A 115343-nucleotide genomic window follows, 5' to 3' on the forward strand; every position below is an offset into this window, starting at 1 on the left:
AAAATTAATGCCTGTGTTAACACCTATTTTATCAAGCAGCCAAACCGCAGGGATATTTTCCGACTTCGTAATGGCATCCGTCATACTGATCGTTGAAGAATATCCATGCAAGTTACCAGGACAGTAGTTACCAAAACATTGCTTCGCATTACTCAGCGACGAGTTGGCACTGTAATTTCCTGATTCAAGCGCAGGTGCATAAGACACAATCGGTTTAAAAGCTGAACCTGGTTGTCTTCGACTCTGCGTTACACGGCTATAACCTTTAGTCTGATAATCCCGTCCTCCTAGGAGGGCAACGAGGCTACCATTCTCATGGTTCATGATAACCATGGAGCCTTGAACCTGTTGATCGTCTTTACTTGCCTCGAACAGACTATCATCTGTGAAGGCAGTTTCCATGGCTGTTTGAGCCTGAGCATCCATAGTTGTATAGATTTTGTATCCGCCGATATTCAGATCATCTTCCGTTTTGCCTGTTACACGTTCAGCTTCACGGAGCACATAATCTATAAAACCTTGATACTTCCTGTCTTTCTCTGGTCGCTTGTAATTATAGTTAATCTCTTTTGCTTCGTCCATCTCCGCCTTGGTAATGTAGCCTTGTTCATACATCAGCTGCAATACCACACCTCGACGTGCTTTTGAGTCGTTTGGATTGCTCACCGGATTATAGGCAGAAGGCCCTTTCGGCATAGCTGCTAAGGTCGCGATTTGCCACAACTTCAACCTCTTGAGATCAGTAACTCCAAAATAAAATTCAGATGCTGCTTTAATCCCGTAACGCTGATGACCGAAGAAAATACGGTTTAGGTACATCGTCAGGATTTCGTCTTTTGTGTACTTGCGCTCTAATGCCATGGCAATCGATACTTCCGTTGCTTTACGGAAGAACGTTTTGTCACGGGACAAGAACATGTTCTTGGCAAGCTGTTGGGTTAGTGTACTACCACCTTCCACCATGGAACGAGCCATGACGTCCTTAACCGCCGCACGCCCAATGGACCAGATATCCACGCCCTGATGATCGTAGAATCGCTTATCCTCCGTTGCAACAAAGGCTTGCTTTACAAGCTCAGGAATATCGTCTTCTTTGACAGGTTCCAGCTTCTGAATGGATAGTTCCCCCATTAATTGGCCATTGCGATCATATACTTTTGAAGTTTCATTAATTGTGGTTTTGTCCTTATTGGCTTTGAGCAGATTTTCACCACTCACCATAATAAATAAATATCCGCCAAGTGCACAGAATATGGCGATTGCCATTGTGAAAAACAGTGTCCATCCAACGCGTTTACCCGTAATTTTTTTCTTTTTAGAGGTCTTTGGCTTCGCTTTTTTGGGTGACTTGTTATTGTTGTTGCGATTGTTAGACCTCGACAACGGATCGTTTGGCATGTTACCTCCTGACTCCCTTTCGGTTGCATAATTTCTAATCGTCTGTAGGCTCAGGCATATATTAAACATATTTTGCCCGGAATGAAAAGAACAACCCTTTATTCAGGTTGCTCTGTTTCAATACCTATACTTGTAGACGAAATGGTTGGTGAAAAGGTTTCGTAATTTTTTTAAGCTTCGCCGCTGTTATCTTGCTGCATCAGCGATACGCTGCGTTGCGGCGTGAACGTGGAGATGGCATGCTTGTAGACCATTTGCTGGCGTCCGTCGCTGTCAATGACGATCGTAAAATTGTCAAATGCCTTGATCGTCCCGCGGATTTGGAAGCCGTTGGTCAGATAGACCGTAGCAGGAATATTTTCTTTCCGCAGTTGGTTCAAGAACGTATCTTGGATGTTGATGGACTTGTTCATTAGCCGTACCCCCATTGGTTCATTTGAATTCGTGTTCAAGTAATATTCAATATCGCTGAGTAGCTTTCGTGCTATTATATCATGAACAGTTTCATATAATCCACAAAAACCCCTTGTCTGCTATTTTACCCCCATTCTTAGCGAGGTGAACAAATAGAAGACTTATCCATTATACACCGCTTGTCTGTTTTGCAAAAGAGGGACAAATTCTTCATTTTAAAGCACATTTATTCGTTGTTTGGCGAATGTTTAATCTCTACCATCTGTTCTAGTGATAAGTAAAAACCTCTATCCTTTTGATGACCAGAAGGTAGAGGTTTACATATCTTGACCTAATCGATGCCTGTCAGAAGAATACTAATATTCGCTTAAATCAATCAAATTTTTGTGTAATCAATTCACTTATCTGCTTGTATTTCCCTTCAAAATCCCGGGTATCCGTCATGTCCACCCATTCTATATCCTTCATATGGCGGAACCAGGAAAGCTGCCGTTTGGCAAACCGACGTGTATCCCTCTTCAACCACTCAACCGCAGCTTCCCAACTCACTTCCCCTTGCAGGAACGCTGCAATCTCCTTATACCCCAGCCCTTGCATGGAAATATGACCTCTGGCCACTCCGCGTTCCAACAGGGACTTCACTTCATCCACCAGACCTTGTTCGATCATAAGATCAATCCGCTCTTCTACCCGGGCGTACAACTTCTGCCGATCCATTGTCAAACCAACAATAAGAAGGTCATAAGGCGACTCTTTCTTCTGTACTGCCAGCTGATCAGACCACTTCTCTCCAGTGAGATGATGGATCTCAAGCGCACGTACAATTCGCCGCTGGTCATTCGGATGCAAACGGTCCGCACTAACTGGATCAACTTCCCTCAGTCGATCATGAAGGGCCTGAGCTCCATTTAGCTCAGCATAGCTGAATTGTTGCTCCCTGAACGCTTCGTCCGAACCACTATCGGAAAATTGAAAGCCGTAACATACCGATTCCACGTACAGACCGGTGCCCCCTACAATAAAAGGCATTTTACCGCGTTCGTGGATTTCACTAATCAATCGTGTGCAACTCTCCTGAAACTCAGCCACAGAATACGGATACTCCGGTTCATGGATATCAATGAGATGATGGGGTACACCCTTCATTTCTTCAGAGGTAATCTTGGCAGTTCCGATATCCATTTCACGATATACCTGCATCGAATCTCCTGAGATAATCTCACAATTGAAGGCTTGGGCAAGCTCAATGCTCATTCTTGTTTTGCCTACTGCTGTTGGTCCAACCAACACAAGCAGTTTAGGTTTTGGTCTAACTTCCACTTTCAACATTAATCACTCCGTACAGGGTTTTTGCATTCGCCCGATCAAGTATTTCAAATCCGAGCCTGTCAAACTCCGCGCTGCCGCGCTTTTCTTTCATGACTACCCGTTTACGGGCAACCCGTTTCGCTTCCATAATGCTCTGTTCATCCAGCGCGTGAGCATTTGCATAATCTCGCAAGGGCTGTATAGCACTTGAATCCATCATCGGTTCACGGAACATGGGGTCAAAATATACGGTATCACAGCTTCGATCCGGCAACGATCGAAGCAAATCGAGATGATTCGCATGATGCAGCTCAATACGCCGGAAAGCTTCATTTACCGCTGGCTTGATCGTCTCATATTGAGACATCCCCTCCACTAATAGTGTATATAGCGGAAGAGAGCTCTCACATGCAATCACCCGTCCACTTTTGCCCACTGCAACCGAGAACACCAGTGCATCCGTGCCCAGTCCGGCTGTACAATCGATGATGGTATCCCCTTCATTCACCGCCCCCGCCTCCAGCAGTGGATCAGGTTCTCCTCGCAATATACGTTTGGCACGAACAAATCCCATGCTGGGGTGGAACTCCAGCAACGGTGAATCCTTCCGAAATAGACGCACTTTACCCTGGAGTACAACCAGAACCTCCTCCGCCTCATAGTGTTCAATCATCATGGGCAGAGACATTTTATTACGGCGCACGTAAGTACCCCCTGTTGTTTCAGCAAGGTTTCGGGCCCGCTCCACAAGTAAAGACGCTTCCTTTTCACCGGTTGTAATATACATAGATTCCTCCTAAATAGCTACATAACACGTTTGAACAATTTTTCCAGATCATATGTCGAAAATGAAATCACAATCGGCCGCCCATGTGGACACGTATAGGGCTGACGACATGAACCCAGACGCTGAATCAGCACCTCTGCTTCCTGATCGGTCAGCTTTTGGTTCGCTTTGATGGACGCCTTGCACGAGCACATTATGGATGCAGCTTCTCGCATCTTGGCTACATCTATGCTGCGTTCACTAAGAACCCACTCGGACATTTCTTCGATAATGTCTTTCTCGTCCCCTTTGGGGAACCAGAACGGATGGGAACGCACGCGGAACGTCTGTCCACCGAAATGTTCCAAATATACACCCGCCTGTTCGAACCAGGCCAGCCTTGTTTTCAGTTTTTCCGTCTCCGAAGGTGTAAATTCCAGCGTAATCGGCAGCAGTAACTCTTGTGAGGCCTGGGCAGGGTTACCAAATTTCTCGTAATAGTACTCATAATTCACGCGTTCATGAGCGGCATGCTGATCAATCAAATATAAACCTTGGTCATTTTGGGCAATCAAATACGTACCATGATGCTGTCCGATCAGACTCAGCTCCGGAAATTCAGGCATGGAGGCATCTGATTTAATGGCAGCAGCAAGTTTAGCGGCATCAGGAAGACCTGAAGTTTTCCACGTCCGTTCACTTCGCGTAACTGAAGACGGATTATACGATGAACGTGCTTCCCTAACCGGTGAATTTACGGATTCGGAGCGATACGTAGCTGGTTTGCCTTCAGCCAACGGTTTTTCTGTTGCTCCACGATCCCCACCATCTTGAGAAGAGAGGTCAGATTTGGGAACAGTTTCGGTAGAACTTGTATTTGAACTTGTACTTACATCCTTAGTGCCGTCTTGCACGTTAGCGGATGTCTGCCCCCCGTCATAACTAGCAATCTTCTGCAAAATATCCCCATTCCAACTTTCTAACTGCACAGGGGGGTGTGTAATCTCAGGTGGAGCTTCGGGCAACGGCACTGAGTGACCCTGTTCAGATACTGTCTGTCCTGTGGTCACATCAGCCGGAGCATCCAAATCCAGATCATCATCTTCGGTAGCCAACTTCAGCGGTGCAGCAGTAGGTTTCCCAAGTGGCCCTTGTTGCCCATATCCTTCTGCATCAGATGCATCTTTCAGCGGACCACGTGGAAAGAGGAATTGTTCCTGGATAAAGGAACTATCGTCCCCACGTCGAATCTGCTGTTTTTTGACCTGTGGAATCAGTACCTCCTGCCGGAGTATACCCCGCAACGTCGTCTCTATAAATTCATACAGTTCTGGTTCCTTGCTAAAGCGAACCTCCAACTTGGCCGGATGCACATTCACATCCACAAGAGAGGGGTGCATCTCCAACTGCACCACGACAAGTGGGAAGCGATTGATGGGCAGCAAGGTATGGTAGGCTTTGAGAATCGCCTGATTGAGACCGTAATTGCGAACAAATCTCCCATTAACAATCGTTGACATACCATTACGATTCGCTCGTGTCCATTCTGGCAGGCTGATCAGCCCGCTCACCCGGTAATCCAGACTTTCACCCTGGATGGGAAGCATCGCTTTCGCTGCACTTGTCCCATAGATCGCTGCAACCACTTGCAGCAGATCGCCGTTGCCCAACGTCTGAAGCAGCACATTCTCATTATGGCGCAGTCGGAACGAAATGTTTGGATGAGACATCGCCATCCGGTAAAGGACATCTGATATATGTCCCAGTTCCGTCTGGATCGTTTTCATATATTTGAGTCTGGCAGGTGTATTGTAAAATAGTTCTCTCACTGCAAAATCTGTACCTTGGGGTGAGGTTGCGTCTTCATGAGTGCGAAGGTTCCCGCCTTCAATTACGATGCGGCGCCCCCGCCCATCATTGTCACTTGCCGACAATACCTCTACTTTGGACACGGCGGCAATACTCGCCAAGGCTTCGCCACGGAATCCAAGACTTGTGATCTGAAACAGATCTCGGCCATGGGCTATTTTGCTGGTCGCATGACGATAAAAGGCGGTTTCCATGTCCTCTGGCTCAATACCTGTACCATTGTCTTTGACACGAATACTGAGGAGTCCGCCCTCTTCCACCGTCACTTCAATCTTGGTGGCGCCTGCATCCACCGAGTTTTCGAGCAACTCTTTGACAACTGAAGCAGGCCGTTCGACCACTTCACCCGCCGCGATCTGGTTGGCAATATGTTCATCAAGCACATGTATTTTCGCCACAGGTTTTCCCCTCCCTTATACTCAGGATAATTGCTGTGCCTTCAATTTGAGATCATTCAATATCTGCATCGCCTGAAGAGGCGTCATATTCATGACATCGATATCTTTCATCGTACGGATGAATTCTCGCGCTGGTTTATCCACCGCAACTACATCCGGTTTCGTTGCCACATTCGGCTCATCATCTCCAAAGATGGACAGTTGAACCACATCCGAATGGTTTGCGCTGGACTGTCCTTTGCTGTTTGATTTCTTGGCATGTTGCTTCCCAACCGAATCTTCAATAGAAGGTGTGTACTCTGCACTCTCCTCAATCTCGTGTTCCCGGATCAATGGTTCTGAATCCGTGTGTTGGAATTCTACACCTTTTAATTTCAAGCCTGCTTCCTGCTTCTCATTCCCGATATATTCACTGCCCACTGCTACCTGAGCAGCCGCATGTTCAAACCCATGCAACAGTCCATTCGCCCGCTCAATAATGCTATCAGGCAGACCTGCAAGGCGTGCACAATAGATACCATAACTGCTGCTGGCTGCCCCGGCAATCAATTTGCGCAGGAAATTAACTTTGTCACCACTCTCCTGTACCGCCATCGAGTAGTTGGCCAGCTTATCCAGACTCTCCTCCAGATGAGCAAGTTCATGGAAATGAGTTGATACAAGAGCTTTACAGCCAATAATATCATGTACATATTCAATAACAGACTGAGCAATCGCCATACCTTCACTGGTCGACGTTCCCCGTCCCAATTCATCTATAATAATCAGACTACGTGGTGTGGCTTTGTCCGTCATGACCTGAATGTCGGCCATCTCCACCATGAATGTGCTTTGTCCACCAATGAGATCATCCGCGGCACCGATCCGTGTGAAAATGCGATCCATAATCGGCACCTCTGCCTGACCGGCAGGTACAAAACAACCCACTTGCGCCAAAATGGAGATTAAAGCAACCTGTCGCATATACGTACTCTTACCAGCCATATTCGGACCGGTAATCAGCAGAATACGTGCCTCTTCCTTGGTCATTGCCGTGTGATTGGCAATAAATGCGCCATCTCGCATAACCGCCTCAACGACCGGATGGCGTCCTTCTTCCACAACCAGATCATAACCGTCGGTCAACGTAGGACGTACAAAGTTTCGCTCAGCACTGATCACCGCAAAAGATTGATACACATCAATTTCCGCTACCTGTTCAGCCAGTTTCTGCAATCTTGCAATCTCTTTGTTCAGCCGCTCGCGCAGCTCTGCGAACAGCCCATACTCAATATCAACCATTTTGTCCTGAGCTTCGAGAATCAGCGTCTCTTTTTCCTTCAACTCCGGCGTAATGTAACGTTCTGCATTGGCAAGTGTCTGTTTACGTTCATAACGTCCCTCTGGCAGCGAGGACAGATTGGACTTGGTGATCTCGATATAATAACCAAACACTTTGTTATATCCAATCTTCAGCGATCGAATGCCTGTCGCCTCACGCTCTCGCGCTTCCAGCTCCGCAATCCACTGTTTCCCGTTAACCGAAGCCTCACGCAATTCATCCAGACGTTCATGGTACCCTTCACGAATCAGACCTCCGTCCCTTACCGATACCGGCGGCTCGTCCACAATGGCTTGCCCGATAGCTTCACGCAGATCATTGCAATCATCCATCGTTTCGGCAATATGCTGCAATGTTGCGGAAGTTGATCCTGCGCAATGTTGACGAAGTCCTGGAATTTTCTCCAACGATGACTTGAGCGCATTCAGGTCACGACCATTGGCATTACCGAACGCAATCCGGCCTACCAAACGCTCCAGATCATAGATATCTTTAAGTTCTGCCCTCAGGTCCTCACGCAATATAAACTGGTTGTACAGCGTATCCACTGCTTCAAGACGCTCATTAATCTTCCCTTTTTGCAACAATGGCTTATCGACCCAACGACGCAGCATTCTCGCACCCATGGACGTCTCGGTCCGATCAAGCAACCAGAGTAATGAACCTTTTTTGGAGCGTTCACGCACAGTTTCCACCAATTCCAGGTTCCGGCGGGTAAACGGGTCCAAGATCATGTAATGATCGGGCTCATACGTTGAGATTTGAGTTAATTGCCCCAGAGAACGTTTCTGTGTCTCACTCAGATAGGAGAAAAGACGTGCAATGCACGCTTGACGTTCAGGCTCTAATCTTGCCCACACAGCCTCGCCAAACTGCTGACGGACCAAATCTTCCTTATTTTTTGTCCACGACGTGTAGACCACCGGGCGACCGATTGGAGACGCCTCGGCTTCTACCGTTTCAAGCAGCGCTACATCCCCAACCAGCTCCGATGGTTCGTAGATGCCGATTTCATCCTTGAGCCATTCCTTGGAATAAGGTACGGATGTCACATATAACTCACCCGTTGACAGATCACAGGCCGCGAGCGCCAGCGTATTTTGATTACCTGTAAGACACACCATGTAGTTGTTGGATTTGTCACCCAGTGTCTTGCCTTCCATTACCGTTCCGGGTGTAACCACACGTACAATTTCACGGCGTACCATGCCTTTGGTTACACTTGCATCTTCCATCTGTTCACATATCGCAACTTTATATCCTTTTTCAATCAGACGCTGTATGTAATTGTCAGCCGAATGATAAGGTACACCGCACATCGGAATTTTGTCATCCGTGCCTCCGTTGCGTGCGGTCAGCGTGATCTCAAGTTCACGGGAAGCATTAATCGCATCCTCGAAGAACAATTCATAGAAGTCACCCAATCTAAAAAATAGAAAAGCATCTTGTGCTTCGGCCTTCACTTGCAAATATTGTTGAATCATTGGCGTATACTGAGCCATGATGAATATCCTCCATCCCGTTCCTATAATGTCAGGAAGAAACACGTCCTGGAAGGACAATAAGACGGTCAGGCACTGTGTTTACGCCTCCGCCTTATGTGTTGGCTAATCGCCACTTCCTTCAAAGGTTGCTGCTCCATATCTTCCGTAGTAGCTTATTACTCATAAAAGACTTGTTTCTTATTATATCAAAAAAACGTCCGTACTTCATGAACCTGCCCGAATATTCCAGAGTTTGCGAATATCGCGGCTCTCATCCCAAGTTCTTCCCAGTTTTAATTGAAGGATTAACGGAGAAGCATACCGTTCATAACGTTCATATTCATCCAACCTCTTCAGATCATCTACGAGTGCTGGGATGTGTTCCTTAATCACTTCGCGCTTTCCTTCATAAAATGCGGTATGAACCTCAGCTTTCGCCAACGGACGCTGCCGTAATTGAGTATACCCGCTCGCGATCAGACCTGCTAAGGCCACAACACCTTTTGCAACAAGGGGCGACACAAGAAAGCTGGGTAACGTACGATACTCAAACCCACCATAGGATTTCAGGCGAAAATCACCAAGTGCTCCATAACGGGGTCGTCTTCCCGATCCACGGGGGTCTTGCAGAAATGCCAGTGGCAATGCCAGATAATTGTCCAGTGCACGAAGCAGTTCCCCGGTAAGATTCATCCCGCTAAAATGAATATGACCGCCTAGAGGTAACCCACGCTGTGGCATCCCGCCTGCCTGCCAGATGAGTGAGTGATCACTAATGCTGCGGGAAGCGGCTGCGAATGCCCTCATCAGATGAGCCAGCAGTTCTCGTGGTTCGGAGCTGGGAGCCGGTCGCAGTTCGGCAACCGGATATATGCGCCGTCCACCAATCGTGACGGAATCACAGCCTGCCATTCCTGTACGTTCAAGAAATCTGGAGGCGGGTACGATTTTGGATTCCGGCATCTGCACCAGAAGAAACTCCGGGTCCATGCCGAGTATTGGAATAGGTCTGTGACTTACTTCCTCATCCAGCAGTTCCTGATGCTGCTTCCAGCTTTCCCTATAGGTAGTAGCAAGGTTGGTCACCCCTTTCCAGGGACATGGATCAATCGAAGTCACTGCACAACCGCCGTTCCCTGAGGATTCCATTCGAACAGCTCCATGATCCAGTCCTAGCGTATACAGCGTTTTGATCGCAAGTCGTTCTATGCGCTTGAACAAGGTTGAACTCGCTTCACGCTCCAACAGAGTTTCCTGTGCCCTTCCCATGCCACTAGTATCCTTACGTTTGATCCGAATCGCCTGCAGACAGCTTATCTCTACGTCATAGCGTACACGCAAGCCTGGTTCACGTTTGCGCCGATCGTGCAGTGACAATACTTCAATGCCTGCCTGTTTCAACCGTTCTGCACGTTCTCCAGAAGTCATCCTTTCATATCGGCGCAGCGCTTCCTCCGCTTGTTCCATCACATTCATTACGTGCCCCCTCCCGGATCATGCAACTAAAATAAAAATAACCCCGCAATGCGGAGCCTTCCCGTGAAAGGTATTCCAGGCACATTGCGAGGCTCGTTACCACCCATTTTTCAATATTTAAGAAGAAAGAGGGCTTACGCCCTCTTCACCGCGCCTTATGGCGCATATGATACCTTAGGTTATCAAATACAGGCGTCAAACTCACAGCTCATCGTCGAGCAGATCGGGATCGAGATCGTCATAATCTCCATCGGCACTGCCAAAGTCATAGTCCTTGTCTTCGTAGTCACCGCAACCATCTGTGCAGACCTTCACACAAACTTTGGTTTCGGCAACGAGTTCCACAGCGAATTCCCGTTCTACCCGGATAATTACACTGCTTCCACCTGCTGATACTGTGGCTTCCACACAGCTAGGTTCCTGCGTTGCATCCGCAGATACCTCCACTGTGGAAGTCCGGTGTTTCGGGTCCAGATAGGACAAAGGCACATGTTCTACATACGAGACCGTTTCTTTGGCTACATCCGTCTGAGAATTCTTGTCGTAGGAATACCAAATGTTGATATCGTAAGTACCAATAACTTCAATTCCGTCACCCGCTGATACGGCTTCATATTGGTGGTTGATAATCCAAGCCCCCAAAATACTTGTCGGACCATTTGGCGGAGTCACGGTATGTGTTACGGTAGAGAACTTACGACCTTTGCCGCAGATCGCCTTCGTGATAATCTCTCTACATTGATGTTTATGACTCAATGACATCTTTAAACCTCCTCCATACAATCATTCACTACAAGTGTATGCAGGGCATTCGTCTAGGGTGACAACTATTTTCTATTATTCGTTTGTAGATTGGGACCGGTCCGAGATTGGGGACGGCGCTTTGTCCTTCTTCGCGACTTTCAGATACAGCGCGAGTTCACGGCACAGCTGGAGAATTGCGGAACGAATCTCGAATTCTTCCCTTGTATCCGGCAGCTCCATACGTTTGAATTCTTCTTGCACATCTGCAAGAAGTTTTTCAGTTCGTCCGGTGTAGGATTCAGTAAGTACATCCTGACTAAGCTGATCGAACAGTTCCGATACCATTTCTGCATGTGGCATCTTCTGATAGATCTGGGATACGAGATGCATCATGTGCTGGATGGAGTCCAACTGCGTTTTGCGCATATAAAAGTAGACACTCCATTCCTCATTCGGATGAATCACCTGATTCTCCAGAGACCGCTTGGCAGCATCAATACCGCCAAGGATCGCTTTATCTGCTTCAATCAGCTCTCTCCCCGCCCATGCTTCATTGGGATTACGCAGCGTGGCCGCAAATTCCTTGAAAATCTTCGAGAAGAGTTCATCGATTCGTTTGCGAATGCGCAGCATCTGTGGATCTGCTGCCGGCATATAGGCCAGGTTAACCGCCATTGCGGAACCAAGACCAATTAACAGCAAAGCAATTTGTACGAGGACGACATGCACGTCCATCTCCCCGCCGCCGAACACCCGAAACACCACAACAGAACCTGTAACAATACCTTCTTTGAAGCCTACCCGGACAATAGCCGGGAATGCGATCAATATGTATACCGCCAGCACCCAATAATGGAAGCCTAGAAAGTGAAAAAGTACACTTGCAAATAAAAGTCCAACTACGGAAGCAAAGAACCGCGCCGATATGGTGCGAATACTTCGTTTTCTCGTTACATCCACGCCAAGAATGGCAAGCAATCCCGCTGATGTTGGTCCCGGCAAGCGACACCAGTCTGCAATCAATACAGCCATTAATGCGGCGATTGCAGTTTTAATTACCCTAAAACCCATTTAACATTCCATCTCCTCTAAGCTGCAAAAAAATTCTTAGCCAGCTCGTCGCCTCATTCATTTATCATGACTAGTATGTCTCATCCAAATGTAAACTAGACGACATCAACCGACATGCGCATGCATGCCGGTCACAGCAACACGCCCCGAATGAGGGACGCTGGCAAGTTAGATCGTTGCGACAGAACCTCAAGGCCCTCTTCTCCAATCATCGCATTCATTCCGGATCTGCGCGGAATAATCATACTAAATATGGTACTTGATTTTACGGTATCGGGCAACGTGACACCCCTTGTGAAATTGTATACATATCATACCCGGTCACATTACGAGTAAAACACTTCCAAATCACCTGCGGCCAGCCAGCATTTTGCGTTCTGCATAGACAACAAGTTGGTACATGGCTGTTGCAACTGCGGCAATAATTAACAGACTCGATAATACAAGTGTGAAGTTGAATACCTGAAATCCGTAGATAATTAGATAACCTAGCCCTTGTTTGGCGACCAGAAACTCACCCACAATTACACCCACCCAAGCCATGCCCACGTTCACTTTCAAAGTGGATACAATCGCCGGAAAAGAAGCAGGTAATACAACTTTTGTAAAAATCTCGGAACGTTCTCCACCAAACGTACGAATGACTTTAATATAATTGGGATCGACTTCATTGAAGCTGTTATACACCACCAGTGTTGTGATAATGACCGTGATGGACAATGTGGTCATAACAATCGCTGTAAAACCCGCGCCGAACATCACAATAAAGATCGGGCCAAGTGCTACCTTTGGCATACTGTTAAACACAACCATATAGGGGTCCAACACTTTGGACAAAAAAGGAGACCACCAAATTAAAACCGCAAGCAAGGTTCCTACCAGTGTTCCCAGTAAAAAACCAACTGCCGTTTCTCCTACGGTTACCCCAACATGTGCCCACAACTCGCCACTAGCGATGTCCTTGCCAATCTGGGCAAAAACCTTACTCGGATAACTGAATAACAGTACATCAATCCAACGGAGTCTGCCTGCCACTTCCCATAGCAAAAACATACATACTAACATAGATAACTGTACGGCAAGCACTTGATGTCGCCATCTGGCCACCTGCTGAATATGATTCCGATGCAGCTGCCCCATCCATTCGTCACGCTTTTCCTGCTTCGGATTCATTGGATTCACGCGTCTTCCTCACCTCCCCCGGACTGATCCAGTTCACTCCACAATGCCTGAAACAACGCATTAAATCCTTCTTGCTCCCTGGCATGAAACGGCTGAGATTTACGAATTCCATCGGGAATGATAAATTCACGACGGATGCGGCCCGGATTGCGATCCAGTACAATGACGCGGTCACTGACCGCAATGGCTTCAGACAAATCATGGGTGACGAGAACAGATGTTTTGCCAAACTGTTTTAACGTGTCCGAGACCAGATCCTCCAATTGCAGCTTGGTTTGATAATCAAGTGCTGAGAATGGTTCATCCAACAATAAAATCCCCGGATCGGTTGCCAGCGTGCGCACCAGGGCTACTCGCTGTCTCATGCCTCCTGAAAGCTCTGAAGGGTACTGATTCTCCGTTCCGGCCAATCCCATACTTACCAGCAGTTCCCGTACACGCTCTCGGCTCCGTTCATCCAGTCTGCCTGTCAGTTCAAGACCGATTAATGCATTATCCAGAATGGTCCGCCACGGAAACAGATAGTCCTGTTGAAGCATATAACCAATCTGTGCTGAGGGGCCGCCAACGAGTTTACCTTTAACCTTAACCTCTCCTCGGGTGGGTGTGAGCAGCCCGGCGATGATCGACAACAATGTCGTTTTACCGCATCCACTCGGTCCAACCAGACTGACGAACTCTCCTTTTTGGATCTCCAGACTCAAGTCCTCAATCACCAAGGAAGCTTCCCGCTCGCTGACGTATACTTGAGAGATCCCTTCCAGTCGGATCACACTTTCGGATTCAGGCATTCTGCTCACTTCCTTTCCTGAATACCCCATTACTTTGATTTCGTAACCTCTTCCGCATAGGCATTATCCACAATGGCATTCAAATCCACACGTTCTTTCAACTCTCCGGCGGCACTCATGACATCAAGCAGATTGTTCCACTCTTCCTCATCAATGATCGGATCCGTTGCATAGCTGCCCTGTTCCTTATAACGGTTCACACTGCTTACCAAAATGACTGGATCGATGTCTTTGAAAAAAGGAGAAATGACTTCAGCAATCTCTTCAGCCGTATGGGAATCCACCCATGCCTGCGCTTTGTGCAGACCATTCGTAAACTTCTGTACGATATCCTTATTGTCGTTAAGATAACTCTGTTTCGTCATGAAGACGGTGTAAGGCAGAAGACCACCTTCTGTGCCAAACGATGCAACAACCTTACCCCGACCTTCTTGTTCAAAGATGGATGCCTGGGGTTCAAACAGTTGAACATAATCTCCCGTGCCTGAAGCGAAAGCAGACGCAATGTTGGCAAAGTCCACATTTTGAATCAGCTCCAGATCACTTTGCGGATCAATGCCATGTTTGTTCAGTGCGAACTCCCCTGCCATCTGCGGCATGCCGCCTTTGCGTTGACCGAGAAATGTGGAATCCCTCAGTTGCTCCCAATCGAAGCTACCTTCTGTGTTACGAGCGAACAGAAATGTACCATCCGTCTGGGTGAGCTGGGCAAAGTTAATGACCGGATCTTCCGCTCCCTGCTGATAGACATATATGGACGTCTCCGCCCCTACCAGTGCGATATCCACCGAACCTGCGAGTAATGCCGCCATCGTTTTGTCACCACCAGCAGTCGTTTGAATATCCACCTCAAGTCCCTGTTCTTCAAAAAAACCTTGAGCCACAGCCACATACTCCGGTGCGTAAAATACCGAACGAGTCACTTCGCCAATCGTAATCTTGGCTTCATTCTCTTCCTTATTACAGCTGGTGAGCGCCACAATGATAATCAGCAGAATAACGATGCCCCGGACGAACCATGGCGTGTATTTCATGTTGTTTCCCTCCTTCACTGGTTTCAGCAGTTTCTCTCTATTATGGATATGCCGATGCCCAACAAAAGGTTAAGAACTTAAATGCAAAAAAGAGCCGGGCAATGTTGCCCGACTCTTCAGCTCTTCGAAATGTTATTCAGTATGTTATTTACGGGGATACCTACAGCTTGTAAATCTCGGCATATTTGGCTTCCAGATAATCAGCCAGATAATCCGGGTTCAATTCTTCACCCGTTATGGCAACAATTAATTCGGAAGGTGTGCGACTTCTACCATACCGGTAGATCTTGTCTGTAAGCCATTCCTTAATTGGAATCAGATTACCTTCGGCAATGAGGGTATCAAACTCCGGCATTTCCTTGCGCAATGTATGTAGAATTTGAGCTGCATACATATTACCCAGAGAATACGAAGCAAAGTAACCAAAGTCACCACCAGACCAGTGAACATCCTGAAGAACACCGTCTCCATCATTCGTTGGCATAATACCTAGGTATTCCTTGTATTTTGCATTCCAGGTCTCTGGCAGGTCTTTCACTTCCAGACCATCGTTGAATAACATTTTCTCGATCTCATATCGGATAATAATATGCAGGTTATAGGTCAGTTCATCCGCTTCGATCCGAATGAGTGAACTCTCCACCCGATTGATTGCACGATAGAAATCTTCCAGTTCAACCTGGCTCAGTTGCGGGAAATGCTGCTGCAAATCTTTGTAATAGCGTGTCCAGAATGGCAGGCTGCGACCAATCATGTTTTCCCAAAGACGGGACTGAGACTCATGAATCCCCATGGACGTTCCTTCGGCAAGAAGGGTACCCGCCAGACTGTCATCAATATTTTGCTCGTACAGGGCATGTCCACCCTCATGCAGTGAACTGAAGACTGCGCTTGCTACATCATCTTGCAGATAATGTGTTGTGATCCGCACATCACCCGGGTTAAGACCCGTTGCAAAAGGATGAACACTCTCGTCCAATCGTCCAGCTTCAAAGTCATAGCCCATTTGTTCCAGGATGAACAGACTGAATTTTTCCTGCTGTTTGGTGTCAAACAACTGATTCAGGAACTCTGTATTTGGCTTGTTTTCTGAAGCATTAATCTTCTCTTGTAGAGGCACCAAACGTGCTTTGAGGCGGGCGAACACAGCGTCCACTTTCTCAACCGTCAGATCCGGTTCATACATATCAAGCAACGTATCATAACGTGTATCCTTCACACCCCAATAATCAATAAACTCCTGTTTGAGCTTAACGATATCTGTGAGATAAGGTGAGAATCCAGCAAAATCACTGTTATGCTTGGCATCTTCCCATGCCGTTTCGGACTTGGCCGTGAGCACCGTATATGCTTGTACTTTCTCAGGTGGTACGGATTGACTGCGATCATATTCTTTCTTGCAATCTTCAACCAGACGACGATCTATATCTTCGAGCTGTTCCAATACTGCTGGAGTCGTTAATGCATCCAGGTAAGTCTTCATGTCAGCCGAGGTTTGCAGCTTGAATGCTTCGGTGGACAACATACCCAGCGTCTCCGAACGAGTCGGAACGCCTTTTTTCGGCGCACCTGTGCGCAGATCCCAGTGAAGCAAACCAATGGCTTCATGATAGCTCTTAATTTTACGAGCCAGATTACGGAAGGATTCCAAATGTTCCTGTGTTTGTTTATCCATTGTTATCGTTCACCTCTTCAAAAAAAATGTTATACCCTATTGATGATACTTTTTGCATTGCGTATAATCAACTTTTAACAGATGAAAATTGCATTGTTCTCCTAAAGATACGTGTTCAAAAAGTCTGGTTTTCATTACCGAGAAGATAGAAATGGCGTTCAACTTCGATGCTGATGATGCCCTCAGGCATGATTTGTAATCAAAAGTGGACTTTTTGAACAACCTCTAAAGGGTTGGAGTAATTCCATCTGCTGACCGTGAAATACTATTTAAAGCAAAGGCGTGTAGGACAAGCTGCATCATATGCAAGTGGCCGTGCTCGTCGTATTGGATAACAGGAGGCAATGGACATGAACAACATTCAAGAGATTTTGACTTACAACAAATCATTTGTCGAGACTAAAGAATACGAAAAGTATACGGCTGGCAAGTTTCCAACCAAAAAGATGGTTATCATCACTTGTATGGATACACGTCTGGTGGAATTGCTGCCCAAGGCTATGAACTTGAAAAACGGCGATGTGAAAATCATTAAAAACGCAGGTGCAATTATCTCTCAGCCTTTCGGGAGTGTAATGCGTAGTGTACTTGTCGCCATCTATGAACTGGGTGCAGATGAAGTCCTGGTAGTGGGGCATACGGAATGTGGTATGGCTTCCCTTCACGCTGAGACCATGATTGGACATATGGTTGAGCGTGGCGTATCGGAAGAAGTCATGACTACTCTGGAGAACTCTGGCATCCGTTTGCAAAAATGGTTGCGTGGGTTTGACAGCGTCGAAGAAGGGGTAAAACATACTGTGGAAGTGATCAAGAAGCATCCTTTACTTCCTCCCAATGTACCCGTCCACGGCATGGTTATCGATTCTGCTACAGGTGAACTTGATCTTGTCGCTGAGGGGTATGGACAACAGGCATCTCTCTAAATGGTTTGGAGTGCGGACCTTATGGTTCGCACTTTTTTTGTCTAAATTAAGGCAGTTGTTCTGTCAGGTTGTCAAACCATACAGTTTCAGTGTACACTTTTTATGAAAGCGGTCAAAGAAAGTAAAAACGATTGTTCTCTCTGACCTAGCCCTAATATTAAGGAGACATGTGCATGAACATACTTTCCTACGGATTACTCGGGCTGCTTACCCGCGAGGAGTCATCGGGCTATGATCTGATGCTGAAAATCCAGCCTCATTGGCAGGCGAAACACAGCCAGATCTATCCACTCCTGTCCAAGATGGAAAACGATGAGTTATTGGCCTCCCGCTGGGTACAACAGTCTGACAAACCGGACAAGAAAATGTACGCAGTTACGGAAAAAGGCATTGAAAAGCTCTTGGAATGGATGATTACTCCTGTTACCGCACCGGTTACACGCGATGAATTTAATTTGCGTATTTTGTGTGTTGGCATAGCGGAAGACGGAAGCATGAGACGCATTCTTAACGAGCGTAAAAGCTGGTTTATGGAACGCATACGTTATTTCGAGGATCTGAAGTCACGTATACCTCAGGATAATCTTCGTGTAGGCAACCGAGATTTTGGAAGCTACATCCTGGTACAAAAAGGGTTAATGCACGCACAAACAGGCCTGGAATGGTGTCATTGGGTTACCCAATTGCTTGATGGCCAAGCTGCAATTCAAGACCCAAGTCCAAGCGTTTCAGAAATTTAATAAAATTTGAAACGTTCCTGCAAGTTGACCGTATTACATGAGTAAGGCCCATTTTTGGGCGATTCAAACAAATTAATCGGGGGGTTACGATCTTTACAATGAAGAAAAAATTCGGAGTTAAACATCTAATGATGGTATTTATGGCCTTTACATTATTGTTCGCAACAGTGGGAGTAACGAATCCGGATTCTGCAGATGCAAGACGTGGTGGCGGATTCAAATCCGGTACGAAAAGTTATAGCAATACACCTAAGAAATCCGACAGCAATGTAAGCAAATCGAATACGAATAACAATTCCAGCAATGGAGCAGCTACAACGAACCGTGGCGGATTCTTCGGCGGTGGCGGCGGATTCATGAAAGGCATGATGCTTGGTGGTCTTGCTGGTATGATGTTTGGCGGATTGTTCGGTGGCATGGGCGCTCTGGGTAACATCCTTGGATTGCTCGTGAACGTTGCAGCAATTATGTTGATTGTTATGCTGGCTATGGCACTCTTCAGAGCCATCTCCAATCGTCGCAAACCTGCAGCGGATGGTCGTTATGACCGTCGCAATGATCGTGATGATGACCGTAACAGAAACGGACGGTACTAATCTCTATGGTTCTGAGCATGGATGAAATTGTGAATGCAATCTGTATTCATATGGCAGAACGTAAGGGTGTACGTCCAACCGATGTGAATGTAGAACTGAGTTGGGAAGAAGATACAGGTTATTCCGCTGAAGTTTGGATTCAAGGCCGTAGTCAATATCTGGTGGAGTCCAATATGATTGAAGCGATTCTTCGTTACCTGCACAGTGAATACAACATCCGGGCGTACCGTGAAAATGTGCGACTTGATCTGGATGAAGAAATCACAGCGATCGTTAATCAATAAGATAGGTCACTCACTGGCCTGATATACGAAAGACCGCCTCCCCTCTGTCGCCTGACAGAGATGGAAGGCGGTCTTTTTGTTTCTGTATTTGTAGCTCTATTTGTGCGTCTATTGTAGTCTCTATACGTCTCTGTGTTACGTTCTAATTCTTGGAAACTACGATTGAAGTTTAACCAGGCTGTAGTTCTTCTTACCTTTACGGATAATAATGAATTTACCGCCAATGGCATGCTCTGCCGACACTGTGAATTCAAGCTCCGTGATTTTCTCACCGTTCATGGAGATAGCGCCTTTAGTGACATCCTCACGGGCCTGGCGTTTGGATGGCTCCAACCCCAGATCTACGAGCCAGTCGACGATATTTTTCGCTTCCCCGTCCGTTTCGAATGTTGGCATTTCCTTGAAACCCTGCTCGATTTCATCTGCTGTCAGGGAACGGATATCACCACTGAACAGCGCCGCTGTAATACGCTTAGCCTGTTCGAGCATTTCTTCGCCGTGAACGAATTTTGTCATTTCTTCCGCGAGTGCTTTCTGTGCTTCACGTCTGTGCGGCTCTGTCTCTACCTTTTCAGCCAAAGCTTCGATTTGTTCTTTGCTGAGGAAAGTAAAGTATTTCAAGTATTTAATGACATCACGGTCATCTGTATTCGCCCAGAACTGGTAGAACTCAAATGGTGTTGTTTTGTTCGGGTCAAGCCAGATTGCGCCGCCAGCTGTTTTACCGAATTTGGTTCCGTCGGATTTGAGCATGAGCGGAATGGTCAGACCGTACGCCTTCGCTTCTGATCCTTCTTTTTTACGAATCAGATCGAGACCACTTGTGATGTTACCCCATTGATCCGAACCACCGATTTGAAGCTGTACATCTTCGTTCTGGAACAGGTGCAGGTAGTCGAGTGATTGAAGGATCTGGTAGGAAAACTCGGTGAACGAGATTCCGCCTTCCAGTCTGCTCGCAACCACATCCTTAGCCAACATTGTGTTAAGGTTAAAGTTTTTGCCGTAGTCACGCAAGAATTCAATCACATTGATTTTGTGTGTCCAATCGTAGTTGTTCACCATGCGAACCTGATTATCACCGTCTGTTACAAACAACTTCTTCATCTGCGCTGTCAGTGCATCCACATTCTCCTGCACTTGCTCCATCGTTTGCAAAGAACGCTCTGCCTGCCGACCACTTGGATCACCAATCGTTCCTGTAGCTCCACCTATCAAAATAACCGGACGGTGTCCTGCCAGTTGAAAACGTTTCAGCATCATGAATGGAATGAGATGTCCGATATGCATGCTGTCCCCCGTAGGGTCAACGCCGCAGTACAATGAGATTGATTTGGTTTCAGTCAACTCACGCAGTCCCTCTGCATCTGTCTGCTGGTTAATGGCGTCACGCCACTGTAGTTCATCAATAATATTCATCATGTGTATAACCCCTTTTCTATCCTCAAGATTCAGTCATGATCAACGTTAAATTACGAAATTACACGCTGGAACGGCTTTTTTGGACACAAAAAAATCGCCTCCTTGTCTTCATTAAGACACAGGGACGATTATCATAACCGTGGTACCACCCAAATTGCATGGACAACACGTGACCTTAACACGTTATCCATACCACTTTTGGCAATATATCGTTTGCCCATCCGCTTGGCATTACCCAAGTACTCCAGAGTGTAATTCGCAGCCCTTGTATGTATCAGGTTCCATCAACCCCTGACTTTCTGTAACAGGGACAAAGCCGCTACTGCGCTCTATCAACGTGATTCATGTATTCAATTTATAGCAAGTATAGCCGAACGTTTCAGTCATTGCAAGACCAAGTATTAATCTTCGAACAGAACAACGGATGCATAGTTGAAACTAGATTATATAATCATCATGTTCAATTTTCCGTGATAATAACCATAGGCTTTCTCCGCGATCTGATCCTCATTGTTCCAAAACTTCTGATCCAGCGCATCTAACTGCTGCTCTTGTTCCTTTGTCAGGAATTTAGGAATATCCCACAGTTCAGTAAGCCTTTCATCCTCTTTCAGATGCTCAATGCAGCCGTATGCTGACGTTATAATCTCCACGACTTGAGTCGCACCAATGATATGTAATGCCCGCAACGCGTAACGGTATACCTCTTCCCCCCAGTTGCAGAAAAACTGTATAAAACCGCCATTAAAGACATCCGCCTCTAATAGCCATAAAGCAGCAATGTCCTGCTCGTTCGAAGTCAACGATGCCCAGCCCTGTTCAGATTCATTCTTTTTTTCGACAAATAACATAGCATAGTCATACCATACATCATTAATATCATGCTCGCTCATGTAACACACCTCACTTTTTTTATGTCATGCCCTCTAACTCCTGACGTTTACCCGTCTGATGCCAATGTAAATACGGATCACCGATCTGCTGGAAAGCTTCCTGAACACCCCTGTTCAGTTCCTTCATCACTTCATTTGTGTAGTTCAAATGCGTTTCTTTATTATCCACGCCATGTCTTTCCAACAACCCTACATGCGTCGCGGTGAAAATAATATCTTCCAGCAACCAATAGATGACTTCATCCGGCTGTTTCACCCGTTTTTCTAATGAGACGAGACCACGTTCGTATATTCGAACGATATACGCATCTTCTCCACTCTCTACATAGGGCACCCCATCCCATTTAAAGCTCTCAAACAAGCGGTTAACATAGTTCTGCATCTGTTCCCTAGGGAAAGATGTACGCTCTAAAAGCTGTAAAAGGAAGTCTGCCAATTGTTGTTTGCTTAACATGTTGGACATGAATGCACCTGCCTCTATAAAGTAACGTCGATGACAGAATGAAAAATGAAAAAGCTGCCCAAGGCAGCCTCTTTATATTTATTCCTACTGTTCAATCAGGTCCCACAAAAAGTCTGATACGAAGTATTACATTGTGCAGGTAGTTCGGCATATTCAGCCTGTTCAGGTGAGTGTGCAAACGGATCTGAAAGAACTGCCAAAAGCTTCTCCATCACGCTAAGATCTCCATGATTCTCTGCTCGCTCAAGCGCTTCTTCAACCCGATGATTGCGAGGAATGACAGCTGGATTGTTTGTTCGCATCAACTGCCCAGAGACTTCCTTCTCCCCTTGCTGTCTGTCCAATCTTGCTTGCCACCGCTCATGCCATTCAGCAAATTCTGGCGTGCCAAACAAAGCTGTCCCTTCCAATGTATCAAAGGTCAATGCCAGGAACGTATTGGTGTAATCTGCACTATGCTTCTCCATAAGTTCAAGAAGCTCCTTGATCAACGCTTCATCTTCGGCCTCTTCATCCAACAAGCCCAGTTTGGCACGCATTCCCTTGAGCCAATGATGATGGTACAATTCAGAAAATTGTGCGATAGCATCCTGAGCGAGTTGCACGGCCTGTTCTTCATCTTCATGCAACAACGGCAGAAGCGTCTCGGCAAAACGAGCCAAATTCCACCCGGCAATATACGGTTGATTACCATAAGCATAGCGACCTTGTCTGTCAATGGAGCTAAATACGGTCGACGGATTGTAAGCATCCATAAAGGCGCATGGACCATAATCGATGGTCTCACCACTGATCGCCATGTTATCCGTGTTCATCACGCCATGAATGAAACCAACACGCTGCCATTGGGCTATGAGAGCCGCCTGCCGTTTAATCCCTTCCTGAAGGAACAAAAGATAGCGATTTTCGGCTTGGGCAACCTCAGGGAAATGTCGATTCAACGTGTAATCAGCCAACGCCCGAAGATCTTCAATAGACCCCCATCTTGCTGCGTACTGAAAGGTTGCTACTCGGATATGACTGGAAGCCACCCGGGTCAATACGGCACCTGGCCGCTCTGTTTCGCGGATAATGTTTTCTCCTGTTGATACCACAGCCAGACTGCGTGTCGTTGGGATACCCAGTGCATACATCGCTTCACTAATAATATACTCTCGCAACATGGGCCCTACAGCAGCACGTCCATCTCCTCCACGAGAGTACGGTGTTCTCCCTGAACCTTTCAGCTGGATATCCACTCGCTCGCCCTGTGGCGTAATCTGTTCACCTAGCAGCAAAGCACGCCCATCTCCAAGCATGTTAAAATTGCCAAATTGATGTCCTGCATAGGCCTGAGCCAAAGGCTCGGCTCCTTCCGGGATCGAATTACCTGCAAAAATTTGCGCTCCTTCATCACTGTCAAGAGACTCCACATCCAGTCCCAGGCTGGATGCAAGCAATCTATTGAAAATGATTAGCTTTGGTGATTCAACAGGCACTGCGCCCTGACTTGTAAAAAAGGGTTGCGGTAACTGCGCATAACTATTCTCCAAGTTCCACCCTTTGTTCAACGTTTCTTGTTGCATGGTGATCACAACTCCTTTTCTGCACCAGGGATATCCCTTGGTTATATTGTAGCCTTGTGAACCAATGCTCATTTATGTAGTCGCATGGAAATTCAATTCAAGAGGTTGTTGACTTAAACGAACATATTAAATGTTCTTGATGAAACTTTAGCATATTTGCATGCCTTTTGCATTCCTCATGAATCGTAAGCACCAAAAAATCCAAGAGGTTTCTTTGCCAAGTGGAATCATTGTCTTGCATTCCACTTCCCAGAAAACCATCTTGGATCCATTCCGCTTACTTACTCCTAGATGACACGTCTGTTATTACAAGGATTACGTATGTGCTTCCTGAGCCTGTACAGGCTGTACTGGCAAGCTCCCTTTTTTCAAAGCGAGGTTAAAGAAGACATTAAGCAGGATCGCTGACAGGCTTCCTGTGATAATACCATCGCTAACAATAATCCGAACACTTTGAGGAAGCTGGGCAAACAGATCGGGTACAGCAGTAACACCGAGCCCAAGTGAAACGGAGCAAGCCACGATCAATAGATTGGATTGTTTGCCAAAGTCGACGTTTTGCAGCATTTTGATCCCGGATGAGACAACCATTCCAAACAGGACAACAGTCGCTCCTCCGAGGACAGCACTTGGAATAATGGTTGCAAAAGCAGCTACCTTCGGAATGAGTCCCAGAAAGACCAGAATACCTCCGGCTGCAACAACAACATTGGTCGTTTTCACTTTGGAGAGCTGAACCAAACCGACATTCTGAGCAAATGTATTATATGGAAAAGCATTAAAGATGCCGCCCAGAACAAACGCGAGACCTTCTGCGCGATATCCCCGTGCCAGATCTTTTTCGTTGATCGGTTGATCACAGATTTTGCTCAAAGCCATAAATACACCTGTTGATTCGATGATAACCACCGTACCTACAATAATCATTGTAATAATGGGGCCGATTTCAAAGGTAGGCCATCCAAAGTAAAAGGGTTGAGGTAAATGGAACCAGGAGGCTTCCTGTACAGAGGCAAAATTCACTTTTCCCATAATGGCTGCGATGAGGGTCCCCACGATAATACCAAGGAGAACAGCCAGGGATTTAACAAACCCGCGAGCATATCGATTCAGGATTAGAATGAACAGTAATACACCAAATGAAAGCGCCAAATTGTCCAAACTTCCGAAATTCTCACTGTTTGCTCCACCCGCCATGTTTTTAATTCCCGTTGGAATCAGCGCAAGACCGATGATGGTTACCACTGTACCGATCACAACTGGTGGAAACAATTTGACAATTTTGCTAAAAAATACGGCAAAGATGACGATAAATAACCCTGCTGCGATGATCGACCCATAAATGGCGGGAATTCCGTACTGCGATCCAATTGCAATCATCGGTGTCACCGCTACAAAAGAACTTCCGAGCACCGCTGGCAACCCAATACCCAAGTACTTCCCTTTCCGAGCCTGAAGCCATGTTGCAATCCCACACGTTAACAGGTCAATGGATACCAGATACGCCAACTGCTCTGCAGTCAGATTTAGTGCTCTGCCCACAAGCAAAGGCACCAGAATTGCTCCCGCATACATCGCGAGTACGTGCTGAATTCCCAGTGAAAAAACTCTCATCTTTTTGGTTTCTTTCATCCCATGTTGCCCCCCTGAAATTAGAATCAACAGAACCGCTGCAAAATCATGTTATGTTGATTCACATTATATAAACTATTCAGGGAAGTTCCATGATTCATAACATAGAATTGTGATCAGAGATAAAGAACCCAACTAAAATTGGGCGTGTTACACAAAAGGTACTCTCAAACGGTTTATGTCGCGTTATATTAGTTAACGCGGAAAATTCAAACAATTCTTTACACTCAGAAGCAATGAAACATGAACTTTGGATTTAACTTCAGTGATTCATGTAAATGCATAATGTTTGAACATCATTTCTTTCATATTCTCAGCTTGTCGTGTTAAGAGGTTTGATGTTAAAACGTTGCTCCATTACCTCTCCGTTCTGGTGAACCCTCTCCGTAAAAAACACTTCTTCTCTGTTCATCAGAACAACGGATGAAGCTCTGGTCCCATAGTCGAATTTCTCACTTCTAACAAAGATGGGAGAAAGTAAACGTTCCCACTCCAATGGAACACCTGTATGAGGTAGATGCTCATCCACTGAAGGGTCTGCCATTTGCAGCAAACCTAATATTTGCTCTGTCAGGGTAGCTTCGTCCTCCCCTTGGATGATTTTCTCCAGCCCTTCTTTCCCACGTTTCACCTTGGGCCAATCTGTATTAATCAAGTGATTACTAATCCCGTATATTCCCGGTTTCAACTTCATCACAACATTACCCACATTAGAATAATAATAGAGGTCGTCAGGATCACCCACTAACAAATTGTAGCCAGGATAATCATTTTGACTTTGCTCCGCATGTTGCATATATTGCTCAGGTGTGGACGTCCCCTTTAAAAAATCAGCAACCAGATCTCCTCTTGAGCCCTTGGCATGTACCTCTTCATTTGGATCCCGATAATTCGTGATAGCAGCCAGACGCCCCTCTGTGGTTACGCCCATCCAGGTTCCCATTTTCGACAAATCCCGCCCAGCCAATATATGAGGATGATCTTCCCAATAGTGTGCTTGAGCCGTAGGTCTGTGATAGAATTCATCCCTATTTGATCCCAATATAAGCGGATACTTTGGATGCATGTTGTAAGCAAATAAAATTAAACACATGGGAATCTTCAACTCCTATATTGGTTAAACCTCTGATTTCGCGCCTTTAAATAGCATAGTCAACTACAATTACATCTTCCACCCAACCATCGAGGGAAGCTACAAATGCCTGATGAGCAGGATGTGGACCATAGGCGCGCAATGCCTCCTGATCTTCAAACGTCACTCTCAATCCAATCGTGTAACCTTGGATACGATCCGTTTCTTCCGTTGCATTGATCCCTGCGGTCAGCCCGACAATCCCCGGTATTTGTTCCTGTAACGCGAGCAATTGATCCACCCATTCCTGCTGTTTAGCTAGTGTGGTTTTATCGTTAAATTTAAAAACAACCAAATGTTCAAACATCTTGTTATTCCTCCCATATCCATCCGAATATTAATGCAATTTCGTTAAATAAAGTTAATTCAACAATTCCAATCCACCCATCATATAAGGGACCACTCTGTTGGCTAATTCAGCCGGAGATTCCTGCCCGCCTTCAATATTCCATCGATACGTCATTCCATAGATCGACCAACTTAGTGTGGTTGCCGTAATTTTCAGCGTTTTGGGATCTACTTCACCCGCTACTTTGCTCAATAATTCAAGAAGGAATTGCTCCAGTTGAGTCTTGATGTTCTCTTCAATAATTGGTGCAACTGTCTCATATTTTTTGATGCAACCATTACTTGAGACGTGATAATCACATAATGAAAATATAAGTTGCTGTATGGTTTCGGCTGATAACCGGGCATCCGGGTCCACTCTTTTCGTCACATATTCCATAAAAGCATCCGCTAAAAAGGCTTCAAGCAGTGCATATTTATCCTGAAAATGGGCGTAGAATGTAGCCCTGTTAATTGTGGCTTGTTCTGTAATGTTTTGAATCGTAATGCTGTTGAAATTTTTAATATTCAATTGGTTTAAAAACGCATCAAGAATTAATTGACGCGTGCGGATTACACGCGGATCATTCGAGTTTGGAGACAATACACCAGACATGTCCCAATCCTCCTTTGTACACAAAATATTTGGTTAGACTCCTTCATTATAGATAAGTGTTAATTGTTCAACAAGTGAAAGTAAGTGCAAAGACACCATACAATAATCCGTGTCTTTCGCTTAAGCAACAAAATGCTTCGATTGTTGGTTGAGCATGCCTATACACCTTGTTAAGATTGCACTTGTACCCGCTTGAAGGTGCATAATAATGGAGGTGCTTAGTTTGAGTAATCAACAACATAACGTTATTTCTACGGAGCTTCTGTTCCAACCATACACTGTTCAAAAGTTAACCCTATCCTCGCGCATCGTCATGTCCCCCATGGCTCGTGCCTTCTCCCCGGATGGTGTGCCAGGTCCCGATGTAGCTGCATATTATCGCCGACGTGCCGAGCATGGTGTTGGACTCATTATTACAGAGGGTGCAACTATTGAGCATCCGTCTGCATCAAGTGAGCCTAGGCTCCCTCATATGTATGGAGAAGCAGCTCTTCACGGCTGGGCTGAAGTAGTCAAACAAGTCCATGAAGCTGGCGGCAAGATTTTCCCGCAAATTCTGCACTTGGGTATTACCCGCCCTTCTGGATCTCAACCTCACCCAGAAGCTGAATCTCTTAGTCCATCGGGAGTTGATATGGAAGGTACTCAAGTAGGTGCGCCCATGACGGAGGCAGAGATCGCAACTGTGATTCAAGCTTATGCAGATGCAGCAGCCAATGCACAAAGAATTGGTTTTGACGGAATTGAGCTTCACGGTGCACACGGTTTTCTGATCGATCAATTTTTCTGGAAAACAACGAATAGGAGAACAGACCGCTATGGCGGTGACCTACAGAAACGAACTCAATTCGCGGTTGAAGTTGTAATGGCAGTTCGTGCTGCGGTAGGTCCTGATTTCCCTATCGCGATGCGGATTTCCCAATGGAAGATGAATGATTATCAAGCCAGACTGTTCGACACCCCCGAACAACTGGAACAATTCCTTCATTTGCTGGTTGACGCAGGTGTAGATATCTTCCACTGCTCGACACGACGCTTCTGGGAGCCCGAGTTTGAAGGATCTGAGCTTGGATTTGCAGGCTGGGTGCGAAAACTAAGTGGTCAAACCACCATTACCGTCGGTTCTGTGGGTATGCCAGATGAGCCTGAAGCAGGAGCAGATAAAGCAACACATCCAGGTATGAGCGAGCTTATGAAGCGATATGAACAACAGGAATTTGATCTGGTAGCTGTGGGACGTGCACTCCTTGGTGATCCAGCATGGGCTGCCAAAGTACGCGAAGGACGCCTATCCGAGATACAGGCTTTTACACCTGAAGCACTGGCTACGTTACACTAAGAACAATACCTTATTGTTCCAGAGATTTTTTCTCCCCTATATATAGGTTTGAACTCATGAATCAACTATACTTAGCAAAGGGCTCGCTTTCCCTCCGGGATTGCGGGTATTTTGTTTTTAGAGATATTTGTCCGACCAAACACTTCGAGCAATAGCAATATCGTTCAAGAAAATTCCTTCTTTGCAACCTATAATGACGTTAACATACCAGAAAGAAGGTGCATCATGACTCGGGAAGTCCGGACTGTCGTATTTGATACCGATCTGCAGCTAGAAGCTTATCAATTTGAAGGCATTATGCAGAAGTTTCCCAATCATTTTCATGACTATTACGTCATAGGATTCATTGAGCAAGGCAAGCGACACCTCGTCTGCAACAACGAAGAATACATTCTGAATAGTGGTGACATGATTGTTTTTAATCCACATGATCCGCACGCCTGCGAACAGGTCGATGGCAGAACCCTCGATTATCGCTGTATCAACGTCCAGCCTGAGGTTATGCGAGAGTATGTGAGAGAGATTACTGGACAAGCTTACTTGCCACGGTTCACATCCCCCGTTCTCTGTCAAAGTGAACTTGTGGGTTCCCTGCACGAGCTGCATCAGATGATTCTGGAAGAGCAATCGGATTTCTGCAAAGAAGAATTGTTACTCTTACTACTGGATCAATTGCTGCGAGATTATTCGGATGCTGAACCACCTGTTTCCACACAGGATGTGACCACAGAGATCAGACGCATATGTGATTACATAGAAGCTCATTACATGGAGAGCATCTCACTGAACGAGTTAGCCGATTTGACGGAGATGAGTAAATACCACCTGCTGCGTTTATTCACGCGCCAGAAAGGGATATCACCTTACCGTTATCTGGAGACGATTCGCATTAATCAAGCCAAACGTCTGCTGGAACAAGGTCTGCTGCCGATTGAAGTAGCTGCACAGACAGGATTCAGTGACCAGAGCCATTTCACGAATTTTTTCAAAAAACTGATTGGCCTGACACCCAAGCAATATAGACGTATCTTCAATCATGATTCCGAGTTGAAACGAACCACCACTAACATCATATGACAAGTCATCTTGGTCATCAAAACACTAAAGCCTCTACCGGACATCTACTCGCTTTGTTTACTATACTGATCTGGGGAACTACATTTGTCTCGACCAAAGTTCTGCTGATTGACTTTACTCCAGTGGAGATTCTATTTTTCCGTTTCCTGATCGGATATTTGGTACTATTATTGATTTATCCACGTTCACTGCGGATCGCCTCATTCAGAGAAGAATGGTTATTTATTGGAGCAGGACTATGTGGGGTGACGTTATATTTTCTTATTGAAAATATTGCTCTGGTGTACACAACAGCTTCCAACGTGGGTGTTATTGTCTCCATTGCCCCGTTCTTCACTGCCGTGCTCGCACACTTCTTCTTAGATGGCGAGAAGTTAACTCGCCGCTTCATTATCGGATTCGGGATTGCCTTGAGCGGCATAACACTCATCGCACTGAACGGCAGCTTCATTCTGCAACTGAATCCGATTGGTGATCTGCTTGCTTTCATAGCACCTGCGGTATGGGCGATCTACTCTGTGTTAATGCGGAAAATTGGCCAGCTTCGTTATCACACCATTGGCGCGACCCGCAAGGTATTCTTCTATGGCCTGATCTTCATGCTACCAGCTCTATTCCTGTTCGAATTCCATTGGGAACTCGGACGCTTCACGAACATGACCAATCTCTCCAATATTCTCTACCTCGGTCTGGGTGCCTCCGCGTTGTGTTTCGTGACCTGGAACCGGGCCGTAAATCTTCTCGGAGCTATCAAAACGAGTGTATATATCTATCTGGTGCCTGTCATTACTGTTGTGTCATCTGCATTGATTCTTCGGGAACAGATAACCTGGGTGATTGTACTCGGTGCGTTCTTAACCCTATTTGGCTCTTACATTTCAGAACGAACAGGACACAAGCTTAACAACAAAAACACTAATCCGCATAGGGGTTAGTGTTTGCTTCATTTTTCACTGATATAACTGGACATCGTGTGTGACCACCGTTGACATGAGCAGAAGTCATTCATTTTATCTCATTTAATTGAGACAGCAGAATCTCCAGTTCCTCTTGCTCCAGATGACGCCATTGTCCCCGCTCCAGTTGATCCAGCGTAATATTCATAATTCGCACGCGCTCCAGCTTGAGGACCCGATACCCCAAGGCTTTGCACATTCTGCGGATCTGCAGGTTGAGACCCTGTGTCAGAATAATACGAAATACATTGTCACTTTGCCTATACACTTCGCAGGGCTTGGTCACCACGTCCAGAATTTCAACGCCATCAGACATGGACTTTACGAATTCGTCAGTTATGGGTTTGTCTACAGTCACTACATATTCTTTATCATGATTATGCTCCGAACGCATCATCTTGTTCACAATGCCTCCGTCATTCGTGAGCAAAATCAACCCCTCAGATGCCTTATCCAGCCTGCCTATCGCAAATATGCGAGAAGGATAATTCATATATTGAATGATGTTCCCCTCCACATGTTCTGCTGCTGTGCAGACAATACCGATGGGTTTGTTCAAAGCAATGTAGACAGGTTCGCTGTCATTACGAGGAATCTGCTTGCCATCAATGAGTACCACATCGTGAGGTTCAACTTCCGCCCCTTTTTCACATACCCTGCCATTGATCGTTATGCGTCCGGCCGCAATTAAACGGTTCGTTTCCCTGCGGGAGCAGAATCCCGTTTCACTTATGTATTTGTTAATTAACATGTGTCACCACTTCTCATCTATAGTATTGCCACTGGTTCCTTGAATGCTGGTATGTTCATTCGCTTCATGCAATGAGTTAGTACCTTGTACTGATTTTCATTCCACATCATCTCATTTATACTGAAACGAAGCAATGAATTGTTATATAAAAACACATACAACGTTACATAGGAATGCCAAAATACACTCTGGAAGGAGTTTCTCATGTACAAAGTTACTCGATTTACAGTTGACCCCGATGATCCAAACCAAGACTCTGGCATGTGGATTGGTGGAGAAACTGCATACATTTCCGACTGGCCTCTCAACCCTGAGGGGCAACCTTTATTACATCTGTTCTCCATCAATTGCAATACACTTTCTCAGCAGGTCCATATCCCTTCTTTACCACAAGATAATTATATCTCGGTCTTCTCGACCTACTCCGCCTCCGAATATTTTCTGGATCAGGTAACCTATACGGGAGATGAACTGGAATGGAACGAGAATATTGTTGCCGGATGCACTTATGTCTCGGTATCTTCGCGTCCACTCACTTCCGTATGTCCCGTTCCACCCATTCCGTTAAGCGGCGTACGTTTAATTGAGATGGAGTTAGACGATCAGGAGTTCCCTGCATTTTCATTTTTCTCTCCCACTTTACCAAACGGTGTGAAAGGAATTGGCCATTTGCTAGAAGAACATCAACTGGTGTGTCAAATATATTCCGGAGATTTTCCTGAGCCTTATCGGGATATATTGGGTCTTCCCGATGCAAATGGTTATTTATTTTTGCGAAAGGGGCCCGCGTCTGCTCACGCACCATTCGATGGAATTTTCTTTGTACAGACTGCTTAAGAGCGATACGTGGAAGTCAGGTATCACCATATAAAACGGTTAATCAGAACGTTTCCCGTCTACCTAGACAGGGAACGTTTTTTTATATATGCACGTTTAACTATTCTCGATCAATACAGATGCCAAACCCTGTTAAAAGGTCATATGGATTGAATCATATCTACCCTTTCGACACGAAATCGTTTTAGAAAAAATTTAGTACGAGAAATATTTCTTTTCATCAAAATTTAACATTATTTTACAACAATAAGCATGTACATTTGGACAATTATGGTATAAGTTATATATTAAATAAACATTAATTACATAATATAAAATTTATATCCATCTAGGAGGCGGGCTTTTGAAAAGAATATTCGCTCTAAGCTGCGGTTTTTATCTGTTAATCGGCATAACCAGCGTTGTGCTCGGTGCACTTCTTCCTGTTTTATTGTCACATTATGAGCGCGGTTACAGTGATGGCGGATTTTTGTTATTTCTGCAGTTTCTTGGATTTCTTGTCGGTGTCATCGCAGCTCCTGCCCTGACAGCCCGTATCGGAAGAAAAGCGATGCTGACCCTAGCTCTGATCTGTATTGTAGCCGCCTATATAGTACTCGGTTTTCTGCCATCCTGGTCTGTAGTTCTTCTTCTCACAATTATCGTAGGTTTCGGTTCAGGTATCATCGAACCCTCTGTAGGTGCATTCACGATCGAATTCACTGAGAATCAAAAGGCGGTCGCCATGTCCAAGCTGGATGTCTTCTTTGCTCTTGGAGCACTTCTCATCCCGGCTGTCGCTGCTTTATTCATCTGGATAGATCTGTGGCATCTTACTTTTTATACGGTGGCCGTGTTGTCACTAGTTCTCATGCTGCTGTGGATTACTATGCCCCAGCCAGCCGCACTGTATCTGGAACAGGCTGGTGAGAATACAGTGGCACATGCAGCAGGTAAAGCCCGATATTCGAGAAAACATCTGGGTCTGCTGACAATCTTCGTCATCTTCTTTTTTATCTACATGGGATTGGAACTGGGATTGATGAACTTCCTGCCCTCCATTCTCGTAGAACGATTGCACCTTCAGGAATCTGTCGCATCGCTGAGTGTCTCCATCCTGTGGATTGCGATGATCATCGGTCGTCTTTTCTCCGGGAAAATAGCGGAAGCCGTCAACTATATGCCATTCCTGATCTGGAGCACGGTTGGCACGCTTTTGTTTACTGTCGCTATGGTATTTGTAACTGGACAGTGGGCAACGTATGTGCTGATCTTCGGAACCGGTCTGTTCATGTCAGGGCTGTTCTGTATCGCACTAGTCTACGCAAATGTTCTGATTCCCGGTATGACCGAGCGGACAACCAGTATCCTGATCGCATCGGGTGGTATTGGAGGTGCCATCTTGCAGTATGTGACTGGATGGAGTATGAGTACAGGGCCTGTCGTGAATACAATCTGGATTTTGGCCGGATTCTGTCTGATCTTGCTGCTCACATTGATGGTCTCTCATCTATGGACTGTAAAAAATAATGCAGTACGTACTGCTCTCGCACAACATAGCAAGGAAATGTAAACATCGTTTCTTAAGGGAGGTGATGCCCGCATCATCCGGATTGTTGAGCTTCGTTCGAGCTAGTACACCATTATATTGGAGGAAATCGTATGCAAACTTTAACCAACAACCGCTTCATAGCCGGAAAAGGGATTAAGTTGATTGACGATTCAGGTGTTGAATACCTGGATGGCGTGTCGGGCACGTTCAATCTGTCACTGGGCTATAATCACCCACATGTTGTCAGCAAAATTCAGGAACAAGTCGGCAATCTGACGCATATGTCTTCCTCCTTCACCGAACCGTACGTAAATGAAGTACTTGATCACTTAATCGAATATGCTCCAAACGACATTAATGCCGGATGGATGCGGGATATTACTGGTTCAACTGCCAACGAATGTGCAACCAAAATTGCACAGAAGTATACCGAATCAACAGACATCATCAGCCTGTATCTGTCCCATCATGGGCAGACCCAATTTGCCACCGGGATTTCGGGAAATGCCTTCCGGCGGAAACGGTTCCCCAATTCGGCTGTGGCTAACGCGGTGCATGTACCTGCCCCATACTGTTATCGCTGCCCATTCAAATCCTCAAATGGAGACTGTGGCTATCAATGTGTTGAAGCTATATCTGATGCGATAGAATATGCAAGTTCCGGCTCAGTCGCCTGCATGATTATCGAACCCATTCTCGGAAATGGCGGCAATATCATTCCTCCTCCCGGATATTTCAAACGTCTGCGTAAACTGTGTGATGAGTACAATATTATTCTTATTGCCGACGAAGTGCAGACAGGCATCGGTCGTACCGGAACCATGTTTGCCAGCGAACTGTTTGATATCCAGCCTGACATGATCACCCTTGCAAAAGGTCTTGGCGGGATCGGCGTACCTGTTGCTGCGGTATTAATGCAATCCCGGTTGAATGTGCTCGAAAAGCACGAACATTCCTTCACCTCAGGAAGTAATCTGATCTCCGTAACTGCTGCCAAATCCACCTTGGAAGTGGTATCCGAACCCGGGTTTCTGGATGCGGTGAAACGCAAAGGTGAAATTTTGGGTGAGTTGCTGCATGAATTGGCTATGAAATACCCAAGTATCGGTGAAGCTCGTGGTGTCGGGTTAATGTGGGGGTTGGAGATTGTAGGTGACGGTAATGAACCGGATACGCTCAAAACCAATGCCATTGTTGACCGTGCTTTTACAGATGAGCATCTGATCTTGAGAAGTTCAAGATATGGCTTCGGTAACGTTGTTAAGGTCCGGCCTTCCCTTACCACAACCGAAGACGAACTGGTTGAGATTGTAGAGCGGCTGGATTCGGTGCTTGCCAGCGTTAATTAAAACATTTCAATGCAACTGTTCGAAGTGGTCGTTTCGGTTACGAATCGTTCTTATGATCGCTGTTATCCACGGATTTTCTTGATTTCCCTTTCCCAAGGGAAAAATCCATTGATAGCGTATGCTTTCGAAGCAGCTTTCTGAAAACTTTGAGGCGAATGCTCCGCTTCTCCAGGATCAATTTCGTCCCTTCACTACTTTCGTATCTTGTCTGAAACTGTTTTCAAATGAATCGCTATATTTATATTTTTTATTATTATAAGGAGGTTATATCATGCTTGCATTGGTATACAAATCGGCTTGGGATGTGGCGCTTGAGGAACGGCCTGTCCCGGAAATTACAAGAGATAATCAGGTGTTGGTTCGTATTCGGGCGACAGGTGTATGTGGTACCGATCTCGGTATTGTCAGCGGCAAATATCATGCAGTTCCTTCTGTCATTCTCGGTCATGAGTCTGCCGGGGAAGTCATTGATGTTGGCTCTGCGGTAACGACATTACAAGCGGGCGACCGTGTTGTGATCGACCCTACCTACTATTGCGGACAGTGTGACATGTGCAGAACAGGCAGACAAAATCATTGCACACATAAGTCTGTTACCGAGACAGGTGTGAGTGCTGACGGAACATTTACAGATTATTATGTGACCGAGGATCGTTTTTTGTACAAATTGAAGGAGCATGTGAGCTATGAAGAAGCAACTTTGACGGAACCACTCAGCTGTATGCTGACGGGGATTAATCAGATTCATCTACTGCCGAATTTCAGAACAATCATCCTCGGTGCAGGCCCGATCGGCATTCTGTACAGCTACGCGCTCGCTTCCAAAGGGGTTACCGGCTGTCTGGTTGACATCTCCGAAGAACGCTTAGCCATTGCTGGTTCCATTGCACCTGATCGTTGGGAAGTTCATTCATCCTTCGAAAATGCCATAGAATTACTGTCACCCGCAACCCAGCAGGTCGATATGATTGTGGATACAACGGGCGTTGTGGGCACACAAGTACTTTCCCAGCTCGCCAGCGGCGGTTACCTGATGCTGGTTGGTCTGAGAGATGGAAACACATCCTTCAATCCCAAAGAAGTTGTGGACCGCAGTCTGAAAATTATTGGTTCCATCGATTCTCTGGGAACATTTGCAACCGCACATTATATGATTGAACAAGGGATTATTCCGGCAAAAAAAATCATCACCCACTCCTTCCCGTTGGAGGATTACGAAGAAGCATTCCGCACACTTGGCTGTGATATCCAGGGACGCACACTTCAAGCCTCTTCACATGCCATTAAAGTTGTGCTGCAATCCAGCGGTTCCAGTTTCTGAAGTGGAACGTTAACCATGAATGGATTACATTAGAGATATATGTATACACAATCCTGGAGGAGGAATACAACATGGCAGCGAACAAAGAATCTAACGGACTGGGAGCCCCCAATGATGACATCATTCAAGCGGTCATTTTTGACATGGATGGTGTACTGATTGACAGCGAACCGATTTATTTCGAGATTGAGCGCAGCTCTTTTACCCATTTTGGAGCAAGGGTGACTGATGAAGAACATCATAACTATGTAGGAGTTACGCTGGAATCCATGTGGCAACAAGTATTGGACAAGCATCAACTGACAGCTACGCTGGAAGAAATATTTGCTTATCATCAGCATAATGTGATGCAAACGATGCTCGCCCATTCGAATCTGACGGCAATGCCTTCCGTGGAACGCTGGTTAAGCTGGCTGCATGAGCAACATATACCCATAGCCGTTGCTTCTTCCTCTCCACGTGCACTGATTGATTTGATCATGGACAAAACCGGACTTGGACAATACTTTGAGGTGCGAATGACAGGTGAGGAAGTTACAAACGGCAAGCCGGCACCAGATATTTTCCTGACCACCGCTGAGATGATTGGTGCATCTCCTTCGAATTGTCTAGTGATCGAGGACTCGCGCAATGGTGTTCAGGCCGCCAAAAGTGCAGGCATGCGCTGCATAGGATATCGTAATCCGGGATCAGGCAACCAGGACTTGTCCAAAGCCGATCTTCAGATTTCCAGTTACGATGAGTTATGGACATTGAAGGATACACTGCCCTTTGAAGGCAGATTGCCAAGCTTGTCAAAGTTTCGCTGAGAAGATTGTAATAAAAAGATCATAATTTCGGAATGTATTTAGAAAAAAAACAACCCAAACGGCTTCAATTCATTCGAATTGGAGCTGTTTGGGTTTTGCTTGCTGCAATGGGTGTTACATAAGAACACATGCTGTAATTTCAACTAAACCGAAAGATCGAGACTTCTACCCAGATTGGGATGAGGAGCAGGCATTGACTTCAACATTTCCGCCATCTGCTGGCCTTGCTGCTGTGCCATGTCTTTTGTAATCGACATCACTTGCAAGCTTGCCGACTGCACTACTGAAGCTTGGCTCATCGCCATTGATAATGCTGCAATATCCATGTTCTGCACTCCTTTCACTTTCTGATTACGTAGATGTACTTATTATATATCGGTCAGAAGGGAGGAATTGTTAAAAGGTCGATCACAATGTTGTTCCGACCACGTAAGAAGCTTTATTTCTCCATCTACAGTAATTTTCCAGCTATCATCATTAACGGAGCATAAAAAGGGGATGCCATAAGTCATGAGCATGACTGAGGACATCCCTTATTAAAGTTATTTTATTCTAATGAACCTGGTACACGCTATTCGCTCTGATTTGCACAGGTCTGTGGTGTAACGAATCACAGAGACGTTATTTCGTCGATTGGGGCTTTTTTTAGGTTCTGACACCCTGATATGATGAAATAACGTTACTGAGGTTCGTTAAAGTTTGCCGTTCACATCGAATCTACCTCTTAAGACGCGTCAGATTCGTTAGCGCTTTGAGTGAGGAGGAAACTCACTTTTAGAGCGGACCATTACTTGTGCATTAATAACTGTTCGACGTAATCAATGCGAGTTCGTTTATTTTAACTTCCGGGTTACTTACCACCTGTTGAATCATGGAAATAAAGTGTTTTTGAATCTGTTCAACGGTAGATGGGTCATACACATTGGCATTATACATCAATATGATCTTCATATTTTCATGGGGTTTGACAATCAAGGTAAAATCAAAACTATTATGTTCTGTACCCCCAACATTCATAATCTCAAGCGGTGTTTCACCTTTCTGACCCAGACTCTCCATGCGGTTCTCTACCGGGAAGTTCTGATACACAACAACATGATTAATCAGAGATTGTTTTTGCTTGGTCAGATTTTGAATATCATATAACGAATACGTATCATATGCATGTGACTCCACAGCTTGTGCCTGATTCCTTTTCATTAGAGATATAAATGACTCATCGACCTGAGCCTGGATCCGAACAGGAATCGCATTAATAAATAATCCAATCATGCTTTCGATCCCAGGAATGACAGGTGGTCTGCCCGATACCACACTTCCGAATACAACATCGTTGCTTTCATTGTATTGCTGCAACAATACACCCCAGACCGTCTGCACTAACGTATGAAGAGTAACATGCTGCTGTTCCGCAATCTGTTTCATTTGCTCGATTAGTACATCATCCAAATAACAGTTTAACGTTCTGGAATCCTGTCTTTCATGTTTCGGTTTGATTTTTTCTCCAGGCAATTTCGTTTGTCCTTCATAACCCTTCAGGTAATGAGTCCAATACGTTATTGCACCTTGATGATCTTGCTGTTCCAGCCATTCAATGAATTGACTATATGGGGTTAATAGAGTCACTTGAGGCTTTCTATTCTCCCGAATCGCAAAATAATTCTCAAATATCTCTTTGCTTACCAGAGACATACACCAGCCGTCCATCAAAATATGGTGAAAACTCCATATGACGCGGTATTCCTCATGGTTTGTTCGTAAAACAGACATACGTATTAGCGAATCTCGTTGTAAGTCAAATCCTCTTGCCTTGTCCTGCTCGATGTACTCGTCAACATACGTTTTACGTTGCAGCTCACTTGTGCCAGCTACATCTTCATAGTTAAATTCAAATTTCTTCTCTTGATACACAATTTGAAGAGGGATGTCCAAGAAATCACTGTAAAAATTAGTTCTTAATATCGCATGCCTTTGCATTAATTGATCCAAACTTTGCGCAAAAGAGGTAACATCCAAATCTCCACGCATATCAAACATGATTTGTACAAAGTAAGCGCCCGAAATCGGATTCCGTTCACTTTCGTACAACATTTCCTTCTGTAATGGTGTAAGTGGGTACACATTTTCAATTTGGCCGATGTGCCCAGTTTGTTCCACAATTTGATCCAATTGATCAATGGTTAATGACTTGCATGAAATATCACTTGGCGTCAGCTCGGTTTGTTCCTTCGTTACACAATGTTCAACGACTCTATTAAGACCTTCCTTATAGAGACAAGCCAATTGCTCCATCGTTTCCCGGCGATATTGTTTTAAACTATAGTTAATGGACAGCGACAACCGACCCTCTGTAACAATGCCATTGATATTCAGCACAAAAGGTCTCTTGTTGTTTTCACTTACGGATGGCCCGCTGGAAAAAGGCGAGAATTTAATGCCATCTTGGCCCGAATCCTGATTCACCTGTCCCATATAGTTGAAACTAATTTCGGGATTTTTCGCTAACTTGAATCCTTCATTTCCATGTGACAAATACCTCGAAATTCCGTAACCAATGCCCTTGGTTGGAATCTGGCGCAGTCCTTCCTTGACGGCCTTAATCTTCCTTGATAAGTCAGCCCCGGACTCCATCGTAATCATAACGGGGTACATGCTCGTAAACCATCCCACTGTACGCGTAATGTCCAGCTCTGGCAGGATGTCTTCTCTACCATGCCCTTCCAGATTTACGAGGATTTCTCCCATGCCTGTCCAATCATGAACAGCCATTCCTAATGCGGTTAGCAATATATCATTAATTTCCGTATGGTACGCATGATGTGTTTGCTTTAATAATTGCTCGGTTTCCGCAGCTGTCCAATGAATGGTGATCGTTTCACTATCTTTGCCAATCGTCTCATCACAATCCATATCTTTAGGCAGCGGGCTTAGCTGGGCCTGCTCCACACGACTCCAGTATGGATTCTCTTGCTTCATCGCCGGGCTGTCTGCAAACGTCGACAATTGTTCTGCCCATTGTTTAAACGAGGTCGTTTTTTGAGGAAGTTGGATTTCTTCACCTCTTAAGAACTGGTCTTGCCCTGTCTGAATATCTTCATATAAAATACGCCATGATACCCCGTCTACCAACAAATGATGAATGGCAATAAGCAGGTGATCCCCTTCAGCACATTGGAACAACCCAAGTTTGATCAAAGGTCCGTGAGACAGATCCATACCACTCTGAATTTCTTTTGCTTTATTTTCAATGAACGATGCAGGATCTGCTTCTGCTTTGAGGTCAACGATTTCAAGGCTGTATAATCCTTCTTCGTCTGCCCCTCGATTCCACGCTTCATATCCGCCCTCAGGCGCTTGTCGATAAAGGATGCGGAGAGCATCATGCTGTTTAACGATCTTATCCATGATGCTGTGAATAAAGCGGATATCAAATCCTTTTTCACGAAGGAACATCATTTCCTGATTGTAATGATGTGCGTCTACCATATTTTGATCAAAGAACCAGCGCTGAACAGGTGTCAGCATCACTTGTCCCGTAACTTCCCCTTGGTCAGAAATAGTGCTCACGGATGTAACGTGTTCACTCAACTCCGCTACTGTCGGATAGGTGAAGAAATGCTTCATTTCCACTTTATACCCTGCTTGAAGCAGTCGTGAGGAAACTTGAATACATTTAATCGAATCGCCCCCGAGTTCAAAGAAATGATCTGATGTGCTAACCTTTTGAACACCAAGCACAGCTTCCCAAGCAGAAACGATCGCTTGTTCTACAGCGTTCTGCGGCGCCATATACTCGGTCCCTTTTTGCATATGTTCTTGTGGAGATGGCAATGCCTTACGGTCAACCTTCCCATTGGAAGTTAACGGTATATGCTCTAATTGAACAAAATAAGACGGGATCATATAATCCGGAATTTCATGAGATAATGCCATTCTGATTTTCTTCGCTGTCAGTGAGCTGTCGCCTTTCCAATACGCACACAACTGCTTCGAACCATCCTTATGCTCACGGGCAATAACGACTGCTTCCTGAATGGAGTCTATTTGCAAAAGCGCAGTTTCCACTTCGCCAAGCTCAATTCGGTAACCGCGAATTTTCACTTGATGATCGATTCGTCCCAGATATTCAATATTTCCATCCGGCAGCCATCTTGCGGCATCTCCTGTGCGATACATTTTCCCTTTTGTAATCCAGGGATGATCAACAAATTTCTCTGCGGTTAAATCAGGCCGGTTCAGATAACCTCTGGCAAGTCCCTCACCTGCTACAACTAATTCTCCCTGAACACCGATCGGTTGAATGCGTTGATGTTGATCCAAAATATAGGTCTGCAACGTCGGGATTGGTTTTCCAATATTGCTCTTTCCAGCATGTATTTCAATGTCGGTTATTTCCTTATACGTTACATGAACCGTTGTTTCGGTTATCCCATACATATTAATTAACTGGATAAATGGATATTTCAGCTTCCATTCCTTCAATAACACGGGATTGAGGGCTTCTCCTCCAAAAATTACTTTTCTTAATTTCAGATCTGCTGCATGACCCGCCAGTTCTTCCTGAAGAAGATGATAGAAATACGTTGGCGTTTGATTCAATATCGTCACTTGCTCGTTTTTTAACAATTGTAGAAATTGTTCCGGACTTTTTGCCGTCATTTGAGGTACGATAACCAGTTTTCCGCCATAGAGCAATGCCCCGTACATTTCCCACACCGAAAAATCAAAACAAAAGGAATGGAATAATGTCCATGTATCTGATGAATTAAAATCAAACAAATTTTTACTATTGAACAACAATCGCACCACATTTTTATGTTCAATACATGTCCCTTTTGGTTTACCTGTCGTTCCTGAGGTATAAATTACATATGCCAGGCCTGTTGGTGCAGCAGTCATTCCCAAGTTGGAATGATCTTCATGATAGGACTCAGGTAGATCCATGCAAACGACCTCTCCTGCAAAAGAGATGCGTTCTTGCAAATGACTTTGCATTAATAATACATGTACACCCGAATCCTCAAGCATGTAGTTTATACGATCCTCCGGATATTCAGGATCAATCGGCACGTATGCGCCACCCGCTTTCAAAATCGCAAGGATTCCTACAACCATGTCTAGCGAACGATCAGCGATGATCCCGATTAACTGATCATTTTGAATGCCTTTAGCCTTCAACGTTCTTGCCAATTGGTTGGCTTTCTTGTTCAGCGCTTGATAGGTCAAATGTTGATCCTCGAAAACAACCGCAACGTGTTCAGGAGTTCTTGCCGCTTGTTCCTCAAACAGTCCATGAATCGTCTTGTCCATTGGGTATTCAGCCATAGAATCATTAAACTGTTCCAAAATTTGTGTTTTCTCCTGTGTTGTAGTCAAGTCAATGTCATGGATCGGAATATTAGGATTGTTGACCACTTGCTCCAACATCTGAATCAAGTGACCTTGAATGCGTTCTACGCTTGCCCGATCATAGACGTTAGCATTGTAATAGAACATGCATTTCATCGATTGGCCTGGTTTAATAATCAGGTTAAAGTCATAGTTCGTTTGTTCATCTGCTTCTACATTCGTAATCCGAAGAGCTGTCTCCTCCTGATCCCCAAACTGTTCCATAATGCCCTGTACAGGATAATTTTCGAATATCAGGATATGATCAATCAAATTTTGCTTTTGCGATGTTTCCGCTTGAATCTCGTATAACGGATACGTGTCATGTGGATGCGAAGCGACAGCTTGTTCCTGATTCCGCTTCATAACCGCTGCAAATGTCTCGTTACCTTGAGTCTGAACGCGTACAGGAATGGTATTGATGAATAAACCAATGATTCGCTCCACTCCGACAATCGCCGCAGGTCTGCCCGACACCACGCTTCCGAATACAACATCCTCACTGCCGTTATATATCTGTAGCAACATTCCCCAGGCTGTCTGCATGAACGTATTCAGCGTCACCTGATTCTGACTGGCCACATGTGCGATTTGTCCGGTTAATTCCTGACTTATTGTACAAATCATATGCTCTGAATGATATTCATCACTCTTCGTAATTGAATGTTCTTTTGGCAAAGTGGTCTGCTCATCATAACCTTGCAAATAGTCACGCCAGTATTTCAGGGATTCTTCATGATCTTGGTTGTCCAGCCATTCAATATAGTGTTTGTATGGAATCGTACTCTTTGCCTCCAGTTTTCGTTGTTCCTGAATAGCAAAGTATCCATCAAACAACTCCTGGATGACAAGAGACAGGCACCAGCCATCCATTAAAATATGATGATAATTCCAAATGAAACGATAGGTTTGGTCATGCGTTTGCAAGATCGAAATACGCATTAAGACATCCTGAGACAGGTCGAAACCTTTTATTTTATCTGTTCTTGTATATTCTGCCACGTATGCTTCACGATCTTTTTCATTCATCTCACGCAAATCTTCGTATATTAGTCCATTCCGTTTATGACGGTATACCACTTGCAGAGGTCCATTCTTCCATTTGCTATGAAAATTTGTTCTGAGAATCGAATTACGCTGCATCAACTGATCCAGACTCTTCGTAAAAGCTTCGACGTCTAACGGACCATGAAGATCCAGCGTAGTTTGAAGGAAATACGCTTCCGATTTTGAATGAAGCAAATGATGAAAGAACATTCCATTTTGCATCGGTGACAAAGCATATATATCTTCGATTTCACCAATGTGTTCCGATTCTTGAACAAATCCTTCTAATTCTTCAATGGTAATTCCTTTTAACGTTAGATCACTTGGTGTACATTCCGGCTTCTCTTTTGTCACACAATGCATCACGATTTCTTGCAGATGATCTCTAAAATATGTTACCACTCGCTCCATCGTTTCTTTTTGATATTGGGTGCGACTATACCGAAGGGACAACGTCAATTTGCCTTCCACAATTAAGGCATTCATATTGATAAGAACATTTCTTCTGTGATTGTCGCTTGCTGTTGCTCCGCCTGGATAGGGAGAGATCTGCATCCCGCTATTCTGAAGATCCTGATCAAATTGACCCAAATAGTTAAAACTAATTTCAGGATTCAAGGTAAAGGGCGTTTCTTGCTGATGTGCACTTAAATATCGTAAAATACCATAACCAATCCCTTTTTTAGGGATTTGACGAATCATTTCTTTGTTTGTTTTGATGAAAAGAGACATATTTGAACTTGCTTCCATATCAAGTACAACCGGATACTGGCTTGTAAACCATCCGATCGTTCGTGTAATATCGAGATCCGGTAAAATTTGTTCTCTTCCATGTCCCTCCAGATTGACCAGCACTTTATCCATGCCCGTCCATTGGTGAATAGACATGCCTAATGCATGGAGCAGCAAATCGCTAATCTCCGTTTTATACGCACGATTCGCTTGTTTTAATAATTGTTCCGTTTCTGCCGCTGACCATTCTATCGTGACCTCTTCACTGTCTTTTTCCAGTGCATGATCCGCTTCGAAATCTGTAGGTAACGGTTTATAGGTTGCTTGTTCAATTTCATTCCAATAGGCTAGCTCTTGCGTTATCGCATCACTGTTCGCATACAACTGAAGCTGTTCTGCCCATAATTGGAATGAAGCCGTTTTTTGCGGTAGTTGAATCGATTCTCCCTCACTTAATTGTTCATATCCTCTCGATAGATCTTCAATCAAAATTCGCCATGAAACCCCGTCGATGACGAGGTGATGAATAACGATGAGTAAATGATCTCCGTCTGCACATTGAAATACGCCCAGCTTCATCAAGGGTCCACGTTCCAAAGTGAACGTGCGTTGCATTTCGTTTGCTTTCTTCTCAATTTGTTGAGATAGATCTGCTAATGACTTGAAGTCCATCACTTCAAGTGTATATAAGGGTTCCTTTTCCTGCCCTTCATTCCACGCTTCATAACCCTGTTCTGTAAGGCGATATACCGTACGAAGTGCATCATGATGCTCACTCAGTTTATCGAATACACGGCGAAGTGTGGCTTCGTGAAAACCTTCTTTCCGATACAACATCACGGACTGATTATAATGATGGGCGTCCACCTTGTATTGCTCAAAAAACCAATGCTGGATTGGAGTCAGCATCACTTTTCCAGTGATGATTCCCTGTTCTGACAGGGTACTTATGGGTTGAACATAGGGAATCAAGCTTGCTATGGTTGGATTTTTAAACAAATGATCCATCTGCACCTGGTAACCTGCTTGATATAACCTCGAAGAAACTTGAATGGATTTAATCGAATCTCCTCCAAGCTCGAAGAAATTATCCAAAATCCCAATGTTCTCAACCCCAAGTACCTCTTCCCAGATCGATACAAGTTGTTGTTCCACCATCGTTCGGGGTGCTTCGTACTCCATGCCCTTCAACATATGTTCTTGGGGAGCAGGCAAAGCTTTGCGATCGATTTTCCCGTTAGACGTGAGCGGCATCTGATCCAGCTGTACAAAATAGGACGGAATCATGTAGTTTGGCAGTTGCTGGGACAGCGCCTCCCGCAGTTCCCCAATCGTGATTGCATCCTCTCCTACCAGGTACGCACATAATTGTTTGGTTCCCGTTTCATCTTCTCTGGCTATGACGATGGCCTCTTTTATCTGGGTACTATTTAGAAGAGCCGTCTCCACTTCACCAAGTTCAATCCGGTGTCCACGAATTTTCTCTTGATGATCCACCCTTCCTATATACTCTATGTTCCCATCGGGCAGCCATCTTGCGAAGTCACCCGTCTTGTACATTTTCGCTCCCGAAACAAATGGATCATCCACGAATTTCTCCGCAGTCAGATCTGGACGGTTCAAGTAACCTCTGGATAGCCCTGCTCCCGCTACACATAACTCTCCCTGAACACCTATAGGCTGTAATTCATTCTGTTCTCCTAAAATGTAGACTCTATTGTTCGCAATAGGCTTCCCAATTGAGATATTTTGACCTGCCGACTTGATCGACAGAACTGTGGATACAACACTATTTTCAGTTGGACCGTATTCATTACACACTTCGATGCGTGGATTGATGCGCTGCAATTTGTGTATTAAGGCAGGAACAATCTTCTCTCCCGCAGCCACCACATTTTTCATGGATGCCCAATCTTCCGCGCTTACTTGTTCCAATAGCGTCATCAAGAAACTGGGTGGACTTTGGATGTGCGTGATTTGCTGTTTTTTGACCATCGTATTGATGGCTATAGCATCTTTACACTGTTGCTGGTTTAACAAGTACACTGTCGAGCCAGATATCATCGGACCAAAGAAATGAGTAATAAATGAATCAAAAACGAAAGGATTCAGCATTAATACCCGATCATCTCCGGTAAAATGATAAAAATCCGATTTCCATTGCAGGGAATTCACAATGCTGGCATGTTCAATCATTACGCCTTTGGGATGACCTGTTGTTCCAGACGTGTAGATCATGTATGCCAAATCACTGGAGATCGCTCCATCGTCCAAATTTAAATGATCCTCATAGTGATTTATTTCAGAATCCAGAATGACACATGTCCCTGCAAAATGTTCAGGTTCCTGTATATGACTTTGATGCAGCAACCAAGCCACTTTTGAATCCTCAAGGATATAGTTAATACGGTCTGCCGGATATTCCGGATCGATTGGGACATATGCCCCGCCAGCTTTTAGAATACCGAATAAACCTATGATCATCTCAAGTGAGCGCTCTGCCATAATGCCAACGAACTGACCCGCCTGCACCCCCTTAGCTTGAAGCAATCGGGCCAATTGGTTGGATTTTTGATTTAACTCTCTGTACGTTAACTGTCTATTCTCAAATACGACTGCCGGATGGTCCGGTGTTCGTTCCACCTGTTCTTCAAATAATTGATGCATCGTTTTGTTCTGTGGATACCCCACCCTTGTATCGTTAAAGTCATATAACAGCTTGTTTCGATGAAACTCTGATAACATATCAATTTGACTTAACTCCAGATCAGGTTGGTTTAGAACTACGGAAAACAATTGGTCAAGATGCTCTACAATTTGTACCATATAATCGCGATCATAACGATCATCATCATAAACTAATCTTAACTGAATGGAGTCGTTCTCCAGATCAAAGTGGAACATTGTCGCCGCTTTTACGTGATTTTCATCAAGGGCTGGATGAATTTCATTCAACGAAACCAAGGTATGAATTAGAGGTACATGGTTCGAATCATACTGAACATTTAAACGTTCAACCATTTTTCTGAAAGGGATTCGTTGATGCTGAATAGCTTCCGTTAAACTGGTCTTCACTTGATTAAATAAGGATTTGAATGACATCACATGATTGATATTATTTTTTAAGACAAGAACCTTATTCGAGAGCGATAGATCAGTGTTCTTTTCTTCCATCGTTGGTATACCAATAATCATCTTGGTTTCATTCGTGTATTTATATAACAGACACTGAACTCCCGTTAATAGTATCGTATAGATGGCCATAGGAGCATTTCGCGACATGGACTTGATTTTATATGAAACATCGGCTGACATAGACTTATATATATCATTCTGGTGCTGCGTATCGTCTGGGTGTTTGGAGGTTGTCTTGCAATAAGGCAAATGAACAAGATGATCATCATCTTCAAATCGGCTTGCCCAATACGATTCCTGTTTCTTAAAAATAGACATACGGCACCCCGATCACATTTATATTTTTAGTTTATTTTAGAAATCTACTTCAATTAGATCAGCCAGCGTATCCCCATCTATTAATTCTTCAACCAATTGAATCTTGTTGATTTCAATATGAGGGTCGTTGGCAATGGTTGTTAATATGACCAATAGATTTTGTGACATCGTTTCAATCGTTGTTTTCTCAAATAAAATCGTACTGTATTCAAAGGCCACTTCTAACTTGTGTTGCAATTCGGTAACATACAACGTTAAATCGAATTTGGATACTCTCGTATTTGGGGCATAAGGCTTACAGGTTACTCCATCCATCTGAATCTCTGAAGCATCTGTATTCTGCAATACAAACATGGTGTCAAACAACGGATTCCGCCGAGCATCTTTGGTTACATTCAATTTCTCAATCAATTCTTCAAACGGATAATCCTGATTCTCATAAGCGTTCAACATATTTTCTTTCACTTCCAGCAGATACTGCGTAAAAGTTTTATCCCCCGCAGGATAATTTCGAACAGCCAGTGTATTCACAAACATCCCCATAACCGGCTCCAGCTCAGCATGTGTCCTTCCTGCAATCGGCGTGCCCACGATGATATCTTCTTGTCCGCTGTATTTAGACAACAGAATGGTATAGGCGGCTAATAGAATCATATATAACGTTGTTCCTGTCCGTGCTTCGATGTTCCTTAAGCCTGGAAAGATGTCTTCCTGCAAAACAATGTCCAATACATCTCCCGCATAGCTTAGGGTTTCAGGTCTTTCGTAGTCTGTTGGCAGATCCAATAGCGGGATACTTTCACCAAACACAGTAAGCCAATACTTCTCCTGCTTTTTCATCCGCTCACTATGAAGTTGCATTTGCTGCCATTCAGCATAGTCCTTATATTGAATTCGAAGAGGAGACAGCTCCTCTCCCTTATAGAACTGGCTAAGTTCAGTCATCAGAAGATGCACGGATAGTCCGTCTGCAATGATATGGTGGAGATCTACCAGCAATACATGACGCTCCTGCTGAAGTTCAATAAGTCCCACCCTCATAAGAGGTGCTTGCCCGAGATCAAATGTGCGAACAAACTGTTCAATTCGATCTTCTATCTCTTCTTCCGTTGACTCGATCAATTCAATTCCAAAGTTAACTTTAGGGTATACGATCTGTTTCGGTTCCCCGTGTATGACTTTGAATCCAGTCCGAAGCGATTCATGACGATGAATCAATTGTTGGAATGCTTCTTCCAATCTGATCCGATCGAGCGATCCTTCCAACATAAACATACCTGACATGTTGTACATGAGTTCCTTGCCAGCTTTGATGCTCATAATGTACATTCTCATTTGCGCTGAAGAAATAGGATAATATTCTTTTTCCTCCACTTGAGGAATGGACACTGATACTTCCTGTTCCATTTGTTCAATAGATTGAGCCATCTGTTCAATGGTCTGCCATTCAAAGACGTTTCTTACCGATATGTGGATATTCAGCTTTTGATTGATTTTGGCGGCCAGCTTGGTCGCACGTAAAGAGTTGCCTCCTACATCAAAAAAACTGTCTTTTACACTGATTTTTTTCACGGCAAGCACATCCTGCCAAATAGGCAGCAACTGTTTTTCCACCCCAGTTTGGGGTTCTATATATTCACTTCCCGTTTGTATGTTTTCTTCTGGACTCGGAAGCGATTTGCGATCGATTTTCCCGTTCGCTGTGAGAGGCATGTGATCCAATTGTATAAAGTAGGCTGGAACCATGTAATTCGGCAACACCTTAGAGAGGCTTTGTTTTAACTCTCCCACCGTCAGCGTGGAATCCGCTGTAAAGTATGCACATAATGATTTGTCCCCGTGATCATCCTCATGTGCAATGACGATAACTTCTTTCACACACTCTAGATCTAACAGCGCCGCTTCGACTTCTCCTACTTCGATCCGGTATCCGCGAATCTTAATTTGGTGATCCATTCTTCCCAGATACTCGATATGGCCATCGGGAAGCCATCTCACCAAATCTCCCGTTTTGTACATTGTCGCTCCCTGGACAAACGGATCACGTACAAATTTTTCTGCTGTCAGCTCAGGTAAATTCAAGTATCCTCTACCAACCCCATCGCCAGAGATACATAATTCCCCTACGACGCCTACAGGCTGAACTTTGCCATGTTTGTTCAATACATACAGGCGATTATTTCCTAATGTTCGACCAATCGGTAGGTGAGCTCGTTGATTCGCTGTATCCAGGTGTTCTGGAAGTACACGGTATGTCGCAACATCCACACAACATTCTGTTGGACCGTACACATTAATTATGGCTGGCGCCGTGATCTGATTGAGAGCAAATAATGATGTGATTTCATTTACACTTTGCTGAGAAAGAGCTTCACCGCCAATGAGCATATATTTTAGCGATATGCCTTGAACGTTTTTTGCCTTCGAAAGCAATTTCAGGTGCGCAGGTGTTCCGTCCGTCAAATCAATTTGGTGGAGCTGATAATAATTCATTAAATCTTGTCCATCCAGTACCGTGTCCTTGTCTACAATAAACAAGGCATGGCCTGACAGCAGTGCGCCAAAAATCTGCTTCACAGATGCATCAAAATAGTAAGGTGCAAGTAAAGCGACATGCAAACCGCTATGCTGATCATCTATAACTTGACTGTACAACGCTTGAACCAAGTGATGAACCTGACGATGTTCGATCATTACACCTTTTGGCATGCCTGTCGTGCCTGAAGTATAGATCACATAAGCCAACTGCTCGGAATTCCCTGCCGGTTCCAGATTCGACAGATTAGCTGCATAGATTTCTTCATCGTCCAAATCAATCATTTTTCCATTAAACGATACCAACTGCTTCAAATGCTTTTGCGTGACTAACAACGTTGCCCCCGAATCATGCAGGATGTACCGGATACGCTCTTCAGGAGAATCCGGATCAATCGGTACATACGCCCCGCCTGCTTTTAGAATGCCAAAGATGCCAACGATCATATCAATCGAACGATCTGTCAGAATACCTACAAATTGATCCTGCTGCACTCCCTCAGCTCTAAGCGTATATGCCAACTGATTCGCCCGTTCATTCAATTGACGATACGTCCATCGCTCATTTCCAAAACTAACAGCCAATTGATCAGGTGTCCGTTCCACCTGTGCTTCGAATAACTCCTGAATGGTCTGTTCTCGGGAATATTCTATGTTGGTATCATTAAAGTCATATAAAAGAACGTCCTGCTCATGTTCAGACAGCATTTGAATATCGGACAAGGCAATATCAGGTTCGATCACAATGTCTCTGAGGATGTTGAACAGATGTGTTTTCATTCTGTCGATGGTATCCCGTTCAAACAGCTCCGTCTTGTAATTAAAGTGCATTTCCAGACACTCATTATTATCCTCAACGATGAACATCAGATCATATAACGATACACCAACATTTAATTCTCTAACTTCAAAGCTGCAATCCTGTTCTTGCCGTTGATTCAACGCGGTATTTAAGAAGATATACATCGTATTAAAAAGTGCTGTCCCGGTTGTATCCCGATGCGTGTTTAAATTCTCTACAAGGTTGTCAAAAAGATAGTCCTGGTTATCCAATGCATCCAGGGATTGTTTTTTAATTTCCTCGAGATAGGATCGAAATGACTTATTCCCCACCGGCTGTGATCGAATCGCTACCGTCTGGATAAAGACACCTATCATATTCTCGACATCCGGATGGTTTCTTCCTGATGTTGGCGTGCCTACAATCATATCTTCTTGATCCGTATATTGATGAAGCAGCACATTATACGCTGCCAATAACACCATAAACATCGTAGTTCCCGTTTGTTTCGCAAGCTTCTCCAGCGACTGCTTCAAGTGTGCGTCCAACACAAATGACAATCTAGAACCTGCCGAAGTCAAATGAGGTGTCCGAACAAAATCAGTAGGCAGATTAAGGTTCGGGAGTTCTCCTTTGAATTGATCCAGCCAATATTTTTCTTGCTGCTTATAAGACTCACCCGCCAGGAATTCTTTCTGCCAAGCTGTAAAGTCTTTGTATTCAATCTCAATTTCCGACATGCTTCTTCCGTCATACACATCGATCAGTTCATTCGCAAGAATACCAACGGAATATCCGTCCGATATAATATGATGCATCTCGATGAGAATCTCTGCATGATCATCGTTTACACGAATGAATTCGGCACGTATTAATGGCGCTTTGGAGCAATCAAATGGTTTGGCAAACGCCTTAACATGTTGTTCGAATGAAGCAGAACTTTCCTGAGATCGTTTCACTTCAAAATCAATCGTTGGAGCAATACGCTGGTAAAGCTCTCCATCCATCAGATGGAAACTGGTGTGAAAAGCTTCGTGACGGTGCACGATTTGTTCCAATGACGAAATCAATTTAGCTTCATCGATATTTCCTGTGACCGTAATATGGCCGCACATGTTCTGAAACACACTATTCGGCTCAAATTGATCCAAAAAGTAGATCCGCTGTTGTGCAGCTGACGTCTCATAGAACTCCTTCACGTCCAATGCCTTGATTGGAATGAATGTTTCCTCGTTCTCGCCTGTAATCAGACTGGCAAGCTGCTTCAGACGTTGGTTTTGGAAGAATTGAACGATTGAAATTTTGTGTTGAAACTGCTCATGTACCTTGGATAGCATTACTGTCGCCTTGAGCGAGTTACCTCCGAGATCAAAAAAGTGATCATGTCTCCCCACTTGATCGAGGGATAATACGTCCTCCCAGATCAAAGCCAGCTTTTTCTCCACGTCATTGACTGGAGACTCGAATATGGCTGTATGATTAACGTGAGGTAGACGCTCCGTAACAAACCGATTATATATTTCCTGTAATTGGTCCTGTTGCTCGGATGAGAACAACGTCAAAGACGAAATTTCAGCCTCTGGATGACTCACCATTTTTTGCAGCAAACCCTTAAATCCTTCAGACCACAATTTCATCATCTCAGGTCCAATAAGCTCGGTATTGTAATCAAAATCCAGGTACAATTCATGGCTAACATCCGTAATATTAAGAAATAAATCGTAAGAAATATGTTTGATCGGATACGACATGAATTCAGTCTTGATATTTTCAAATTGGAGATGATGAATCGTTCTGTCCATATTGAATAAAATCCGGGTATCCGGTGCAGTCATATGAGCAAGCTGTTCGGATACGAGGGTCAATGGAACATGCTGATGTTTCATGACAAGAGCCAGCGTTTCCTTGAGCTGAAGAACATGGTCTACAACGGATTGCTTCGTTAACAAGGCATGGTGAACAGGTACAATGTTGACACAGTTGCCAATCAGCGCATTTTTTCGCATATGAGACTGACCCGCTGTAGGCACGCCGATGACAAGGTGAGACTGCCCTGTTAGTTGATGCAAATATAAATAAAACGCTGCAAACATCGTTACAAACAAACTGCTCTTATTATTTATACTTAACGTTCGCAAAGACTCTGTTAATTGATGATCCAACTTGATGGAATATCTTTCACCGTCATATCCCTTGGGCACATCATCGGAAGGTGCCGTTGGAAGTGTGATGTTGGGATAGGATAAGGAAAATTGTTCTTTCCAGAACTGAATCCCTTCGGTAAATGACCCTTTTTCATGTTCAAGTCGTTGCCAGCTTAAATACTCACGGAATGGAGTGGCTTCAGGTAATTGAACCGGAACTCCTCGGACCAGAGCAGAATAGGTATGTTCCAACTCTTGAATGAATACAGCAATCGACCAGCCATCTACAACAATATGATGAAATGTCAGCACCATAAGGTATTGATCGGCTGCCTTTTTAAGCAAGGTGATTCTAAATAGAGGTTCCCCAGACTGTAAATCGAAGGCTTCATTTGCATCGGCAGATAACCAATTGGAAATTTCCCTTTCTTGATCCTCACCCGCATATGCCGAGAAATCCAACCATGTACATTGAAATTCCATTACGGATCTGATTTGTTGTGTTTCACGATCGGCATGAATGACTGTTTTCAGGGCTTCATGACGCTGTGCGATCTGATTCACGGCCTGATCCAGTGTGGAAGGCTTTATTCCACCTGTCATTTTTAAAATAACACTCTGATTTAATGCAGCATTCGCATCTTCCCCATGTAATGAAGTTAACAATAATTGTTTTTGCTCTAAAGAGAGCGGATATTCCGAAACAGGCGATTCACCAGGGATAAACCCCCACTCGCGTAGTTCATGGATCGTCTCTTTCACGATTCTGATTATCGTATCCATCTCACCCATGGAATGCACAGTCGATATAAAACAGTTACGACCTTCCCAAATATATAAACCTTTATAAATTAAATGGTAGAAAAATAATTCCATATCTCCAAATGATATAAATCGAAATAAAGATCCATAGTTCACCATTTGCATCGGTACATTCGCTGTTTTGAAAAACACATTTAATTCTTTAACAAGATAATCTGTTTTTTCATTTAATTCCTTATATAAAGTTCCTGCTTCGGATTGAAGATACTGCAGTACCGTTAACATCACTCTCATCGTAAGAGGGTGTGTACAGAAGGTTCCACCGACAAACGTTTTTTTATCTGCATCGGAAGGGTAAGAATCATCACCAAAGTTCCAGGTTCCACCATCTACCGGATTCATAAATTCAGCTTTACCCGCGACTATACCAATAGGCAGCCCGCCACCGACCACTTTCCCATACGTAACCAAATCTGCTTGAACCCCAAACCAATCCTGTGCTCCACCCAGACCAATTCTAAATCCAGTGATGACTTCATCGAAAATAAGTGCAATGCCAAACTGTTTCGTGATCTCTCTAAGTTCCCGTAAGAATTGTGTTGGCTGCATATCAGGTCTTCGACTTTGCACCGGCTCTACAAGTACAGCAGCCAATTCATCACCCAGGTTCTGAATCATATCCAGGGATTGCGGATGGTTATAATTAAGAATAATCAAATCATCTATAGCGCTATTTACAATACCAGGAGCCATAGGCATCGCAGACGATAAAGCATCCCCAGGATTCGCTACACCCAACACGCCATCATGTGTACCGTGGTAAGATCCTGAAAATAATACAACTTTGGAACGCCCCGTTGCTGCCCTCGCTAAACGAAGTGCAACCATGACAGCTTCTGTTCCTGAATTATAAAATGCGACACGCTCTACACCTGTCAACTCGGAAATTTTTGTTGCAACATCTCCTGCCAAATCTGACATAGGGCCCAATGGAGGCAATTGTTCCTGGAGGCTGTCTGCTATTACATTTTGAATAAAAGCTGGATTATGACCAAATAGATTTACACCAAATCCCATCGTCAGATCCAAATACTCGTTCCCATCCAGATCCCATAACTTAGATCCCTCTGCACGCGTTGAAATGATGGGATACACCATTTCCTTCCAATACGAACGAAATCCAGATACATTGCGATTATTCGCATGAACCAAACGTGTTTGGCCTGTTTTTAATTTGGAGCCTTTGGTTCTTGCGGTATACTTTGTTACAAACTGTTCAACATACTGGTTCTGAAGCGGTGATAATCCACTCTCTTCATGAATCTTCAACGATTGATACGGTATAAAAGGTTTTTTTTCTTCCTTCGATTCCGAATCCGGTTGGATCTTTTTGGGTTCATTGGTTTTATTGATTTCATTCATTACCGGTGAAGCTTGAACTTTTGGGGTTTCATGATGTTTCATCTCCAAAAGAGGCGATTGAACAGCATTCATTTGCTCGCCTAACAGCACATTCAAACTTTTTAATTGAGATTCCATGAGCTGAATGGCAGACATCACAATTTGTTCCGACACATTCCCTGATGATTTTGCCGTGTTTATATTGTTCACAGATGCCAGATTTCGTTGTTCAGTATGCTCCTGATCGGTTTCATTTTTTATGTTCTCGGATACATCATGTTGTTTTATATTCTCTGACACATATTTAACTAAGGAATTGATATTTGTAAGGGTTTCAAAAAACATTTCCATCGGGATATTCAAACGGAACAGCTCTGAGATTTCCTTCTGAATTTGCACAAGAATAATGGAATCCAATCCCATTTGGAGAAAATGAGCTTGATGATCCAGCTCTTCCAACTTCAAACCAGATGCACGACTGATGCTTGTTTTAATCTTTAATTCAATACCGTTTGTATTCATCTCCATTTGAACCTCATTCCTCTCTGACCTATGTCCCGCTGGTATCGTATGTTTGACTTCAATCCAACAGCGCTTCTGCTCAAATGGATATAGAGGCAATGGAATTTTCCAAATGACTTCATGATTATAAAACCTTTCCCAATCAATCACTGCCCCCAGTGTAAATAACTGACCGAGTTCATTTAAAGATTCTGCCTTTCCCCGAGCATAGAGATGATCGCTAACAAGCGTTTTGTCTTTTTTGGCATAACCAAAATAAACATATGGCAGTTTACCCTCTCCGCTTGCAATTCGTTTCAATTTTTCAAGTAATTCTTGTGTACTCGTGACTACGATGGCAAGCCGATAATCCAGATTAGCCCTTCCCGTACTGGCTGTATAACAGATTTGTTGAATGGAAACATCCGTGTGATCGGTTAGATATTCATGATACGTTCTGACCAATTCATCCAGCGCCCGTTCCGTGGCAGCAGACAGAACAAATAGACTAGGCTCTTGGGACATTTTTTTATCTACGGTTGGGGAAGGAACATATTCTTCGAGAACCACATGTGCATTGGTACCACTGAAACCAAAAGAACTAACCCCGCATCTTAATGGACCCTCTTTTTCACCAAAAGCCATTAGTTCCTGATTCACATAAAAAGGTGAAGCTTCAAACTTAAGCAGGGGATTAGGCTTGTCAAAGTGAACCAATGGTGGAATCTTTCTATGTTGAAACATAAGAATAGATTTAATTAATCCAGCGATCCCCGCCGCTTCAAAACCATGTCCAATGTTAGCTTTGGCAGATCCGATTGCACAAAATTGTTTCCGATCCGTATATTTCTCAAAAGCTTTACGCAAAGCATTGAACTCAACCGGATCACCTAATTTTGTTCCTGTTCCATGTGCTTCAATAAAGTTAAGCGTATCAGGCGAAATGCCGGCTTCTTTCCATGCCTGTTCGATCACATTGGTCTGTGACTCCGGGTTAGGTGCTGTGATTCCTACCGTCTTTCCATCCTGATTAATCGCACTTCCCTTAATCACACCATAGATATGATCCCCGTCCTTAATCGCTTGCTGCATTGGCTTCAACATGACCGACCCAACACCTTCGCCAAATCCCGTGCCGTTGGCATCTTCGCTAAACGTTCTCGTCAATGCATCTGGAGATTCCATATCCAGTCCGATACTTATCGGTAATAATGCCGTTCGAATGCCGCCTGCGATTGCCATTTCACAGTCTCCGGCGAGCAATCCTTTACATGCCATGTGAACAGCAACAAGTGAGGAGGAACAAGCGGTATCAATCGTTAAGGCCGGGCCTTTTAAATTCAAGAAATATGCAATTCTGCTCGCCAGTACAGATGGTAAATTTCCAATGATATAATTTTTGGTTTCTGCGGGGTAACTCGCCGTCACGAGCCGTTCGTAATCATACCCAACTTTGGAATATCCCACGTACACGCCCACATTTCTTCCATTGATTCCTTCCCCTGCATACCCAGCATCTTCAATCGTATGCCATGCCGTTTGCAAGAACATCCTTTGATTCGGGTCCATAAATTGTGCAGTTTTAGGGGTTATGCCAAAGAAAGAATAGTCGAATTGATCAATTTGATCCAAGTAACCACCCTTGATCCATTGAACTTCGCTCATTGCACTTCGCATGGATTGTATATAATCCGCTGCGTCTTTTATCCGACTTTCCGGGTAGTCCCGAATGTTATGCGTTCCATTTTCCAAAACACGCCAAAAATCGCTTGCATTTGATGCACCAGGGAGATTCAAAGACATACCGATAATAGCAATATCTTTGGATGGCGTATGATCCTCTTGAGTTTTGTTGACTTGCATGGTCTCGCTGTAACCTCTAGCCAGATATGCTGCCAATTCAGTTATCGAGGGATAGGTAAAGAGATCCGTAACAGCAAGCTCTTCTCCGTATTTTTGTTCTATACGTTCAGCGATTTGGGCCAGCTGTAATGAAGTTGCACCCATATCAAAATAGCTATCCTCAAGTTCAACCTTTTTCCCAACCAGCACTTCAGAAAATAGTGAAGTTAATTCACGTTCTATGACTCGAACCGAAACAGCAGCCTCTTCTTTTGTCTTGTCATTGTCATTCTTGATCCAGTCATGGATGAATGCAGATTCTGTTGAGAATTTGCCTGCTTCATACTGCTTGGCTAACTGATACCGCTGGATTTTCCCACTTGTTGTTTTGGGTAATTTTTTGATGGGCAGTACCTCTTTGACACTCCATCCCCCATGTTTATATAGATGTCTTTTGATTTCTTTAACAAGCGGTAAGAAGTGTTCGATCTTTTTTTTGTACACGACAAACACAATAATTTCTTCACTTTGACTATTCGAATCATACACACCACAAGCAGCAACTCTTCCGAGTTCAATATCATCTAATTGTATGGCGACACGTTCAATGTCATGGGGATATACATTTTTACCATTGATAAAGATAATGTCTTTTTCCCGCCCTGTTACAACCAGTTTTCCGTTCATGATAAAACCCAGATCTCCTGTATTCACCCATCCGTCGTGCGTTAATAACTTCTCCGTTGCTAGTGAATTGTTATAATAACCTTGGGTGACGTTATCCCCCTTGATTTGAATTTTTCCAATAACCAAATCGGGAACACTGTTCATTTCCTCATCGCAAATTCTAACATGGCAATAATCAATCGCTTCGCCAACGGCAACAAATGATGCCACATGTTCAGCATGTTTCTCGACTTCGATGACACACTCCCCTAAGTTCAGATGATCCCGGTGAACGTACACCGCAGTAAATTCTTCTTCTACCTTGGGAAAGGAGACGGCAACAGAGGCCTCTGCTAATCCATATACGGTAAACATGGCTGTTTTCTTTAAGTGATATGCTGACAATACATTTAGGAATTCATCACACACTTCGGGTAATATAGGTTCCGCCCCGTTATAAATGACTCTTACAGATGACAGATCCCATCCCTCCGCTTTGTCTTCGCGAAAGAAATTCAGGAAGTATTTATAACCAAAGTTAGGAGAAGACAGTATGGTTGCTTTGTGTTCATTTACTTTTTTCATCCATAGAATCGGTTTACGAATGAATAATTCCGTTGGGAGCAAGTGCTGATGAATTCCTGCCACGAGGGGTACGAGATGAAATCCAATCAAACCCATATCATGGGTAAGGGGCATCCAGGAGAGAAAACTATCGTTTGAACTAATTTGTGTGCCATTAATAGCAGCACAAGTATTATAAATCAGGTTTCGATGGGTGAGCATGACGCCTTTGGGATCACCGGTTGATCCAGAAGAGAATTGAATAAATGCCAAGTCATCAGACTGAGGTTCAACTATATTATTAATAGATTCATAATAGTATATGGTGTCTTGGATCAGATCCGTTCTGACTTCTAATTGATGATGGAAATCAAGCATGTCATGTTCCAAAACAAATCTCTTCATTTTATCCAGCACCTTCTCAGATGCAATCATGAAAGGGTTATTTAGCAAATTCCAAATACGGCATACTTTCAAGTTTTGTTCTTCATCTTCACCAATACTTACAGGGATAGGGATCATTCCACCGAGTATACAAGCCCAGAATGCGACTAAAAACCGTTTGTTTTCTTGAATCTGAAAAATAATCTCTTGTTTAGGTTTAATTCCGATGGCTTGTAGATAACCTAGATACCCTTTTGCCTCAGTAAATAATTGATGATAAGATATAAAAGTTTCGCGTTTGTCCGCATCGATAAAACGAATACCTCGGTCCGTTATTTTACCTCTGTCGCGGATAATATCCACTAATGTTTGAAACTGATTAGTATACATATCTCTCCTCCAAATGAATCATCTCTAACATGCTTATCTAATTATTTACACATATTCCAAGCAAAATTTTACCATAGAAATATATGTAAAATCAATCAATTCATTGTTACTTTTTGGTAAAAAATAGAGATTGATTTGTGGGTTATTGACATATTTATTACCTGACGTTTGGAGTTTCAACAAGTTCAGACGTATCAAACGACAAAAAAGACCGCCTTGTAACAAGGCAGTCTGGCGCTGTATTACAGATCCTGCGAGAGAATATACAGCATTACTAGATTGCATCAATCAACGCGGTTCCATCCAATGGAATTTTTTTTGCTATAATAATGGAATGACATACCTGTAGAGCATCATTTATCTCTTCTTCACTAAGTTCATATTCATTGTTGTTTACTTGTTCCTTTGCCCGTTGTAATTGGTGGAATAATGGCTCAACCGTTTGGGTGTATGATATCGAATCAGGGTTATAATTCCGGGAGATGAGTGCGGTTACCATGAGCTCAGACAACCATTTTTTACGAATTGTTAACAGCTTATTTTTTCTTTCATGTGTATTTGTAAGCATAAGTAAATCAGAAGGCTGACTTAGCGAGTAAGGTATAATACGCTTCGTTATTTTACTCATAAGACTAACTAACACATGTTTAGAACCCAACTCTATAACTTCAGTAACCCCATTTGCAACCAGATAGAGCATAGACTCTGACCATCTTACAGGCATCGTCATCTGCATGGTTAAATAATCCACGACAGATCGATCAGACTCATAGGGTGCTGCTGTAACGTTGGAAATAATCGGGTACTTTGCATGGGCATATTGATATTGATCCGATTCAACTTTGAATTGTTCTGCTGCGGTTTGCATCATGGGAGAATGATATGGGCCAGATACATTTAAAAAAGAATGTTTGGTGCCTTTGGATTCAGTTCTCTTTATAATTTCTTGTATGGACTGGCGATGTCCTGAAATGACAAACTGCTGGTCAGCGTTCATACAAGCCACACAGGCAGGACGTTCTTTTGTTGAAACTTCTTCGCACATGTTTTGAAGTGTATCTAAATGAATGCCTGAAATGGCGGCCATGGTACCTTTCTGATATGGGTCTGCATTGTGCATAATGATACCTCGCTGTCTTACCAGTTTAATGGCGTCATGAAATGAGAGAACACCTGCGCATACCAGAGCCGAATATTCTCCCAAACTATGCCCAGCCAAATAAGCGGGTTCCATCCCTATTTCTTGCATATACACCTGATACGCTATGACACTAACAGTCAAAAGTGCAGGCTGAGCATTCATCGTCATTGTCAAATCAGCCATGCTACCTTCAAAACATAACTTTCTCAAATCCAAAGAAAGGGCATCACTGGCTTCTTCAAATAACTTCTTAGCCACATCGAAGTTATTCCAAAAGTCTCTACCCATACCAACCACCTGAGAACCTTGTCCAGGAAACAACAGAGCTACTTTACTCATCCAGCATCCTCCATGTATTCAACATTACATTTCATCTACTACACTAATTCAGCCACTCATAAACCAATAAATTCCTTGTTTTCAAAATTAATGATAAACTTTCATTGTGAGTTATGCAATAATAAAGTCAAGAGGAGGGTTATCAATTCCTATGAATGGGAAGAAATTCGTGATCATTTTTGGACTCCTTTTTGGACTCTGTGTCGGGGCATTTAGTGTAGTTCTACACTGGATATTTACTGAAGCCTGAACATGACAAATAGACATCCCCAATACGGAGATGCCTGTTTTGTTCTGATCTGATCATTCGATGCTTATTATTCCTCATTATCTTAAGTATCTGAATACACTAATTTCAAGTTCAACGACAATTCCTTCAGATATGTGTGTTACCATCTTTTTCGTGTGAATCGGATTATCTTATCCCTCAATCAATCCATACTTCACAAAACTATGATACAATCCATCTTCCTCTACTGTTCCAGTAATATCATCTGCAATGGCTTTCAGACCTGGCTTCGCATTACCCATGGCAATTCCGACGTTACAAAATTCCAACATCTCGGCATCATTCATGCCATCACCGATGGCGAATGTATCTTCTTGGGTCATGCCTAAATGCTTCAGCAGATCGGCGATCGCAATGGCTTTGTGAATGCCAGGGATCATCAGTTCACCACTTCCTTCACCAAAGATCGGCACAGTGCACTGAATGACTTCGAATTTCCCTTCAAACTCTTGCTTGATCCGCTCAAACGGGATGGCTGAGCTCTCCAAGAAACATACTTTGTTCACGTCATCCTTGTAAAGGTCAGCCTCTCCATACGTCAATCCGGCAATAAACGGGTGCGGTTTCAGCTCCTTCTTCTCTCTGGCTACAGGGTCATTCTCCACATCGCCATAGATACGGCGTTCCAGGTGAGGTTGAAGATTGCTACTCGCATACAATGCCGAGTTGGATTCAAGGTAGAAGTCAATGCCGTTTTCATTGAAGAAATCGACCATATGTCGAACATCTTCCGCTGTCACCCTTTTGTGATATAACACGTCCTTGCCAAACTCCACATAACCCCCACCTGCACCAATCAGACCATCGAATCCGACATCCCAGATGGAATCATAAATTTCTGCTTTGGATCGGCCTGTACATAAATAGAGCAGATGTCCGTTCTCTCTAGCCTGTTTACAAGCCTTCTGTGCTGACAACGGAATGCTTCCGTCATCATCTACCAATGTCCCATCAATATCAATAAAAACAATTTTCCGCTTCGTTTCGTTCATCTGCCTAGCCCCCATCATGTATGTTGTATATGTCTATGTTGTTGTATACAAGAGTTATAGTATCATCAATCATTTTTTCCAAAAATGTGGTCAGAATTTCGGTTCTGTTTCCAATGGTCACTTACATGCCAACTTGTCCATATGTACGGTTTGCCAATCATCATCCTGCTCAGCAATAACCGTAAACCCTTGGCGTTTCCAGAAATCTACGGCTCCTGCCAAGAAGCGATGTGTATGCAAATACAGCGTGGTATAGTGCATATCCTTTACCACGTTCTCCAGTTCGTTCATCAACATCGAACCAATGCCAAACCTACGATACGCGGGATCTACATAACATTTTACTATTTCTGCAGCCGATCGATCTGCATATCGACCTTCCACAGCTTCGATACGTCCATCATATGGTAATATCCCAATAGAACCGACGATCCCCGCATCCTCCATCATTGCAACAAGAAAAATCGAACCATCGGAGTCCAGATAATGTTCTCTGAACTGCTCGAAGTCTACAGGCAATTTCGTATGATCCATCATCGGAAACACTTCTCTGCGTACACGCATGGCAAAATCAATGGCATCATGAATCTGATGTGCCTGAACTGGTGTGACTGTCGGTATACTCTGAAGTTGTGTCAATAAATCCACATTCCTTATCCTCTGTATTAAGAGCTACCTCTCGGCCCTGCCTTAAATCTTGTTCATGCCAAAGCGGCTCTCTTCATATCATCTTACCGAATTTATCCCTTCCTATCAATCTATCTACACTACTATCCAAATTGCAAGAGTGCCCGCGCAGTCTGATAGAGTTCGCATACGATAAGGCGTGTCACAAATCATATTGGAGGGATAAACGCTCATGTGGTTATGGTTAGGTGTTTTTGCTTTCATTTTGCTAGTAATCGGGTTCGTGTATCGTTATCTGGACCAACTTGCCGAGAGCAAGTTTCATCCTCACGCTCCCAAGCAGCTCTTCGTCAAATTCAAGGAAGGTACAACCGAGGATGAGATGCACACCCTTCACAAAAAAGGGAGATGTAAGGTCGCTGAGACCTATGAAGATTTAGGATGGTACCGTGTGGAATCCCGCAAAAAAATGCACAGAATTCTGAAACATTACAAAGATCATGAGCTTATTGAACATGCAGAGCCGAATTACCTCGTTGAGGCATCCTTCACTCCTAATGACCCTTTCTTTCCTTATCAGTATAACCTGTCCAAAATCAATGCACCCGCTGCATGGGATATTACTCAGAGTAACAGCTCTGTCAAAATCGCCATTATCGACACCGGTGTACAGCTAAACCATCCAGAATTGGCCTCCAAGCTCCTCCCCGGTTATGATTATGTTGATTATGATAACATTCCTGAGGACGGGAACGGTCACGGCACCCATGTAGCCGGGATCGCTGCCTCCGTTACCAACAATGGTGTGGGCATCGCAGGCGCTGCACCGCTCGCATCCATCATTCCGCTCCGGGTACTGGATAACACCGGGCAAGGAACGTTAGGTAATGTAGGTAACGGGCTTGTCTTTGCTGCCAATAACGGTGTTCAGGTTGTTAACCTGAGCCTTGGTGGGCCGATGGGAAATGCTTTCCTTCAAGCTGCCGTACAGTATGCTTGGGATCGAGGAACTGTGATTATTGCCGCAGCCGGTAATGATAACACTTCATTCCCAATCGTACCCGCATCGTATCCCAATGTGATTGCTGTCGCTTCAACCAACCCTTCCGATCTCAAATCCAATTTCTCCAACTATGGTTCCTGGGTGGATATGGCTGCACCGGGTGATACCATTCTATCCACATACCTGGGTGGTTCCTATGCCTACCTTAGCAGGACATCCATGGCTGCCCCTCATGTGGCTGGAGTGGCTGCACTTCTCTCTGCACAAGGGAAAACAAATGCTCAGATTCGGGACGCGCTGTGTTTCGCTTCTGATCCAGTATCAGGCTCCGGGATCTACTGGACATATGGTCGACTGAATGCTTATCAGAGCTTGCAGGTGCCATAATACACCTACTATCGCTCATGATTGCACACAGGCATATCCTTTCCATTTTTCACAAATTAAAAAACGAAGGGGCATCTGTAAGTGAGATGCTCCTTCGTTTGGTTAAAAAGTATTCGATGTTATACTTTTGCTGCCCAAAGCTCTATTTCAATTTTAATCTCTGGTAGACCTAACGCCGTAATATATCCAATCGTCATTGCAGGATAATCCGTACTAAATAATTGTCCCCACTCGGCATATAAGAAATCCCAATCGATTTCCTCGGTTGCCCATACGTTCACTTTGATAATATGTTCAGCATCTAAGCGCTCAGATTCGAGCACTGTTTTAATATTATTAAATGTATTCGTGACTTGCTCATTCAGACTCTCTGGAAAGAGTCCATTATGATCTGCTCCAATTTGACCCGAAGTCACAAATAACTCTGCATTCCTCGGAATTCTTGTAATATGCGTGTACTGACCTACAGGAGCTGGCATATTTTCTGGATTTTTTCTAGTAATTTTGTCAATATTCATCTGGATTACCTCATCATTCTTAAGATTTTTCTGCGTTATTTCCTAGTTTTCTTCCGATTTTGGGCAGACTTCACCCTTGGAATAGATTCTAGAAAAAGACAGCAGTGGAGTATCCATATCCCGAAGATATAAACGCAAGTGATTTTTTCTTCATGAGTGGATGCTCCTCCCTTCTTAAGTGACAAGATTCTCTTAATTTTTCTATTATATCTGAAAGCCACATCATGGGTCAAATTCATCCCCTCATAAACAAAGAGCAATCCCATAATAACGAGACTGCTCTTTGTTTATTCTATAGCGTCGGACATCTTGTATCAGAAATATTGTGCGCCATTACTCGCAATGACATCTTTGTACCAGTGAAAACTCTTCTTTTTCACTCTGCGAAGTGTGCCCGTACCATCATTATTTCGGTCTACATAGATATAGCCATAACGTTTCTTCATCTCTCCGGTACCCGCACTGACCAGGTCAATCGGTCCCCAGCTTGTGTAACCTATGAGCTCTACACCGTCTTGAATCGCTTCAGCCATCTCGGCAAAATGACTATTCAAATATTCGATGCGATAGTCATCTTCTACGGAGTCATTGTCTAACAACACATCGGTTGCTCCAAGTCCATTTTCTACGATAAACAAAGGTTTGCCATAGCGGTCATGCAGTTGATTAAGTGTAATTCGAAGCCCCTTAGGATCAATGGTCCACCCCCACTCGGAAGCTTGCAGATAAGGGTTCTTCACCGAACCAAATACATTGCCTTCTGTCGAATCTTTCAAAATCTCAGGGTCTGTACTGGTGCACCGGCTTGCATAATAGCTAAAACCGATATAATCGACCGTGTTCTGCATCAAGATATCTGCGTCTTCCGGTTGCATGTCAATCCGAATGTCATTTTCCCTGAAAAATCTTTTCGTATAACCTGGATATGTTCCCTTCGACTGCACGTCGATGAAGAAGAATGACTCGCGATCTTTCTCCATGGCTTTCCATACATCATCCGGATTAGAGCTGTATGGATACACCATTCCAGCGGCTAACATACATCCAATCTGTGCATCCGGAATGATCTCATGACAAGCCTTAACAGCAAGTGCACTCGCTACTAATTCATGATGTGCTGCCTGATACAGAACCTGATCTTTGTTTTCACCATCCTGAAGGACAATTCCCGCTCCAATATACGGAAGATGCAGCAACATGTTGATCTCATTAAACGTCATCCAGTATTTCACTTTATTCTTGTATCGATTGAATAGCGTCGTCGCATATTTCTCAAAGAAACCAATCATCTTACGATTCTTCCACCCGCCGTAAGTCTCGACCAGATGTACAGGTACATCGAAATGGCAGATCGTCACGACAGGTTCAATGTTGTATTTTAATAACTCATCAAAGACATCATCATAAAATTGCAAGCCTGCTTCGTTTGGCTCCGCTTCATCACCATTAGGGAAAATCCGTGCCCAGGCTATCGAAAGTCTGAGGCACTTAAATCCCATTTCTGCAAATAACGCAATATCTTCCTTATATCGATGATAGAAGTCAATGGCTTCATGTGAAGGATAGAATTCCCCTGTTTTTGGTTCATATGAATCCAGGTTACCCAGAGCAATATTCCATCGATTGGCACCAATCGGAATCAGATCTACCGTTGTTAAACCTTTGCCACCTTCCAGATAAGCACCTTCCAATTGATTCGCTGCGGTTGCTCCTCCCCAGAGAAAATTCTCCGGGAAGGCTGTAAACTTTTCATTCATTGAGGAGTTCCTCCTTAACCAGTCTTAGTTTGAATTAGCTTAATATCGTGATCAATTTATCTTTCTCATGAACGGATGCATCTTTTGTTCCTACAACGTCCAGATAATTTGAAGTATTAGTCACAATGATCGGTGTAACCGTCTCATACCCTGCATCCTTAATGGCTTGCAGATCAAACTCAACAATCAGGTCACCTGCGTTAACACGGTCTCCATCTTTCACATGGGTTGTAAAATGTTGACCTTTCAGCTTGACCGTATCCTGTCCAATATGGATCAGCATCTCTACACCATCATCGCTTACAAGACCAATGGCGTGTTTGGTACGATATACGGTTTGAACAACACCTGTGATTGGAGATACCACTCTACCACTGGTTGGACGAATTGCAATCCCTTTACCCATGTGCTCTCCTGCAAACGTTACGTCATTAATTTCGTTCAGTGCAACAACTTCACCAGCCATTGGGCTGACGATTTCGTATCTGCTGTTCGGATTTGGATCAAGTACTGGTGCAGGTGCAGCTACTTTTTCCACCGGATCTTTGAATCCAACCACATACGTCAATACGAAACCAAGAACGAATGCAATCAATGAAGCAACTATAGCCATGTAGAACGCGAAGTCTAATCCTGTTTCTTTATTAATAAAAGTTGGATAACCGAATACGCCAAGTCCGCCAATCATGTATATCTTCGAACCTGCATAACCGAGAATACCGCCTCCGATCCCCCCAGCAATACAACTCATAATAAACGGTTTTTTCAATGGAAGCGTAACACCATAGATCGCAGGCTCTGTTACTCCAAATATACCGGAGATAAATGCTGGTACACTGAGTGTTTTTATTTTCGTATTTTTTGTTTTGAGTAATACGGCAAGTACAGCACCGATTTGAGCAAAAGAAGCAGCAAATGACATTGCGATAACCGGATCAGCGCCTGACGTACTAAGATTTAATAATGCAACCGGAACCAGTCCCCAGTGAAGTCCGAATAATACAAACACTTGCCATAGTCCACCGATAATCAATCCTGTAACAATAGGACTTAATTCATAAATATTAGTAGCTCCCGCGCCAATCAATTGTCCTGCCCATGTGGAGATTGGACCAATGACCAAAAAAGTCGCTGGAACAATTACAAGCAAGGTGAAAAAGGGAACAAGGAATGTGCTTACCACTTTCGGAATAACGTTCTTGAAGAATCTTTCTAATTTTACAGCTACAAATGTCGCTATAATGATTGGGATAACCGATGAAGCGTAGTCCATCAAGATAACCGGCATACCCAGGAACGTAATGTGGATAGGTGATTCAAACAATGTACCTGTAAACAAGGTGTACAGTGGATCTCCTGCCTTAAGACCGCCCAATGTCGGATAAACAAGAGATGCACCTATCGCCATACCCAGGAACGGTGAACCGCCAAACTTCTTGATCGCAGTGTAACCCAGGAAGATCGGGAAGAAGTAGAACAGACAGTCCCCCGTTGCTTTCAATAATTGATACGTTCCGGAATCCTGAGTTATCCAGCCAAAGGCTACAAACATCTCGTTAAAACCTTTGATCATACCTGTGGCAGCCAGCAAACCGAGTAGTGGTGTGAACACACCCGAGATCATGTCGATAAATCGGCTGAACAACCCTACTTTTTTGCCTGAGTTGTCCGTTTCCTCTTCCACTTGTCCTTCACTTGGGAAATTCCCTACTTTAACGACTGCTTTATATACATCCGGCACTTCGTTGCCGATAACAACTTGATATTGTCCACCACTTTGCATAACGGTAATAACACCTGGCAGATTTTTAAGTTCTTCTGTTTTGGCTACGCTTTCATTTTTCAGTTTAAACCGCAGTCTTGTTACGCAATGGAATACACTATTTACGTTCTCGCGACCACCTACACGTGCCAGAATGTCCTTAGCCAATTGATCGTAGTTGCTCATTGTAATTCTCCCTCTCTAAGTAGACTCCCCATGACTTTTGAAACAAATAAAACCTGAACCACTGAACATACACAACATACCGGATCGTCCGGAAATCAGTCGTGTTATTCAGCAATTCAGGTTTTGCCCTTAACGGTTGCAACCCTGTAAGGCTGTACACATTGGTATTTAATTATTTGGATAACGAAAGTAAGTTACATTCCATACCCTCTGAACTGAGGATGGTCGGCATTGCCTGATTGAACAGTTACAATCCGATTGATGTATGCGCTTACTTCTTGAACTCATCATAGTACATCTGAACTACGTTTGCAACACTTATTTTTATTAATTTCACAAATACATTTGAGTGACCGAAAATGAAAAAAAGAGACCACTTCGAAAACATCAAAGTGGTCTCTATAGAGCTAATGCTCAGATTAATAAAATACGCACTAAAGCAGAATTAACCAATAACCGTAACCAATTTATCCTTTTCTTGCACTTCACGACTTGTTGTAGCAACCACGTCCAAATAATCAGCCGTATTCGTTACAATAATCGGTGTTACGGTCTCATATCCCGCCTCAATAATGGCCTGCAGATCGAATTCAACGATCAGATCGCCAACACTCACACGATCCCCATCTTTCACATGTGCAGTGAAATGTTGACCTTTGAGCTGTACCGTATCCTGACCGATATGGATCAAAATCTCTACACCTTGATCATCTACAAGTCCAATTGCATGTTTGGTACGATAAATCGTCTGTACCACACCATTAATCGGGGATACAACTCTCCCACTGGTTGGGCGAATAGCAATCCCTTTACCCATATGTTCACCAGCAAATGTAGCATCATTAATTTCTTGCAAAGGAACTACCTCACCCGTCATCGGGCTGGCAATTTCGTAGCGATTGTTTGGATTAGGCTCAAGTGCAGCCTTCTCTTCTTTTACTGGCTCTGGAGCCTGTTTGGCAGCCTCTGGATTAGCAGGATCTTTGAATCCTACAAAATAAACGAGAACAAAGCCTAGTACAAAAGCAATGATAGTGGCAATCATGGCCATCCAGAATTCATAGTTGATTCCCTCTGTGGGACTAATCAGCGCTGGAACACCAAAGATTCCTGAAGCAAATACAAACATTTTGGAGCCAGCGAAGCCAATAATACCACCAGCGGTTGCAGAAGCAATACAACTCATAATAAATGGTTTTTTCAATGGCAAAGTAAGTCCATAAATAGCAGGCTCAGTTACACCAAAAATCCCGGACACAAAGGCAGGAACACCCAGTGATTTGAGTTTGGTATTTTTCGTTTTAAGCATAACGCCAAGAACAGCACCAATCTGAGCAAAGGAAGCAGCAAACATCATAGCCAGAATCGGATCTGCTTTCAGTGTGGACAGATTCAGCAGCATGATTGGTACGATACCCCAGTGTAACCCGAAGATAACCAATACTTGCCACAATCCACCAACAACAATACCAGTCACCAACGGACTCAAGTCATAGATACCCGATACCCCGGCACCAATCAGCTGACTTGCCCATGTCGCAATTGGACCAATCAAGAGGAATGTTACAGGGACAACAATCAGAATTGTAAAGAATGGCGTGAGGAACGTTCTCACAACAGATGGAATGATCTTTTTGAAGAATGCTTCTACCTTTGCTCCAAAATAAGCAGCAATAATAATCGGAATGACGGATGAGGAATAACTCATCAAGATAACGGGAATACCCAGGAACGTGATATGAATCGGTGATTCAAACAATGTGCCTGCAAACAGCGTATAGAGCGGTTCCCCACCACTAAGACCAGATAAGGTCGGATATACAAGTGATGCTCCGATAGCCATCCCGAGGAATGGAGATCCACCGAATTTTTTCATAGCTGTGTAACCCAGGAAGATCGGGAAGAAGTAGAATAGACAGTCACCTGCAGCATTCAACAATTGATATGTTCCTGAAGACGGGTCCAACCATTCGAGAGAAGTAAACATGGACAGGAAACCTTTGATCATCCCTGTTGCAGCTAGCAATCCGAGAATTGGTGTAAAGACACCTGAGATCAAGTCGATAAACTGACCCAAGAGACTCTCTTTTTTACCGGAAGATTCTGAATCATCACTTGAGACCGGTTCATCCGCATTCATATTACCCACCTGTAACAAGGCTTTATAAACATCAGACACTTCGTTACCCACAACTACCTGGTATTGCCCCCCGCTTTGCATTACCGTTATGATTCCAGGCAGATTTTTGAGTTCGTCTGTTTTGGCATTATTGTCATTTTTTAATTTGAAACGAAGTCTGGTCGCACAGTGCACCACGCTGTTAATGTTCTGTTTTCCACCAACGCCAGACAGAATGTCTTTGGCTAATTGCTCGTGTTTCATGAAGTCTTTTCTTCCTTTCTGGCTAGACACGGATTCAAAGCATATTGGAGAGAATAAAAAAACCTGAACATCTGAATGTATGGAACACCCGGTTAACGGTATGTTCAGTCATTCAAGCGTTCAGGTTTTGCCCTAGTGGTTGCAACCCTGCAAGCTGATCTATGGGATTATTCAGAAGTTGCATTCACAACTCTCTCAATATGAATCGTTAAGTACATCAATTCTTCGTCAGTTAGTTGATACGTGTAGTTGCTTTCAATGAATTTCTTGATTTTCTCCGAGCACTTGTGCGCTGCTGGATACTTTTTCTGAATCATCAGGAACAATTCATCATCGTTGTTGCTCTTGTAATGTTTTCCCTTCACCAAACGTTGGGCGAAAAACTTCAAATGCGTCACAAAGCGATAAAATGTCAGTGAGTTCTCATCAAAATCAATCTTGAAATGATACTTGATGATTGTCAAGATTTCCTGCATGACCTGCGTCATACTCTTGATGTTGGGCATTTCCTCGTTCAAAGCTGCATTGACAAAGTGAAGTGCCATAAAACCGGCTTCGTCCTCGGGCAAGATCACACCAAACTGATCACAGATCATATTGAGCGCTTCCATTCCGACTTCATATTCCTCTTTGTATAACTGCTTTGTCTCCCAGATTAAACCGTTGCGTATGGGCAGATTCTTGCGATACCGCTCAATGGCAAAGTGAATATGGTCTGTGAGATGTAAGTAAATGCTCTCATTTAATTTCTTGCCAAGTTTTAATTTGGCGTAAGCGATGATTTCCTCGGATACTTTCATGTATTCCAGAGGAATGCTTGAGATTAATGCCTTGAAGTTTTCCTGAATATCTTCATTCTGTAAAGTAAATATCTTGTCGATATGCTGCTCGGAAACCATATCACCCGCCCGCTTCTGATAAGCAATCCCCCGGCCAATGATAATAACTTCCTGCTCGTCATTCATTGCAACTACAGCATTATTGTTCAGCACCTTCTCGATTTTCACTTTATCACTCCAATATACAGAAAAAGACAAACCAATCCCTTTTCTCAAGGTATACGGCTTTGCCTGATTCAACAGTTACAACCCGATATGTTGTACGCGCTTCCCTCATATTATTACAAATTTCTACACAGTGCAACAAAAAGTTAATATCGAATTAGCATGACTCCTGATCTAGGTAAATATACTCACAGGAGTGAGCAAATCAAGAATTATTTTACAGGGATTCACGGTTTATTGTTTTTGCTTTCTTTCTCCAGCTCTGCTTCGATTCTTCGATTAATCATGTTCATTTCTTCTAAACTCAAACGATCGACATCTTTAAATTGCTTATCGATCTCGTACTCTTGCGCCTCGCCTTTGTTCATTAACCCCAGATGATTCTTGATATCCCGGATATCATCACGCATATGCATCGTCTGGCGGTATTGGTCTACAACAAGTGCAAAAATAATGCCCCCGGCCACTATTGGACCAAATGGGATCAGATAACATAAAACAAGTCCTATGATCAAAAATAAAACAAAGTACATGATGATGTAGTGCCCCTCTCATATAAAGTATCTACTTTGCTAAGTTAGACGTTTCTCAGATTACAAATTAAATCGTTCCTGAATTAACTTTGCCACTTCATCCGGGCTCTTGTGTGTGTTATCAATCCTTATGTAGTGCTCATGCTTGATTTCTCCCGGTTCCGAATTCAATCGATAAAGCTTCATCGTATCAAGCAAATCTCGCTCAGACCACGCGATGTCACGCTTGGTTGGCTTATGCAGCAAGCGATGCGGACTTTTATTGCGCTCCAATCTTTCCGATGGATCAGCCTCCAGTTCCACATAACAGACCTGTCCTCCATTAGATTCGAATAACTCGCTGATTTGACGAATGTACTCTCCGTCTTTCGCCAAATCAAACGCCCATACAAAAGTAAAAATCAGACCCGGCAAATCACTCTTCGCCACTTCTTCAAAAATCTCTTGACGGAACAGATTAACCAGTCGTTTGCCTTGTGGTGTTCCATAGCTGAAATAAGGAGACACCAATTCAATGGTCATATGGTTATGAAACAATTTAAGCTTTGTTATCTTCTCCAGTTCTTGCCCAACCGTCATTTTGCCCACAGCCTGCGGACCAAAGTTGATCACTCCTGACAAGGTAGTGTTCATTCCATTAATTCAATTTTATGGACATTAAACTCTATAATACCTTCTTTAGGGCAAATAAAAAAGAGGTTTCAAGTGATTCCCTCAAGGCGTGAGGGCTTGAAATCTCTTATCTTAAATTACATATGTTTATTTATACTTACCGTCCGATCAGTACCCATCCCCACTTCATCCGCCGCAATCCCATTGCGCAGATCCATGAGACCAGGAGCGCCACAATATAAGATAGTATGATGCCCACGCTGAAATGCCGAGCCAGGTCATCTGTGAATTCACGTCTCCAGAAGAGCAGTACGAGTGGATGCATTAAAAATACACCGAACGCAACTGTACCCAAGGAGTCCAGAATACGCGTAGCTTTTCGAACCTCGGTATGTTTTCCTGTGCCCATTCGTTCACTGAAGATCAACAGGAGCAAGCAGGCTGACAAGGTAAACAGATTACGGAACAGGAACAGCACGGTATAGGTTATAACCGGGTATGCAGCAAAAGCGGTTTTGATATAAGCATTACCATATATAAAAATGGCACCTCCACCTAACAACGCAGCTATGAGCACATAACGGTGAGTATACAGTTTGTTCAATGCCCACTCAAAGTTCAACCCAACCCATGCGCCAAATCCAATCACGATCAGATAACTGGGTAACAAACTTCCTGTCCGTTCGAAGTGAAACTGCAAATGTAGAGCATAGAAGATCGCTTGGCCCGCAATAAAAAATAATGGCAAGTACCGATTAAACAAACGATGGCGTGTAAGGGACAGAAGCCATGGAAAAACGACATAGAATTGAAGAATAATCAGAAAAAAGTACAAGTGCGTATGAGCGGTTCCCATCACTAATTGTTTGGCAAATTGAACACCATGGGTCAAAGGTTCTTTGCCCGCAAGCAACTGTTTAATGGCAAAATAGATAAGGGACCACACCACATAGGGAACAAATACATTAAATAAACGCTTTTTATAAAAAGCGAGCATCCAACCCTTCTCATTCACCTTGGAGCTGTAGTTGTAGAACAAGACCAGGGAGGACAGGAACAGAAACGCTGGAACGGCAAATTGCAAAAACGTGTTCCAGAAATAATACACATCATGATCTAATGTATGCTTGGGGTAATGCGCAACTGCTGTTGAAGTTGCATGAATAGCTACCACTGCCATGATGGCAAAAGCACGATAGAGATCCAGATACTCAATTCGCCGGGGCCGATTAACCGGTTGATTCATAAAGATAACCTCACTTGTGCCTGATATGGGATGATAGTTTCCGGCCGCAATCCAGATTCTATGCTTCATTTTAATCAGCACACGAGGGTAATACAATCATAATCCATATTATTTTCGTTTTATTTCATCATTATTCTGCATTATTCGACATTCTCTATCCAGAATCGTTCAACAACGTTGCCATTGGACTCCACATAGTCTTCATCCCGAATGCCACCATTTCGAAGGATAACCCTTCTGGAAGGCTCATTAACCGCATCACATACGATCAATACTTTGGTGATTCCAAGCTCTCTCGTTTTCTCCAAAGAAAGCCTGAGAATTTCGGAACCATAGCCATTGTGCCGCTCTCCTGGACGAATACCATATCCAATATGTCCTCCACTGTTGAACAATTTGTCGTTAAGCTCATGCCTTATATTCACAGCACCCACGATTTGTTGACTCTCCGTGACCAGCCAATATGTACTGTCTTTGACCCAGCCCTCCGGGATGTCGATCCCTTGTTCATTGCGTTGCAAAAATGCCAACATCTCATCGAACGCATAAGGATCTTTGGAAATGACCCAAGGTACCATCAATTCTCCACTTCTGACCCAGTCTTCATAAAATGCCAAATACGCTTCCTTATATGCTCGTGATGGTTTAATTAATCTAACGTGTTCTTTCCCCATTATCATTACACCCTCCCAACAGATATTGATATTGCCACGTTCTCTCTTCCAAGACACGACGTTCTTGTTCTTCCATCAGAGAGTCATAAAAGATAGCTTTCACTGCATAGGTTGCGGCATGTACCGCATGGCCTTTGACATGGGCCGTTGCAGCTGCGTGTCCCGCCGCACGAGAGGCAGCAGAGGCAGCGACATGATCGGCTTCCCGTGCAGCAGCATGAGCTGCAAAAGCCGCCTTTCGTGCATCAACCATGGCAATCTCTCCACGGATCCAACCTCTTCCTGCATCAATGGCATCACGTGCGCGGAGATCCTCCGTCTTCTTCTCAAATATATACAAGACACGTGCCGCACACTCCGCAGCCCAACAGGCCAATGTGTGGTGATCCTGTTGCTTAGCCAAATCCTCTATTTCACTACGTAAAGGTGCATCTTTGAATGCAGGTTTTGCCATGGTCATGCTCCTTTCATTGTTCAAATACTACAAATTTACTCTCAACAAGTTCGAAAAAGGACCTGCGTGTGTGCAGATCCTCTTCAAGTGTACATCTTACCACTTATTCTATCATTATACGGACTCTGTCAATGTAGCCTCCTGAACATCCCGATCCTTTTTCGCATCCGTGTCTTTGTACGTAAATTGGTAACTTCCAGATCCAAGTGTGACTTCAACATCGTCTCCAATGTTTTGAATATCCTGAACTCCACTTATCTGATCCAACTGATCCAACGGTTTCCCTTTTTCCAGAACGATCTGTGCACCTGCTCCAGGAAGACGTACCGTACCTCTCGTGTTGGCGGGAATATGCACCCGTATATCCATTTTACCATCCGCCAACCGGTGCCAGCTTGAAGCAACATGACCATACATCGTCTCCAGACTCGCTTCCACCCAATCCAGTCCAGGTCCGGGTTGCGGCTCGATATGCACCATTCGGAATCCTGGCTGATGTTCATCGGACCGAATGCCGGCAACGTAACGATACAACCATTCTCCAATCGCTCCGTACGCATAGTGGTTAAATGAGTTCATATCAGCACTCCAGAGACTGCCATCCTCTTTTATCCCATCCCAATGTTCCCAGACGGTCGTTGCGCCTTGAGTCACCTGATATAGCCAGGACGGATAATCCTCTTGAAAAAGTAATGTATAAGCCAGGTCGTGAAGACCTGCATCACTCAATACCGGATTCAGATAAGGTGTGCCCACGAAACCTGTAGTAAGATGATTGCCCGCCTCTTTCACGAGTTTTGCCAATTGATCAACAGCACGAGTGCGGGCAGTCGCGTCCAGCAGGTCAAATTGAAGCGCAAGAACATGTGCTGTTTGCGTAGGAACAGCAATTTTCCCAGCTGGAGTCACGAATTCATTTCTAAACGCATGAACAATGTTTGTGTGCAACTCCTTGAAATATTCAGCATCATCTGTCTTTCCAAGGACCTCAGCCGCTTTTTGAGTTAACGAAACCGAATAGGCATAGAAGGCAGATGCCACATAATCCGTGTCCGTTGCGCCAACATAACTATCAGGCTTGGAGTCCAGTCCCAGCCAATCGCCAAAGTGGAATCCCGTGTTCCACAGATACGGATTGTCACCCTGCACATGAATATACTCGATCCACTGTTTCATACTCTCATATTGTTCGGCCAATAATCTGGCATCCCCATACATCTCATAGATGGTCCAAGGACAGATAACTGCTGCATCCCCCCAAGCGGCTGAGGAATGACTGGTGTCTCCCCACCCTTCTGAGGTGGAACCTCTCAGATCTGGAACGAAGAATGGAATACCTCCATCTTCTCCCTGATCCGCTTCCAGATCCCGCAGCCATTTTGTGAAGAAGGGAGCCGTATTCATCAGGTAGGAGGACGTGCGGACAAACATCTGTGCATCCCCGGTCCATCCGAGCCGTTCATCCCTCTGTGGACAGTCTGTCGGCACATCCAGGAAATTCCCCTTTTGCCCCCACAATATATTGTGATGCAGTTGGTTTACCAGCGGACTGGAGCATGAGAACTGACCTGTTTGCTCCATATTCGAGTGCAGTACGATTCCGGTGAATTCATCCAGACGAACGTGTTCCGGAAAGCCAACCAGCTTCACATAGCGGAACCCTTGGAACGTAAAATGTGGTTCAAATGATTCCACGCCATCCCCCTTGCACGTGTAGCGAATACACTGCTTGGCGGCGCGAAGATTATCGGTGTAAAAGTTGCCTTCATGATCCAATATCTCAGCATGGTGCAGCTCAACCGTCTGACCCGCCTCACCTTGAATGCTGAATCTCACCCATCCCACCATATTCTGCCCCATGTCTACTACACGATCTCCCTGTGGGGTTGTTAACAAGGCGATTGGCTGTAGCTGTTCTACTTGGGTAACGGGTACGTTCTCCTGAGCAACGATGATATCTTTGGGATGATCCAGTACGTTCACGGGTGACCAATTCGTCTGAGATGAATCCGACCAGTCGGACTCCATTTGTGCATCATACGTCTCCCCCATATAGATGTCCGACATGCGAATGGCACTAGGAGCAGCCGTCCACTCCCCATTGGATAGAATACATTCCTCCGAACCATCTTCATATTTCATATGCAGTTCCAGCAGCAATGCGGACGTTGAACCAAATATCTCCCGTTCTTTGTTCCAGCCAAGATATCCTCGGTACCAGCCATCTCCCAGATTAGCACCTAAAGTATTCTGTCCATCCTGAAGCAGGTGGGTAACATCATAGGTTTGATATTGTAATCGCTTACGATAAGAGGTCCAACCAGGTGTAAAATAATCTTCTCCTACTCTTGTGTTGTTCATATGCAACTCGTATAATCCAAGTGCTGTAACATATATGCGGGCAGAAGTAACAGGTTGTTTCACATTAAACTGCTTGCGCATACGCGGGCATGACGTATCTCCATCATCTGATGGTTGAGCTGTGATCCATTCTGCTTGCCACTTGTTATGACTATCCATAAGCCCCATCTCGAAATAAGCCGATTCGGACCAGCCCGAATCATTTCCTGCATCATCCCATGCCTGAATCCGGTAATAGTATCGCGTCTGTGGAGAAGGTTGAAAATGGTTTAATTCCACATGTATGGATTGATCCGTACTTATCTCGCCAGAATCCCATGCAATTCCATCAAAATCTTCCGTCAATGACAGCTGAATCTGGTAAGCGGATTGCATGCAGTTCCGACGATCGGATTGCAGCTGCCAGCTTAAACGCGGTGATTTGACATCAAGGCCTATCGGATTAATTCTATACTCACAGCGAAGGTGACTAACGTTGAACATTAGCAGATCGTCCTTTCCATCTTGGCTTCCCATTCGGGGTTACGATATAATTATATCGATCCTGTTGCCCTAAATACCCGGTAATCAGGACTATTTCATCCGGTGATTCAGCCATCTGTGCGAGGAGGTTGCTTGTGAATTCATCTGTACAACTCATGAAAAGTGAATACTTTCTGCATAATCATTTGCAACTTTTTGTCAATCGTTGCTCTGAAGATTTTGTGCTTCCTTTTCACGCACATGATTTTATTGAATATAGCTACGTTGCCGAAGGAAAGGGCTTTCATCATATCGGTGAAGATGTCATTCCGGTGACAAAGGGGATGCTGTTTGTCATTCCTGTCGGCGTTCCTCATGTCTTTCGTCCTGTCAGCACCAACGTAACCGAGCATCCGTTAATTATATATAATTGCTTATTTAATGCTGAATTGATCCACACGCTGACAGCAATCATTCAGGAAAAAGAAATCATTCAACATCTGATGGATCTGGAACAAAATCAGGTTCCTTATATATCCGTTGTGGATCACAACGACCGGATTGAAGAACTAATGGTGAAGCTGTACCGTGAATCCTCCGTTCCGGGAATCGGTTCGTCTACCATGTTATACACCTTGGTAAGCCAGTTGGTATTGATGACCTACAGACAACTTTATCAAAAGGATCATGATGAAGAGCATCATTCCACCGGTTTTGATTACATCCTTCACTATATCAAGGAACACGTGAGCAACCGTATTCGAATGTCTGATCTGGTCCGTGTATCGGGCTGGAGCGAGAAGCAAATTGGGCGAATGTTTCTGCGACATACCGGACAGAACTTTAGCGGCCACCTGCAACACCTCCGTATACAAAAAAGCTGTGAACTGCTTAAGAGTTCACAGCACAAAGTCAGCCTGATTGCAGAGCTGGTTGGATATCGGGATTTGGATTCATTCTATGCTGCATTCAAAAAAATAACAGGCGAAACACCTCTCGCCTATCGCAAAAAATCCAGAGCACAGCACTCTGGACAATAAGATTTACTTTCAGACACCAACAACCTGTAACACTTCATCTATGTATGCCTTGGCCTCTTTCCATGAAGACATCAACGGAAAGTTGTATCGCTCACGCTCCTGTATATTCCATGGATGTGGGATACAGATGACCTTTTTGCCGTCCTCATGCGCGGGAATCAGGTTATGTGCTCCATCATCAATGAGCAAATCAAAAGCGAGCAGGTTTTTTCTTTTGCATGTAATAAACTGTTCTGCGGTTATAAAAGGCATATGCTGCTGAAGCCAGTTCCACTTCTCAACGACTGTTCTTGGTTCTGCTGCCGTCACAACAATCACATCATAAGCATCGTTCAGCTTTCGCATCTCATCTACAACATATTCGTCGTATAACTCCAATTCCTCGAACAGACCCGGCCGACCATAAAATACATCATGCGTGCTCTCTGGATGACGCAAATGGGATGTATCCCAATGAATCATATCCTCGTAGCGCAACGGATGGGTCGGGAAGTTGAGGTTGTTGTGATATATAGCCCGCTTGACCAGATGACATATCGTGTCATCCATATCTACAGCAATAATAGGCTTCTTCATGGTTATCCCTCCCCCAATACGAACACAGTATACCATCCAGAATGTTATGTAGTCATCTTTTTTACCTTGAAATGCCAATAGCGTTGATGAGAATTCTACCTGATCATATTAAAAAGGCGCCCCGGCGCCGTAATACCAGCTACGCCCGGAGTGCCTTTATAGATTAATCTATTCCAAGTTCTCACCATTCGAGGCAATGACTTTTTGGTACCAGCCAAAGCTCTTTTTCTTATAACGATTCAATGTGCCTTGTCCGTTGTCATCCTGATCCACGTAGATCACGCCATAACGTTTGGACATTTCCGAAGTGGATGCACTGATGATATCAATCGCTCCCCAGTTGGTATATCCCATCAGGTCCACTCCGTCCATAACGGCTTCTTTCATTTGTGTAATATGTTTTCTCAGATAATCAATCCGGTAATCATCGTTGATGGAACCGTCTGCTTCAACGGTATCTTTGGCACCAAGGCCGTTCTCTACCACAAACAATGGCAGTTGATAACGGTCATACAGCTCTTTCAGTGCAACGCGTAGGCCGATCGGATCAAGCTGCCAGCCCCACTCTGTACGCTCCAGATTCGGGTTCTTGATCGTACTGTACAGGTTACCTCCAGTTACTCCATATTCCTCCGGGTTCACTGCGGACACCAAGGATGTGTAATAACTGAATGAGATGAAATCAACCGTGTGCTCACGCAGGATCTGCTCGTCCCCAGGTTCCATGGCAATGGTAATCCCGTTCTCTGCCCAATACCGAGCCATAAACGTTGGATAACTACCACGAACTTGTACATCTGTATGCAGCAGGTTCAGCTGATTATCGATCTGTGCTTGCAGCACATCCTCTGGCTTCGACGTCGCCGGGTAGTGAATCATACGCGCAAGCATACATCCGATCTGGAAGTTCGGGTTAATCTGACGTGCTTTCTCTGTCACCAGGCTGCTGGCTACAAATTGATGATGAAGTGCTTGATAAGAAGCCTGCATCGTGTTCTCAACTCGGTCTTCAATAATACCGCCACCTGTGAACGGTTCAATAATCGTTGTGTTAATCTCATTAAACGTCAACCAGTATTTGACTTTGTCCTTGTATCGATTCATCACGGTTTCCGCATATCTCACAAAGTGTCCAATCACTTCGCGACCAGCCCAGCCGTTATATTTCAGGACAAGTGCCATAGGCATCTCGTAATGCGAGAGTGTTACCAGTGGTTCGATATCGTATTTCCGGAGCTCATCGAACACTTCGTCATAGAAACGCAGTCCCTCTTCATTGGGCTCGGCATCATAACCATTTGGGAAAATACGCGGCCAGTTGATGGACAGACGGAATGTCTTGAAGCCCAACTCTGCGAACAGCGCAATATCTTCTTTGAAACGATGGTAAAAATCAATCCCGTAACGCTTCGGATAACCTTCTGCACTGTGATGTGCCATTGCTTTCTCAACCGTTGCACTGGTAACATGCATCAGTTCTCTAAGGTTGGTGTAGTCCTTTTTCTCAAAATAAGGAACCATGTCGGCTGTCGACCATCCTTTGCCGCCAGCGTCAAATCCACCTTCAGCCTGGTTAGCGGCAATAGCGCCGCCCCATAGAAAACCTTCCGGAAACCCTTGTCGATTAATCATTCGAATCTCTCCTTCTTTTGTTGATATTGTTAGTCCTAAGACGGACAGTTTAGATCTCAGCTTTCAAGACGTCTTCACCCATCGTGATTTCGCCCAATTTCACAGGTAGAACCTGCTTGTAATCAGCCGTATTGGTAACAACCATAGCGGTTGTGATGTCGTATTCTTTTGCAATCTCGGCCAGTTCAAATGTAAGTAACTTGTCTCCAGCCTGTACACGTGCTCCTGTAGCAACATGTGCATCAAAATACTGTCCACGCAGCTTCACCGTGTTAATTCCAACATGAATCAACAATTCCATTCCGTTATCACTGCGGACAACGATCGCATGTTTTGTTTTGAACACATTCATGATGGTACCTGTCACTGGAGAGACCAATTCGCCCACCGTTGGAACAAATGCCACACCTTTACCCATCAATTCATCACCAAATGTTGGATCATTGACTTCTTTGAGCGGGATGGATTTACCTGTCATGGGTGCAACAGCTACTGCATCACTCGTTGGTGTTGGATCGCCCATGTCGTCCACATTTACGGTTGCAACATCGTTGGAAACAACTTTCGCTGGTGCTGTAGAAGCACCCGGTGAGAATTGAGCCAACGCCTCTGCGTCTCCTTCTTCTTCCTTGATACCAAATATCGTAGACATGATTGCACCCACGATAAAGGCCAAAATCATACCCCCAAAGGAATACCAGAAGGTTTGTCCGATCAGGGAAGGAAGTCCTGGCAGACCACCGTTACCCGCAAGTACATACGCTTTCGCGCCAAAAGCAAGGGCGAATCCGCCACCCACTGCACTACCAATCATCGCTGCGGCAAATGGTTTTTTATACTTCATGTTAACCCCGTACATAGCTGGCTCCGTTACACCCATGAGTGCGGTGAAGCTCGTTGACAATGCCACGGTTTTGAGTTTTTTATCTTTTGCCCGGAAGAATACGCCGAGTGTTGCACCAGCCTGACCCATATTGGAGATAAAGGTCAATGGCAAGAATTTATCGAAGCCCAGTGTAGCGATATTACTCAGGATGATCGGCACAAGTGCATAGTGCATTCCTGTCATAATAATGAGCGCCATCGCGCCGCCAAGAACAATACCTGCAATCAATCCGCCTTCATTCAGCAGCCAGTTGATGCCGCCAGACAATCCGCTACCTACAAATGTACCCAATGGACCGATCGCAATCAGCGTTACCGGCACCATAACAAGTAAGGTAATCAGCGGCACAAGCAGCAGCTTGAGTGCAGCAGGGATAACGCGGTCAACCCATTTCTCAACATAGGACATCAACCATACTGCAAGAAGAATCGGGATAACCGATGAAGCATAACTTACTGCTGTAACCGGGATTCCCAAAAATCCAACCGATTCACCGCTAGATAACAATGCTGTCATGTCTGGATACATGAGTGCAGTACCTAGTGCAATCGCAACAAACGGGTTACTGCCGAATTTACGAGCAGCGCTAACTGCAATCAGTAAAGGCAGGTAGTGGAATACGCCGTCACCGATGGCTGAAAGAATACGATACGTATCCGTTCCGGCAGACATCCAACCTACGGACACGAATAGTGCAAGTAATCCCTTGAGCATACCTGCCGCAGTAATCGCTGGAAGCATCGGCGCAAAGACACCTGCAATTGTTTCGAAAATTTTCAGCACGACATTTTGTTTTTTATCCGACTTTGGTTCTTTATTTTCTGTAGTTTGCTGGATTGCCGGATTTTCCTTCACCATGGCATCGAACACTTTTGCCACATCATTACCGATAATGACTTGGAATTGGTCGCCGGAAATATTCGTTCCCATGACCTTATCCAGTTTCTTGAGTGAGCCGTTATCAACTTTCTCGTTGTCTTTCAGATCAAAGCGCAAACGTGTGACGCAGTGATAAACGGAGTTAATATTGTTTGTTCCCCCAACGGCTTTAATGATTTCCTGCGCCGTTTCCTGATGTTTCATGATGTTTTCCTCCTCATTTTTCCAATAAAAAATACCCGAACGAATCTAGCGCATATGGATGGCGCCATCTCATTCGGGTATTGCCTGATTGAACAGTAACAAGCCCATAGGATATCCAGTTGTAATTTGATTCTATTGCGTGGACTTTTCGTCCCGCTTGGTTTTCATCAAACGTTCCAGATGGAGCGTTAGATATAACTGCTCAGAGTGAGTCATGTCATACTGATAGTTCTTATGGATAAAAGTCTCGATCTTGCCAATACATTTGAATGTCTCCGGATAGTTTTTCCGAACCACTTCATATAAATACTCCTCAGCATCATCATGTGAAGAATGGGTAATGACACGCTGACAGAAATATTTCAAATGGGTGATGAAGCGGAAATAATTGACGCTATCTTCATCCAATTCGACGTTGAAGTGATATTTGATGATATTCATGATCTCCTGCAACAGCTGCATCAGATGGGTGACATCGTTCATGGAATCATTGACTTCCGCATTGATGAAATGCAAGGCAATATTACAGATTTCATCTTTGGGAAACTCAATATCCAGTCTTTCCTTCAGCAAGGTCAGTGCTTCTCTGGCCACATCGTACTCCGCCTTATAGAAGTGCTGAACTTCCCAAGAAAGTGGATTACGAGTAATCATTCCTTTTTCCAAGCGTTGAACAGCAAAGTGAATGTGATCAGACAGCGAGACATAGATCCCGTCACTGATGGTTTTGTTCAATTGCGTTCGTGCCAGTGTCACAATATCATCTGTTGCCTGCAGAATCTCAATCGGCACTTCAGCTACGATGGATTTGAATTTCTCATAAATCGATGCATCCTGAAGACGAAATACCTTCTCAATCCGCTCTTCATCAATCTCATCGCCTGCTTTGAACTTAAATCCGATTCCCCGGCCGAGGATCAGTAGTTCCTGATTTTTGTCATCCACGGTACTGACAATATTGTTATTAAATATCTGTTTAATAATCATTATGGACCCACCTGGTTTTTTTTGAGGAATAAAAAAGGGCAAAACCAAAACAGAAATAATAAAATCATTTCCATAGTGGTTTTGCCCGCATTACCGGTAACAAGCCTCGGATATAATTTATCATAACCTGAAAACGGTGTCAACCCAAAAATAATACCGCTCTATTCCACTTTTTTAGATCATATGAAACATTTACCTTTTATGTTATGTTATGTTGAAATGCGATATACCCTTTGATATCTAATAATATGACCCAAACTAATCAGGAGGATTCACTTTGAAAAAAATCACTTCATTTACCGCCGTCATTGCTGCCATCTCGCTATTGTTATCAGCGCCGCCCACCTTGGCCGCAAAATCCAATGAACTCTCGTTAATAGAGAATTACATGTCCGCTGACCAGCTGGATCGGAAGACACAACAACTTTTGAGTGATGAACTAGTTAAACTCGTGGGGAAACAGAACATTCAATTCATCAAAATAGACACATCATTTGATCCGTGGGTCATTAACGGAACTATAGATGGAACTGGATTTGCAGATTTCACACAAAGATACGATCCTGATACAAATCATGTCGCGTCCACCCTTATCATGTATGATACCGCTGATCTCAATAAAGTCATGGATAATGCGCTGCTCCTGAAGCTTGATGCCTTCTTAAAAACATTTGAGGATGAAGATATCTTCATTAAAAGTGGTTTTTGGCGTTTCAAAGCCAATGATCAGGACCATGGACATTTACTCCAAAACTACTGGGTCATCTTTGGACCAAGTCAACAACTTTACATCGATGTGGACAAAGATAATCAAATGTCGGCAATTCTGCAATATAAAACCGAAGATTCCTATGCCTGGATGACAAACATAGCACGAAATTCACTCAAAACACTTGGAGTACCCTCAGTAAAAGCTTTTGATTACACCTTATTTACCGTAGAAGGAAAAGATATGTTATGGCAGTATAGGGATGACGACAATCTAAATTACGTACATATCGGCAGCAAGACCGGAAAGGTATGGAAAGTCACCAACGAATTAGGTATCGACTGGAAAAATGATGCTGATTTCAAAAAGTCTTTTGCTAAGCCCAAGCTCAGCAAAAACAAAGCACTATCTATCGCTGTACCTACAGTCAGATCTATATTTGGTATTGAGCTAAAAGGTTATTCCGTTCGTATCCAAGAGAACGAGTACACCTTCACGAAAAAAGGAGCCACGACGCTTATCGGTAAAATCAATACAAAAGGCGCATTTTATTCGTTTGAAGCCATTCCTTCAAAAGGGGTAAGAAACTAATTTACATAATAAAAAAACAGGCGGCTTGAAGCTCCGATTTCCGGGCATCGAGCCGTCTTATGTTAATATAAACTCCTTAATCAATCAGCATTCATCTAAATTTGCATAAGAAATACTCCGCGTTATGACGACAGTCGATTTGAGCTTGTCATCATACAGCGGAGCCAGTATCATCAATCTATGCTTGACGTGCTTATAAGGAGCCCTTCTCTCGAAGGCCTTTCATCATTGCTGGAAGGTCACATTAATCTGTACAATCTCCGAACGACTACTAGTACGAATTGGAGGTCCCCAGAATCCAAATCCTGACGTTACGATGGAGTGCATAGAGCCCTTTTGCAGATAACCCCAATCATTCTCGTAGATCGCTTGTGTAATGAACTGAGCCGGTGCAATCTGACCACGATGGGTGTGACCAGATACGACCAGATCTACATTATTCTGCTCCGCAATATCCAGATCATACGGCTGATGATCCATCATAAGTACCGGTAGGGTCAAATCAGTGCCTTGCATTAAAGTAGCGACTTCTGCCCGATCCTTCTCTGTTCGGTCTTTCCGTCCAATTAGGGTGATCTTGTCATCCAGGACAATCTTGTCATCGTACAGAACTTGCATGTTGCTCTTCTCCAGCGCAGCAATCAGATCTTCAATCGGACCATCGAACTTATCGTGATTCCCGAGTGAAGCATAGACGCCGTATGGGGCCTGAATATCACTGATAATATCGGCAATTCCGCTATTGCGGTACATATCCAGATTGTCATCAATAATATCTCCAGGATACAGCACCAGATCCGGCTTCAGTGCATTAATTTCCTCCACCATGCGTTTGGCATGTGCAGGGCCAGACAGAAGTCCGAAGTGCATATCGGCAGCCATGACAATGTTGAGCTTGTCTACACCTTCTACTTTTTTATCAATCTGGATATTATATGTTCTGACTACCGGGCTGTAAGCGTTAAAGATTCCATAACCCATTGTGGACACTAACAGCACCAGCGTAACAACTCCCGCCCATTTCTGTGTGTGATGTCTTGGAATACGGGTTAATCTAAGCAACCACATCGTGAGGTGAACGACGGGCAGGATCAACAATAACAACGAGAAGATTGCCAGCCAGTAAGAACCGATAATACCGAGGAACGAGATGCTTCCAAATACCCGTGCCAAAATGAAGGAAACGGCAAGGAATACAAGCGCTATAATATAGAACCATCGAAATCTGGCGGACACAACTGGTTTCATCCAACTCCAACCGCTCCAACCTATGTAGAACACTAATAAACCGTATACGACCAAAAATAATATACCTGCTAATACAAACATGCCCGGTCTAACCTCCACGTCAATAAGTTGTATTCTGAATTTTCATTACGGACACAGGTCCGTCTGAACAAGTATAACGTAGTTGAAGGGTCAGATCATCTGTTTGCCAAACCCAGATTCGTACATTTTATTACAATTTGATGATATTCAAATTCGAACCATTAACGAGAAAAAGCATTCCCGCTGCCGCCCTGAATAATTAAATTCAAGGACAACTGCAGGAATGCTATATTTTCGAAATTAAAATTACTCGTTAGTGTCCATCCACTGGAAGTGGAATGAACCTTCTTTGTCAACACGTTTGAATGTGTGAGCACCGAAGTAGTCACGTTGAGCTTGCAGCAAGTTTGCTGGCAAACGCTCTGTACGGTAGCTGTCGTAGTAAGACAGTGCGCTGGAGAATCCAGGTACTGGAATACCTTGTTTTACAGCAGCCGCTATAACTTCACGCCATGCACCTTGATAAGATTCAACGATGTTTTGGAAGTAAGGATCCAAGAGCAGGTTTTTGAGTTCTGCATCTTTGTCATATGCTTCTTTAATGTTTTGCAAGAACTGCGAACGGATGATGCAACCACCACGGAAGATCATGGCAATGTTACCGTATTTCAGATCCCAGCCGTATTCATCGGAAGCTGCACGCATTTGTGCAAATCCTTGTGCATAGGATACGATTTTACTTGCAAACAATGCTTTACGCACGTTCTCGATGAACGCTTTTTTGTCGCCGGAGAACGCTTCAGTCGCTGGTCCATTCAGGATTTTGCTAGCTGCTACACGCTCGTCCTTCATCGCAGAGAGGAAACGGGAGAATACGGATTCCGTAATCATGGACAATGGAACGCCGAGATCCAGCGCACTTTGGCTTGTCCATTTACCTGTTCCTTTTTGTCCAGCCGCGTCCAGAATAACGTCAACCATTGGTTTGCCTGTTTCTGGATCGTATTTGGAGAAAATATCTGCCGTGATTTCGATCAGGTAGCTGTCCAGCTCCCCTTGATTCCACTCGGTGAAGATCTCATGCAGCTCTTCAACGGAAACGTTCAATACGGATTTGAGCAAGTGATAAGCTTCACCAATCAACTGCATATCTCCGTACTCGATACCGTTATGCACCATTTTCACATAGTGTCCGGCACCGTCTGGTCCGATATATGTGCTGCAAGCGTCATCGCCAACTTTGGCAGAGATCGCTGTAAGGATCGGTTCTACCAACTGATAAGCACTTTCCTGACCGCCTGGCATGATTGCCGGGCCTTTCAGTGCGCCTTCTTCACCACCGGATACACCTGCTCCGATGAAGCGGAAACCTTTTTCTTCCAGTTCTTTACTGCGACGTTGTGTGTCAGGGAAGTAAGCATTACCTCCATCGATAATAATGTCGCCTTGATCCAGATGAGGAAGCAGTTGCTCGATCGTTGCATCTGTTGCTTTACCTGCTTGCACCATGATCAGAATTTTACGCGGAGACTCCAGGGATTCCACGAATTCTTCAATAGTGAACGCACCTGTCAGGTTTTTACCTTCTGCTTCTTTCAGAAGATCGTTCGTTTTCTCCGGGGAACGGTTAAATACCGATACCGAGAAACCTTTGCTTTCAATATTCAAAGCCAGGTTTTTACCCATTACTGCCAATCCAATAACACCAATCTGTTGTTTACTCATTATGTCCTCCCAATGCTCCATGATTTATATAGTTTTATTGTAAGTTGAAACGAATATATATTCAGTGATTATTGTACTGTTTTTTTCCAGTCAGCTGCAAATTTGTCCATACCTTGATCTGTCAGCGGGTGTTTGGAGATCTGTTCAATGACGGAGAATGGAACAGTAGCAATATGTGCTCCAGCCATCGCTACACGTGTAACGTGATCCGGATGTCTTACAGAAGCCGCAATAATCTGTGCATCCAGGTTATGTGTACGGAACAATTCAGCAATTTTGGTAACCAATTGTACGCCATCCTCAGAGATATCATCAAGACGTCCCAGGAATGGGGATACATATGTCGCACCAGCACGAGCAGCCAGAAGCGCCTGGTTCACAGTGAAGATCAACGTTACGTTGGTTTTCACACCTTTTTTGGTCAAGTAACGGCAAGCTTCAAGTCCTGCTAGTGTCATCGGCAATTTGATCGTGATGTTTTTGTCGCTGTTGTTAATTTTGATCAACTCGTCTGCTTGCGCGATCATTTCTTCAGCAGTAAGGGCATCTGGTGTCACTTCCGCAGAAACGGACTCCACTTCAGGTACCAAACGCAAGATTTCTTCAATACGATCTTCGAATTTCACGCCTTCTTTGGCTACCAAAGATGGGTTTGTTGTTACGCCAGACAATACGCCGATTTTGTATGCTTTTTGGATATCTTCCACGTTAGCTGTATCGATAAAAAATTTCATGATTAAATTACCTCCAGATATATTTTTTATTTTGGTTTAGAGATTCGCATTAACCGCCAAGGGTATGCTATTTGTAACTACAGACTCCTGATCCGCCGGCTCATCAAACCACCAGTGGTGACCTTCTTCTTCAAGCATAACATCTGATTCAACCGGTCCATAGCTACCCGCAGGATACAGGTGAAGTGGCAACAGATTTTCCTGGAATGCATCCAGAATTGGCTGCACCCATGCCCATGACAATTCTACTTCATCCCAGTGGGCAAAGAAGGTTGGATCACCCAGCAAAGCATCACGAATCAGATTCTCATAAGCTTCCGCAAGGTCACCTTTGTCCGGAGAAAGATCAATATGAACCGGCTTGAATTCACCTTTATTCTCAGGATCACTTGCATTCAGTTGCAATGTCATGCTCTGATCCGGACTCATCTCAATGACAAGCAGGTTTGGCTTGGAACCCTTGTTTTTCAGCACATTTGTCTGTCCTGAAGGTTCTTTGAATTCAATCACGATACGTGTTGATTTCTCCTTCATTCTTTTACCCGTGCGAATGTAAAACGGAACACCACGCCAGAAGAAATCATCAATTTGCAATTTGGCAGCAATGAATGTGTCATTCATCGTATTCTCGGCTACACCCGGTTCAGCAGTATACGCATTTACCGGTTTACCTTGAATGTTGCCTTCTGCATACTGTCCACGGATGATGTTTGCGCCCACAGTTTGTTTTTGTAACGGCTGGATCGATTCCATAATGTGTTTTTTCTTCAATCCAACTTTTTCGGAAGTACTGTTGTATGGAAGCTGAATCGCCATCATCATGAGCAATTGCAACATATGATTCTGGAACATGTCTCGCACTGCACCAACATGATCATAATAGGATGCACGTTCTTCGACACCTACAGTCTCATTCGCCGTAATTTGCACATTGGAGATGTAACGGTTGTTCCATAACGCCTTCATGATTGGGTTACTCTGATGCAACGTCTCCAGACGCTGTACCATCGGTTTGCCCAAATAGTGGTCAATCCGATAAATCTCTTCCTCCGTGAACGATTCGCTTAATTTGCGATTAAGGTCTCTGGCGGACTGTAGATCGTGACCAAATGGCTTCTCGATAACGAGGCGTTTCCATCCCTCTGTGGAACCCAGTCCACTTTCTTGAATGTTCTCGGCAATCGGTTCGAAAAATTCCGGACCAACCGAGAGATAAAACAAGCGATTGGACGGAATGCCAAGTTCAGCTTCTCTTTGTTCAACTAATCCCAACAGCTTTATATAATCTTCCTTATGGCTTATATTCAATACACTGTAGCGGAAAGCTTTCACAAATGACTTCACAACTTCAGGATCAGCTTGGCGTCTGGAAAATTCATTTAATGATTTTTCCACTTGTGCCTGAAAGAATTCATCAGACCAATCTCTACGCCCCAGACCAATCAATGAGAAGGTTTCAGGAAGCTTCTGCTCAAGATATAAGTTATATAAGGCAGGATATATTTTTCTTTTGGCTAAATCGCCAGTTGCACCAAATAAAACAATGGTAGTTGGTTCCATCTTACCGTTCTCCTTCCAAGTAACTCTGGTTTCTTTGTTGTAGTTACACTATAATACGTTTTATAGCCATACAAGTAATTAATATATTTCACAGGAGCTATAGACCACATCTATGACTACAAATTACGAACTATATAAAGTCTTTTATTGGGCCGCCAAAACGGGAAGTCTGACACAGGCTGCGAAAGCACTGTATATCACTCAACCCAGCGTCAGTCATGCCATTAAGCAATTGGAAGAGAGCTTTGGTCTTACCTTGTTTTATCGAAATTCCAAGGGTGTAGCGCTGACACAGGAAGGTGCCAGTCTATACTCCTATATTGAACAATCCCAGATTCTGATCTCACTTGCAGAAGAAAAAATGGCCGCACTGAAGAATCTCGACAATGGTGAACTCCGGATTGGTGGCAGTGACTCCCTGTTCAAGCATTACATGCTGGCGTATCTAGAGGAATTCCACACCTTGTACCCTAATATCAAGCTACATCTGAGTCATGGAACTACGCCGGAAGTCATCACCTTTCTGAAAGAAGGCAAGATTGATCTTGGTGTTGTTCGGATGCCCATTGTTGATCCACAGCTAGAAGTCAGGGAAAGTATTCAGTTGAAGGACTGTTTTGTAGCTGGGGAACGTTATGCTCAGTTGAAGGGTAAAATCATGACACTTGAGATGCTTCTGGAGCATCAACTGATCCTCTTCTCCCGGAACAGCCGTGTTCGGATGGCTATAACTGAGTTGTTTAACAGCTATAATTACACGTTAAAACCTGAGATTGAGGTTGGTAGTGTTGATCTGTTGATTGAGTTTGCGCGTCGAGGACTGGGTATTTCCTATGTCACACGTGAATTTATATCCAAAGAGCTGGAGGAAGGCTCTCTCTTCGAAATTCAGCTTGATGTCCCGCTCCCCCCTTCCCATGTGGGGATTATGACCAAACGCAATATGCCGATCTCTCTGGCAGCCAACCGGTTTATGGATCTCATTTTCAAATCCTGAGTGGTCACAATGTCAAAAGGTACAACAAAGAGCCCCACCGTCCAGTTATGGATGATGAGGCTTTTTGGCCTGCATAAAAATTGTGTTTATCTAACGATTAAAGACTCACCAGATAGGACGCGTCCAATATAAGGGCAACCTTACCATTACCGAGGATCGTTGCTCCAGATAGATGGTTCATCGCTCCCAGATACGTACCGAGTGTCTTAATAACGACTTCCTGATTTCCTATAATCTCATCTACTGCGTAAGCTGCAATTTTATCAACGGAACGCACGATCACCAGTGGAATGGTCTTGGATTTGCGGTCTGTTCGTGGATAGTTGAGCCTGTCGCACAGTCGGTGAAAAGGTACAATTCGTCCATGATTCAGGATCGCTTGTTGCCCCTGGATCATCTGAATATCTTCAGGTGAAATTCGAACAATCTCAGCAACATTATACATCGGCAAGATCAGCACACGACCCGATACTTTGACTAACAGACCTTTAATAATCGCCAGTGTGAGCGGTAGACGAATCGTAAACGTGGTACCCACACCAACCTCCGTATCAATATCAATGATGCCGTTGAGTCGCCCGATCTGACTACGCACGATGTCCATTCCAACACCGCGTCCTGATACTTCACTGACAGAAGAAGCCGTCGAGAAGCCAGGTTCAAATATGAGGTGGACAGCTTCCTGTGTTGTTAGGCGTGTAGCCTGTTCCTCACTAATGATGCCCTTGCCCAAGGCGGAAGCTTTAATCTTCTCACCATCGATACCTTTGCCATCATCCGAATAACGAATGACAACATGATTTTCTTCATGAAACGAAGTTAATGTAATACGTCCTTTGGACGGCTTACCGTTCTCCGCCCGAATCTCTGCACTTTCAATGCCATGATCTGCACTGTTGCGGATGAGATGGATCAGCGGGTCACTCAGTTCTTCAATAATCATCCGGTCAAGCTCAGTCTCTCCACCTTGAATAACCAGTTCCAGATCCTTACCCAGCTTCTGTGATAGGTCACGAACCAATCTCGGGAAGCGACTGAATAGTTGATCAATGGGTAACATCCGTGTCTTCATTACACCTTCTTGGAGTTCCTTGATTACCCTGCCCATATGATCGGATACACCACTAATACTCCGGATGAGTGGTGAAGACTCCTTACGCGCACCCGATCCACTCAGATCTGCAAGGGATGTCTGATCAATTAACAGTTCACCGACCAAATTCATCAAATGGTCCAGACGTTCAACACTCACACGAACTGTAGGTTGAGCAGCTTTCACTTTCTCATCCGGCCCAGTTGTATTTACGGTAGGAAAGCTTTGTTTCGTTTGCTCTGTTTCAGAGATTAATTCAAGTGGTGCAGACGTCGCTGCAACCTCATTGGATTCCAGCAGATATGGATTAATCTCCAGCATATGAATATCCGAGTCTGAAGACAGCTCTGCCTTAAGCTGCTGTTGGTCATTCGACGTTGCTACGATGATGATGAACTGACCATAATGATCATCTTCATTCTGCGCGCCCGGTTGACTCTCCATGAGCGAAGTAGCGACAACCGTACCACAGATGTCCTCAATGCGTTGTCGTAAAATATGATATCTGGCCGCTTTCATCATGCACTTCTGCTCCAGCACAACATGAATGGACAATAACTGCTTCCCTGACACAATAGCTACCTGTGCCATAATCGATTCTGCTGGTTGCAATTGAGGTATTATAAGTTTTCCGACTACTGCCGGAGTCTGAATTAAATCCTTTATTTCTCTTACTACTGCTCGAAAATCTGCATAGGCTTCCCCACGAATGTACTGATCCCGAAGTACCTTCATGGCGTCCAAAGAGCGGAACAACGTATCAATTAGCTCCGAAGTCATCTCCGGTTTTTTCTCCCGGACCCATTCAAGAGCATACTCCACTTCATGCGTGAGGTCGCTTAATTCACGGAAATCCATTGTGGATGCCGATCCCTTGATAGTATGGGCTGCCCGAAACAGCGTCTGAACCAGTTCTACAGATGGCGAAAGCTCCAATGCCAATAAAGACTGATCCATACGTTCCAGTTGATCATTCAGTTCTTCGATAAAGATGTCACGGTAGGCAGACAAATCCATCATTCATATATACCTCCCTAACCGCCCAATATTTCGTCCAGTTTCAAAATGCCCACAAGCTTGTCTTCCTGTTGACCCACACCATGGAATAAACCTTCACGGTTACGACCATATCCGCCGGTTGGCGGATGAATTTCGGAATATGTGGTTACCTTGTTCACCCGATCCACGATCAAGCCAATATATTCTTCCTGATGTCGAACTACGATAATACGCGTTGCTCTGGTGTCCGGTTCATCCGGCATACCCAGCAGGTTCCGCAGACTCATCACACATACAACCTTGCCACGCAGATTAACTACCCCTTTGATCTCTGGGCGGCTAAATGGAATATCTGTAATGCTAAGCATTTTAATAATTTCGTGAATTTCTTCGATTCGAATGGCGCAAGTCTCTGCACCTACAGACAGTTCAATATATTGTTCCTTCTGAAGTGAAGACATCGATTCACCCTCAATTCAATTTTATTAATTTGTTTTGAAGGCAGCTGCCGAATTTGCCAATTCTTCCGCCAGACGTGCCAGAGATTGGCATGTTGCCGCTGTCTCTTCAGACGCTGCAGCGGATTCCTCACTGGAAGCCGAGATGGATTCAACAGAGCTCATCACCTCTGCGGCTTGGGCTGCTTCTTCTTCACATGCAGCAGCAATTTCGTTTACTTTCTGTGAGGAGTTATTGACCATATCAATGATCTGATCAAACGCCTGTCCAGTCATGGAAGACTGCTCAACACTGGCTACTACAGCCTGTACACTTTGTCTCGTATTTTCCTGCATTGCTTTGATGATGGCTGTAATTTCTTTGGTCGCCTCGCCACTTCGTTCGGCAAGCTTCCGGACTTCATCTGCTACTACGGCGAATCCTCGTCCTTGTTCTCCGGCACGTGCCGCTTCAATTGCAGCATTCAGCGCTAGCAGATTGGTCTGCTCAGCAATATCGTCAATCACTTCAATGATGTCACCGATTTTACGAGAATCATCTTCAAGTTTAGTCATTTTTGTATTAACAGCTTGCATACCTTCCAATGAAGTCTGTACAACAAGTCCACCTTCACGAGCAGTCTTCACCGTATCGTTGGACAGTTCAGCCGCTTCTTCCGCACTTGCAGCGACGGAGTTAATGGCAAGTGAAAGCTCCTTGAACAATTCGGAGATATTTCCCGCCTCACTGGATTGGCTTGTGCTGGTGCTCGCAATTTCCTGTGTGCTGGCTGAGATCTGTTCCGAAGAAGCAGCAACACTTTGGGAGTTCATCACGATATTGTTAATTAACTCTTTCAGATTATCGACCATCCGATTCAGTGCCGCGGCTAGTTGACCCACTTCATCTTTGCTGGAGATGTCTGACTTAAGTGTCAGATTTCCGTTGGCAACTTCTGTAGCTAGACCCAGCATGGCCATGAGTGGCTTCGAAATGGAGCGAGAGATGATATATCCAATGAGAATACTGAAGAGTACGGACAGAACCACAAGAATTATCGTTACTTTAAATGCTTGTGAATAGGCAGCCTGAGATTGTATATTCGCCTGTTCAGCCATACTTTCATTAAGGTCGATCAAATTGGTAAGGAGTTCTACAATCCTGTCTCCTTGTGGTTTAAGCTCAGATTTAAGGAAGGTATTAAAGGCACTTTGATCATCTGCGACAGCCAGATTAGTTGCTCGTTCAAACATTGTTAAATATCCTGGATATTCCGCATCAAAATTACGGAGTAACTCTATTTCTTCAGGGGTTGTTGCAAGCGGACGATAGATGGTCAGGCGATCATTCACACTCTGACGGATCGAAGCGATGTTCTCCGTGATCCGAGTTTTTTCGGTTTCAACGGTTTCGAAGCTCAAATCACGCACGTTCACACGCATTCTTTGATAATCAATCTGAGCAGATGATAATTCTTTGACAGAGATTAGATTGTTGTTATACATCTCTTGCATTCGTTCATTCGTACTTCTCAATGTTACTACAGAGTAGACGCCAAGCGCCGCAAGGATTATCGACACAACTAAAAACGCTGAGATAATCTTTGTTGCTGTTTTCATATTTCCAAACCACTTCATGTAATCTCCTCCTAGGCATCGTAGTGTCCAGTTATGTATATAACGCTTGGTAAACCCTTCTCTAGGTCGCGCTCCAGACAACTTACGATCTATTTCGACATAAATATATTAAAACTGAATAGAAGATTTTTATTTTTATAAATTTGCACTATTATGAATTTTTATTTCAGATATAAAGAATCTTCTTTTTAATATAAATTATACTTTTTACCTATTAAATTGCTTTTTACATTTACATGCATACGTATAATCAACATTCTGCATTGACTTACACATACATTCTCCATACATTTTTTCATGTGACATGATCTTCTTATATTTACATAAGAAGTTGTATAGTTCTTACGTCTAACAAATATCATTTTCCATGTGTAAAAATTATGTATTTTGCTGCACACACTCAACATTTCAAGACTTAAGTCTAATAAATACTTACTCATACTGAGTCCATTTCCCCATAAAAAAACCAAACCCGAATCAACAAAGTTTGGTTTTGAAGCGAAAAAATATACTTTAAATTAACATAAAACCCGTTTAAAACTAATTACTTATGTGTTATATAACTGCTCCAGTTCAATTAAGCGGTCCTTAATCCTGTGCGGAATAATATCAAACAGATTATCCCACGTCATGAACATCTCCTGTTTTAGTAAATATTCTTCGAACTCCATGGTAGGTACAAACGCTTTGGTTTGCAGATAACGCTCCACCTGAGCATCGATCTGTTCATTCGTTTCAAAATAATCTTGAAACAACTCATTCACAAGTAGCCCATCACATCCAGCTTCGGCACCTGCTGCACTATACAGGTTTGGCAATAACTCAAATACAACCGGAAGTGGTGAGAAAGCATGTTTGCCAGGCTGTGAGTACAGACATACATGATGTCCAACCACATTGACCCGCCCCTTCAACAATCCGCGCAGCACCTTTCCATGAAAACTGGCTTCACAATCTACTACCTCTCCGTCATGACCCACATAAACCCATACATGCTCCATTTCATACAGATGTCCAATCTCATAATCCCACCAGATTGCATATTCAATTACATATTGTACTGCCTCGGTCGGAAACTTAATATCCCGTCTGAACGATGGTGAAGGCCCAGATCGATGCAACACAGAAATGCCAACAAAATCAGGATAAAAGGGTTCGGCTCTGTCAAACATCAAAATAGGTGCATAACTCATTGCAGTTTCAAGCGTATCCATTTCTGACATGTTCATTTATGAGTCCTCCGTTTTTGTTGGATGTTCATACTATACTAACAGAGAACGTAACACACTGACTCAGGCATTATGAATTTTCTCTAATATAATACCAACCCCCTCCGTGACTTCTTACGATTATTACATCGACACATAAAAAAAACCTGCAACTGTTATTCTCCAGTTACAGGCTGTGTACTTTGATAATGAATAAGGAATCTTGACTTAAGATTTCAGCTTATTGGATGGTGACACGGACGTCTTGGAAGGTGAGGTCGATTGATCAGAAACCTGCGTATCACACCCTATTGGAGGGCCAAGAATCGCATCATTTTTAATGGAAGCAACAGCTCTCGTATATGCCTCTTCATCCAAACAGTACGCGCGGTGAGCCACCTCCGGCGGTGTAGCTGCCAAGAAATCCGCTCCAAACACAATATCAGGCGTTGGTTGATCAAAGATTGTTAAGACATATACATCATCTGTCTCAGCGACAAACCAGTGAAACCAGCCTTTCGGAAATACAACAACCTGACCTGGTTTCAGACGATATGTCAATCGTTCACGCGTAAACGGATTAAAGACTGACGCTGTAATTTCACCGGTGATGACCACAACCATCTCCGTGACATTGGTGTGCCAGTGTGGCTGCACAATGATTCCTTTGCTTAAGTACACGTTGAAGAACCCATTTGCAATGGTCGGCAGCTGTTCTCCAAACAACTGGGTTACATAGTTGCGTGAATCCCTCTGATAATTGACAACCGCATTGGAATCGGCTGCCAGCGGAACATTCGGGGCTTGTAAAATCGGATTCATCATACGATCATTTCTCCTCCTTGGGCATACATCTCATTGTTGTACTGTATGCCGGAGAATAGAAAGATAATACCGTTGACACATGTTATATATTGTTTTTAATCCTGAACTTTAGGTTTCTTAGAATCTTGTATAAACAAACTAGACTTTACCAGGGAATCTGCCTCCGGCTGCAATGCCTTGGGGAGATATGTGATCTATCTGGTTCATCTCATCATCCGTAAGCGAAACCTGTAGCGCCCCTAAGTTCTCGTGAACTCTTTCCAGGTTGCGAGTCCCCGGGATCGGAACGATATGTTCTCCCTTTCCAAGTAACCAGGCCAGAGCAAGTTGAGAGACCGTGCATCCTTTTTGCTTAGCCATCTCTTGGATCAATCCAACAACCTCCAGATTTTTCTGAAAGTTCTCACCTTGGAAACGCGGATAGTGACGACGATAATCATCTTCCGGGAGATCGTCTATAGAACGGATCTGACCTGTCAGGAAACCACGTCCCAATGGGCTGTATGGAACCAAGCCTATGTTCAATTCATGCAGGACAGGCATAATCTCATCCTCAAGCTCTCGACTCCATAATGAATATTCGGTCTGCAACGCTGTAATTGGATGAACAGCATGTGCACGTCGAATGATCTCTACTGGCGCTTCGGACAAACCAATATATCGAATCTTCCCCTGTTGAACCAGATCGGCAAGTGTGCCTACAGTCTCTTCAATGGGTGTATTCGGATCAGGACGATGTTGATAATACAGATCGATATAATCCATTCCCAGGTTGTAGAGACTCGCATCTACTGATTTTTTGATGTAGGCTGGATCTCCCTTTGGGCCCTGCGTGTGTGTTATACCAAATTTGGTGGCAACGATTGCCTTGGATCTTCGACCTTGAAGCGCGCGTCCAAGCAATTTTTCATTCCCTCCAAATCGCTGTTTTTCATACGCTCCGTACAGATCCGCCGTATCAAACATGGTAACTCCTGCATCCAGCGCACCCTGAATGGTATGTACCGATTCGTCATTATCCGGCATCATCATCACACCCAGGCCGAGCGCAGATATTCGTAATTTATCATTTCCCAGTGTTCTTGTTTTGAGCATGTGGCTCCCTCTTTTCATCTTGAAATAGAAACGTTAACTAGATACGTACGAACTTGAGTTCATTCTATTTCACTTCCGAGACCTCAACCACACTCTGTTTATGCTAGTAAAGAAATTACCAGTTTGATTAACTTTCTATATGGCAACAGGAACGTAAATACAACAATGAATGCCTGATTGGCTGTTCAGATTATTCATGGAAAAGATATCGTATGCATGCACAACGCCATCTGCCCGATCCGTCGTTTCAAGCAGGACACGATTGACTTGTTTGAATTCAACTTGGTGCAAGTTCCAGATCGTTCGGAAGTCTACACTTTCTTCACTCAATTGTTTCACGATTCTGCTAAATTCGGGGTCACTCGGATACTTGTCATAATACGTACGGAATACGGCTACCGAGTGCCGCGCGAACTCCTCCCAGTTGTGCATACGCTCCCTGAGCGCTGTATCCAGAAATAAAATCCGCATCATTAAACGCTCATTCACATTCATCGACGAGAAGTTGAAGAGGTTCGTATCTGCAGCTTCATTCCAGGCAAGTACCTCAGAGCGTTCATTGGTAATAAAGGAAGGATGAGTCAACTGGCCAATAATGCTCTGCCACCCTGGCTCCAGTTGTGAATACGAAGCAAGGAATTCATGTTCCGTATTAGGGTCCCATAAGTCAAACAGATGACTCTTCTCTTCAAGGTTTAAACGGAGCGCATCCGCTATACTCTGCATCACTTCTCGTGAAGCCGCCAACTCTCTACCCTGTTCGAGCCACGTGTAATACGTTGCACTGACACCAGCCAATACTGCCACTTCTTCCCGCCGTAGACCGGGTGTTCTTCGCTGTCCATGAGATCCTGACAATCCAACTTGTTCCGGTTGAATGCGGCTTCTCCGTGATTTCAAAAACTCACCCAGTTTTTTGTTGCGGCTCATACTTGTATCCATAGACATCGTTCCTTTTTATAAAAGTATTCAAGCCTATTCGACTCTATCCAAAATGGTAGTCTCTGAATGACTTTGATATAATTCATCTATTATTAGTTCTACAGAATACTTGGTTTACAAGTAGCTTAGCATCGATTGATGCAGAACGAAAGGAGCATAACATGATCCCCAATGTTGGAGATGTGTACTGCGTGTACGTCGAAAAATTACAACAATATACAGCCTGCCAGGTAACTGGACTGAAAGAAACAGAGGGTAAAACTTCTGACACGCTTGCCTCCGTCCTTCAGTTGGATTGGACTGGTGATCAACTGCCTAATGAAATGCATCTTCATCAGATGAAACCGCTGATCTGTAATTTCTATTTCTGGAATGACCGACTTGCCCATAGTTTCGTGAGTGCTAATGTTCCTTCACAGTATGTGCTTGCAGGCAACATCCCTCCTCTCTACACCGAGGAAACAAATACGTATGGCGGAGGCTGGCCGATCGGAGAAAGTCTCTATCTCCAGCGTGAATGGGAAGGTATCGATTCGATCCGAAGAGCGCAGTTCAAACAAGCTGCGGATGATGACGAAGAAGTGATGATTGGCGATCGTGTAATGCGGCGCAGTACGAGTACACTCCGCGATTTCAGCCCTACATCTTCTGAAGATGTAGCCGAACTCGCAAAGCTACCTTGTCTGACACATATTGAAATGGATGGATATACGGAATCAATCTTTCCATCTATAGAGGACAACCCGTTCATTAATGAACTTCATATCATACATCATGGTCAAACGATGCTCAATATCAGCAAGAGCCACCTGACCAGACTTATTGTGGATGTCAGTGGGTTGAAGGAGTTGATTTTGAACACAAAGATGAAAAGTCTGAATTTCACAGGAGAGTTGTCTCCTGATCTGCGTATCGCGGCTTATGAAGACGGTAAATGCATCACTCTCAATGTTCCATCGGGCATGCCACAGGTTACGGGTATCTCACGACTTGAAGGTCTGTATATCAGAGATATCACGGAACTCCATCTGGAGCCACTTGTGCAGTATTATCCTGAGCTTTCAGAGTTACGATTGTGGGGTAAACCCGGCAATGTATCCCATATAGAATCGATTCAGCATTTGGCAAATTTGCAGACCTTCACTACATATGACCTGTTCGGCTTCAATGGTGAAGAATTCCCTGATCCAGAGCAAATTCCAAAATTGGCTACGCTGTGGCTAACCAGCCTGCCTGCCGATGCAGCCAGATCGATCAAAACAAGATATAAAAAATCCGTTGCTGCCGGACTTGATATGGAAATCACCAAAGCACGCAAACCGGAATGGCTTGAAGAGAACCTGAACAATCCATTTCGGGATTGGGATGGACGGGACCACATCAAGGCGGCACACGCCAAAAAAGCAGCTCAATTGTACAAGCAGTGCTTGAAGGAAATCCGGCAATTAAGTCAAGATTTGAACAATCAGGAAGCTATACACAAACAGCTCGTCTCCATGGTTGAGAACTACACACAGGCCTTCAACAAGATGGATGCCAAGACCGGCTTTATTGAAACTGTTGAGCGGGAAGAGATTTATGTTGTTCTAACGGAGTTGCTGGAGCAATTACAGCAGCATTTGGAACTGCGTCAAGATGATTTGGTTAAGGTCAATCACGAGGATTTATATGAGGTATTTGATCGTTTGAGGGATTTTTAGTTTACTCAAAAAGGGTCCTGTTATGAAAATGGCAAGACCCTTTTTTGCATGAATAGAATTTCTTGCACTCTATTTTCAATAAGACGATGTGACTCGGGCAGAACCTTGGGTCGCTCGATCCTATGATAAGCCATACAAATTCAAGTAATTCAGGATCGATGCGGTATCATCAATGGAGGTGCGCAAGGCGATGTAACCGTCAGGACGAATCAATACAAGTTCTTTACTTGCGACATCGTAAATTCGATAAGCATTCCCGGCAGTGTCTATTATGCCTTCCGCCTCCTCCACCTTCGCTGGAAAGATATAATGCAAATGGAGTGCATCGTTGGTGAAGTTCTTCAGAGAAGGATCGATGTAGTTTGCAAAAGCCAAAAGCGTCCAGTGTGGGCCGCGCAAGAGGTCAAAGACACTTCCTGCAAACCCGGTGCCTTGTAGTCCAGTAGCATTAGCAGCACGATCTCCAGGAAGTAAGCGGGTAGCATTTGTTCGAGCAGACGGACGGGTAAGCGAACTTGAACGATAGGAAATGAGAAGCCCGCTCGTCAGATCGTCGGATATGGTGCTCAAGGATTGGGACAACCCTCCGCCTTCAGTCGCCGTTCCTATGACGCCTCCCATCTTCTTAGTGCTGTCTTTGAGCACGGCCTGAGCCACTGGGCGGCGCTCCTCATCGTAGGTGTCGAGTAAGGCGGTGTCTGCTCCGTGTATGACAGCCGCCAGCTTCCAGCCGAGGTTGTATGCGTCCTGTATTCCCGTATTCATGCCTTGACCACCGGCCGGCGAATGAACATGAGCAGCATCACCGGCAAGAAAGACCCGGTTGTTTCGGTAACATTCAACCATACGAACGTTGACCCGGTAGATGGACAACCAAGAAGCATCCGTAAGCCGAACACGTCCGGACCCGGCGCGACGGTCAAACATGGCTTGATACACCTCTAGCGACGGTTGCTCTGGTTCATCAATGTCTGCCGGAATTGTAGCCTGCAGTTGCCAAATATCGGATTTTGGCAGCGGGGTCACCCCGATCATCCCCTCCGAAGAAGTCCAGATATGGATATGGTCACGATCTAACCCTTCCAATCGTACATCGCCAAGATACCATCGCTCATGATCATGTGTTTCCCCAACCAACGGTAAGTGTATAAATTTGCGGATATTGCTTTTGCCCCCGTCAGCGCCGACTACATAACTTGCACGAATTTGCTCTTCTCCTTGTGCTGTATTCACCGTTACCGATACACCATCCACATCCTGAACAAGCCCTACAGCTTCCATGCCCAACTCAACTTGACCGCCAAGCATTGCATATCGGTCGCGCAACGCTTTTTCCACATCAAATTGAGCAATCCAGACCGGATCACGATAGGGTGTCTCAAGTTCGGCGCTGGCTGCAACGGTAATAGTCGGCTTGTTCACACTTCTGCCATCTGCGGTATAATAACGAACAGGTAAGTCCACAACACCTGTATCAACAATGTAGTGAACGGCTTCCAAATCATCTACGACTTCAAGCGAGCGAGGCTGGATTCCTTTGGCGCGAGATGCAACGTTATACACGGTGCTTCGTTCAATAATACGATGGTTGACGTTTCGACGGGCAAGGTCGCAGGCAAGTGTAAGCCCTGTGGTTCCGGCCCCGACAATGAAAACATCAACAACAGACGGTATGGTATTCATGAATAAAAACCTCCTTGATCATTGATTTGATACGCTACATTTGTTACACTACACCGTACAGTGTAGTTTGTAAAGCAGGACCTAATCCATTTCTGAAATACACATATAAGGGGGAAAACGTAAGAATGGATCATACGCAAAACAAGAAAATCCGCAAAGGCTCTTCAGACAAACGAGCTAAAATTATTGCGGCGGCACGAGATCTGTTTCTTTCGGAAGGGTTTGATCGTTCCAGTGTCGATGCGGTCGCAACTAAAGCGGGAGTTTCCAAACGGACAGTTTATGATTATTATGGCGACAAACAGAATCTACTGCTTGCCGTTGTGGAAGAATCCAGTTCGGCGGTTCTGGTCATGATTGAGCAAGGGATATCAGACCACCTCTTGAAATTCGAAGATCTTGAGCAGGCGCTCATCTTATTTTGTGAGCAAATCGTAGCTTCTGCAAACGGTTCGGCAGATTACAAGGCTTTGATCCGTCTGGTTATGGTGGAAGCTGCCAACCTGCCAAACTCGTTTTTTGAAAGGCTCGATAACGCAACTGAAGAGGGGATTATCAGAAGGTTTACAGCGTTTGGACAAAACGGACTGCTCGATGTGATTGATCCTAAAATGGCTGCAAAGCACTTCGCTGCATTAACGTTTTTATTGGTATTTAATCAACCGGGAAAAATCGGGACATTAGATGAGGAACAAAATAAACATATCATCACTGAAGGCGTACGCGTCTTTCTTTGCGCTTATGCCCCACAACGTAAGTCTTAAAATCGCCATTGTAAATGCCTTTTTTTCCGGATAAATTCCATAATCTAATCCATCTGCGACTTCATTATCAGTGGTAAACGCAAAAACGGAACGAAGCATGCTGATACCCTGCTTCGTTCCGCCCATCTTTTAATCTTCGTCCCATTTCGTTAGTGAACTTGCTCTAATCTAAAGCAACCCTTCATTGAATGGAAAACACTTCTTTTTTCAATAATTCTTCTGGCGTCTGCCCTATCACATCACTGTGAAAATAATCGCGGATAACGCCATCTTGAAGATAGTTGGCGATCGACACCATAATCATCCCTTGATCCAGTGCCAGATAAGCTTTTGCAAGTTCTCCCGTTTCAACATTGACTGAGTCATAGAACCCATATTTGCCAAACATTTTGAAGTTCTTTAAAGCTTTAATGTTCTTTCGAACTGCTTCAGGGGCATAATCCAGAGCAAGGAATGTTGCGTGTGCTGTTACCGTTGCTCCATCTTTGTAACCTGAGGTACCTAACGGTGTTGCTGCAAACTCACTGTAACCTGTCGGAGTGGCAGAAGGTGAGAAGCCCCATGCGGCATACCCTTTTTCTTTGGCATATTCGATTTGCAATTCGACATGACGCTGGTTGTTCAATCCCAAAGCTTGAGTACCCAGATCTTTTTCCTTTATGACCATACCGGGCATAAGGGCTTCAAACATACTACCTCCCCAGCTTGGCACGAACTTTTTATCCTTGTATACATAACTTCCTTCAAACACATCCACTCCATCGTACTTAACGGATTTGCCTTGAGGAATCTGAGCTTGCCAATCCCATTCTTGAGGTAATGTGCGATACATCTTCCACCAATGATCTTGAGGAACATCACCTTTCCCAATAGCAATATAGCTGCCTACACGTGGTTCCGTATAAAACATCCCATAATGGTGGTCCGTCAGCGCGCCTTTAGCCACATCATAACCTCCGCGGAATTGGCCGACTTCAGGATCATATAGCGGAGTATAATTCATATTTGTAACCAACTTGCTTGTTTCCCCATGAAGTTCTTCATAGGCTTGCCCAACAACAATTAAACCAGCGGATAACCAGCCATTATCGACTTGGGAAATAAATTGGCCCCAATCTTTCTTCACCGAACCGTCATCCGTGTTATACCAGTTATAAAATAGGCCGTTCCACTTTTCTAACTTTTCGAGGGAATTTATAGTCGTTTGCAGGCGATGTACAGCTTCTTTCTTAGAAAGAATACCCAATTGTTGCGCTGAAACGGTACTCATCATATACATTGCGATGTTTGTGGGCGAGGTACGTTTAGCTTCTTCTATCCCGTTTTCAGTGTGCCGTACTTCATCGTAAGTCAAGCCAGTATTCTGATCCGTATAGTCCTCAAAAAACGTATAGGTCTTATATGCAATCGCTTTCAATTCTGCTCGAAATCCAATTAAATTGCTTGAGTCACCTGCTGAAGCCATAGGAGTTAAAGCTAGATTAGCTAACAGACAAAAAGTTAAAATGAAGCTGAATTGTTTTACTTTTTTCATGATTTTCTCCCTTCAAATGGATTCGAAACGTTTCGTGTATATGTTATCATAATTTTCCCATTTCCGTAAACAAGAAAATAGAACGCTTACAAACACTGAATATAATGTGGCTTAATTATAAGTGTGAAATTCGAAACGTTTCATTAAAGGGACTACATTAAGGCAACTCACGTGGAATTATATGACGATTTGATCGTTTAAGGGTCTTTTAGAGATTCTAAATTGTGGAGATTAAAAGCCCGACTCCATAGGAATCAGGCTTAACCCTTCACGTATCCATTCTGAACCATTCTAATTTGCTACAACTGTTGTTCCGCAATACTCGCAGTCCGTTGATTGCTTAGGAAGCACTTTTGCCTTCGCCCCACACCCCGGGCAACTCACTGAAACAGGCCTTTGTGGCTCTTCAACTTTTTCATCGGCTTTCTCTTCAGTGTTTTCCTTATCTGAAAAATTGATCTCTGTATAGTTAATTGTATTATGACTACTGTAACTCACGGTGTTGCTATTGTAACTTGAATAAGTACGTGGATTCGGAGTTTCGCGATCAAGATGACCTCCATAGTCTCCTCCATAAAAATTTCGTTCAGGGCCACGCTTTTTCTTAACACGTTTTTTCCTAAGCAATTTAATACCAAAAAACAAAAATAAAAATTCAACGATAATAATTTCAACTACAAGAACTATATTCAATTGATCTACGAAATTCTCTTCCATAAGTAATCGTATGGGTATAGCAATGGCATAAAACATAAAAAAGAGTCCAAATAACTTCCTTAACAACACGATTCCTCCCAGAAACAACACTCTATACCTAGCGGTATACACTACAGGTATCTGTAAAAGCTGTTAAAGTGTATTTATGTTAGCTACAACTACGAAATCCTCATTGTCGTTCCGCAATACTCACAATCCGCAGACAAAGCAGGATATACCTTTACCTTGGCTCCACACCCTGAACAATTCACGGATACAGATTCTTGAGGTTCATCTTCTCTATCTTCATATTTCTCATTATGCTGATCTTCGTAATATTGATTATCATTAGAATTGTGATGGTATTGATCAGTGTTAGAACGAGATTTAGGTCGACCACACATTTTAATGCCCGTAACAAGTACGATAACCCCAGGGATAAAAAGAATTATCGTACTGATAATGGCTGTTTCTGTTCCCTCGGATATTAATATTAAAGATAACAAGATCGTCAGAGACGAAAGGATAATGAATATAATTCCAAAAAATCTTTTCACCGCGTTTCCTCCTGCAATTTATGATTTGCTTGTCATGATCTGTTGATTGCGCTCTTTCAAACGGAACTTTAACTGGGATAGTTGCGAAGCAAAACGTTCACTATTTACCAATTCCCCTGCTTCGTACTGATTTGCAAGCTCACTGTTCATCAATTCAATGTCCAGCAAGATCTGGCGGTCATTTTTCTCAAGGAAATCCGGAGTGATTGGGTCACTATACTTTACAAGTTCAATTAATGATTGAACGGTTTTGCGCTCCTCTTCCACAGTTAGGACGGGATGTTGCACCATGGTATGAAGCAATTGCTGTAAGGCTTTTTCGATTAATTGTAAGTTTGCGATTTTTGTATGTTCATCTGTTTCATGACGGCGCGCACTTTGAATATAGATCATAATGATTCCGCACAAAATAATTGCGATCGCAATCGTTAACGTGTGTAACAATACGAACCAGCGAAGCGCATGATCTGCTGAACCTGTTAACAACGTGTAGATCATCACACAAATCAGATAAATACCCAATACTACACCTAAAGCTGTGTAACCTGGAACAAACCGTTTATACCGATCCATATTTTGCATGATGAACCGCGCGTAGATCCAAATAGCCGTAATCGCTACATAAGAAGCAACGAGATTCATCCAAAAAGAAAACGATAAAAGCGCTTGATTAAACACCGTAAAAGAAACGATTGACGATACTAACATGCATATTAAATAGACGACATCCAAAATCAAGAGATTACTCCGTTTTACCATCACTATGCCTGTCCTCCTTCTTGCAGATTGTTTCCGCAATCGAGACAGAACTTCTGGCCGGGTTTTACTTCATGTTGGCAACGACTGCATTTCAAGCTTAAACCTGTGCCACAGTTGCCACAGAATTTTGTATGACCGGAATTCATATGGTTACAATTTGGGCATGGGCTAGGCATCGGTTGATGACATTGGATACATTCCAATGCGTTCTCCGCATTATCCGCCCCACATGAAGGACATGCATGGTATTTGTCACCACAGTTAGGACAGAATTTGGTTCCCTTTGGCAAGGCATGTCCACAATTGTTGCAATCTGTTGTTGCTACCGATTTTTCGGCTAATGAATTGCCACATTTGCTGCAAAAAGCGCTGTTCTCCTGATTCGGATGATGACACTGCTTACATATACTTACTGCAGGCGTTTCCTTCGTAGACATCACTTTAGACATCTGGGACATCTCGCCACTGAAAGAACCACCCAGACCAACCCCCATGCCCATACCAAGCCCTGCGCCCATGATGTCTGACTGCATGCTTCCTTCATTCTTCGCTGCACCTTCAAGCGTATCAAACGAACGTTCTTGCTGATATGTGTACCCAATAATATCCATCTCAGCTTTGCGTGCCAACGCTTCTCTTAATCGAATGACTGAAGGGTCTTCTTCAGGCAGATTAACATTGTGAATATACAGGTTGATTAACTCAATACCAAATTCTTCAAAAGTAGAAGCTACCGTATCTGCAAAATGTCGTGATATCTCGGCGATATATGCATTGATCTCCAAAACACTTACTTTTCTATGTATTAGATATGATGACAACATGGAGTTAATATTCATGATAATCAACCCACGGAAGTAATTAATCATATTAGCTTGGTTAAACTCAGGCAGCGTTCCCACAAGCTTGACCAAAAATTTTCGTGAATCCGAAATTTTAATTCCCATTTGTCCAAATGTTCTTACGGGAACAATAATATTATACTTGGGATCCTGGATCTGAATCGGATTCGCCGTTCCCCACTTAACATCCAATGCGCTTACTTGATTGACATACCATACTTCTGCTGCAAAAGGTGACTTCCCTCCGAACGGAAGGTTAACGAGACGGTTCAAGATTGGGATATTTGCAGTACTCAACGTATGCCTTCCGGGTCCAAACATATCAAGTGCTCTTCCATCCTTGAAAAGAATTGCTTGTTGAGATTGATTCACAATTAACTGAGTCCATGTTCCCAGTTCAGTCTCGGGATGTTTCCAAGCAAACACATCAGGTGAGCCATCATACTTAATTACGTCAATAATCGCCATGTTTAATTCCTCAATTCAGTATTAGATTACTATAATTTACTATAAAGTTTTTTTGCTAAAACACTGATTCTACACTATTTCCTATATTTAATTATCTTTCATCTACTTGTTCCATGTTTAGGCATTGATATTTTACCATTTCTAACCTTAATACGCACTAACATAGTTCATTTATCATATGATATTTTTCCTATATTGGCATATTCATATTAGTAAAAACCTCTTCCATATGTTCATAGGAAAGAGGTTAACTATATAACTACAAGTTGTGAAAACCAGAATATTAGCTTGAGTATCCACTCTCGATCATAATCAACGTCCCAATTTTGAAACCACTCGCAAAAGCCTCTTTTGAATGTATAGAGTGAACTTGATCCATCATATCAAACAATACCTCGAGTTGTTTAAAGTCATCCTCCGAAAGCTTTCTCTGAAATTTTTCGATAGAAGCTGTAATCTCCTTATGAATAGAACGATACTCCGAATCTTTAGGAACAATATTCTCCTCTGGTCTCAGGTTACCGTAATATAATTCTTCTATTATATTTCCCACATCACAGACCCCTTTCTCTTATACATGTCTGGTACTCTTCTCATGACAATTATATAAGATTGACAGACAATGCTGGGAATTTATGCAATATTCGCATATGATTCTTATAGCTTTCATAGGTTATAGCATTTTGCATGCTTGCTTTGACATAATAATGTAGCGCTTGTTGAGCCCTACCTCGTGAGTATGCTAAGATAATGGACACCTATTTCTACAAAATCCTATAACAAATCAACCGTACAGAAAGGACACTATGAATCCTTCATCACTGTCACCCAAATTACAACAGATCGTTCCGCAACTGGATCTGCGAAGCTGCCTCGTCAGCGTACGCGGTGAGATTATGTACGAACACTACCGCAACCAAGAGGCTGCGACCGATATTGCAAAAATCAATTCATGTACCAAGAGTGTGCTGTCTGCGCTCATCTGTATAGCGATGGATAAAGGCTTGTTGCCAGAGGCATCAACCCCAATCTCCACCTTTTTTCCACAGTTGACATCCGATCCTGATACGCGTAAACCTTCGATCACACTGGAACAACTGCTTACCATGACAGCCGGATTCAACTGGGACGAGTTCGGCGGGCAGAATTCATTCCCTCGCATGACCCGCACCGATCATTGGGTGGATTTTGCATTGGAACAACGCTTAAGCCATGTACCCGGTACATATATGGAGTACAACTCCGGAGTATCACAGATCCTATCCGCTATCCTGATGCAAAATGCAGGTATGAACGTAGCAGAGTTCGCAGAGCGTTATCTTTTTAGCCCGCTCGGAATTACGGATTACGAATGGGAAAGTGATCCTCAAGGTGTACATACCGGCGGATTCGGTCTTAAAATGTTACCCGTAGATCTGTTGAAATTTGGTCAGCTGTTTCTACAACAAGGGATGTGGGAGGGTGAGCCTCTCATTTCAAGTGATCTCATATCCCGTTCGACGCAACCTTTCATTACAGTCACTCCACCGAATCACGGCAGTTATGCTTGGCATTGGTGGGTGGATGTCTATCCGAACGGAAGGTCTGACTCCGAAAATATTGCTGCTGAAGACGACCAACCCAATCTCCATTATTATTACGCGCGAGGATTTGGTGGTCAGTATGTATATATTGTCCCAGAGCTCGAACTTGTTACGGTGTTAACCAATGACAAACGAAAGAAAGAGAAACCTCCGCTGGATGTTTTCCCTCGATTAATTGCCCCTGAGCTATGGAAAATGTTATAAACGCAGGCAGTCCTTCTTTCCTGTTCGATCAATTAACCCCCAACCTTGTGGCCATAACCTGACCATAGGTTGAGGGTTATTCGTCATGCCAAAGCTTCTTCGATAGCAATTGTTATTGGATACGGACCAGACTCTTGATTAGAGAGCACAACCAGTTGTAGGTCATAGTCCGGATACACGGAAGACATGAAAGACACCCCTGGATCAAACCCCATGACATGAAATTTGAAAATCGCTTCTCCCTTGCGGTCAATCCAGATACCCTGCCCATAATACTCTTCATCCTCTTGATGAGCATGTGGAGTTAATAACTGCTGTGTCGACTCTTCATTCAACAATTGGTGACCCAGCAAAGCATCCCAAAACCGAATCATATCCGGTGCCGTAACATAGGCTCCACCATCTGATCCACCTTTGACAGGAATAGAGAACATATTGGTGTTCCAAGAGCCATCTTCATGATCGATATACCCTAAAGCTGTGTTACGCGGGAGCTGATCTGTTACGTAATAACCGGAGTCCTTCATGCCACACCTTTTGAAAATGTGCTCTTCCACAACATCTGTAAACGACAGTCCTGAATGTTGTTCCACGATAAGCCCCAGCACAATAAAACCCGCATTATTATAATGAAAACGTTCACCCGGAGCAGACTTCATTGGCAGATGCTGAAACATGGGCAGAAAGTCACTTAATCGCCGCATCGCGTAGACGGGTCTGTCTTTCCATAATTCTGAAAAGTCATCCATCACTTCTTCATCGAAATAATCCGGAATGCCTGACGTGTGTGTTAACAACTGCTGAATGGTAACTCCTTCGTCCCATAGTGGAAACTCCACATCCAATACATCGTTCAGCTTGGAATCGGCAGACAACTTGCCTGCTTCAATCAGTTGGCATACACTCACTGCCGTGAAGATCTTACATCCAGATGCAATTCCAAAGCGTGTATCCACCTGATTGGCAAGCTCTTCGCTACGATTGGCATAACCACGTTTCATATTCAAAAGGGTTTTCCCGGCTTGCTGGAGTAATACAACACCCGAAAAATTCACGCGTTCCATGACTTCTTCTATTTTTATTGTCAGCTCTACTGCATTCAACATTTTGTTGTTCACCTACTTGTCTATGTATTCATCACATTCTCATTCTTAATTCTTCGTCATATCCTGCATACCTGCCAAATTTTCATAAAAAGAAGGATTACTCCCTTATAAAAGGAAATAACCCTTCTTCAGACAACGTAAGATTAAGTTTGACAAAGCATGCTCAAATGCTGTTCAATCACTTGTTCCACTCGTTTTACCGTAAGTCTATCTCCTCAAAACAACATAGGTTAGCGTAACGCTTGCAGGTCCGAGTTGGGACTTCCTGCACTCTTCTTCTTTTCACGGGGAGCCCTCGTATTGATCAGATAATACAATGTGGCATAGATTGTAGTGATAAACGTGCCAAAAAACAGGCAAAACGCCAGAGACGGACGGCTTACACTTTCGTGCATCAGTTCAATTAGCGTCTCGCGATTCGTCAGTGTATCCCAGCTATTCAGTCGATATACACGTCCAAGCAATACCCCGTAACTTCCCAAAGCACTGCCAACCAGTACAAAGATCCAGGATGCCCAGCGTCCAATTCGGTGATAGATCACTTCCTGAAGCTGATACATCGACAGGAATCCAAGCAGAAGACCAGTCCAGACAAACATTAATAGAACACTTAAGTCGTACCAATACGTGTAGTCCACCCCGTTCCCACCATAATACCGGGAACTTCTCGCTGTCAGATGAACCAGATCCGTAACAATGTAAGAAGAGTTCGGGAAAAATAACAACCACAGCAGACCACTTGCAACTGCAAGCCATGCGGCACCTTTCCATTTCACATCACTTAGAAGATAGGCTGCATAAGAGAACACAAAAGGAATCCAGCCCAAGAACAGATTCCAGATCAGGAAGCGGAAATAACGCTGATCCAGCCAATCTGCGGCTACGTAGTACAAGCCAAGCGTTACTATAGTAACCACACTAAGGAAAATAAATATGCGAATATAATTCAGTTTTCTCAATGATTCTGACCTCACTTGATAAAATTCAATTAGTTTCGAAAATAGCGGATGATTTCTTCTTTATTCTTTTCAACACGCAAATTCAATCCTCGTTTATCCTTTAATCCATACTGCTGTAATTCATGGCCTGGATCAAGCACCAACGGTTTAGTCGCCACATCAACCAGCAAATCCATCGTCAGTTGATAGGTCTCTCGTAACTTGTCCATTGGCAGAGAGGATTCATACCGTTTGATCAGCTCAATCAGACGTTCAGCATACACGAGACGAACCATACTGTCCGCACTCTTCAATTGTCTTGAAGCAAATGCTGTAATGGCCTTAATTATACTTGGTTCTGTCCGATGTTTGGCAATCAACGCAAGTTCATCCACCGCATCCCAATTCATGATAGACAACTCGGAACTTAATTGTTGAATCCGCTCCCCTGTCCATTGTTCCTCTAACTCTTGGGGTACGTCCCATCGCTTATAGTCCGCATACACGCCTTCTCGATGCATCTGTATAGCGCTCCCGTAATGTTTGACGAACAAATCCTTTGCTACACCCCAATCGGTCTCTTCCATCTTAACCACCACCATACCTGTTCCTATTTGTGCGTATACTGCTAACATTACATAAATTTACTACTCTCCAAGCATACTATAGAAGTTGAACTATACATTTGCACGAGAACGCAGAGGACAGAAACAAACTACAGAAGCGAAGCGTTCGCTAAAAGCTTTCTACAAGAAAGCTACTTCGGAAGCATAAGCTTATCACCGGATTTTCACCTTTGTAAAATCGAATTAAAAATCTGGGGATAACAGCGATCGGAAGGTTGTTCTGTCATCGGAGTGGCAAGTGTAAATATTCTTTCGTTCAACTTATATAGAATCATACCATTTACCAAAGGAGAATCAAATTTACAATGAATCCAAATTCGATGCACCCTCAAAATTTAGTACAACCTACATTGAATGCTAATCCAAATGTCACCCCTAACATGAATCATGGCGGCCATGAGATGTTCGATGTGCATGAGATTCTGTCCTCCACCATTAACGTGCTGGATCAATACATGATCTTTCGTACATTTGTGCAGAGCCAGGAACTGATTGGCATTCTCGACCGGCAGTACAATTTCATATTATCCCAGTACAATCTGACAGCAGAGTGTTTTGCATCCGGACAGAAGCCTCATCAAGAGACAGCTACCTATATGATCCCCAACATGGTACCACCGGTATATGGCCTTAAGCCATCAGCACCGAAAAAGCCTAACCAGAGCTTGGCCGATGTAAAGGATGCCGGGATTAGCGGTCATATGCTGGGACTGATCAAGTCACATGCGAGTCTGCTCGGCATGTCCTGTAGCGAGATCACAAATGGGACGGTTCGCCGAGTCATCGCTTCACAGATCCAGCATTTTATCGAGATGGCCTACGAAATTTTCATGTTTCAGAATAACAACGCGTATTATCAAGTACCTCAACTCACTCCAAGTGATACACAACAGATGCTTCAGGCATACATTCCAGCAACCGGGGCACCTCAGATGCCTATTAACAATAAACCACTTCATTAATTAGAAAATAAAGTCCGATTCCCCAGAACAGTCTCTTCAACCCATGCGGGTTTTAGGGGCTGTTCTTTGGTTATTTAT

84 protein-coding genes and 1 other annotated feature (1 of these 85 only partly in view) are annotated in these 115343 nt (G+C 44.0%); of the genes, 20 read left to right on the forward strand and 64 right to left on the reverse strand.

Annotation, left to right across the window (positions count from 1 at the left end):
* The 13 genes from V6668_RS17920 to V6668_RS17980 all read right to left on the reverse strand — a co-directional run.
* A protein-coding gene (locus tag V6668_RS17920; RefSeq protein ID WP_338706323.1) for a PBP1A family penicillin-binding protein crosses the window boundary here: on the reverse strand, positions 1-1398 show its 5' portion. Its footprint begins 1275 nt before the window's first position; the window shows 1398 of its 2673 coding nt (coding positions 1-1398); it begins with the start codon at positions 1396-1398; its stop codon lies off the left edge, out of view.
* 170 nt (positions 1399-1568) lie between these two features.
* A complete protein-coding gene (gene hfq, locus V6668_RS17925) occupies positions 1569-1811 on the reverse strand; it encodes an RNA chaperone Hfq (protein WP_017687918.1) in 243 nt (80 codons plus the stop codon).
* 373 nt (positions 1812-2184) lie between these two features.
* Positions 2185-3141 (reverse strand): tRNA (adenosine(37)-N6)-dimethylallyltransferase MiaA, encoded by a 957-nt coding sequence (miaA, locus tag V6668_RS17930; protein ID WP_338706324.1) that lies wholly within the window; start codon positions 3139-3141, stop codon positions 2185-2187.
* Positions 3122-3907 (reverse strand): class I SAM-dependent methyltransferase, encoded by a 786-nt coding sequence (locus V6668_RS17935; protein WP_338706325.1) that lies wholly within the window; start codon positions 3905-3907, stop codon positions 3122-3124. The genes miaA and V6668_RS17935 overlap by 20 nt, the downstream gene beginning before the upstream one ends.
* 17 nt (positions 3908-3924) lie before the next feature.
* The gene (gene mutL, locus V6668_RS17940; protein ID WP_338706327.1) at positions 3925-6153 is read right to left on the reverse strand and encodes a DNA mismatch repair endonuclease MutL; all 2229 of its coding nucleotides are present in this window, start codon (positions 6151-6153) and stop codon (positions 3925-3927) included.
* Positions 6154-6174: 21 nt separating this feature from the next.
* Complete coding sequence (gene mutS, locus V6668_RS17945) at positions 6175-8976, reverse strand: DNA mismatch repair protein MutS (protein WP_338706329.1); 2802 nt, start codon at positions 8974-8976, stop codon at positions 6175-6177.
* 207 nt (positions 8977-9183) lie between these two features.
* Entirely contained in the window at positions 9184-10434 is a 1251-nt protein-coding gene (locus V6668_RS17950; protein WP_338706330.1) for a putative amidoligase domain-containing protein, read from the reverse strand.
* A gap of 201 nt (positions 10435-10635) precedes the next feature.
* The gene (locus tag V6668_RS17955; protein ID WP_017687912.1) at positions 10636-11196 is read right to left on the reverse strand and encodes an outer spore coat protein CotE; all 561 of its coding nucleotides are present in this window, start codon (positions 11194-11196) and stop codon (positions 10636-10638) included.
* A 75-nt stretch (positions 11197-11271) separates the two neighbouring features.
* The gene (locus tag V6668_RS17960; RefSeq protein WP_036613548.1) at positions 11272-12249 is read right to left on the reverse strand and encodes an aromatic acid exporter family protein; all 978 of its coding nucleotides are present in this window, start codon (positions 12247-12249) and stop codon (positions 11272-11274) included.
* Positions 12250-12597: 348 nt separating this feature from the next.
* Positions 12598-13389 (reverse strand): ABC transporter permease, encoded by a 792-nt coding sequence (locus tag V6668_RS17965; RefSeq protein WP_370739078.1) that lies wholly within the window; start codon positions 13387-13389, stop codon positions 12598-12600.
* A 38-nt stretch (positions 13390-13427) separates the two neighbouring features.
* Positions 13428-14222 (reverse strand): ABC transporter ATP-binding protein, encoded by a 795-nt coding sequence (locus tag V6668_RS17970; RefSeq protein ID WP_076317596.1) that lies wholly within the window; start codon positions 14220-14222, stop codon positions 13428-13430.
* 29 nt (positions 14223-14251) lie between these two features.
* Entirely contained in the window at positions 14252-15256 is a 1005-nt protein-coding gene (locus V6668_RS17975) for an ABC transporter substrate-binding protein (RefSeq protein ID WP_338706333.1), read from the reverse strand.
* Between the two features lie 160 nt (positions 15257-15416).
* On the reverse strand, positions 15417-16931 hold the full coding sequence (locus V6668_RS17980) for a carboxypeptidase M32 (protein WP_338706335.1): 1515 nt from the start codon (positions 16929-16931) through the stop codon (positions 15417-15419).
* A 350-nt stretch (positions 16932-17281) separates the two neighbouring features.
* Here V6668_RS17980 and V6668_RS17985 point away from each other — a divergent pair, with 350 nt between their 5' ends.
* The 4 genes from V6668_RS17985 (at position 17282) to V6668_RS18000 (ending at position 19477) form a co-directional block, all read left to right on the forward strand.
* Complete coding sequence (locus V6668_RS17985) at positions 17282-17857, forward strand: beta-class carbonic anhydrase (RefSeq protein WP_036613541.1); 576 nt, start codon at positions 17282-17284, stop codon at positions 17855-17857.
* Positions 17858-18030: 173 nt separating this feature from the next.
* Positions 18031-18597, forward strand: a complete 567-nt coding sequence (locus V6668_RS17990; protein WP_036613540.1) for a PadR family transcriptional regulator — start codon at positions 18031-18033, stop codon at positions 18595-18597.
* A gap of 98 nt (positions 18598-18695) precedes the next feature.
* The gene (locus V6668_RS17995; protein WP_036613538.1) at positions 18696-19193 is read left to right on the forward strand and encodes a hypothetical protein; all 498 of its coding nucleotides are present in this window, start codon (positions 18696-18698) and stop codon (positions 19191-19193) included.
* A 5-nt stretch (positions 19194-19198) separates the two neighbouring features.
* Entirely contained in the window at positions 19199-19477 is a 279-nt protein-coding gene (locus V6668_RS18000; RefSeq protein ID WP_017687903.1) for a YxcD family protein, read from the forward strand.
* A gap of 156 nt (positions 19478-19633) precedes the next feature.
* On the opposite strand, the gene tyrS is transcribed toward V6668_RS18000, so the two are convergent.
* The 8 genes from tyrS to V6668_RS18040 all read right to left on the reverse strand — a co-directional run bounded on the left by tyrS (position 19634) and on the right by V6668_RS18040 (position 27527).
* Positions 19634-20896, reverse strand: a complete 1263-nt coding sequence (gene tyrS, locus V6668_RS18005) for a tyrosine--tRNA ligase (protein ID WP_036672932.1) — start codon at positions 20894-20896, stop codon at positions 19634-19636.
* A gap of 120 nt (positions 20897-21016) precedes the next feature.
* Positions 21017-21244: a binding site (T-box leader), on the reverse strand.
* Positions 21245-21342: 98 nt separating this feature from the next.
* Positions 21343-21792 (reverse strand): DMP19 family protein, encoded by a 450-nt coding sequence (locus tag V6668_RS18010; RefSeq protein ID WP_338706338.1) that lies wholly within the window; start codon positions 21790-21792, stop codon positions 21343-21345.
* A gap of 19 nt (positions 21793-21811) precedes the next feature.
* Positions 21812-22255 carry an Imm63 family immunity protein gene (locus V6668_RS18015; protein ID WP_338706339.1) on the reverse strand — a complete coding sequence of 148 codons (444 nt, stop codon included), beginning with the start codon at positions 22253-22255 and terminating at the stop codon, positions 21812-21814.
* A 95-nt stretch (positions 22256-22350) separates the two neighbouring features.
* Positions 22351-23820: a protein adenylyltransferase SelO gene (locus tag V6668_RS18020; protein ID WP_036672772.1), complete on the reverse strand. Its 1470-nt coding sequence runs from the start codon at positions 23818-23820 to the stop codon at positions 22351-22353.
* A gap of 315 nt (positions 23821-24135) precedes the next feature.
* Entirely contained in the window at positions 24136-25452 is a 1317-nt protein-coding gene (locus V6668_RS18025; RefSeq protein ID WP_036613533.1) for a nucleobase:cation symporter-2 family protein, read from the reverse strand.
* 313 nt (positions 25453-25765) lie between these two features.
* The gene (locus V6668_RS18030) at positions 25766-26545 is read right to left on the reverse strand and encodes an NRDE family protein (RefSeq protein WP_036672773.1); all 780 of its coding nucleotides are present in this window, start codon (positions 26543-26545) and stop codon (positions 25766-25768) included.
* Between the two features lie 46 nt (positions 26546-26591).
* Positions 26592-26891 (reverse strand): Dabb family protein, encoded by a 300-nt coding sequence (locus tag V6668_RS18035; protein WP_036672774.1) that lies wholly within the window; start codon positions 26889-26891, stop codon positions 26592-26594.
* A gap of 54 nt (positions 26892-26945) precedes the next feature.
* A complete protein-coding gene (locus tag V6668_RS18040) occupies positions 26946-27527 on the reverse strand; it encodes a TetR/AcrR family transcriptional regulator (protein WP_036672775.1) in 582 nt (193 codons plus the stop codon).
* Between the two features lie 223 nt (positions 27528-27750).
* Here V6668_RS18040 and V6668_RS18045 point away from each other — a divergent pair, with 223 nt between their 5' ends.
* From V6668_RS18045 to V6668_RS18055, 3 genes are all read left to right on the forward strand, one after another.
* On the forward strand, positions 27751-28866 hold the full coding sequence (locus V6668_RS18045; protein ID WP_036672776.1) for an NADH:flavin oxidoreductase: 1116 nt from the start codon (positions 27751-27753) through the stop codon (positions 28864-28866).
* Between the two features lie 225 nt (positions 28867-29091).
* Complete coding sequence (locus tag V6668_RS18050; protein ID WP_036672777.1) at positions 29092-29943, forward strand: AraC family ligand binding domain-containing protein; 852 nt, start codon at positions 29092-29094, stop codon at positions 29941-29943.
* Positions 29940-30878, forward strand: coding sequence for a DMT family transporter (locus V6668_RS18055; protein WP_036672779.1), 939 nt, complete (start codon positions 29940-29942; stop codon positions 30876-30878). Before V6668_RS18050 ends, V6668_RS18055 begins: the two co-directional genes overlap by 4 nt.
* Before the next feature lie 70 nt (positions 30879-30948).
* Here V6668_RS18055 and V6668_RS18060 read toward each other — a convergent pair whose 3' ends face one another.
* Complete coding sequence (locus V6668_RS18060) at positions 30949-31650, reverse strand: pseudouridine synthase (protein WP_036672780.1); 702 nt, start codon at positions 31648-31650, stop codon at positions 30949-30951.
* 204 nt (positions 31651-31854) lie between these two features.
* Between V6668_RS18060 and V6668_RS18065 the strand changes: the two genes are divergently transcribed.
* From V6668_RS18065 to V6668_RS18085, 5 genes are all read left to right on the forward strand, one after another.
* Positions 31855-32487, forward strand: coding sequence for a DUF1963 domain-containing protein (locus V6668_RS18065; RefSeq protein WP_036672782.1), 633 nt, complete (start codon positions 31855-31857; stop codon positions 32485-32487).
* Between the two features lie 343 nt (positions 32488-32830).
* Positions 32831-34039 (forward strand): MFS transporter, encoded by a 1209-nt coding sequence (locus V6668_RS18070; RefSeq protein WP_036672784.1) that lies wholly within the window; start codon positions 32831-32833, stop codon positions 34037-34039.
* An 89-nt stretch (positions 34040-34128) separates the two neighbouring features.
* Positions 34129-35367 (forward strand): aspartate aminotransferase family protein, encoded by a 1239-nt coding sequence (locus V6668_RS18075; RefSeq protein ID WP_036672786.1) that lies wholly within the window; start codon positions 34129-34131, stop codon positions 35365-35367.
* A 271-nt stretch (positions 35368-35638) separates the two neighbouring features.
* A complete protein-coding gene (locus V6668_RS18080; RefSeq protein ID WP_036613515.1) occupies positions 35639-36688 on the forward strand; it encodes a zinc-dependent alcohol dehydrogenase in 1050 nt (349 codons plus the stop codon).
* 71 nt (positions 36689-36759) lie between these two features.
* Positions 36760-37497, forward strand: coding sequence for an HAD family hydrolase (locus V6668_RS18085; protein ID WP_051449872.1), 738 nt, complete (start codon positions 36760-36762; stop codon positions 37495-37497).
* Positions 37498-37640: 143 nt separating this feature from the next.
* On the opposite strand, the gene V6668_RS18090 is transcribed toward V6668_RS18085, so the two are convergent.
* The 6 genes from V6668_RS18090 to V6668_RS18115 all read right to left on the reverse strand — a co-directional run bounded on the left by V6668_RS18090 (position 37641) and on the right by V6668_RS18115 (position 63496).
* On the reverse strand, positions 37641-37823 hold the full coding sequence (locus V6668_RS18090) for a YjfB family protein (protein WP_036613510.1): 183 nt from the start codon (positions 37821-37823) through the stop codon (positions 37641-37643).
* 472 nt (positions 37824-38295) lie between these two features.
* Positions 38296-48117, reverse strand: a complete 9822-nt coding sequence (locus tag V6668_RS18095; RefSeq protein WP_338706347.1) for an amino acid adenylation domain-containing protein — start codon at positions 48115-48117, stop codon at positions 38296-38298.
* 36 nt (positions 48118-48153) lie between these two features.
* Positions 48154-60087, reverse strand: a complete 11934-nt coding sequence (locus tag V6668_RS18100; protein WP_338706348.1) for an amino acid adenylation domain-containing protein — start codon at positions 60085-60087, stop codon at positions 48154-48156.
* 274 nt (positions 60088-60361) lie between these two features.
* Positions 60362-61567: an ACP S-malonyltransferase gene (gene fabD / locus V6668_RS18105; RefSeq protein ID WP_100527338.1), complete on the reverse strand. Its 1206-nt coding sequence runs from the start codon at positions 61565-61567 to the stop codon at positions 60362-60364.
* A gap of 420 nt (positions 61568-61987) precedes the next feature.
* Positions 61988-62848: a Cof-type HAD-IIB family hydrolase gene (locus V6668_RS18110; RefSeq protein ID WP_100527337.1), complete on the reverse strand. Its 861-nt coding sequence runs from the start codon at positions 62846-62848 to the stop codon at positions 61988-61990.
* 117 nt (positions 62849-62965) lie between these two features.
* Positions 62966-63496: a GNAT family N-acetyltransferase gene (locus tag V6668_RS18115; RefSeq protein ID WP_338706349.1), complete on the reverse strand. Its 531-nt coding sequence runs from the start codon at positions 63494-63496 to the stop codon at positions 62966-62968.
* Positions 63497-63707: 211 nt separating this feature from the next.
* Between V6668_RS18115 and V6668_RS18120 the strand changes: the two genes are divergently transcribed.
* Positions 63708-64865, forward strand: coding sequence for a S8 family peptidase (locus tag V6668_RS18120; protein ID WP_338706351.1), 1158 nt, complete (start codon positions 63708-63710; stop codon positions 64863-64865).
* Positions 64866-64984: 119 nt separating this feature from the next.
* Here the strand turns inward: V6668_RS18120 and V6668_RS18125 are convergent, their stop codons facing one another.
* From V6668_RS18125 to V6668_RS18175, 11 genes are all read right to left on the reverse strand, one after another.
* On the reverse strand, positions 64985-65383 hold the full coding sequence (locus V6668_RS18125; RefSeq protein WP_047843450.1) for a RidA family protein: 399 nt from the start codon (positions 65381-65383) through the stop codon (positions 64985-64987).
* Positions 65384-65697: 314 nt separating this feature from the next.
* On the reverse strand, positions 65698-67140 hold the full coding sequence (locus V6668_RS18130) for a 6-phospho-beta-glucosidase (protein ID WP_338706352.1): 1443 nt from the start codon (positions 67138-67140) through the stop codon (positions 65698-65700).
* A 34-nt stretch (positions 67141-67174) separates the two neighbouring features.
* A complete protein-coding gene (locus V6668_RS18135; RefSeq protein ID WP_338706354.1) occupies positions 67175-69088 on the reverse strand; it encodes a beta-glucoside-specific PTS transporter subunit IIABC in 1914 nt (637 codons plus the stop codon).
* A gap of 445 nt (positions 69089-69533) precedes the next feature.
* Positions 69534-71471: a beta-glucoside-specific PTS transporter subunit IIABC gene (locus V6668_RS18140; protein WP_036672803.1), complete on the reverse strand. Its 1938-nt coding sequence runs from the start codon at positions 71469-71471 to the stop codon at positions 69534-69536.
* 167 nt (positions 71472-71638) lie between these two features.
* Entirely contained in the window at positions 71639-72478 is an 840-nt protein-coding gene (gene licT / locus V6668_RS18145) for a BglG family transcription antiterminator LicT (protein ID WP_036613486.1), read from the reverse strand.
* A gap of 224 nt (positions 72479-72702) precedes the next feature.
* A complete protein-coding gene (locus tag V6668_RS18150) occupies positions 72703-73008 on the reverse strand; it encodes a hypothetical protein (protein WP_338706356.1) in 306 nt (101 codons plus the stop codon).
* A 60-nt stretch (positions 73009-73068) separates the two neighbouring features.
* A complete protein-coding gene (locus tag V6668_RS18155; protein WP_338708970.1) occupies positions 73069-73629 on the reverse strand; it encodes an AAA family ATPase in 561 nt (186 codons plus the stop codon).
* Positions 73630-73777: 148 nt separating this feature from the next.
* Entirely contained in the window at positions 73778-74935 is a 1158-nt protein-coding gene (locus V6668_RS18160) for an acyltransferase (RefSeq protein WP_338706358.1), read from the reverse strand.
* 71 nt (positions 74936-75006) lie between these two features.
* Positions 75007-75546, reverse strand: a complete 540-nt coding sequence (locus V6668_RS18165; protein WP_076250098.1) for a GNAT family N-acetyltransferase — start codon at positions 75544-75546, stop codon at positions 75007-75009.
* Positions 75521-75994 (reverse strand): putative immunity protein, encoded by a 474-nt coding sequence (locus tag V6668_RS18170; protein WP_076250096.1) that lies wholly within the window; start codon positions 75992-75994, stop codon positions 75521-75523. Before V6668_RS18170 ends, V6668_RS18165 begins: the two co-directional genes overlap by 26 nt.
* A 114-nt stretch (positions 75995-76108) precedes the next feature.
* Positions 76109-78838, reverse strand: a complete 2730-nt coding sequence (locus tag V6668_RS18175; protein WP_338706359.1) for a family 78 glycoside hydrolase catalytic domain — start codon at positions 78836-78838, stop codon at positions 76109-76111.
* Between the two features lie 134 nt (positions 78839-78972).
* On the opposite strand from V6668_RS18175, the gene V6668_RS18180 reads away from it, so the two are divergent.
* Complete coding sequence (locus V6668_RS18180; protein ID WP_053061602.1) at positions 78973-79857, forward strand: AraC family transcriptional regulator; 885 nt, start codon at positions 78973-78975, stop codon at positions 79855-79857.
* Between the two features lie 9 nt (positions 79858-79866).
* Here the strand turns inward: V6668_RS18180 and V6668_RS18185 are convergent, their stop codons facing one another.
* From V6668_RS18185 to licT (V6668_RS18200), 4 genes are all read right to left on the reverse strand, one after another.
* Positions 79867-80433: a 5' nucleotidase, NT5C type gene (locus V6668_RS18185; protein ID WP_047843459.1), complete on the reverse strand. Its 567-nt coding sequence runs from the start codon at positions 80431-80433 to the stop codon at positions 79867-79869.
* Between the two features lie 168 nt (positions 80434-80601).
* Positions 80602-82065: a glycoside hydrolase family 1 protein gene (locus tag V6668_RS18190; protein ID WP_017687861.1), complete on the reverse strand. Its 1464-nt coding sequence runs from the start codon at positions 82063-82065 to the stop codon at positions 80602-80604.
* A gap of 49 nt (positions 82066-82114) precedes the next feature.
* The gene (locus V6668_RS18195; RefSeq protein WP_338706360.1) at positions 82115-84034 is read right to left on the reverse strand and encodes a beta-glucoside-specific PTS transporter subunit IIABC; all 1920 of its coding nucleotides are present in this window, start codon (positions 84032-84034) and stop codon (positions 82115-82117) included.
* 132 nt (positions 84035-84166) lie between these two features.
* On the reverse strand, positions 84167-85021 hold the full coding sequence (gene licT / locus V6668_RS18200; protein ID WP_036613466.1) for a BglG family transcription antiterminator LicT: 855 nt from the start codon (positions 85019-85021) through the stop codon (positions 84167-84169).
* 277 nt (positions 85022-85298) lie between these two features.
* Here licT (V6668_RS18200) and V6668_RS18205 point away from each other — a divergent pair, with 277 nt between their 5' ends.
* Positions 85299-86321, forward strand: a complete 1023-nt coding sequence (locus V6668_RS18205) for a hypothetical protein (RefSeq protein ID WP_338706361.1) — start codon at positions 85299-85301, stop codon at positions 86319-86321.
* 225 nt (positions 86322-86546) lie between these two features.
* Here V6668_RS18205 and V6668_RS18210 read toward each other — a convergent pair whose 3' ends face one another.
* The 4 genes from V6668_RS18210 to zwf all read right to left on the reverse strand — a co-directional run bounded on the left by V6668_RS18210 (position 86547) and on the right by zwf (position 91609).
* Positions 86547-87650, reverse strand: a complete 1104-nt coding sequence (locus tag V6668_RS18210; protein WP_338706362.1) for a metallophosphoesterase — start codon at positions 87648-87650, stop codon at positions 86547-86549.
* Between the two features lie 246 nt (positions 87651-87896).
* Complete coding sequence (gene gndA, locus V6668_RS18215; RefSeq protein ID WP_036672842.1) at positions 87897-89315, reverse strand: NADP-dependent phosphogluconate dehydrogenase; 1419 nt, start codon at positions 89313-89315, stop codon at positions 87897-87899.
* Between the two features lie 68 nt (positions 89316-89383).
* Positions 89384-90049, reverse strand: coding sequence for a fructose-6-phosphate aldolase (gene fsa, locus V6668_RS18220; RefSeq protein WP_036613461.1), 666 nt, complete (start codon positions 90047-90049; stop codon positions 89384-89386).
* A 36-nt stretch (positions 90050-90085) separates the two neighbouring features.
* A complete protein-coding gene (gene zwf / locus V6668_RS18225; RefSeq protein WP_036613459.1) occupies positions 90086-91609 on the reverse strand; it encodes a glucose-6-phosphate dehydrogenase in 1524 nt (507 codons plus the stop codon).
* A gap of 112 nt (positions 91610-91721) precedes the next feature.
* Between zwf and V6668_RS18230 the strand changes: the two genes are divergently transcribed.
* Positions 91722-92606 (forward strand): LysR family transcriptional regulator, encoded by an 885-nt coding sequence (locus V6668_RS18230; protein WP_036613457.1) that lies wholly within the window; start codon positions 91722-91724, stop codon positions 92604-92606.
* 97 nt (positions 92607-92703) lie between these two features.
* Here V6668_RS18230 and V6668_RS18235 read toward each other — a convergent pair whose 3' ends face one another.
* The 7 genes from V6668_RS18235 to V6668_RS18265 form a co-directional block, all read right to left on the reverse strand.
* Positions 92704-94719, reverse strand: a complete 2016-nt coding sequence (locus tag V6668_RS18235; RefSeq protein ID WP_338706365.1) for a chemotaxis protein CheA — start codon at positions 94717-94719, stop codon at positions 92704-92706.
* A gap of 14 nt (positions 94720-94733) precedes the next feature.
* Positions 94734-95159, reverse strand: a complete 426-nt coding sequence (locus V6668_RS18240; protein ID WP_017687852.1) for a chemotaxis protein CheW — start codon at positions 95157-95159, stop codon at positions 94734-94736.
* Between the two features lie 24 nt (positions 95160-95183).
* On the reverse strand, positions 95184-96773 hold the full coding sequence (locus tag V6668_RS18245) for a methyl-accepting chemotaxis protein (RefSeq protein WP_338706367.1): 1590 nt from the start codon (positions 96771-96773) through the stop codon (positions 95184-95186).
* A gap of 548 nt (positions 96774-97321) precedes the next feature.
* The gene (locus V6668_RS18250) at positions 97322-98002 is read right to left on the reverse strand and encodes a hypothetical protein (RefSeq protein ID WP_338706368.1); all 681 of its coding nucleotides are present in this window, start codon (positions 98000-98002) and stop codon (positions 97322-97324) included.
* Positions 98003-98209: 207 nt separating this feature from the next.
* Positions 98210-98806, reverse strand: coding sequence for a cupin domain-containing protein (locus V6668_RS18255; RefSeq protein ID WP_076250084.1), 597 nt, complete (start codon positions 98804-98806; stop codon positions 98210-98212).
* 138 nt (positions 98807-98944) lie between these two features.
* Entirely contained in the window at positions 98945-99901 is a 957-nt protein-coding gene (locus V6668_RS18260; RefSeq protein ID WP_338706369.1) for an aldo/keto reductase, read from the reverse strand.
* Positions 99902-100036: 135 nt separating this feature from the next.
* Positions 100037-100843, reverse strand: coding sequence for a helix-turn-helix transcriptional regulator (locus V6668_RS18265; RefSeq protein ID WP_338706371.1), 807 nt, complete (start codon positions 100841-100843; stop codon positions 100037-100039).
* A gap of 161 nt (positions 100844-101004) precedes the next feature.
* Here V6668_RS18265 and V6668_RS18270 point away from each other — a divergent pair, with 161 nt between their 5' ends.
* Positions 101005-102543: a hypothetical protein gene (locus tag V6668_RS18270; protein WP_338706373.1), complete on the forward strand. Its 1539-nt coding sequence runs from the start codon at positions 101005-101007 to the stop codon at positions 102541-102543.
* Positions 102544-102663: 120 nt separating this feature from the next.
* Here V6668_RS18270 and V6668_RS18275 read toward each other — a convergent pair whose 3' ends face one another.
* A complete protein-coding gene (locus V6668_RS18275) occupies positions 102664-104226 on the reverse strand; it encodes an FAD-dependent monooxygenase (protein WP_338706375.1) in 1563 nt (520 codons plus the stop codon).
* Positions 104227-104351: 125 nt separating this feature from the next.
* On the opposite strand from V6668_RS18275, the gene V6668_RS18280 reads away from it, so the two are divergent.
* A complete protein-coding gene (locus tag V6668_RS18280) occupies positions 104352-104990 on the forward strand; it encodes a TetR/AcrR family transcriptional regulator (RefSeq protein ID WP_338706376.1) in 639 nt (212 codons plus the stop codon).
* Positions 104991-105171: 181 nt separating this feature from the next.
* Here the strand turns inward: V6668_RS18280 and V6668_RS18285 are convergent, their stop codons facing one another.
* The 6 genes from V6668_RS18285 to V6668_RS18310 form a co-directional block, all read right to left on the reverse strand.
* A complete protein-coding gene (locus V6668_RS18285) occupies positions 105172-106524 on the reverse strand; it encodes a glucoamylase family protein (protein ID WP_338706378.1) in 1353 nt (450 codons plus the stop codon).
* Positions 106525-106815: 291 nt separating this feature from the next.
* Entirely contained in the window at positions 106816-107307 is a 492-nt protein-coding gene (locus V6668_RS18290; RefSeq protein WP_338706380.1) for a hypothetical protein, read from the reverse strand.
* 92 nt (positions 107308-107399) lie between these two features.
* Entirely contained in the window at positions 107400-107777 is a 378-nt protein-coding gene (locus V6668_RS18295) for a hypothetical protein (RefSeq protein WP_338706381.1), read from the reverse strand.
* An 18-nt stretch (positions 107778-107795) separates the two neighbouring features.
* A complete protein-coding gene (locus V6668_RS18300; protein ID WP_338706382.1) occupies positions 107796-108485 on the reverse strand; it encodes a hypothetical protein in 690 nt (229 codons plus the stop codon).
* A 53-nt stretch (positions 108486-108538) separates the two neighbouring features.
* Positions 108539-109846, reverse strand: a complete 1308-nt coding sequence (locus V6668_RS18305; protein ID WP_338706383.1) for an SPFH domain-containing protein — start codon at positions 109844-109846, stop codon at positions 108539-108541.
* Positions 109847-110129: 283 nt separating this feature from the next.
* Positions 110130-110399, reverse strand: coding sequence for a DUF6809 family protein (locus tag V6668_RS18310; protein ID WP_338706384.1), 270 nt, complete (start codon positions 110397-110399; stop codon positions 110130-110132).
* Between the two features lie 253 nt (positions 110400-110652).
* On the opposite strand from V6668_RS18310, the gene V6668_RS18315 reads away from it, so the two are divergent.
* Positions 110653-111633 carry a serine hydrolase gene (locus V6668_RS18315; protein WP_338706385.1) on the forward strand — a complete coding sequence of 327 codons (981 nt, stop codon included), beginning with the start codon at positions 110653-110655 and terminating at the stop codon, positions 111631-111633.
* 83 nt (positions 111634-111716) lie between these two features.
* Here V6668_RS18315 and V6668_RS18320 read toward each other — a convergent pair whose 3' ends face one another.
* The 3 genes from V6668_RS18320 to V6668_RS18330 form a co-directional block, all read right to left on the reverse strand.
* Positions 111717-112739 (reverse strand): serine hydrolase, encoded by a 1023-nt coding sequence (locus V6668_RS18320; RefSeq protein WP_338708971.1) that lies wholly within the window; start codon positions 112737-112739, stop codon positions 111717-111719.
* Between the two features lie 230 nt (positions 112740-112969).
* A complete protein-coding gene (locus V6668_RS18325; protein ID WP_338706386.1) occupies positions 112970-113698 on the reverse strand; it encodes a DUF1361 domain-containing protein in 729 nt (242 codons plus the stop codon).
* Positions 113699-113727: 29 nt separating this feature from the next.
* Positions 113728-114312, reverse strand: a complete 585-nt coding sequence (locus V6668_RS18330; RefSeq protein WP_338706387.1) for a hypothetical protein — start codon at positions 114310-114312, stop codon at positions 113728-113730.
* 311 nt (positions 114313-114623) lie between these two features.
* On the opposite strand from V6668_RS18330, the gene V6668_RS18335 reads away from it, so the two are divergent.
* The gene (locus V6668_RS18335; RefSeq protein WP_422395287.1) at positions 114624-115265 is read left to right on the forward strand and encodes a spore coat protein; all 642 of its coding nucleotides are present in this window, start codon (positions 114624-114626) and stop codon (positions 115263-115265) included.
* Positions 115266-115343 lie beyond the last annotated feature (78 nt).

The sequence above is a fragment of the Paenibacillus amylolyticus genome, assembly GCF_036894225.1.
GTDB classification, from domain to species: Bacteria; Bacillota; Bacilli; order Paenibacillales; family Paenibacillaceae; genus Paenibacillus; species Paenibacillus amylolyticus.

What these genes read in the sequence shown, in the direction of transcription:
- V6668_RS18150 (WP_338706356.1), bottom strand. Translation starts at nt 73,008, where the DNA reads ATGTACTTTGTTTTATTTTTGATCATAGGACTTGTTTTATGTTATCTG.
- V6668_RS18235 (WP_338706365.1), bottom strand. Translation starts at nt 94,719, where the DNA reads ATGATGGATTTGTCTGCCTACCGTGACATCTTTATCGAAGAACTGAAT.
- V6668_RS18020 (WP_036672772.1), bottom strand. Translation starts at nt 23,820, where the DNA reads ATGCAACAAGAAACGTTGAACAAAGGGTGGAACTTGGAGAATAGTTAT.
- V6668_RS18240 (WP_017687852.1), bottom strand. Translation starts at nt 95,159, where the DNA reads ATGTCTTCACTTCAGAAGGAACAATATATTGAACTGTCTGTAGGTGCA.
- tyrS (WP_036672932.1), bottom strand. Translation starts at nt 20,896, where the DNA reads ATGAATATTATTGATGAACTACAGTGGCGTGACGCCATTAACCAGCAG.
- V6668_RS18000 (WP_017687903.1), top strand. Translation starts at nt 19,199, where the DNA reads ATGGTTCTGAGCATGGATGAAATTGTGAATGCAATCTGTATTCATATG.
- V6668_RS18160 (WP_338706358.1), bottom strand. Translation starts at nt 74,935, where the DNA reads ATGAAGCATAGAATCTGGATTGCGGCCGGAAACTATCATCCCATATCA.
- V6668_RS18090 (WP_036613510.1), bottom strand. Translation starts at nt 37,823, where the DNA reads ATGGATATTGCAGCATTATCAATGGCGATGAGCCAAGCTTCAGTAGTG.
- V6668_RS18065 (WP_036672782.1), top strand. Translation starts at nt 31,855, where the DNA reads ATGTACAAAGTTACTCGATTTACAGTTGACCCCGATGATCCAAACCAA.
- V6668_RS18330 (WP_338706387.1), bottom strand. Translation starts at nt 114,312, where the DNA reads ATGTTAGCAGTATACGCACAAATAGGAACAGGTATGGTGGTGGTTAAG.
- V6668_RS18280 (WP_338706376.1), top strand. Translation starts at nt 104,352, where the DNA reads ATGGATCATACGCAAAACAAGAAAATCCGCAAAGGCTCTTCAGACAAA.
- V6668_RS18095 (WP_338706347.1), bottom strand. Translation starts at nt 48,117, where the DNA reads ATGTCTATTTTTAAGAAACAGGAATCGTATTGGGCAAGCCGATTTGAA.
- V6668_RS18120 (WP_338706351.1), top strand. Translation starts at nt 63,708, where the DNA reads ATGTGGTTATGGTTAGGTGTTTTTGCTTTCATTTTGCTAGTAATCGGG.
- hfq (WP_017687918.1), bottom strand. Translation starts at nt 1,811, where the DNA reads ATGAACAAGTCCATCAACATCCAAGATACGTTCTTGAACCAACTGCGG.
- V6668_RS18255 (WP_076250084.1), bottom strand. Translation starts at nt 98,806, where the DNA reads ATGATGAATCCGATTTTACAAGCCCCGAATGTTCCGCTGGCAGCCGAT.
- V6668_RS17970 (WP_076317596.1), bottom strand. Translation starts at nt 14,222, where the DNA reads ATGCCTGAATCCGAAAGTGTGATCCGACTGGAAGGGATCTCTCAAGTA.
- V6668_RS18100 (WP_338706348.1), bottom strand. Translation starts at nt 60,087, where the DNA reads ATGTATACTAATCAGTTTCAAACATTAGTGGATATTATCCGCGACAGA.
- V6668_RS18230 (WP_036613457.1), top strand. Translation starts at nt 91,722, where the DNA reads ATGACTACAAATTACGAACTATATAAAGTCTTTTATTGGGCCGCCAAA.
- V6668_RS17960 (WP_036613548.1), bottom strand. Translation starts at nt 12,249, where the DNA reads ATGGGTTTTAGGGTAATTAAAACTGCAATCGCCGCATTAATGGCTGTA.
- V6668_RS18210 (WP_338706362.1), bottom strand. Translation starts at nt 87,650, where the DNA reads ATGTTTGTATTAGCAGGTATATTATTTTTGGTCGTATACGGTTTATTA.
- V6668_RS18170 (WP_076250096.1), bottom strand. Translation starts at nt 75,994, where the DNA reads ATGGCAAAACCTGCATTCAAAGATGCACCTTTACGTAGTGAAATAGAG.
- V6668_RS17990 (WP_036613540.1), top strand. Translation starts at nt 18,031, where the DNA reads ATGAACATACTTTCCTACGGATTACTCGGGCTGCTTACCCGCGAGGAG.
- V6668_RS18055 (WP_036672779.1), top strand. Translation starts at nt 29,940, where the DNA reads ATGACAAGTCATCTTGGTCATCAAAACACTAAAGCCTCTACCGGACAT.
- V6668_RS17985 (WP_036613541.1), top strand. Translation starts at nt 17,282, where the DNA reads ATGAACAACATTCAAGAGATTTTGACTTACAACAAATCATTTGTCGAG.
- V6668_RS18010 (WP_338706338.1), bottom strand. Translation starts at nt 21,792, where the DNA reads ATGAGCGAGCATGATATTAATGATGTATGGTATGACTATGCTATGTTA.
- V6668_RS18140 (WP_036672803.1), bottom strand. Translation starts at nt 71,471, where the DNA reads ATGAAACACGAGCAATTAGCCAAAGACATTCTGTCTGGCGTTGGTGGA.
- gndA (WP_036672842.1), bottom strand. Translation starts at nt 89,315, where the DNA reads ATGAGTAAACAACAGATTGGTGTTATTGGATTGGCAGTAATGGGTAAA.
- V6668_RS18165 (WP_076250098.1), bottom strand. Translation starts at nt 75,546, where the DNA reads ATGATAATGGGGAAAGAACACGTTAGATTAATTAAACCATCACGAGCA.
- V6668_RS18085 (WP_051449872.1), top strand. Translation starts at nt 36,760, where the DNA reads ATGGCAGCGAACAAAGAATCTAACGGACTGGGAGCCCCCAATGATGAC.
- V6668_RS18110 (WP_100527337.1), bottom strand. Translation starts at nt 62,848, where the DNA reads ATGAACGAAACGAAGCGGAAAATTGTTTTTATTGATATTGATGGGACA.
- V6668_RS18080 (WP_036613515.1), top strand. Translation starts at nt 35,639, where the DNA reads ATGCTTGCATTGGTATACAAATCGGCTTGGGATGTGGCGCTTGAGGAA.
- V6668_RS18190 (WP_017687861.1), bottom strand. Translation starts at nt 82,065, where the DNA reads ATGATTAATCGACAAGGGTTTCCGGAAGGTTTTCTATGGGGCGGCGCT.
- V6668_RS18335 (WP_422395287.1), top strand. Translation starts at nt 114,624, where the DNA reads ATGCACCCTCAAAATTTAGTACAACCTACATTGAATGCTAATCCAAAT.
- V6668_RS18015 (WP_338706339.1), bottom strand. Translation starts at nt 22,255, where the DNA reads ATGTCCAACATGTTAAGCAAACAACAATTGGCAGACTTCCTTTTACAG.
- V6668_RS18135 (WP_338706354.1), bottom strand. Translation starts at nt 69,088, where the DNA reads ATGAGCAACTACGATCAATTGGCTAAGGACATTCTGGCACGTGTAGGT.
- V6668_RS18305 (WP_338706383.1), bottom strand. Translation starts at nt 109,846, where the DNA reads ATGGCGATTATTGACGTAATTAAGTATGATGGCTCACCTGATGTGTTT.
- V6668_RS18265 (WP_338706371.1), bottom strand. Translation starts at nt 100,843, where the DNA reads ATGGATACAAGTATGAGCCGCAACAAAAAACTGGGTGAGTTTTTGAAA.
- V6668_RS18025 (WP_036613533.1), bottom strand. Translation starts at nt 25,452, where the DNA reads ATGAAAGAAACCAAAAAGATGAGAGTTTTTTCACTGGGAATTCAGCAC.
- V6668_RS18060 (WP_036672780.1), bottom strand. Translation starts at nt 31,650, where the DNA reads ATGTTAATTAACAAATACATAAGTGAAACGGGATTCTGCTCCCGCAGG.
- fabD (WP_100527338.1), bottom strand. Translation starts at nt 61,567, where the DNA reads ATGAGTAAAGTAGCTCTGTTGTTTCCTGGACAAGGTTCTCAGGTGGTT.
- V6668_RS18125 (WP_047843450.1), bottom strand. Translation starts at nt 65,383, where the DNA reads ATGAATATTGACAAAATTACTAGAAAAAATCCAGAAAATATGCCAGCT.
- V6668_RS18050 (WP_036672777.1), top strand. Translation starts at nt 29,092, where the DNA reads ATGACTCGGGAAGTCCGGACTGTCGTATTTGATACCGATCTGCAGCTA.
- V6668_RS18245 (WP_338706367.1), bottom strand. Translation starts at nt 96,773, where the DNA reads ATGAAGTGGTTTGGAAATATGAAAACAGCAACAAAGATTATCTCAGCG.
- V6668_RS17950 (WP_338706330.1), bottom strand. Translation starts at nt 10,434, where the DNA reads ATGAATGTGATGGAACAAGCGGAGGAAGCGCTGCGCCGATATGAAAGG.
- V6668_RS18285 (WP_338706378.1), bottom strand. Translation starts at nt 106,524, where the DNA reads ATGAAAAAAGTAAAACAATTCAGCTTCATTTTAACTTTTTGTCTGTTA.
- fsa (WP_036613461.1), bottom strand. Translation starts at nt 90,049, where the DNA reads ATGAAATTTTTTATCGATACAGCTAACGTGGAAGATATCCAAAAAGCA.
- V6668_RS18185 (WP_047843459.1), bottom strand. Translation starts at nt 80,433, where the DNA reads ATGAAGAAGCCTATTATTGCTGTAGATATGGATGACACGATATGTCAT.
- V6668_RS18035 (WP_036672774.1), bottom strand. Translation starts at nt 26,891, where the DNA reads ATGTTTGAACATTTGGTTGTTTTTAAATTTAACGATAAAACCACACTA.
- V6668_RS18260 (WP_338706369.1), bottom strand. Translation starts at nt 99,901, where the DNA reads ATGCTCAAAACAAGAACACTGGGAAATGATAAATTACGAATATCTGCG.
- zwf (WP_036613459.1), bottom strand. Translation starts at nt 91,609, where the DNA reads ATGGAACCAACTACCATTGTTTTATTTGGTGCAACTGGCGATTTAGCC.
- V6668_RS18130 (WP_338706352.1), bottom strand. Translation starts at nt 67,140, where the DNA reads ATGAATGAAAAGTTTACAGCCTTCCCGGAGAATTTTCTCTGGGGAGGA.
- V6668_RS18320 (WP_338708971.1), bottom strand. Translation starts at nt 112,739, where the DNA reads ATGTTGAATGCAGTAGAGCTGACAATAAAAATAGAAGAAGTCATGGAA.
- miaA (WP_338706324.1), bottom strand. Translation starts at nt 3,141, where the DNA reads ATGTTGAAAGTGGAAGTTAGACCAAAACCTAAACTGCTTGTGTTGGTT.
- V6668_RS17935 (WP_338706325.1), bottom strand. Translation starts at nt 3,907, where the DNA reads ATGTATATTACAACCGGTGAAAAGGAAGCGTCTTTACTTGTGGAGCGG.
- V6668_RS17995 (WP_036613538.1), top strand. Translation starts at nt 18,696, where the DNA reads ATGAAGAAAAAATTCGGAGTTAAACATCTAATGATGGTATTTATGGCC.
- V6668_RS18040 (WP_036672775.1), bottom strand. Translation starts at nt 27,527, where the DNA reads ATGTCTGGTGTATTGTCTCCAAACTCGAATGATCCGCGTGTAATCCGC.
- V6668_RS18075 (WP_036672786.1), top strand. Translation starts at nt 34,129, where the DNA reads ATGCAAACTTTAACCAACAACCGCTTCATAGCCGGAAAAGGGATTAAG.
- V6668_RS18250 (WP_338706368.1), bottom strand. Translation starts at nt 98,002, where the DNA reads ATGAACATGTCAGAAATGGATACGCTTGAAACTGCAATGAGTTATGCA.
- V6668_RS18270 (WP_338706373.1), top strand. Translation starts at nt 101,005, where the DNA reads ATGATCCCCAATGTTGGAGATGTGTACTGCGTGTACGTCGAAAAATTA.
- mutS (WP_338706329.1), bottom strand. Translation starts at nt 8,976, where the DNA reads ATGGCTCAGTATACGCCAATGATTCAACAATATTTGCAAGTGAAGGCC.
- licT (WP_036613466.1), bottom strand. Translation starts at nt 85,021, where the DNA reads ATGATTATTAAACAGATATTTAATAACAATATTGTCAGTACCGTGGAT.
- V6668_RS18195 (WP_338706360.1), bottom strand. Translation starts at nt 84,034, where the DNA reads ATGAAACATCAGGAAACGGCGCAGGAAATCATTAAAGCCGTTGGGGGA.
- V6668_RS17975 (WP_338706333.1), bottom strand. Translation starts at nt 15,256, where the DNA reads ATGAAATACACGCCATGGTTCGTCCGGGGCATCGTTATTCTGCTGATT.
- V6668_RS18300 (WP_338706382.1), bottom strand. Translation starts at nt 108,485, where the DNA reads ATGTTAGTATCGTCAATCGTTTCTTTTACGGTGTTTAATCAAGCGCTT.
- V6668_RS17955 (WP_017687912.1), bottom strand. Translation starts at nt 11,196, where the DNA reads ATGTCATTGAGTCATAAACATCAATGTAGAGAGATTATCACGAAGGCG.
- V6668_RS18275 (WP_338706375.1), bottom strand. Translation starts at nt 104,226, where the DNA reads ATGAATACCATACCGTCTGTTGTTGATGTTTTCATTGTCGGGGCCGGA.
- V6668_RS18175 (WP_338706359.1), bottom strand. Translation starts at nt 78,838, where the DNA reads ATGTTCAACGTTAGTCACCTTCGCTGTGAGTATAGAATTAATCCGATA.
- V6668_RS18030 (WP_036672773.1), bottom strand. Translation starts at nt 26,545, where the DNA reads ATGTGTTTAATTTTATTTGCTTACAACATGCATCCAAAGTATCCGCTT.
- V6668_RS17965 (WP_370739078.1), bottom strand. Translation starts at nt 13,389, where the DNA reads ATGGGGCAGCTGCATCGGAATCATATTCAGCAGGTGGCCAGATGGCGA.
- V6668_RS18315 (WP_338706385.1), top strand. Translation starts at nt 110,653, where the DNA reads ATGAATCCTTCATCACTGTCACCCAAATTACAACAGATCGTTCCGCAA.
- V6668_RS17980 (WP_338706335.1), bottom strand. Translation starts at nt 16,931, where the DNA reads ATGGATAAACAAACACAGGAACATTTGGAATCCTTCCGTAATCTGGCT.